This window comes from Erythrobacter insulae (assembly GCF_007004095.1).
In the GTDB taxonomy this organism is placed as follows: domain Bacteria; phylum Pseudomonadota; class Alphaproteobacteria; order Sphingomonadales; family Sphingomonadaceae; genus Erythrobacter; species Erythrobacter insulae.
This window is the reverse complement of record NZ_VHJK01000001.1, coordinates 1-115,343: the sequence shown is the minus strand read 5'-3', so window position 1 is coordinate 115,343 and position 115,343 is coordinate 1. Positions and strand designations below refer to the sequence as shown.

Annotated in this window: 103 protein-coding genes, 6 tRNA genes and 1 other RNA gene (1 of these 110 running past the window's edge); 64 read left to right on the top strand and 46 right to left on the bottom strand. The window is 56.7% G+C overall.

Going from position 1 to position 115,343, the window contains the following annotated elements; translation table 11 throughout:
• Both FGU71_RS00550 and FGU71_RS14195 read right to left on the bottom strand, forming a co-directional pair.
• Window positions 1–534, bottom strand: the 5' portion of a protein-coding gene (locus tag FGU71_RS00550; RefSeq protein ID WP_142786764.1) for a prolyl hydroxylase family protein. Its footprint begins 135 nt before the window's first position; the window shows 534 of its 669 coding nt (coding positions 1–534); it begins with the start codon at window positions 532–534; its stop codon lies beyond the left edge, outside the window.
• Between the two features lie 120 nt (window positions 535–654).
• Window positions 655–1,746 (bottom strand): RcnB family protein, encoded by a 1,092-nt coding sequence (locus FGU71_RS14195; protein ID WP_234035573.1) that lies wholly within the window; start codon window positions 1,744–1,746, stop codon window positions 655–657.
• A 181-nt stretch (window positions 1,747–1,927) separates the two neighbouring features.
• On the opposite strand from FGU71_RS14195, the gene FGU71_RS00540 reads away from it, so the two are divergent.
• Window positions 1,928–2,509 (top strand): pyridoxamine 5'-phosphate oxidase family protein, encoded by a 582-nt coding sequence (locus tag FGU71_RS00540; RefSeq protein ID WP_142786763.1) that lies wholly within the window; start codon window positions 1,928–1,930, stop codon window positions 2,507–2,509.
• 36 nt (window positions 2,510–2,545) lie between these two features.
• On the opposite strand, the gene FGU71_RS00535 is transcribed toward FGU71_RS00540, so the two are convergent.
• Window positions 2,546–3,235, bottom strand: coding sequence for a TonB family protein (locus FGU71_RS00535; RefSeq protein ID WP_185960167.1), 690 nt, complete (start codon window positions 3,233–3,235; stop codon window positions 2,546–2,548).
• A 239-nt stretch (window positions 3,236–3,474) separates the two neighbouring features.
• Window positions 3,475–5,154, bottom strand: coding sequence for an energy-dependent translational throttle protein EttA (gene ettA / locus FGU71_RS00530; protein ID WP_142786761.1), 1,680 nt, complete (start codon window positions 5,152–5,154; stop codon window positions 3,475–3,477).
• A 261-nt stretch (window positions 5,155–5,415) separates the two neighbouring features.
• Between ettA and FGU71_RS00525 the strand changes: the two genes are divergently transcribed.
• The 4 genes from FGU71_RS00525 to FGU71_RS00510 all read left to right on the top strand — a co-directional run bounded on the left by FGU71_RS00525 (window position 5,416) and on the right by FGU71_RS00510 (window position 11,851).
• Window positions 5,416–7,755: a TonB-dependent receptor gene (locus FGU71_RS00525; RefSeq protein ID WP_142786760.1), complete on the top strand. Its 2,340-nt coding sequence runs from the start codon at window positions 5,416–5,418 to the stop codon at window positions 7,753–7,755.
• Between the two features lie 76 nt (window positions 7,756–7,831).
• Window positions 7,832–9,244 (top strand): M20/M25/M40 family metallo-hydrolase, encoded by a 1,413-nt coding sequence (locus FGU71_RS00520; RefSeq protein ID WP_142786759.1) that lies wholly within the window; start codon window positions 7,832–7,834, stop codon window positions 9,242–9,244.
• A 181-nt stretch (window positions 9,245–9,425) separates the two neighbouring features.
• A complete protein-coding gene (locus tag FGU71_RS00515) occupies window positions 9,426–10,718 on the top strand; it encodes a glycosyltransferase (protein WP_234035572.1) in 1,293 nt (430 codons plus the stop codon).
• Window positions 10,715–11,851: a lysylphosphatidylglycerol synthase transmembrane domain-containing protein gene (locus FGU71_RS00510; RefSeq protein WP_142786758.1), complete on the top strand. Its 1,137-nt coding sequence runs from the start codon at window positions 10,715–10,717 to the stop codon at window positions 11,849–11,851. Before FGU71_RS00515 ends, FGU71_RS00510 begins: the two co-directional genes overlap by 4 nt.
• 87 nt (window positions 11,852–11,938) lie before the next feature.
• On the opposite strand, the gene FGU71_RS00505 is transcribed toward FGU71_RS00510, so the two are convergent.
• From FGU71_RS00505 to FGU71_RS00490, 4 genes are all read right to left on the bottom strand, one after another.
• Window positions 11,939–12,015, bottom strand: a tRNA-Pro gene (locus tag FGU71_RS00505).
• Window positions 12,016–12,050: 35 nt separating this feature from the next.
• A tRNA-Ile gene (locus tag FGU71_RS00500) sits at window positions 12,051–12,126 on the bottom strand.
• 86 nt (window positions 12,127–12,212) lie between these two features.
• On the bottom strand, window positions 12,213–13,214 hold the full coding sequence (locus tag FGU71_RS00495; protein WP_142786757.1) for a polysaccharide deacetylase family protein: 1,002 nt from the start codon (window positions 13,212–13,214) through the stop codon (window positions 12,213–12,215).
• Window positions 13,215–13,285: 71 nt separating this feature from the next.
• Window positions 13,286–15,094: a histidine kinase dimerization/phospho-acceptor domain-containing protein gene (locus FGU71_RS00490; RefSeq protein WP_142786756.1), complete on the bottom strand. Its 1,809-nt coding sequence runs from the start codon at window positions 15,092–15,094 to the stop codon at window positions 13,286–13,288.
• A gap of 246 nt (window positions 15,095–15,340) precedes the next feature.
• Here FGU71_RS00490 and FGU71_RS00485 point away from each other — a divergent pair, with 246 nt between their 5' ends.
• Window positions 15,341–15,802: an Lrp/AsnC family transcriptional regulator gene (locus FGU71_RS00485; RefSeq protein ID WP_142786755.1), complete on the top strand. Its 462-nt coding sequence runs from the start codon at window positions 15,341–15,343 to the stop codon at window positions 15,800–15,802.
• An 86-nt stretch (window positions 15,803–15,888) separates the two neighbouring features.
• Here the strand turns inward: FGU71_RS00485 and FGU71_RS00480 are convergent, their stop codons facing one another.
• The 10 genes from FGU71_RS00480 to FGU71_RS00435 form a co-directional block, all read right to left on the bottom strand.
• On the bottom strand, window positions 15,889–17,301 hold the full coding sequence (locus FGU71_RS00480) for an NAD(P)/FAD-dependent oxidoreductase (RefSeq protein ID WP_325053151.1): 1,413 nt from the start codon (window positions 17,299–17,301) through the stop codon (window positions 15,889–15,891).
• Window positions 17,302–17,557: 256 nt separating this feature from the next.
• Window positions 17,558–18,910: an acetyl-CoA carboxylase biotin carboxylase subunit gene (accC, locus tag FGU71_RS00475; protein WP_142786754.1), complete on the bottom strand. Its 1,353-nt coding sequence runs from the start codon at window positions 18,908–18,910 to the stop codon at window positions 17,558–17,560.
• Window positions 18,911–18,916: 6 nt separating this feature from the next.
• Window positions 18,917–19,375 carry an acetyl-CoA carboxylase biotin carboxyl carrier protein gene (accB, locus tag FGU71_RS00470; protein WP_185960166.1) on the bottom strand — a complete coding sequence of 153 codons (459 nt, stop codon included), beginning with the start codon at window positions 19,373–19,375 and terminating at the stop codon, window positions 18,917–18,919.
• A 132-nt stretch (window positions 19,376–19,507) separates the two neighbouring features.
• A complete protein-coding gene (locus FGU71_RS00465; RefSeq protein ID WP_142788896.1) occupies window positions 19,508–19,954 on the bottom strand; it encodes a type II 3-dehydroquinate dehydratase in 447 nt (148 codons plus the stop codon).
• Window positions 19,954–20,556: a hypothetical protein gene (locus FGU71_RS00460; RefSeq protein WP_142786752.1), complete on the bottom strand. Its 603-nt coding sequence runs from the start codon at window positions 20,554–20,556 to the stop codon at window positions 19,954–19,956. Before FGU71_RS00460 ends, FGU71_RS00465 begins: the two co-directional genes overlap by 1 nt.
• A gap of 8 nt (window positions 20,557–20,564) precedes the next feature.
• On the bottom strand, window positions 20,565–20,753 hold the full coding sequence (locus tag FGU71_RS00455) for a hypothetical protein (RefSeq protein WP_142786751.1): 189 nt from the start codon (window positions 20,751–20,753) through the stop codon (window positions 20,565–20,567).
• A gap of 50 nt (window positions 20,754–20,803) precedes the next feature.
• Complete coding sequence (locus FGU71_RS00450) at window positions 20,804–21,217, bottom strand: holin family protein (RefSeq protein ID WP_142786750.1); 414 nt, start codon at window positions 21,215–21,217, stop codon at window positions 20,804–20,806.
• Between the two features lie 71 nt (window positions 21,218–21,288).
• Window positions 21,289–22,185 carry an HpcH/HpaI aldolase/citrate lyase family protein gene (locus FGU71_RS00445; protein ID WP_234035571.1) on the bottom strand — a complete coding sequence of 299 codons (897 nt, stop codon included), beginning with the start codon at window positions 22,183–22,185 and terminating at the stop codon, window positions 21,289–21,291.
• Between the two features lie 53 nt (window positions 22,186–22,238).
• Entirely contained in the window at window positions 22,239–24,377 is a 2,139-nt protein-coding gene (locus FGU71_RS00440; protein WP_142786749.1) for a TonB-dependent receptor plug domain-containing protein, read from the bottom strand.
• Window positions 24,378–24,492: 115 nt separating this feature from the next.
• Window positions 24,493–24,569: transfer RNA gene (locus FGU71_RS00435), tRNA-Pro, on the bottom strand.
• A gap of 365 nt (window positions 24,570–24,934) precedes the next feature.
• Between FGU71_RS00435 and yajC the strand changes: the two genes are divergently transcribed.
• The 3 genes from yajC to secF are packed head-to-tail and all read left to right on the top strand — an operon-like array spanning window position 24,935 to window position 27,924.
• The gene (gene yajC / locus FGU71_RS00430; protein ID WP_142786748.1) at window positions 24,935–25,282 is read left to right on the top strand and encodes a preprotein translocase subunit YajC; all 348 of its coding nucleotides are present in this window, start codon (window positions 24,935–24,937) and stop codon (window positions 25,280–25,282) included.
• Window positions 25,283–25,319: 37 nt separating this feature from the next.
• Window positions 25,320–26,918, top strand: coding sequence for a protein translocase subunit SecD (gene secD / locus FGU71_RS00425; protein WP_142786747.1), 1,599 nt, complete (start codon window positions 25,320–25,322; stop codon window positions 26,916–26,918).
• A 13-nt stretch (window positions 26,919–26,931) separates the two neighbouring features.
• Complete coding sequence (gene secF, locus FGU71_RS00420) at window positions 26,932–27,924, top strand: protein translocase subunit SecF (RefSeq protein WP_142786746.1); 993 nt, start codon at window positions 26,932–26,934, stop codon at window positions 27,922–27,924.
• A gap of 32 nt (window positions 27,925–27,956) precedes the next feature.
• Here secF and FGU71_RS00415 read toward each other — a convergent pair whose 3' ends face one another.
• Together FGU71_RS00415 and FGU71_RS00410 are read right to left on the bottom strand one after the other, a co-directional pair.
• On the bottom strand, window positions 27,957–29,138 hold the full coding sequence (locus FGU71_RS00415; RefSeq protein ID WP_142786745.1) for a glycosyltransferase: 1,182 nt from the start codon (window positions 29,136–29,138) through the stop codon (window positions 27,957–27,959).
• Between the two features lie 81 nt (window positions 29,139–29,219).
• Entirely contained in the window at window positions 29,220–29,801 is a 582-nt protein-coding gene (locus FGU71_RS00410) for a helix-turn-helix domain-containing protein (protein WP_142786744.1), read from the bottom strand.
• A gap of 107 nt (window positions 29,802–29,908) precedes the next feature.
• Between FGU71_RS00410 and FGU71_RS00405 the strand changes: the two genes are divergently transcribed.
• Complete coding sequence (locus FGU71_RS00405; RefSeq protein ID WP_142788894.1) at window positions 29,909–30,382, top strand: DUF6456 domain-containing protein; 474 nt, start codon at window positions 29,909–29,911, stop codon at window positions 30,380–30,382.
• 97 nt (window positions 30,383–30,479) lie between these two features.
• Here the strand turns inward: FGU71_RS00405 and FGU71_RS00400 are convergent, their stop codons facing one another.
• Genes FGU71_RS00400 through FGU71_RS00390 form a run of 3 tightly spaced genes read right to left on the bottom strand, consistent with a single transcriptional unit; the run spans window position 30,480 to window position 34,510 of the window.
• Window positions 30,480–31,079 carry a uracil-DNA glycosylase family protein gene (locus tag FGU71_RS00400; protein WP_142786743.1) on the bottom strand — a complete coding sequence of 200 codons (600 nt, stop codon included), beginning with the start codon at window positions 31,077–31,079 and terminating at the stop codon, window positions 30,480–30,482.
• Window positions 31,076–32,905 carry an ABC-F family ATP-binding cassette domain-containing protein gene (locus FGU71_RS00395; protein ID WP_142786742.1) on the bottom strand — a complete coding sequence of 610 codons (1,830 nt, stop codon included), beginning with the start codon at window positions 32,903–32,905 and terminating at the stop codon, window positions 31,076–31,078. The genes FGU71_RS00400 and FGU71_RS00395 overlap by 4 nt, the downstream gene beginning before the upstream one ends.
• 48 nt (window positions 32,906–32,953) lie before the next feature.
• Window positions 32,954–34,510, bottom strand: coding sequence for an amidohydrolase family protein (locus FGU71_RS00390; RefSeq protein ID WP_142786740.1), 1,557 nt, complete (start codon window positions 34,508–34,510; stop codon window positions 32,954–32,956).
• A 111-nt stretch (window positions 34,511–34,621) separates the two neighbouring features.
• Here FGU71_RS00390 and FGU71_RS00385 point away from each other — a divergent pair, with 111 nt between their 5' ends.
• The 4 genes from FGU71_RS00385 (at window position 34,622) to FGU71_RS00370 (ending at window position 37,981) form a co-directional block, all read left to right on the top strand.
• Window positions 34,622–35,359, top strand: a complete 738-nt coding sequence (locus FGU71_RS00385; RefSeq protein WP_142786738.1) for an SIMPL domain-containing protein — start codon at window positions 34,622–34,624, stop codon at window positions 35,357–35,359.
• Between the two features lie 74 nt (window positions 35,360–35,433).
• Window positions 35,434–35,754 carry a PepSY domain-containing protein gene (locus tag FGU71_RS00380; protein WP_142786737.1) on the top strand — a complete coding sequence of 107 codons (321 nt, stop codon included), beginning with the start codon at window positions 35,434–35,436 and terminating at the stop codon, window positions 35,752–35,754.
• A 123-nt stretch (window positions 35,755–35,877) separates the two neighbouring features.
• Window positions 35,878–36,555, top strand: a complete 678-nt coding sequence (locus FGU71_RS00375) for a response regulator transcription factor (RefSeq protein WP_142786736.1) — start codon at window positions 35,878–35,880, stop codon at window positions 36,553–36,555.
• Window positions 36,506–37,981: a sensor histidine kinase gene (locus FGU71_RS00370; protein WP_407644386.1), complete on the top strand. Its 1,476-nt coding sequence runs from the start codon at window positions 36,506–36,508 to the stop codon at window positions 37,979–37,981. The genes FGU71_RS00375 and FGU71_RS00370 overlap by 50 nt, the downstream gene beginning before the upstream one ends.
• Window positions 37,982–37,991: 10 nt before the next feature.
• Here the strand turns inward: FGU71_RS00370 and FGU71_RS00365 are convergent, their stop codons facing one another.
• The gene (locus tag FGU71_RS00365; RefSeq protein WP_142786735.1) at window positions 37,992–38,300 is read right to left on the bottom strand and encodes a chorismate mutase; all 309 of its coding nucleotides are present in this window, start codon (window positions 38,298–38,300) and stop codon (window positions 37,992–37,994) included.
• Window positions 38,301–38,366: 66 nt separating this feature from the next.
• Between FGU71_RS00365 and FGU71_RS00360 the strand changes: the two genes are divergently transcribed.
• The 9 genes from FGU71_RS00360 (at window position 38,367) to FGU71_RS00320 (ending at window position 48,487) form a co-directional block, all read left to right on the top strand.
• Complete coding sequence (locus tag FGU71_RS00360) at window positions 38,367–39,377, top strand: polyprenyl synthetase family protein (protein ID WP_142786734.1); 1,011 nt, start codon at window positions 38,367–38,369, stop codon at window positions 39,375–39,377.
• A gap of 8 nt (window positions 39,378–39,385) precedes the next feature.
• The gene (gene hrpB / locus FGU71_RS00355) at window positions 39,386–41,812 is read left to right on the top strand and encodes an ATP-dependent helicase HrpB (RefSeq protein WP_142786733.1); all 2,427 of its coding nucleotides are present in this window, start codon (window positions 39,386–39,388) and stop codon (window positions 41,810–41,812) included.
• A 119-nt stretch (window positions 41,813–41,931) separates the two neighbouring features.
• Window positions 41,932–42,210, top strand: coding sequence for an ETC complex I subunit (locus tag FGU71_RS00350; RefSeq protein WP_142786732.1), 279 nt, complete (start codon window positions 41,932–41,934; stop codon window positions 42,208–42,210).
• Window positions 42,211–42,265: 55 nt separating this feature from the next.
• Window positions 42,266–42,360: signal recognition particle sRNA small type (ffs, locus tag FGU71_RS00345), an RNA gene on the top strand.
• Between the two features lie 54 nt (window positions 42,361–42,414).
• Window positions 42,415–44,262: a DNA polymerase III subunit gamma/tau gene (locus tag FGU71_RS00340; protein WP_234035570.1), complete on the top strand. Its 1,848-nt coding sequence runs from the start codon at window positions 42,415–42,417 to the stop codon at window positions 44,260–44,262.
• Between the two features lie 13 nt (window positions 44,263–44,275).
• Window positions 44,276–44,617 (top strand): YbaB/EbfC family nucleoid-associated protein, encoded by a 342-nt coding sequence (locus tag FGU71_RS00335; RefSeq protein ID WP_142786731.1) that lies wholly within the window; start codon window positions 44,276–44,278, stop codon window positions 44,615–44,617.
• 37 nt (window positions 44,618–44,654) lie between these two features.
• Window positions 44,655–45,395, top strand: coding sequence for a 2OG-Fe(II) oxygenase (locus FGU71_RS00330; RefSeq protein ID WP_142786730.1), 741 nt, complete (start codon window positions 44,655–44,657; stop codon window positions 45,393–45,395).
• 138 nt (window positions 45,396–45,533) lie between these two features.
• A complete protein-coding gene (gene lon, locus FGU71_RS00325; RefSeq protein WP_142788891.1) occupies window positions 45,534–47,936 on the top strand; it encodes an endopeptidase La in 2,403 nt (800 codons plus the stop codon).
• Window positions 47,937–48,214: 278 nt separating this feature from the next.
• A complete protein-coding gene (locus FGU71_RS00320; RefSeq protein WP_142786728.1) occupies window positions 48,215–48,487 on the top strand; it encodes an HU family DNA-binding protein in 273 nt (90 codons plus the stop codon).
• 109 nt (window positions 48,488–48,596) lie between these two features.
• Here the strand turns inward: FGU71_RS00320 and FGU71_RS00315 are convergent, their stop codons facing one another.
• Both FGU71_RS00315 and rlmB read right to left on the bottom strand, forming a co-directional pair.
• Window positions 48,597–49,493, bottom strand: coding sequence for a hypothetical protein (locus FGU71_RS00315; RefSeq protein WP_142786727.1), 897 nt, complete (start codon window positions 49,491–49,493; stop codon window positions 48,597–48,599).
• Between the two features lie 38 nt (window positions 49,494–49,531).
• The gene (gene rlmB, locus FGU71_RS00310; RefSeq protein ID WP_142786726.1) at window positions 49,532–50,323 is read right to left on the bottom strand and encodes a 23S rRNA (guanosine(2251)-2'-O)-methyltransferase RlmB; all 792 of its coding nucleotides are present in this window, start codon (window positions 50,321–50,323) and stop codon (window positions 49,532–49,534) included.
• 162 nt (window positions 50,324–50,485) lie between these two features.
• Between rlmB and FGU71_RS00305 the strand changes: the two genes are divergently transcribed.
• Both FGU71_RS00305 and FGU71_RS00300 read left to right on the top strand, forming a co-directional pair.
• Window positions 50,486–50,571: transfer RNA gene (locus FGU71_RS00305), tRNA-Tyr, on the top strand.
• A 204-nt stretch (window positions 50,572–50,775) separates the two neighbouring features.
• Window positions 50,776–51,906, top strand: a complete 1,131-nt coding sequence (locus FGU71_RS00300) for a beta-ketoacyl-ACP synthase III (RefSeq protein WP_142786725.1) — start codon at window positions 50,776–50,778, stop codon at window positions 51,904–51,906.
• On the opposite strand, the gene FGU71_RS00295 is transcribed toward FGU71_RS00300, so the two are convergent.
• The gene (locus tag FGU71_RS00295) at window positions 51,867–52,964 is read right to left on the bottom strand and encodes a phosphatase PAP2 family protein (protein WP_142786724.1); all 1,098 of its coding nucleotides are present in this window, start codon (window positions 52,962–52,964) and stop codon (window positions 51,867–51,869) included. The two genes, FGU71_RS00300 and FGU71_RS00295, sit on opposite strands and share 40 nt — an antisense overlap.
• A 175-nt stretch (window positions 52,965–53,139) precedes the next feature.
• Here FGU71_RS00295 and FGU71_RS00290 point away from each other — a divergent pair, with 175 nt between their 5' ends.
• The 4 genes from FGU71_RS00290 to tsf all read left to right on the top strand — a co-directional run bounded on the left by FGU71_RS00290 (window position 53,140) and on the right by tsf (window position 57,057).
• On the top strand, window positions 53,140–53,895 hold the full coding sequence (locus tag FGU71_RS00290; RefSeq protein WP_142786723.1) for a phosphatidylserine decarboxylase: 756 nt from the start codon (window positions 53,140–53,142) through the stop codon (window positions 53,893–53,895).
• A 109-nt stretch (window positions 53,896–54,004) separates the two neighbouring features.
• Window positions 54,005–54,796, top strand: coding sequence for a CDP-alcohol phosphatidyltransferase family protein (locus tag FGU71_RS00285; protein WP_407644405.1), 792 nt, complete (start codon window positions 54,005–54,007; stop codon window positions 54,794–54,796).
• Window positions 54,797–55,276: 480 nt separating this feature from the next.
• Complete coding sequence (rpsB, locus tag FGU71_RS00280; protein ID WP_142786722.1) at window positions 55,277–56,029, top strand: 30S ribosomal protein S2; 753 nt, start codon at window positions 55,277–55,279, stop codon at window positions 56,027–56,029.
• A gap of 101 nt (window positions 56,030–56,130) precedes the next feature.
• Window positions 56,131–57,057 carry a translation elongation factor Ts gene (gene tsf / locus FGU71_RS00275; RefSeq protein ID WP_142786721.1) on the top strand — a complete coding sequence of 309 codons (927 nt, stop codon included), beginning with the start codon at window positions 56,131–56,133 and terminating at the stop codon, window positions 57,055–57,057.
• A gap of 37 nt (window positions 57,058–57,094) precedes the next feature.
• Here the strand turns inward: tsf and FGU71_RS00270 are convergent, their stop codons facing one another.
• Window positions 57,095–57,925 carry a metallophosphoesterase gene (locus tag FGU71_RS00270; RefSeq protein WP_142786720.1) on the bottom strand — a complete coding sequence of 277 codons (831 nt, stop codon included), beginning with the start codon at window positions 57,923–57,925 and terminating at the stop codon, window positions 57,095–57,097.
• Window positions 57,926–58,021: 96 nt separating this feature from the next.
• Between FGU71_RS00270 and pyrH the strand changes: the two genes are divergently transcribed.
• From pyrH to rpmE, 10 genes are all read left to right on the top strand, one after another.
• The gene (gene pyrH / locus FGU71_RS00265; protein ID WP_142786719.1) at window positions 58,022–58,744 is read left to right on the top strand and encodes a UMP kinase; all 723 of its coding nucleotides are present in this window, start codon (window positions 58,022–58,024) and stop codon (window positions 58,742–58,744) included.
• Window positions 58,745–58,747: 3 nt separating this feature from the next.
• Complete coding sequence (gene frr, locus FGU71_RS00260; RefSeq protein WP_142786718.1) at window positions 58,748–59,305, top strand: ribosome recycling factor; 558 nt, start codon at window positions 58,748–58,750, stop codon at window positions 59,303–59,305.
• 23 nt (window positions 59,306–59,328) lie between these two features.
• Entirely contained in the window at window positions 59,329–60,051 is a 723-nt protein-coding gene (gene uppS / locus FGU71_RS00255) for a polyprenyl diphosphate synthase (protein ID WP_142786717.1), read from the top strand.
• The gene (locus FGU71_RS00250) at window positions 60,038–60,820 is read left to right on the top strand and encodes a phosphatidate cytidylyltransferase (protein WP_142786716.1); all 783 of its coding nucleotides are present in this window, start codon (window positions 60,038–60,040) and stop codon (window positions 60,818–60,820) included. Before uppS ends, FGU71_RS00250 begins: the two co-directional genes overlap by 14 nt.
• Window positions 60,821–60,824: 4 nt before the next feature.
• A complete protein-coding gene (dxr, locus tag FGU71_RS00245; RefSeq protein WP_234035568.1) occupies window positions 60,825–61,988 on the top strand; it encodes a 1-deoxy-D-xylulose-5-phosphate reductoisomerase in 1,164 nt (387 codons plus the stop codon).
• 16 nt (window positions 61,989–62,004) lie between these two features.
• Window positions 62,005–63,129, top strand: a complete 1,125-nt coding sequence (gene rseP, locus FGU71_RS00240) for an RIP metalloprotease RseP (RefSeq protein ID WP_142786714.1) — start codon at window positions 62,005–62,007, stop codon at window positions 63,127–63,129.
• 177 nt (window positions 63,130–63,306) lie between these two features.
• Window positions 63,307–66,057: an outer membrane protein assembly factor BamA gene (bamA, locus tag FGU71_RS00235; RefSeq protein WP_142786713.1), complete on the top strand. Its 2,751-nt coding sequence runs from the start codon at window positions 63,307–63,309 to the stop codon at window positions 66,055–66,057.
• Window positions 66,058–66,068: 11 nt separating this feature from the next.
• Window positions 66,069–66,743 (top strand): OmpH family outer membrane protein, encoded by a 675-nt coding sequence (locus FGU71_RS00230; RefSeq protein WP_234035567.1) that lies wholly within the window; start codon window positions 66,069–66,071, stop codon window positions 66,741–66,743.
• Between the two features lie 31 nt (window positions 66,744–66,774).
• Window positions 66,775–67,266 carry a 3-hydroxyacyl-ACP dehydratase FabZ gene (gene fabZ, locus FGU71_RS00225; RefSeq protein WP_142786711.1) on the top strand — a complete coding sequence of 164 codons (492 nt, stop codon included), beginning with the start codon at window positions 66,775–66,777 and terminating at the stop codon, window positions 67,264–67,266.
• Between the two features lie 103 nt (window positions 67,267–67,369).
• On the top strand, window positions 67,370–67,594 hold the full coding sequence (gene rpmE, locus FGU71_RS00220) for a 50S ribosomal protein L31 (protein ID WP_142786710.1): 225 nt from the start codon (window positions 67,370–67,372) through the stop codon (window positions 67,592–67,594).
• Between the two features lie 132 nt (window positions 67,595–67,726).
• On the opposite strand, the gene FGU71_RS00215 is transcribed toward rpmE, so the two are convergent.
• Both FGU71_RS00215 and FGU71_RS00210 read right to left on the bottom strand, forming a co-directional pair.
• On the bottom strand, window positions 67,727–68,041 hold the full coding sequence (locus FGU71_RS00215) for a TraR/DksA family transcriptional regulator (protein WP_142786709.1): 315 nt from the start codon (window positions 68,039–68,041) through the stop codon (window positions 67,727–67,729).
• Window positions 68,042–68,043: 2 nt separating this feature from the next.
• Window positions 68,044–68,676: a prolyl hydroxylase family protein gene (locus FGU71_RS00210; RefSeq protein WP_142786708.1), complete on the bottom strand. Its 633-nt coding sequence runs from the start codon at window positions 68,674–68,676 to the stop codon at window positions 68,044–68,046.
• 230 nt (window positions 68,677–68,906) lie between these two features.
• Here FGU71_RS00210 and FGU71_RS00205 point away from each other — a divergent pair.
• From FGU71_RS00205 to FGU71_RS00155, 11 genes are all read left to right on the top strand, one after another.
• A tRNA-His gene (locus FGU71_RS00205) sits at window positions 68,907–68,983 on the top strand.
• A 75-nt stretch (window positions 68,984–69,058) separates the two neighbouring features.
• Window positions 69,059–70,126 carry a Leu/Phe/Val dehydrogenase gene (locus FGU71_RS00200; protein ID WP_142786707.1) on the top strand — a complete coding sequence of 356 codons (1,068 nt, stop codon included), beginning with the start codon at window positions 69,059–69,061 and terminating at the stop codon, window positions 70,124–70,126.
• Window positions 70,127–70,220: 94 nt separating this feature from the next.
• Window positions 70,221–70,991, top strand: a complete 771-nt coding sequence (gene ccmC / locus FGU71_RS00195; RefSeq protein WP_142786706.1) for a heme ABC transporter permease CcmC — start codon at window positions 70,221–70,223, stop codon at window positions 70,989–70,991.
• Window positions 70,991–71,131 carry a heme exporter protein CcmD gene (gene ccmD / locus FGU71_RS00190; RefSeq protein ID WP_142786705.1) on the top strand — a complete coding sequence of 47 codons (141 nt, stop codon included), beginning with the start codon at window positions 70,991–70,993 and terminating at the stop codon, window positions 71,129–71,131. The genes ccmC and ccmD overlap by 1 nt, the downstream gene beginning before the upstream one ends.
• Window positions 71,128–71,589 carry a cytochrome c maturation protein CcmE gene (ccmE, locus tag FGU71_RS00185; RefSeq protein WP_142786704.1) on the top strand — a complete coding sequence of 154 codons (462 nt, stop codon included), beginning with the start codon at window positions 71,128–71,130 and terminating at the stop codon, window positions 71,587–71,589. Before ccmD ends, ccmE begins: the two co-directional genes overlap by 4 nt.
• Window positions 71,590–71,603: 14 nt before the next feature.
• The gene (locus FGU71_RS00180; protein WP_142786703.1) at window positions 71,604–73,589 is read left to right on the top strand and encodes a heme lyase CcmF/NrfE family subunit; all 1,986 of its coding nucleotides are present in this window, start codon (window positions 71,604–71,606) and stop codon (window positions 73,587–73,589) included.
• Window positions 73,589–74,113 carry a DsbE family thiol:disulfide interchange protein gene (locus FGU71_RS00175; protein ID WP_142786702.1) on the top strand — a complete coding sequence of 175 codons (525 nt, stop codon included), beginning with the start codon at window positions 73,589–73,591 and terminating at the stop codon, window positions 74,111–74,113. Before FGU71_RS00180 ends, FGU71_RS00175 begins: the two co-directional genes overlap by 1 nt.
• Window positions 74,110–74,541: a cytochrome c-type biogenesis protein gene (locus tag FGU71_RS00170; RefSeq protein WP_142786701.1), complete on the top strand. Its 432-nt coding sequence runs from the start codon at window positions 74,110–74,112 to the stop codon at window positions 74,539–74,541. The genes FGU71_RS00175 and FGU71_RS00170 overlap by 4 nt, the downstream gene beginning before the upstream one ends.
• Entirely contained in the window at window positions 74,541–75,179 is a 639-nt protein-coding gene (locus tag FGU71_RS00165) for a tetratricopeptide repeat protein (protein ID WP_234035566.1), read from the top strand. Before FGU71_RS00170 ends, FGU71_RS00165 begins: the two co-directional genes overlap by 1 nt.
• A 151-nt stretch (window positions 75,180–75,330) precedes the next feature.
• Window positions 75,331–77,265 carry a potassium transporter Kup gene (locus FGU71_RS00160; RefSeq protein ID WP_142786699.1) on the top strand — a complete coding sequence of 645 codons (1,935 nt, stop codon included), beginning with the start codon at window positions 75,331–75,333 and terminating at the stop codon, window positions 77,263–77,265.
• 318 nt (window positions 77,266–77,583) lie between these two features.
• Entirely contained in the window at window positions 77,584–78,642 is a 1,059-nt protein-coding gene (locus tag FGU71_RS00155) for a TIGR00341 family protein (RefSeq protein WP_142786698.1), read from the top strand.
• On the opposite strand, the gene FGU71_RS00150 is transcribed toward FGU71_RS00155, so the two are convergent.
• From FGU71_RS00150 to FGU71_RS00125, 6 genes are all read right to left on the bottom strand, one after another.
• The gene (locus FGU71_RS00150) at window positions 78,620–79,984 is read right to left on the bottom strand and encodes a M24 family metallopeptidase (protein WP_142786697.1); all 1,365 of its coding nucleotides are present in this window, start codon (window positions 79,982–79,984) and stop codon (window positions 78,620–78,622) included. The two genes, FGU71_RS00155 and FGU71_RS00150, sit on opposite strands and share 23 nt — an antisense overlap.
• 16 nt (window positions 79,985–80,000) lie before the next feature.
• Window positions 80,001–80,642 (bottom strand): inner membrane-spanning protein YciB, encoded by a 642-nt coding sequence (locus FGU71_RS00145; RefSeq protein WP_142786696.1) that lies wholly within the window; start codon window positions 80,640–80,642, stop codon window positions 80,001–80,003.
• The gene (gene ftsY, locus FGU71_RS00140) at window positions 80,642–81,565 is read right to left on the bottom strand and encodes a signal recognition particle-docking protein FtsY (RefSeq protein WP_142786695.1); all 924 of its coding nucleotides are present in this window, start codon (window positions 81,563–81,565) and stop codon (window positions 80,642–80,644) included. The genes FGU71_RS00145 and ftsY overlap by 1 nt, the downstream gene beginning before the upstream one ends.
• Window positions 81,562–82,767: a MiaB/RimO family radical SAM methylthiotransferase gene (locus FGU71_RS00135; protein WP_234035565.1), complete on the bottom strand. Its 1,206-nt coding sequence runs from the start codon at window positions 82,765–82,767 to the stop codon at window positions 81,562–81,564. Before FGU71_RS00135 ends, ftsY begins: the two co-directional genes overlap by 4 nt.
• Window positions 82,749–83,558, bottom strand: a complete 810-nt coding sequence (gene dapF / locus FGU71_RS00130; protein WP_142786693.1) for a diaminopimelate epimerase — start codon at window positions 83,556–83,558, stop codon at window positions 82,749–82,751. Before dapF ends, FGU71_RS00135 begins: the two co-directional genes overlap by 19 nt.
• A 72-nt stretch (window positions 83,559–83,630) precedes the next feature.
• The gene (locus tag FGU71_RS00125) at window positions 83,631–85,289 is read right to left on the bottom strand and encodes a putative bifunctional diguanylate cyclase/phosphodiesterase (RefSeq protein WP_234035564.1); all 1,659 of its coding nucleotides are present in this window, start codon (window positions 85,287–85,289) and stop codon (window positions 83,631–83,633) included.
• A 200-nt stretch (window positions 85,290–85,489) separates the two neighbouring features.
• Here FGU71_RS00125 and FGU71_RS00120 point away from each other — a divergent pair, with 200 nt between their 5' ends.
• Window positions 85,490–85,906: an EVE domain-containing protein gene (locus tag FGU71_RS00120; RefSeq protein ID WP_142786692.1), complete on the top strand. Its 417-nt coding sequence runs from the start codon at window positions 85,490–85,492 to the stop codon at window positions 85,904–85,906.
• 3 nt (window positions 85,907–85,909) lie between these two features.
• Here FGU71_RS00120 and FGU71_RS00115 read toward each other — a convergent pair whose 3' ends face one another.
• Window positions 85,910–87,595, bottom strand: coding sequence for a thiamine pyrophosphate-binding protein (locus FGU71_RS00115; protein ID WP_142786691.1), 1,686 nt, complete (start codon window positions 87,593–87,595; stop codon window positions 85,910–85,912).
• 204 nt (window positions 87,596–87,799) lie between these two features.
• Here FGU71_RS00115 and FGU71_RS00110 point away from each other — a divergent pair, with 204 nt between their 5' ends.
• A complete protein-coding gene (locus FGU71_RS00110; protein ID WP_142786690.1) occupies window positions 87,800–87,991 on the top strand; it encodes a hypothetical protein in 192 nt (63 codons plus the stop codon).
• A 12-nt stretch (window positions 87,992–88,003) separates the two neighbouring features.
• Here FGU71_RS00110 and FGU71_RS00105 read toward each other — a convergent pair whose 3' ends face one another.
• Entirely contained in the window at window positions 88,004–89,401 is a 1,398-nt protein-coding gene (locus FGU71_RS00105; protein WP_142786689.1) for an MFS transporter, read from the bottom strand.
• A gap of 125 nt (window positions 89,402–89,526) precedes the next feature.
• Between FGU71_RS00105 and pgsA the strand changes: the two genes are divergently transcribed.
• Window positions 89,527–90,135, top strand: a complete 609-nt coding sequence (pgsA, locus tag FGU71_RS00100) for a CDP-diacylglycerol--glycerol-3-phosphate 3-phosphatidyltransferase (protein WP_142786688.1) — start codon at window positions 89,527–89,529, stop codon at window positions 90,133–90,135.
• A gap of 27 nt (window positions 90,136–90,162) precedes the next feature.
• On the opposite strand, the gene FGU71_RS00095 is transcribed toward pgsA, so the two are convergent.
• The 3 genes from FGU71_RS00095 to rnd are packed head-to-tail and all read right to left on the bottom strand — an operon-like array spanning window position 90,163 to window position 93,306.
• Complete coding sequence (locus FGU71_RS00095; RefSeq protein ID WP_142786687.1) at window positions 90,163–91,155, bottom strand: hypothetical protein; 993 nt, start codon at window positions 91,153–91,155, stop codon at window positions 90,163–90,165.
• A 42-nt stretch (window positions 91,156–91,197) separates the two neighbouring features.
• On the bottom strand, window positions 91,198–92,094 hold the full coding sequence (locus FGU71_RS00090; protein ID WP_142786686.1) for a hydrogen peroxide-inducible genes activator: 897 nt from the start codon (window positions 92,092–92,094) through the stop codon (window positions 91,198–91,200).
• A 9-nt stretch (window positions 92,095–92,103) separates the two neighbouring features.
• Window positions 92,104–93,306: a ribonuclease D gene (gene rnd / locus FGU71_RS00085; protein ID WP_142786685.1), complete on the bottom strand. Its 1,203-nt coding sequence runs from the start codon at window positions 93,304–93,306 to the stop codon at window positions 92,104–92,106.
• Window positions 93,307–93,506: 200 nt separating this feature from the next.
• On the opposite strand from rnd, the gene aspS reads away from it, so the two are divergent.
• Window positions 93,507–95,297, top strand: coding sequence for an aspartate--tRNA ligase (aspS, locus tag FGU71_RS00080; protein WP_142786684.1), 1,791 nt, complete (start codon window positions 93,507–93,509; stop codon window positions 95,295–95,297).
• Window positions 95,298–95,503: 206 nt separating this feature from the next.
• Here the strand turns inward: aspS and FGU71_RS00075 are convergent, their stop codons facing one another.
• Window positions 95,504–95,950 carry a PA2169 family four-helix-bundle protein gene (locus tag FGU71_RS00075; protein WP_142786683.1) on the bottom strand — a complete coding sequence of 149 codons (447 nt, stop codon included), beginning with the start codon at window positions 95,948–95,950 and terminating at the stop codon, window positions 95,504–95,506.
• Window positions 95,951–96,196: 246 nt separating this feature from the next.
• Here FGU71_RS00075 and FGU71_RS00070 point away from each other — a divergent pair, with 246 nt between their 5' ends.
• The 6 genes from FGU71_RS00070 (at window position 96,197) to FGU71_RS00045 (ending at window position 100,846) form a co-directional block, all read left to right on the top strand.
• Window positions 96,197–97,297: a hypothetical protein gene (locus FGU71_RS00070; RefSeq protein WP_142786682.1), complete on the top strand. Its 1,101-nt coding sequence runs from the start codon at window positions 96,197–96,199 to the stop codon at window positions 97,295–97,297.
• A gap of 247 nt (window positions 97,298–97,544) precedes the next feature.
• Window positions 97,545–97,781 carry an acyl carrier protein gene (locus FGU71_RS00065; protein ID WP_067596821.1) on the top strand — a complete coding sequence of 79 codons (237 nt, stop codon included), beginning with the start codon at window positions 97,545–97,547 and terminating at the stop codon, window positions 97,779–97,781.
• Between the two features lie 124 nt (window positions 97,782–97,905).
• Window positions 97,906–99,165, top strand: coding sequence for a beta-ketoacyl-ACP synthase II (gene fabF, locus FGU71_RS00060; RefSeq protein WP_142786681.1), 1,260 nt, complete (start codon window positions 97,906–97,908; stop codon window positions 99,163–99,165).
• Window positions 99,134–100,153 carry an endolytic transglycosylase MltG gene (mltG, locus tag FGU71_RS00055; RefSeq protein ID WP_142786680.1) on the top strand — a complete coding sequence of 340 codons (1,020 nt, stop codon included), beginning with the start codon at window positions 99,134–99,136 and terminating at the stop codon, window positions 100,151–100,153. Before fabF ends, mltG begins: the two co-directional genes overlap by 32 nt.
• Window positions 100,154–100,162: 9 nt before the next feature.
• A complete protein-coding gene (locus FGU71_RS00050; RefSeq protein ID WP_142786679.1) occupies window positions 100,163–100,681 on the top strand; it encodes a 2'-5' RNA ligase family protein in 519 nt (172 codons plus the stop codon).
• Between the two features lie 88 nt (window positions 100,682–100,769).
• Window positions 100,770–100,846, top strand: a tRNA-Met gene (locus FGU71_RS00045).
• 178 nt (window positions 100,847–101,024) lie between these two features.
• Here FGU71_RS00045 and FGU71_RS00040 read toward each other — a convergent pair.
• Window positions 101,025–101,870: a hypothetical protein gene (locus FGU71_RS00040; RefSeq protein ID WP_142786678.1), complete on the bottom strand. Its 846-nt coding sequence runs from the start codon at window positions 101,868–101,870 to the stop codon at window positions 101,025–101,027.
• 215 nt (window positions 101,871–102,085) lie between these two features.
• Here FGU71_RS00040 and FGU71_RS00035 point away from each other — a divergent pair, with 215 nt between their 5' ends.
• The 4 genes from FGU71_RS00035 (at window position 102,086) to FGU71_RS00015 (ending at window position 110,172) form a co-directional block, all read left to right on the top strand.
• The gene (locus FGU71_RS00035; RefSeq protein ID WP_142786677.1) at window positions 102,086–102,862 is read left to right on the top strand and encodes a sulfite exporter TauE/SafE family protein; all 777 of its coding nucleotides are present in this window, start codon (window positions 102,086–102,088) and stop codon (window positions 102,860–102,862) included.
• Between the two features lie 458 nt (window positions 102,863–103,320).
• Window positions 103,321–105,948, top strand: coding sequence for a hypothetical protein (locus tag FGU71_RS00025; RefSeq protein ID WP_142786676.1), 2,628 nt, complete (start codon window positions 103,321–103,323; stop codon window positions 105,946–105,948).
• Window positions 105,949–106,294: 346 nt separating this feature from the next.
• A complete protein-coding gene (locus FGU71_RS00020) occupies window positions 106,295–108,724 on the top strand; it encodes a CehA/McbA family metallohydrolase (protein ID WP_142786675.1) in 2,430 nt (809 codons plus the stop codon).
• Between the two features lie 89 nt (window positions 108,725–108,813).
• Window positions 108,814–110,172 (top strand): GntP family permease, encoded by a 1,359-nt coding sequence (locus FGU71_RS00015; protein ID WP_142786674.1) that lies wholly within the window; start codon window positions 108,814–108,816, stop codon window positions 110,170–110,172.
• A 167-nt stretch (window positions 110,173–110,339) separates the two neighbouring features.
• Here FGU71_RS00015 and FGU71_RS00010 read toward each other — a convergent pair whose 3' ends face one another.
• The 3 genes from FGU71_RS00010 to FGU71_RS14020 all read right to left on the bottom strand — a co-directional run.
• Window positions 110,340–113,717 carry an autotransporter domain-containing protein gene (locus FGU71_RS00010; RefSeq protein WP_142786673.1) on the bottom strand — a complete coding sequence of 1,126 codons (3,378 nt, stop codon included), beginning with the start codon at window positions 113,715–113,717 and terminating at the stop codon, window positions 110,340–110,342.
• Between the two features lie 196 nt (window positions 113,718–113,913).
• Window positions 113,914–114,975, bottom strand: a complete 1,062-nt coding sequence (locus tag FGU71_RS00005; protein ID WP_142786672.1) for a tetratricopeptide repeat protein — start codon at window positions 114,973–114,975, stop codon at window positions 113,914–113,916.
• Between the two features lie 73 nt (window positions 114,976–115,048).
• Window positions 115,049–115,343: hypothetical protein (locus FGU71_RS14020; RefSeq protein WP_185960165.1), on the bottom strand; the 295-nt coding region annotated here is incomplete at its 5' end.

Sequence of the window (115,343 nt, the reverse complement as noted above, 5' to 3'; positions counted from 1 at the left end):
GGGCTTGGGTTCAATGTTGATGCCAATCTCGGTGAAATGCGTACCGCCGCCCTCTTCAACTTCGTTGAGGTATGCCATCGCCGTCCAGCTGCGCTGACCGCCGCGTTTGCGCTCCAGCTCCCAATATTTTTCGGAGGAATAGAACCAGTCATTGTGCGGCTTGAATTGCTGACCGGGAAGATATCGCTGCCCCTGAACCGCTTCGCCCACCATCGATGGCAGGCCGAGCAGATCGTCAATCCGGCGCGAGATGCCTTTGACAAAACTGTCACCCGGATCAAGATCGCCGGAATACGAGGTGCGAAACCCGCTTTCATAGCCGATTTCGTGCAGCGATGAAGGACGCGCAACCTCGTCAATCATCAGGCACAGCCGTTCGCATTCTGCCCCGGTCAGGAAATCGCCAACGGCATACATGTCCGTTAGATCGGTCGGGATCTTATAGACGCCCGGATCGGCCTCCAGCCGGTCTTTCACTGCTTTGCCGACGCGTTTGAGTGCGGCCTGATCGGGGATGGTTTCAGTCTTCGCCATAGCCGCTGCTTACCAACTCAACAGCGCGGTGCAAATGGTATGATTGATGCGCTCCCGCAGGATACAAAACCCCCGCCGGATTGCTCGGGCGGGGGCTCTGATTTTGGTTTCAACCGGTCTTTACCAGAAGAAGTCGTGAATAACATCGACCACTTCGCCGGTGTAGATATCGACGAGAACTACGTCGTCATAATACCGGACCCAGCGATAGGGGCCATAGACCTGCGGCAGACGATACGACCACGGATCATTGATGTAATACCGCGAACTAAAGAACAGGTTGTCCAGGAAGAACCCGATCTGGAGCCGGTTGTAACGGTGCCCGCGGAACGGCGCGTAATACCGGCCCAGACTAAAGATCCCGCGATTGGAAAAGCGGTGACCGCGCCAGTTGTAGCGGTTGTTGTTCCGCCAAGTCCGGTTCCACCGGCGATAGTCCCGGCGAACTTCACGGCGCGCATCGCGGTATCCGCGGTTGTAACCATTGCGGTTATCCCGGCGATAGTCCCGACGATCGCCGCGGCGTACATCACGCTGACGTTCTGCACGGCGACCATCACGGTAGCCATCGCGGCGGATCTGGCGGTCTTCAAACCGGTCACGGCTGCGTTCCTGACGAACACCATTGCGATAGCCATCGCGGCGTGCCCGATCTATCTGACCGTCGGCCCGGCGATTGGTCCGGTTTTCAAACCGGTTGCCGCGGCGTTCGGTGCGGTTGTCCACCTGATTGCCCCGGCGCTCTGTCCGTTCGCCGCGACGCTCAGCGCGATTGCCGGCGCGTTCTCTGCTGCGATCATATTGCTGCGTCCGGCGCTGGGCATTGCCTTGATTGACGCGGCGATCATTGCCCCGCTGTGCATCACCGCGGTTTGACCGCGTGGTCTGACGCGTCTCGCGGCGCTCTGTACGATTGCCTTGGCGACTGCTCTGGCGTTCAGCGCGATTGGTTTGGCGCGCAGCGGGCCGCTCTGAACGGCGTTCCTGGCGTGCCTGTTGACGCGAACCGCGATTGTTTGAACGCGTTTCGCTGCGGTTGATCCGCTGGTTAGCCCGCCGGTCTCCGCGCATTTCGGGCTGCCCGCTTTCTGCTTCCGCGCCTGCTTCCATGGCAGACGTAGCCGCGTGGGCTTCTTCGGGTGGTGCAACAAGTGCCAACGCAAATGCGAGGGCCGACAGCGCACTACCCTTTAACAATAGGGATATGTTCATAAGTGCCTCCTGTGTCGCCGCCCACCACCTGCGGCATGATTGATACGTTTCGATACATTGGTTTCTAGACGCGAGTCTCTGTCGCGAGCCTTAACCGGTCGTTTAGGCTTACGTTCATGTTGGGGGCTTCTTTTATGAATGCCTTGACGGGGGCCGTTCAAGCAGCACATGCGCAATCACAATGTTTGACACTTTAAAATCCGTCCAAGAGGACATCACCAATCGTCTTATCCGCGCTGGCAAGGATCGCAAGGTGCCGATGCACACGCCTTCGGTCGTCACCGCCGATGTGGATGCACGGACCATGGTCCTGCGCGAATTCGACGCACGCGCGTTCACTTTGCGGTTTCATACCGATACGCGCGCGCCAAAAGTTGCCACGATCGATGCCGATCCGCGCATGGCCGTGCTGTTTTATGACAAAGGCGCCAAGGTGCAGATCAGAGTGCGCGGGCAGGGCAAAGTCTTGCGCGATGCTCCGGTAACAGAGGCGGCGTGGGATGCGGGCAACAACTTTGCGCGGCGGTGTTATCTGGGCGATGGTCCCGGAACGGCATCGGACATGCCAACATCAGGATTGCCGTCGCAATTCGAAGGGGTTGAGCCGACTGACGAAGAAGTCGTGGTGGGCCGCCCGAATTTTTCGGTGCTTCTCATCACGCTGGAGGAGATCGATTGGTTCTATCTCGCGCATACCGGCCATGTTCGGGCGCAGTTTACGCGCGGCGGCGATAGCTGGGAAGGGCGCTGGGTTTCACCCTAGGCCTGTATTTTGGTGTGCGCTTTGGTCGGTGCGCACTCAGGCGTCTTTCATAAAGGTTTTGAAGAAACCGGCTTTCGGCTTCTTTTGGCAATTGTCGTAAACGTCCTGAGGCGTGGGCTTTTTGAAAGCAAAACTGTCAGGATGGACGAGCACCGCAGCGCCGAGGGTGAGTTTCCAGATGCGCATATCCTTGATCGTCTGATCGGGAAACATGGCGAGGTGCCAGTCTGCATCAATCAAAAACTCGGCGCAGGTTTTTTCGCCCAATTGCCCTTTGGCAAGGCTGTCTTTCCAGAAATTGAGCGGCATTTCGGCAGCCACATCGACTGGATTGCCAGCGGCATCGCGGCCCGGTTGGGCTGTGAATTGCCCGACCAAGGCGACGGCCACAGCGTCCAGTTCAGGCGAGCCGGTGGATTTCGAGACGACAATGTCGGTGATCGAACCATCGGCGCGGATCACGAAGTCGATTGTCGGTTCGCCCTGCGCGCCCAAGGCCTGAAGCTCTTTGAGCCCTGCGACTTCTTCTGGTGAGTCGATAAAGGCGGGCGGTGTGCCGCCCGCTTTCTTGAGCGCGCTGACAGCGATGGGAGCATCGGCGGCGGGCTGTTCAACCGGAACGGTTTCAGCCGCGGTCGCTTCGAGGAAGTCGCCGAGTTCATCCTGCGCGGCGGCAGGGACGGCGATGAGGGCAAAGGTGGTGAAGAGGGCGGTGAGGTGTTTCATGGAGCGTGCCCATTGTTGATTTTGACAACAGATATAGCGTTCCCCAGTTGTTGTCATCCCCGCGCAGACGGGAACCCAGCTTGCAACATGAGTCACACCGCACTGGACTCTCGCTTACGCGGGGGTGACGACTACACTCTGCTTAAACTCGTGTTTTTGTCAGTCGCTGCACCATCGCCGCCGAATCCGACACCTGCTGGCGAGATCTCAACATATGATCGCGCAAACAGCAGCGACCTTCACCGAGTCAGCTTCTTATACGCCAATCTCGTAGGCCGATCCGCTGCATCACCTAGACGGCGGCGTTTGTCTTCTTCGTAGCTTTCAAAGTTACCTTCGAACCATTCGACGTGGCTGTTGCCCTCGAACGCGAGGATGTGCGTTGCGAGACGGTCCAGGAAGAAGCGATCGTGCGAGATGACCACGGCGCAGCCTGCGAAGTTTTCAATGGCATCTTCCAGCGCGCCGAGTGTTTCCACATCGAGATCGTTGGTCGGCTCATCGAGCAGCAGGACGTTGCCGCCTTGTTTCAGCATTTTGGCCATGTGCACGCGGTTACGCTCACCGCCGGACAGTTTGCCGACAACCTTTTGCTGATCGCCGCCTTTAAAGTTGAACGCGCCAACATAAGCACGGGTGGAAGTGTCGTGGCCGTTGACCTGCATGTAATCGAGCCCGTCGGAGATTTCCTCCCACACGTTTTTCTTGGGGTCGAGATCATCGCGCGACTGATCGACATAGCCCAGATGGACGGTCTCACCGATTTCGATGGTGCCGCTGTCGGGTGTTTCTTGGCCGGTAATCATGCGGAACAGAGTGGATTTACCCGCGCCGTTCGGGCCGATCACGCCCACAATGCCGCCCGGTGGCAGCATGAAAGACAGGTTTTCAAACAGCAGCTTGTCGCCATACGCTTTCGAGATGTTCTTCGCCTCGATCACTTTGCCGCCGAGCCGCTCTGGCACCTGGATCACGATTTGCGCCTTGCCCGGCTTACGGTCGCCTTGCGCATCCTGAAGCTGTTCAAACTTGCGCACGCGCGCTTTTGACTTGGTCTGGCGCGCGGCTGGTGTTTGTTTGATCCATTCCAGTTCACGGCTGAGCTGTTTCTGGCGGCCGGATTCCTCGCGGCTTTCCTGATCCAGACGCTTGGCCTTCTTCTCGAGATAGGTCGAGTAATTGCCTTCATAAGGATAATAGGAGCCGCGATCGAGCTCGAGAATCCATTCGACCACATTATCAAGGAAGTAGCGATCGTGCGTAATCATCAGCACGGCGCCTGCATATTCCTTGAGGTGGTTTTCCAGCCATTCGACTGATTCAGCATCAAGGTGGTTGGTCGGCTCGTCCAGCAACAGGATACCCGGTTTCTGGATCAGCAGGCGGGTAAGCGCAACGCGACGTTTCTCACCACCGGAAAGGTTGTTGACCGGCGCATCGGAAGGCGGGCAGCGCAGCGCCTCCATGGCAATTTCGAGCTGATTGTCGAGCGTCCACCCGTCAACCGCATCGATTTTTTCCTGCAGAACACCCATCTCTTCCATCAGCGCGTCGAAATCGGTGTCATCGGTCGGCTCGCCCATTTCGGCGGAAATCGCATTAAAGCGCTCGACCATTTCGGCGGTTTCGCCCGCGCCTTCGCGCACGTTTTCCAGCACCGTCTTGCTCTCATCAAGCTGCGGTTCCTGCGGCAGATAACCGACAGTGATATTCTCACCGGCCCATGCTTCGCCAGTGATATCGGTGTCGATCCCGGCCATGATTTTGATCAGGGTGGATTTGCCCGCGCCGTTTGGCCCGACAATGCCGATCTTTGCGCCTTGGTAAAACTGTAGATTGATGTTCGACAGCACCGGTTTCGGGGCACCGGGGAAAGTCTTGGTCATGTTCTTCATGACATAGGCATATTGCGCGGCCATCGGGCGGTTCCTTACTGCGGTAACTTTGAGTGAATGATCGTTCGCAGCGCAAATAGGGAGAGAACCGCCGCGTAGCAAGCATCCAGCGTCGGCCATCGTGGCAGAAGCGCAACGGAAATTTCGCCAATCACGAGCATTCACAACGCCGAATTGACGAGCCGATAGCGCGCTGCAATCTGGCGCGGCCCACGATCCGGGCCTGATTCTGAAAGCGGGTAGGCCGCTCCGCCGTAATCGCTACATCCCAATGGAGACAATTCCATGAAATTCACTGCGAAATATCTTACTTCATCCGCCGCCGGTGCGGTTGCATTTGCGGCCTTTTATGCTGCGCCCGCCATCGCACAGGATGAAGACGGCGCAACCGAAGGCAAAGTCGAAGAGATCATTGTTACCGCGCAGCGCCGCGAAGAAAACCTCCAGGATGTGCCTTTATCTGTCACCGCGATCAGCGACGATTCGCTCGAAGCGCTTGGCAGCGGCGGTCAGGATATTCGCGCTTTGTCAGGCCGCGTGCCCAGCCTGATCGTGGAATCATCGTTCGGTCGGACTTTCCCGCGCTTTTACATTCGCGGCCTTGGCAATACCGATTTCGATTTCAACGCAGCCCAGCCGGTTAGCCTGGTTTATGATGATGTCGTCCTCGAAAACCCGATCCTCAAGGGCTTTCCGGTTTTCGATATGCAACAGGTCGAAGTGTTGCGCGGCCCGCAGGGCACCTTGTTTGGCCGCAACACACCGGCAGGCATTGTCAAATTCGATTCCGTCAAACCAAGCGATCAGCCCGGCGGCTATGCAAAGGTTTCATTCGGACGCTTCAACAACCTGAATGCGGAAGCAGCCGTTGGCGGACCGCTTGGTGAAAAGATCAATGTCCGCGTATCCGGCCTGTATCAACGGCAGGATAATTATGTCGACAATGTCTTGCCATCAGGGACAACCGAGGATGCGTTTGGCGGATTTGATGAATTTGCGTTCCGTCTTCAGACCGAAATCAATCCGACGGACAATTTTGAAATACTCCTCACCGGTCAAATTCGGGACCTTGATGGTACAGCGCGTTTGTTCCGGGCAAACAATTTCACACGCGGTCAGGAAGGGTTGAACGCAAACTTTGACCGCGATGTCGTGTCGGTTGATGGCCAGAATGAACAATCGGTCAAAACTCAAAACGCCTCTGCTCGTGTTACATGGGATGTCGGGCCGGTGTCCCTGATTTCTGTCACCAGCTTCTGGAGTGGTACGTCCACCTCCGTCGGCGATGTCGATGGCGGTTTTGGTGCGAATTTCCTGCCGCCAAACCTGTTTGGTCCGGGCGAGATCCCGTTCACTGCAGAAACGCGGGATTCGATCCCGAACCTTGAACAATTCACGCAGGAATTGCGCATTGCCAGCAATGGCAGCGGCCCGCTCAGCTATCAGGCTGGCGTGTTCTACTTTGACGAATCGCTTTCAATCCTGAGCGAAAACTATTCGACACTGGGCGATCCGTTCAATGCGCCAGGCGGCATCAACATTGTCGTATCGCAGCAACAGGAAAGCAAAGCGCTGGGTCTGTTTGGATCGGTAACATTTGATGTCACGGATCAGCTCAGCATCACCGGCGGGCTGCGCTATAATGATGATGAACGCGATTTCGTGGTCGTACGCAGCCGCGATACGCAGTTCCCAGGCTTTCTGCAGAACCCGCTCGGAACCGTAACCCGCTCTGTCAGCGACGATACTGTTACCTGGGATGCGAGTGTCACCTACGAAGCGAGTGATGACGTCAACCTGTATGCCCGCGTGGCGCGCGGCTACCGTGCACCGAGCATTCAGGGCCGGATCCTGTTTCCTCCGGCGACGGCAACTCCGCTGGAAGATGGTGTGTCCGTTGCTGATTCCGAAACCATCACTTCGTATGAAGGCGGCATCAAATCGACGTTCCTCGATGGCCGAGCACGGATCAACCTGTCGGGATTTTTGTATGATCTCAATGATGCACAGCTGACCGCCGTTGGCGGGAATGTGAATGCGAACCGGTTGATCAATGCGGACAATGTGCGTGGTTATGGATTTGAGCTCGACGCGCAATTGATCCCGGTCGACAATCTCTATCTCACTGCTGGCGTAAGCTATAACTTCAATGAGATTCAGGACGAAAATCTGACGACTGCGGCCTGCGGCGGAGTGCGTGTCGATACGTTCCCTGACGTTTCGCTGTGTACCGTCCTTGATCCGATTGTAACCCCGGCGGCTCCTTTCTCCGCTGCCATCGTGAATATTGACGGCAACAGTTTGCCACAATCGCCGCGCTGGATCGCCAATTGGACCGCCCGGTATGAAATCCCCATGGGTGACGGTGATTTCTACATCTTCACCGATTGGGCCTATCGTTCGCGGATCAATTTCTTCCTCTACGAATCGATCGAATTTCAAGACGCAAACCAGCTCGAGGGCGGTTTGAGAGTCGGCTATGAAACTGACAGTTTTGAAATCGCAGCATTCGTTCGGAACATAACGAACGACACCTCGCCGGTGAGCGGCATTGATTTCAACAACCTGACCGCGATGGTAAACGAGCCCCGCATCTGGGGCGTTTCGACCGGAGTGAAATTCTGATTTTTCATCAGGCATGACTTTGGAAATGAGAGGCCTCAGCTGGACTTGCAGCTGAGGCCTCTTTACGTACCGGCCGATGTATAAATCAGCTCTTACGCTCGCCGCGCTTTCGTCCGCCATTTCGCTTTCTGCACAAGAACCTGCCTCGGTGTCGCTCGCCGAAATTGCAGATAAGGCCTTGGAGCAGGACACTATTGCGTGGGATTTTGTCGAAGGGATCACCACCGAAGTGGGACCGCGCCAAGCCGGGACAGAGGCCGAGGCCCGAGCTCGCGATTGGGCGATGGTTTGGCTGAACGCGAACGGGTTTGACAATGTCGCCAATGAACCGTTCGAGATGGACACATGGGTGCCGGGCGATGTTCACAGGGCCAGCGTCACTGCGCCTTACATGCAAAACCTTGTGGTTCAGCCGCTCGGAAACAGCGCGGCGACGCCCGAAGGCGGGATCGAGGCGCAGGTGGTGTATTTCCCCACGCTTGATGATCTGATCGCCGCACCGGAAGGCAGCCTGACCGGCAAAATCGCCTTTGTGAGCCACGAAATGCGCCCTTCGATGGATGGATCGCATTACGGATATTTCGGCGGCGCACGCTTTGCCGGCCCCGGTATCGCAGCGCAAAAAGGCGCTGCAGCCATTGTGATAAAATCGGTAGGCACCGATTTGCACCGCAACCCGCATACAGGCACAACCCGGTTTCCCGAAGGCGTATCGGCAATCCCCGCTGCGGCTCTGAGTGTGCCGGATGCACAAAATCTGGAGCGGATGTTTGAACGGGCCGGTGATGCCCCGCTTTCGCTTAAACTCGAACTCAATCCGCGCCGTCTGGGGATGACAATGAGCGGCAATGTTGTTGGCGAAATTGTTGGGCGGAATGCGGCTTTACCGCCGGTTCTGCTGGCCTGTCATATCGACAGCTGGTGGAATGCGCCGGGCGCGTTTGATGATGGCGCAGGCTGCGCGATTATCGCGGCCGCTGCGCGCAATGTCCGCAAAGCGGGGCAACCACTGCGCACGATCCGTGTCCTGTTTGCTGGCGCCGAAGAGGTCGGCCTGTTTGGCTCTGTTGCGTATAGCAAGGCGCATATTGATGAACCGATTGCTGTCGGGCTGGAAAGCGATTTTGGCGCGGACCGGGTCTGGCGATTTGAAAGCAATTTTCGCGAAACCAATCCCGATCTGCACAGCCTGATCGCGAAATCCGTTGCGCGATTTGGCGTTGCAGATTCGTCCATCCGTGCAAGCGGCGGGGCGGATCTCAATATTGTGCGCGATCAAAAAGGCGCGATCATTGATCTGCAGCAGGATGGAACCCGGTATTTCGACCTGCACCACACACCTGATGATACGCTTGATAAGATTGATATAAATCAGCTGCGTCAGAATGTGGCCGTCTGGACGACAGTCGTCGGAATTCTCGCCAACGAAGACAGGCCGATCCTGACCGGCGGGGTCAATCCGAGCGCTCCTGCGGTTATGGAGCAATAGCGCGCGATAGTAATGCCGCGTTCAGGTCAGGGTTTCCAATGGGGCCCGATTGGGGGACTTTAATTGTAGCGATTAGCCACTATTTACGCGGGCAATCGATTGCATAAACGGCAATTTTATCCCTTGCGGCTCCTACGCAGTCGTATCTAAGGCAAAACCAGAAAGCAGATGGACGTTGCATATGACGCCAAACCGTCACGCCAGTTACTCGGCTAGTACGCCGGTCGTGGGCAACGCTTTGCCTGAAAACATGCTCGTCTGCGACCTAACCCAAAGCTGGTCCGCGAGCGGGGGGGGCGGCATTTCGACCTACCTCAAGGAAAAACGTAAATATTTCCTCGAACATTCCGATCATCGACTGCTCCAGATTGTGCCCGGACCAGAAGATAAGATTACGGTTGAAGGTCGCACGATCTTTGCCGAAGTCGGCGCCCCTCAAGTGTGGGGCAGCCCCAATTATCGCTGGATCAATCGCAACGATAAAGTGTTCGAGCTTCTCCGCGAATACCAGCCTAACATTATCGAGAGCCAGTGCCCGTGGGTGCTGCCATGGCTGGCGATCCGCCACCGTTGGCGGTTTCCCGATACGGCCTTGGTTGCCGGGTATCGCACAGACTTTCCGAACGCACAGATATACCGTGTCATGAAAGACCTGTCGGGGCATTATCCGGCGACGTTTTTCAAAAACCTCGGCTATTTCTATGCGTGGTTGACATACAACCGGTTTGACCGCGTCTATACGCTCAATCGCGAAGCAGAGCGGATGCTCAACAATGTCGGGCAAAAGAATACCGGGTTGCTCGGCCTCGGGGTGAATGTCGATCAATTCTCACGCGATCACCGCGATCCCGATTACCGTGCCAAAGTGGGCCTGCCAGAGGGTGATGGCCCGCTGCTGATCTATGCCGGACGGCTCGACAATGAAAAACGCGCCTACACGCTGGTCGATATGTTCAAAAACCTTCCACCGGATTTGGGCGCGGGAATGGTTCTGCTGGGCGAAGGCAAGCTGCGTGAAAGCCTGATCGAGCAATCTCAGGGCCTTCCAATCGCATTTCCTGGCTATGTGACCAACCGAAAGGATCTTGCGACCGCGCTTGCCTCTTGCGACATTTATGTGAGCGGTATGGCCGATGAGACATTCGGTATTTCCGTTCTGGAAGCGCAGGCGTCCGGGCTTCCGGTTGTTGGCGTATCTGGCGGAGCAATGCCCGAACGCGTGCCGGACGGCACCGGTCTGCTTGGCCCGGTTGATGATTTTATCTCGATGGCCAACAATGTCGTGAAAGTGTGGCGCGGCGATTATCAGTCGATGCGAGATCGCTCGGTTGAGCTGGCCAATTCGCATAACCGTTGGAAAGAGACATTCGAACAGCTCATCAATGTCGAATATGTCGAAGCATTGAAAGGGCGTGATGCGCGCCGCGACGGGGCTATTGCCGAACCGCTTAAACGCGCATTGAGTTTTTCGTGAGCGAGGACGCAGCTCCCAAGGCCGAAGCCGCGGATGATCACCCCGCTGTAAGCCACTGGCGCAACATGCCGCGCCGCACGCTGACGATTGCTCTGTCGATCCTGCCGATTGTTGCGCTCGGCAATGTGGCCGTGCTCATCTATGCGCTCGGCGGTATCAATCTGAGCGAGAAGCTTAAAGAACCGAATCTTCTGGGTCTGGTCGCTCTGCTCGTATTCGTGCCGATGATTGCCAATTCCATGCGTCTGGCACTGTGGGCGCGGTTTCTCGATCTGGAATTCGGTTTTCGCAAAGCTTTGAAAGTCATCACCGGAACGATGGTGGCCAATTCGGTCACGCCGTCTTCTACCGGCGGTATGCCAATCAAATTGTTGTTCCTGATGGGGGAGGGGGTTGATTCGCGCCGTTCTATCACGCTGATCTCATTTCAGGCGGCAGAGGACACTTTCATCACCCTCGCGATAGTTGCGCTGTGCCTTGGCATTACCGGTTATGCGATGTTCGAATTTATCGGCTCTGATCCGCTGATCCTCGCGCGGCTGGATGGGACTTTGCGCACGGCCAGTATGATTGTCCTGTGCGTCTTGCTGGCGATCGCGGCAATTGCTGCTTTAATCGGGGCGGGCGTTATGGGCCGCCGGGTGCGCGAATGGACCGCCCGGCTGATCAACCGGATCAAGTCCCATGTGGCGCAAATTGCTCGCGATTGGGCCAGCGTCTTTCGTCAGGGCAAATGGTTGGCGCTGATCAATCTTGGATTTTCCGCGCTCCAATGGTTGGTGCGTTTCTCCATCGCCGGGCTGATATTGCTCGCATTTGGCGTTGAATGGCAGCCTGCGCTGTTTTGGCTGCTGCAATGGCTGGTGCAGACCATCAGCTCAATCGTACCCACTCCAGGCGGCGCTGGCGGGGCTGAGGCGGCGTTTCTGCTGTTGTTCGCACCATTTGTCGCGATTGGCGTTGTCGTGCCTGCTATGAGCACGTGGCGGCTTATGCATTTCTATCTGCCGCTTGTCGGCGCGGCTCTTACATTCTTCCTGCTGCACCGGCGCGATCGCGCGCGGGTAAAGGCAGCCAAGGACAACGAAGAGATTGCCGATCCAGAAACCGGATTGCCGCAGCCAGCCGAATAGGCGCGATAAAGCGTTGCGTGATCGAGGCGCAAACGGGCCGGGCCAGTTACTGGCAACACTCAACCCATCTGGCGGAATTTCAAGAGATGGTCGGGGAGAGAGGATTCGAACCTCCGACCCCCTGTACCCAAAACAGGTGCGCTACCTGGCTGCGCCACTCCCCGACATACATCTCTTCGCCCGCGAGCCCCAAAAGGTTTGGTGGGCCCGGCAGGATTCGAACCCGCGACCTAGCCGTTATGAGCGGCCAGCTCTAACCGCTGAGCTACAGGCCCAAATGGTTTCGGCTGCGCGAACGAGGAAGGCCACTACAGCGGCATATCGACAGACACAAGTACGAAGCGCACAACTTTTCAGGAAATTAGCGTTTTACTGAGGAAATAATTTCATTTGGCGTCGTCGAACGCACTCCGCGACGGTCAAGATAGGCGTAAATTTGCCGGAACCAGTCATAGATTCGCTCCACATCGGCGTCGCTGCGCGAATATGGCGTGTGGCCCGGTGCAAGCGAAGGACTGTGGAAAGACAGGATGAGCAAAGGAAGCCCGTCGTCAAGCGCGATATCAATCCCGCGCAGCGCCTCTTCCACGGTAACGCCCTCCGGCGTCAGAGCGATGCGTTCCAACAGGCTCAGTTTTGAAAAAGCGGCAAAGAATGTGGGCATGTGGCGCTGTGCCCGGTGAATCTGCCGGCCCAGTTGGCGCAGCATACCCCAATATACGCTGGTGACGGGCAATTCGAGCACGGTGCTTTCGTCATCAATCCAGTACGGTACAGCAGGGTGGTGCGTGAAATCTGGCCCGCCTTGTTCGCTATAATCGAACAATGACCGGACCGATGTGTCCAATGCAAAACCGTTATCCTTAAGCAGATCGGCGGTGTTGGGACCGACTCCATAGCGGCCCGCACGGTAAATTGCCGGAGCAGTGCCAAACGCGTGCTCGATCCGATCGCGCAAAGCGGTGAATTTCGCCGCCTCCAGTTCAGGCGGAAGATTACCGGCAAAAGAATTGTGAGTGTTCACCGCTTCATCGAATGGCGGATTGACCCAGCCATGCAGCTGCATCCCAATCGACGCCGTTTTGCGGCGCAGTGCATCCCCGATGATTTCAACCGCCCGCCCATCATGCGCTATCGGCCAGTCGACCAGATAGACCGGATGCGCGCCCAATTCCTCGCATACGCTTTGAAACCGCGCCAGCTGGCCGGTGTGTTGAAGGCCATGATCATCGCGGCTGAACGGAGCGGCCCAGTCAAATTCTTCCTCGGTATCAACCGTCAACAGAACGCGCTGTCCAAAATCACTCGCAAAATTGGCGGGCGCATTTCCCGGTGGCGGGGCCAGCATAGAGCGTTTGGCCATGTCAAAAACACCCTGAGAATGATCGCTGCACAGGAGCATACAGCGCGTGGAAACTGGTCAGCGCGCGGTAATCAGGCCGCATTATCCTGTTCATCGCACTCTGAATGGCTAGGCAGCGCCTGTCTGGCGGTCAAGAGCGGCAGGGTAAGTGTCAACGTGTCATCGTTTACGGTCAGCTTGCCGCCAGCGGCCTGCGCCTCAGCCCGCGCCAGCCGCAGGGCAAATCCGGCACCGAACAGACCGGCATTGATTGTTGAACTGATCGGTTTCACTTCAGCGGCAAAGATATCGTCTTCTGCCATCAACTGTGCCGGCAGCTCGCACGTCAAGCGCGCTTCGCTATGGCCAGTTTCCAATGCTGCGATCAACATCTCACCGGACGCGCAGCTTCCACCGAGTGTCGCCAGTAAACGCCACAACAGCGATTCGGCGTCGTCTGTATGCAGCGCGATGAAAATCGGGCCCTCGGGCTCATCCTCAAAATCAATGCCGGCCATCCTCGCGCTGAGCACCTGGCCAAGCTGATTGCTGGTCGCATAAGCCAGAGCGGACAGATCGGCTTCGCCGGGCTCCATAACCATGGCACCCGTTTCCAGCTTTGCCAGCCGGTCGAGCTCTTCAAAACCGGATAGGATCCGTGCCGCATCTGCGGCAATCGCAGCGGCCAGTGCGCGGTAATCGTGCGGAGCCGGGCCAAACAATTGCTGTTGAATGACCTCGGCGTATCCCTGAACCGCGGTTACGGGTGTGCGCAATTCATGCAGCAATTGGCGGATTCGGTCAGCTTCACGAGCCGCCGGGCCCGATGCAGCGGAATGATCAAATGCCGGTCTGCGAAACCGGCCGATATAGCCGGAAAAACTGCCATCATCGGTAAAGCTGGGCTGCGCATCTACAATCCATTCACCGGCCACCGCATCGGCGCCTCTCATCTCGAAAGTCGCCTGCGTTATCGGCAGCCGCCTGTAGAAAGAGCGCTCTAGCGGGCTTTCGCTATCGCGGCTTCCCAATATGGGTAACGGCACAAGGCGAGTTCCGATGACCATCGCGGCCGCTTCTGTTTCTGCCCATTCAATCCGTCCGGCAGGATCGGCGGTAAATCCGAAAGCTGTAATGCGCCGCACGCCCGCAGCGTGACTTTCATCAAGACCCAATGGCAGCTTTGGCGAACGTTCAGCATCCATCGGTGTGGATTCGCGGGTCCTGCGAAACTGCGCAATCCGTTCGACCAGAGCGGAAATCTCGCTGCGTCCGGTATCATTCGCATCAAAAGGGGGCATTGCGTTCGCAGCACCCGTTTGTGCCGGGTCATGGATTGGTGATAGTTCGTCTTGTTCAAAGCTGCCGCTTTGGGCCTGTTCGATTTCGACCGGGATATTGGCAATGGGTTCGTTTTCGCCTGCATCTGTGTCTTTGACAGGCGCAGACGGTGACGGAAGCCCGCGATCATGAATTCCAAGCCGTTCGAGCAGGACATCAGTATCGACCGGTAAATCCCTGCGGAGGCGCAGGAAACCGCGAGCGCGAACCGGCAGACGCGGGATCAGTGTCTCCCAATCTTCTGCCGATAACTGCGCCCGATTAAGCGCCGCGGAGGCGACTTCGGGTTCATGATCGGCCAGATGCGCTGCGAGATCGGGGCTGCGGAACCGCCATCCCGTTTCCCGGATCATCGCGGCTCTGTCTGCTGCTGGAAGCTCCTCTGCCAGCGCATCCATGCGCATCCACGCAGCAGCGATCAAGCTGGCCGAGCGGTCATCTTGTGGTGCGAATTTGCGGTTGCCCAGAATGTCCAGCAATTGCCTGAATTGCGTGCGTGCGCCCGCTTCGCTCGTGGTGCGTTGACGCAGCACAGTTGCGAGGCGGTCATCAAAAAACATCAAGGCTCCTTCAATCTGAAATCGCGCGCAATGGATCGGGCATAGCGAATCCAGTCTATGCCCTTACACCATGCTACAAATGTTACAGGTGCACACTCACACTGCGTTGCAAAGCGGGACAATTGCTGGCAGACCTAATATTATTATATAAGCGCGTGCCGTTGCAGGCATGTTGTTTCGCATGATCATTATTACATAAGCAGGCCAGATTGTTTTGGCGGCTTACACATCGGGGAGTGTGCAACCATGGCGAATCTGGACGAGATCGACAAACGGCTGTTGTCTGAATTGCAGGCCGAAGGGCGTGTTACCAATGTCGAACTGGCGCAGCGAGTAGGATTGACAGCGCCGCCCTGTTTACGGCGCGTGCGCGGGCTCGAGGAAGAGGGCGTTATCCGCGGCTATCACGCCGATCTTGACCCTTCGAAGCTGGGATTTGCGATCACCGTGTTTGCGATGGTCAGCCTGAAAAGTCAGGCGGAAAGCGCACTGCGCGAATTTGAGGATCACATGGCCAATCTTGCCGAAGTGCGCGAGTGCCATATGCTGAATGGCGAGATCGACTTTATTCTCAAAATCGTTAGCCAAGACCTTCAAAGTTTTCAGGAATTCCTGACCGGTAAACTGACGCCTGCGCCCAATGTCGAGAGTGTGAAAACCTCTTTGACGATCCGGACATCCAAACATATGCCCGGTGTTCCGCTCTAAGCGAAGCCGGGTTTCATCTCAAAATAATCCGAAAAAATTCCCATTTGCTGCGGTTTTCTGCTGCCGGATGGATGGCGCACGAAAGATCAGTGCAGCTTAAGCCGTGGCCGAACGATACGGTTCACGCGGCCGATTGCCATCAGGAATAATCCCTTCATCCAGCCGTGAATCCCAAGCAGGTGCAGGCGATAGAGCGAGGTATAGATAAGCCGCGCCATTCTGCCCTCAACGGCCAAAGATCCGCCCACAAGGTTCCCCATCAAGCTCCCTACCGTTGAAAAACGGCTGAGTGAGATCAGCGACCCTTTGTCTTGGTATACGAAGGTTTTGAGCGGCCTGTTTTTGATTGAGCGCACAATATTGTCGAACACGGTGCTTGCCATCTGATGCGCGGCCTGAGCGCGGGGCGGGATGGGCATTTCTGCGCCATCGGGCGTGTAAGATGCGCAATCGCCCAACGCAAAAATCCGATCGTCATCGAGCGTCTGCATGGTGCCGTGGACCAGGATTTGATTGCGGCGATTGGTTTCCAGCCCGAGTTCCGCGAGCATGTCTGCCCCTTTGACGCCAGCGGCCCATACAATCAGATCGGCATCAATTGTCTCACCCGCGCTTGTGATCAAGGTGCGCGGCCGCGCTTCGATCACTTGCGTCTCTGTTTTCACGACGACGCCCAGCACATTAAGCTCGTGGCGCGCCGCCGCTGATAGTTTTTCAGGCAACGCAGGCAAAATGCGCGGCCCCGCTTCGAGCAGGGTGACTTTCAGGCGGCTTTCGTCAAACACTTCAAGGCCGTAATGCCGCAGCGCTCCTGCTGCATTATACAGCTCGGCGGCCAGCTCAACGCCCGTTGCACCGGCGCCGATAATGGCGACTTTGACCTGTTCATCCGCACCGGGATTGGCCATCATCGCGCGGCTTACGCGCAGGCAATTGTTGAGCAATTTGGTGCGGAAAATATCGGCCTGCTCGCGCGAATCGAGATAGATGCAGTGGTCTTTGACGCCAGGTACGCCGAAATCATTTGAAATCGAACCAACAGCCAGAACAAGATAATCGTAACGGATCGTGTGCCCGGCGATCACTTCCTTGCCATCATCATCATGCACGGGTGCCAGGCTGATCGTGCGAGTTTCGCGGTCTATTCCGTCCAGGCTTCCCTGAAAAAAGCGATAGCCCCAGCGATAACAGTGCCCGCGATATCCGACTTCATCGAGGTTGGCGTCAAGCGATCCGGCTGCCACTTCATGCAAAAGCGGTTTCCAGATGTGCGACAGATTCTTGTCGACCAGAATGATGTCGTAATGTTTCCGCCCGAACTTCGCGCCGAGTTTGCGCACAAGTTCAAGCCCGCCAGCCCCGCCGCCAACGACGACGATCTGCGTCTTGCGAGGGGTGCTGGATTGCTCAAGCCGAGCATCCACCGGGACAGCAAGAATTGGCTTTTCCTGCATCACTGTGCCTGCCTCGGCATCAAGAATATTTTCGTTTTTCACCATAGCTCAATGATTATCGCGCGCATTGGTGCCCGCATAACTTTTCTTGAGACTGTTTAGCCGAATTTCTCAATAGGGCCGAAGAAATCGATCACTGGTACAATTATGCCAGCATCTACGATTTCAGCAGCGTCAAAACCATTCATCAAGCGCTTGCCGCTCGGATCGATTTTCCAGTGATAGCGAAAAAAATGTTGTGTATGTCGATCGCGTTTCGATCGCGTTGTCACAGAATTGACCGCGCGCGCGATCTCCGCACTTACTCAGCTTCGCGCTTTTCCAGCCAATCTTCGAGCCATTTGATGGTGTAATCGCCTTCCAACACATCATTCTGACGCAGCAGTTCCTGATGCAACGGAATGTTGGTTTTTACGCCTTCAACCACCATCTCTTCTAGCGCGCGGCGCAGGCGCATAATACAGCCTTCGCGATTGCGGCCATAGACGATCAGTTTGGCAATCATGCTGTCGTAATAGGGCGGGATGGAATAGCCCGCATATAGCCCGCTATCGACGCGGACATGCATACCGCCTGCGGGGTGATAATACGTCACCTTGCCGGGTGATGGTGTGAAATTGAACGGATCCTCGGCATTGATCCGGCATTCGATCGCGTGGCCTTTAAATTCCAGTTCTTCCTGAGAGACAGAAAGCGGCTTACCCGCAGCAATGCGGATTTGTTCACGCACCAGATCAACGCCCGTGATCGCCTCGGTAACGGGATGCTCAACCTGAAGCCGGGTGTTCATTTCGATGAAATAAAACTCGCCGTTTTCCCACAGGAATTCGATTGTGCCGGCACCGCGATAGGCCATATCGCGCATCGCTTTTGAACAAATCTCGCCCATCCGCATCCGTTCATCATGGCTGATGACGGGCGAGGGTGCCTCTTCCAGAACCTTTTGGTGGCGGCGTTGCAGCGAGCAGTCACGCTCTCCCAGATGGATTGCATTGCCGTTGCCATCGCCAAACACCTGAAATTCGATGTGGCGCGGATTGCCGAGATATTTCTCGATATAGACTGTGGCATCACCAAACGCCGATTTGGCTTCGTTACCGGCGGCCTGCATCAATGCTGCAAGCTTATCTTCGCTTTCGCAGACTTTCATGCCGCGCCCGCCGCCGCCGCTGGCCGCTTTGATAATCACCGGATACCCGATTTCAGCGGCGATTCTCTTGCCTTCCTCGGGATCAGAGACCGCGCCATCCGAACCGGGGACCAGCGGCAGACCAAGCGCGCCTGCGCTTCGTTTGGCCTCGACCTTGTCGCCCATTGTACGGATATGTTCGGGTTTTGGCCCGATCCATTTGATGTCATGCGCCTCGACTATGTCGGCAAATTTGGCATTTTCCGACAGAAAGCCATAGCCCGGATGGATCGCATCACACTGCGCGACTTCTGCGGCAGAAATGATGTTGGCGACATTCAAATAGCTGTCTGTCGCTGCGGGCGGACCAATACAAACGGCATGGTCAGCCAACCGAACGTGCATGGCATCGGCATCGGCGGTGGAGTGAACGGCCACCGTTTCAATGCCCATCTCATGCGCTGCACGGTGAATGCGCAGCGCAATTTCGCCGCGATTGGCGATCAATATGCGGGTGATGCTCATATCGGTTTAACCGATTACAACGAGCGGCTGATCAAATTCGACCGGCTGCGCGTTATCGACCAGAATGGCTTTGATGGTGCCGGATTTATCAGCGGTAATCGGGTTCATCACCTTCATCGCTTCTATGATCAAAACCGTGTCGCCTTCGCTGATCGCGTCACCGACGGAAACAAAGTTCGACGCTCCGGGCTCAGGTGCCAGATACACGGTGCCAACCATTGGACATTTCAAAGCGTCGGCATGGCTGTCCACCGCTGCGGGGGCATCAGCCGCCGGAGTAGGTGCCGCCGCGACCGGTGCCGGTGACGGCGCGGCCATCGGCGCAGGTGCCATAGTCGGAGACGCGGCAACACCGCCGCGTGACACGCGGATCTTGCGACCATCATCTTCTACTTCGATTTCGGTAAGTCCTGTCTCGTTCAGCAGTTCGGCAAGTTCGCGAACGAGTTTGGATTCAATGTTCATGCCGGGTTTTTTCCCAGCGGCCGGCTTACTAGTAGCCATGCATACCCCTTGTGTAGTTTCGCATGTGACTATTCACGCCAATTGCGGCTGGCAAGTGGCAATTGCCCAAAATCAACGAAATGATTTTACGTTTCAGATTTCACCTGACGCTACGGCTTCGAGCGCGATCCGGTAGGAATCGGCTCCGTGGCCTTCCACCGTTTTGGCCGCAGCCATCCCCACATATGATGTGTGCCGGAATGTTTCACGGGTCTTGGGATCTGACAAATGCACTTCGATAACAGGGGTTTGGATCGCTTTGATCGCATCCAGAAGCGCGATTGATGTGTGGGTGTAGGCCGCTGCATTGAGCAAGACGGCACGTGCGCCTTCTGCCTGCGCTTCGTGTAGCCAATCGACCAGCATTCCTTCGTGATTGGTTTGCCGCATGTCGATAACGAGGCCAAGCTCTCGCGCGCGATCCTCCAGCATTCCTGCAATATCATCGAGCGTTTGCGAGCCGTAAATCTCCGGCTCGCGCAGGCCGAGCAGGTTGAGGTTGGGGCCGTTGAGGACGTAGACGATGTTTGTATCGGCGATCAAAACTGCAATGCCCCATCTGAGAGCGGGTAAAAAATGCCTTTAATGCAGTCATCGGTCCTAACTGCAATCTGCGTGTGGGTTTTTGCTTTGATCGCAGATCCCGGAAAGGCGGTTCCACCCTCCTCAAACATACCTCGCACTGTATCGATCTTTTCAATCGACGTGTCTTCTATGAGCCTGTGTAGATGCCGAAAAACAGCGCAATCAAGATATCGGAGAAGAAGGTTTTCAAAAGGGTCTGATGGCGCATTTTGATTTTGTGGAAGAGGCAAATCGGAGGCTTGGTTGAGCGAGTGAAATGAAGCGTAGGCTGCTGCGACAAGCTCAATGTCATCTCGGTTGGTTAGGTCGAGACATTCTCTAAGATCTATGACAGCCCCGATCACCGCCGGATTATCAATTTCCCCGCGTTCTTGCTTCCACTCGGCAAATTCCATCGCGCGCTGAGGGTCGGCTTCCCAAAAATAGGCGCCCGGGCCTAGCCAATCCCAGTCACGATCGCTTTTTAAAAGCGGCATTTCGCCAGCTATAACACGTGCAGCCACGGTGGAATCGCAGCCGTGATAACCAAGAATAAAAGATGTGGCGAGCCTCGCCAACTAGATGCTCACGCAGCCCGTTTGGCCGAGCGCTTCGTTGCACCGCGACCGCCGAATTCTTTTTTGAGATTGCCTTTCGGCGTATATATGCCCTCTGAGATCAGGATGCGGCGCGCAGCATCCTTCGACTGTAAACCCAACTCGGTCGCCTCTTTGATCTTATTGAGAATAAGCTGGTTGCGTTCCGTTTTGCTCATGATGACGAATTAGTCGCACATCTTTGTAAACGCAAGATTGACGGTCGAAATCACCGTTCCACGCCCTTGACCTTACCCCACTGGCGCGCCGCCGTGTAGCCGAGATAGCCGGTGCCAAACAGGGCATAGAGCGGTTCTGGCAGGCCGTTCAGATAAGCGTTCATGCCGCGCGCGATTTCTCCTGCGGCGGCGGGGTTGAAGGCTGCGAGCACGCCCATCGGCATCGCCCACAGGATCATCGCATACATGACATAGAGAAAGCTGGGGCGCGCGCGGCTCGTCCATGGGTCATTTGATTGCGCTTCTGCGACGATCGCTTGCAGGCGCGCCTCGATCATCCGCATATCCTGCGTGCCCTCCAGCTTGATCAGCTCAAGCTTGGCCTTTGCACGGGCTTCTTTGTCCGGGATGATTTTGTCGAGGATCGAGGTGATCGGACCGATAAGGGATTCGAGAATAGCCATGTGTCGCGCTCCATTGAATTGAGTCGCGCCTTATGTAACCAAATCGGTTCATGTAGGAAAATGTTAGAACCCTATTGGGCGTCGCCGGCCTCTGCGAGTAGTCTTTGCGCCAGCACCATATGCGGGCGGTCCAGCATATTGCCATCCATCGAGACGGTGCCGGAACCGGGATTGTCGGCAAAGGCCTGTAACACTGCGCGGGCATGGGCGAGTTCTTCGGGGCTGGGTGTGAAAGCAGCGTTGATCGGTGCAACTTGCGCAGGGTGGATGGCCAGCATCCCTCTAAATCCCTGAGCGCGCACGCTTTTGGCGCGGACGGCGAGTTTATCAAGGTCGCGGAATTCTGGTTGCACTGTCTCGATCGGAGCAACGCCTGCTTTCACCGCGCCGAGCAAGCAGAGGCTGCGCGCCATTTCATAGACGTGGCTGTATTCACCATCCGGACCGCGTTGTTCGCGCGCGCCAAGCTCGCTTGAAAGGTCCTCTGCGCCCCAGCTCATTGCGACCAGCCGCGGCGCTCCGTCATACATGCCGGTGGTGAACATGGCGGCGGCGGTTTCTGTCACCAGCGCGGCCACGCGGATCGCGCCAACATCCATCCCCGCCTGAACTTCGCGCGCAGACAGCATCGCATCGAGCCGTTCGACATCGTGCCCGCCTTCGGCCTTGGGAAGAAAGATCCCGCCGGGCCCGGCTGAAACCACTGCATCCAGATCGGCCTCGGTCCATTCGCCAGACAATGGGTTTACCCGGACCCACACGCGTGATTTATCCGGTGCATTCGCAATCGCCGCGGCGACCTGTTCGCGCGCTGCTGCTTTATTTTCGGGTGTCACCGAATCTTCCAGATCGAGCAAGGCAATGTCAGCCTCGCTCGCGATGGCCTTGTCCATTTTCTTGTCGCTGTCGCCCGGCGCAAACAGCCAGGAGCGCATTTTGGTTAAGGGGGCGGTGACATTATCGGTCATTTGCAAATCCTCTTCACCCACGGGGTAGGCGGGCAGGGTACGCTTCGCAACCGCTAGAAAGAGCCTTCGATATCGAACGAATAGATCACACCAAAGCGGCGATCGCGGTCCTCGCGAAAATCGACCAGACCGGCGGTGCGATCGAGGAAGATTGTACGTTCGAACCGGTCTTGTTGATCGATCAAATTCCCGACGCGGAAGCGCGCCGTCATCCCGAATACATCTTTGTGCTCGACAAACAGGCGCGCAAAACCGGGCGCTTCGGATCGCAAGGAAACCTCGCCCAAACGAACCGCCAGACGGTTTTCGCTATAGCCATACGCCCCGCCGACAGCCCAGTCCGAACCGAAAAAGTCCTGCCGCACTTCAACGCCGACACCAAAATTCCGGAAGCCCGAAATGTCGCGCGGCTGCGATGTCAGCGGATCGAGGATCTCACTATCGCGAACCGTGAAATTTGTATCGAGCCTAAGCCCGCGAACGCCGATCGGGTCGAACAAAAGCGTTATTTCGCCTGCAAGCCCCGCGATTGTGGCTGCGTCAACATTACCCGGAGCCTCTCCGCCGCCTGCAATCGGGATCTGATCGACAAAATCGCTCAGGTCCTCATAAAATGCGCGGATATTGACCGACCCGATGGCACCAAGGCTCTGGGTTGCTTCTGCTTCGAAAAGCCAGCTTTGCGGGGGCACAAGGTTCGAGTTTGTGACGTTGACGCGGTCCTGATTGAGATCAGTCGTCGCGATAAAATCAAAGAAATTGAGCTGGCCGACGACCCGCTCAATCCGGCCTGACAGGTTCAATGTCTTGTTGGCTTTCCAATCGAGCGCGGCAAACCCCTTTGGTCTGAAAAAAGACCGCGTCTGGCCCCCGACGCCGCTTTGCCGGATCGTTGAATACTCGCCGCCGAAAGACAGCTGCATTTGCAGGTTGTCGGCAATTTTGCGGCCATAGGTCAGGCTGCCTTCGCCGCGGTCTTCCTCTACGCGCGCACTGGCACCGTCGAATTCAACCGGCTGTAAGATGCCTGCGGCGTCGCGCACTTCCAAACTTGATTCGATGTCGAGCGAGTTTTTCACGCCTTCCAGAGCAAACTGGATATCTCCGCCCAATCCGGCAATCGTGTATTCAGTGCGCAGGATCGTTTCCGCTTCGTCGGCGTCCCGGATAAACAGCGATCCTTCGGGTGGGCGCGCATCGGCGAATGTCGTTATTACGTCAGACGAGGTCGGGCTGTCTTCGTAACGGCGATAACCGATAACTTTGAGCTGACCGCTACCGAGGCCAAAACTGTAATCGGCTCCGACTTCGTAATTGAATTCATCCTCTTTCGACCGGAACAGGCGAAAGCGGTCTACCGGTGAGATTATTCCGGTGCGAGCCGACGTTTCGTTTTGGTCGAACAGGTTGGCCGTGACACTGCCGGTCAGGTTCAGGATATTTCCATTGTCGGCCGTGCGCGCAAAAGAACCGGAGAGGCTGGGGCGGTCGGAGACGAAGTTGGATTGTTCATCGCGTGTATCGATCAAATTGTCCGCTGCATCGAAAACCCGCTCGATACCTTCGTTGCCGCGCCGTCCGGCATCGTTATCCAGGCTGAGAGTCCATTCTGTCTGTTCCCCGCCTCCCGCGAGCGAGATTTGGCCGTCACCCCAACGGAATGGTACTCCGAAAGAGCGCCATTCGGCAGAGTACCTGAATTGCCCGGTAATTCCGCCAGTCGATTTTGTGACGACATTCAGAACTTGCCCGGTCAGCCCGCCAATATCCAGGCTGGCACCATCGACAATTTCAAGCCGCACAACCTCTTCGGCTGGAATACGTTGCAGCGCCGCGACAGGGCCGTTTGATTTGCCTGAAATGCGCTGACCGTTGATGATTACGTTTGTGTCTGCCTGACCCAGACCGCGGTTGCCGCTGCTGGATTGGATTGAAAAGCCGGGAATTTGCCGGGCCATGTCCAGCGCGCTGCGCGGGGCAAAGCGTTCAAAATCGACCGGCGTGAACACGCGCCGGGTGTTGGCGGAGCTGGTTTCGGATGACCCCTCTTGAGCCGCGCTTGCGCTGCTATCGCTCGAAACGTCCGCGCCGGTTTCGGCACCGGTGTCGGCACGCGCGGTGTTTTCGGCCGCCAGCGGGATGGCACCAAACGTCATCGCCGCGGTGGAGATCAGAAGAGTTCGCAATTTCATAAGTCCGTACAACGCAGTGCCTTCGCGCAAGTTCCGTGCGGCCGTTTGAACAAATATTGCACGGCGGCAACCATTATGCGGCGAGCGTATGTCTCGGTTCGATGAATGGCTCCACTGGTCGGGAAGACAGGATTCGAACCTGCGACCCCCACACCCCCAGTGTGATGCGCTACCAGGCTGCGCTACTTCCCGTATCCAGTGGAGGCGCGCCGTATAGGGTCAGGTTGGCCGCCATGCAAGTGTGATTGCAAACGGCACCGGTGCAGCCATCAGCGGCGCTTGATACTTTGGCGGCGCTGGATCGGGATTGTTGCAAACTTGATCGAAAGCAGATGACAAGCAGATGATATGCCGGCCACATTCGGTTTTCGGGTGAAATGATACGGCGGCGTTCGCGCACCGATTGCCGGGCGCTTGCAATGCTGCTACGCGCGCCCACTTACACGGAATTCGGGGGAGGCCGGACCAATGCGTTATTCGCACCTGGTTCATTCTGACCTGCATAACGACACACAATTGCGGCGCGGTTTGCGCCAGGTTTTAGGGTTCGATCGGATATGTTTGATATTCTCGTCAACACGCTTGGGACAGCCGGCGCAGCTGCCGCCGGGTCTGGTGGCCCAATGGGCTTCATTCTCAGCTTGCTTCCGTGGATCGGTATCTTCGGCATTTTCTGGTTTTTGATTTTCCGTCCGCAAATGAAAAAGCAGAAGGAACATCAGGCAAAGATCACGGGCCTGAAAAAGGGCGATCAGGTTATCACCCAAGGCGGCCTTGTCGGTAAAGTGGCCAAGGTGGACGACGTGTATGTCGAAATCGACCTTGCCAAAGACGTGCGGGTCAAAGCCGTAAAGCACACGATCGGCGATATCATTCCGCCCGGCGGCACAGCCGCAAACGATTAATCCCGATTTAGCGCAACAAGACTGAGAACAAGCGGCAATGCTGGATTTTCCCCTTTGGAAGAAGATTATGCTGTGGGTGGTTACCCTCACGGCGGTAATAATGGCGCTGCCTTCGCTGTTCGGTGCAGGCGGGGTCGATTGGCCCGATGCCCTGCCTGAGCCAAGCGTTAATCTTGGTCTTGACCTTGCAGGCGGATCGCACCTTCTGCTTGAGGCCGAAGCGGACGAAGTCGCAGCGCAGCGGCTCCAGAATATGGAAGAGGCCGTGCGTCAGGCGATGCGCAACGCCGAACCGCGCATCCGCATTGGCGATATTTCGACGTCCGAGGGCAAGCTGTCCTTTATGTTGAACGAAGCGAGCGATATCGATCGTGCGCGCGGCTTGCTCGAACCGATGATGCAGGGTCAGGATCTGGTGCGCGAGTGGGACCTGAGCGTAATCGATGGTCAGCGCATGGTGCTCACCCCGACGCAAAGCGGGATCGAGACTGCGGTCAATGATGCGATGGAAAGCGCGACCGAAGTTGTGCGCCGCCGGATTGACGAGCTGGGTACACGCGAACCGACGATCATTCGTCAGGGCGATACCCGCATTGTGGTTCAGGTGCCGGGACTTGATGATCCAGAGGCTCTGAAAGAATTGCTGGGCCAAACCGCTCAGCTTGAATTCAAACTGGTCGATCAAAACGCACTGCCCTCCAATGTTCAGGCGGGCATTGCGCCTCCGGGCAGCCAGATTTTCCCCTATGCCGACGGGACAGATTTTGAAGGTCAATCGATTGCTGTGCGGCGGCTTGGCGGGATTCGCGGAGACCGGCTTACCGGAGCGCAGGCGGGTGTCGATCCGCAGACCAACGAAAATGTTGTGACCATTCAGTTCGATGTGCAAGGCGGGACACGGTTTTGCAGCCTGACCCAGCAGAACGTGAACAAGCCTTTTGCCATTATCCTTGATGAGGAAGTGCTTTCGGCTCCGAACATCAATGAGCCGATTTGTGGCGGCTCGGCGCAGATTTCGGGCAGCTTTACCGCTGACAGTTCAAACAATCTCGCAATCTCGCTGCGGTCCGGTGCATTGCCGGTTCCGCTGACTGTTATCGAAGAACGCACGGTGAGCGCTGAACTCGGCGCGGATTCGATCCAGCGCGGCCTGCTCGCCATGTTGATCGGCAGTATCGCAGTCATCGTTTTGATGATTGCGACCTATGGCCGTTTCGGCGTCTATGCGACGATCGCTCTGGTGTTCAACGTGCTTATGCTGCTTGGCATTATGGCGTTCGCCAACAGCACCCTGACACTGCCCGGTATTGCCGGTTTCGTGCTGACGATTGGCGCGGCAGTTGATGCCAACGTGCTGATCAACGAGCGCATCCGGGAAGAGCGCAAACGAGGGCGGCGGGTTATCGCGGCAGTCGAAAACGGCTATAAAGAAGCGAGCCGAGCGATTTACGATGCCAACATCACAAACTTCATTTCGGCCTGTTTGCTCGGCTTTTTCGGGTCCGGCCCGATCCGCGGTTTCGCCGTCGTGCTTATCATCGGCCTGTTCACCAGCGTTTTCACCGCACTCCCGCTGACCCGTATGTGGGTTGCCGGATGGCTGCGTAAAAACCGCCCTAACGATATCAACGTTTGAGGAGGGATCTGACATGAAATTGCTCAAGCTCGTCCCCGCTGACACAAATATTAAATTCCTGAAACTGCGGGTTCCGTTCTTCATCATCAGCTTGCTTCTGATCGTAGCGAGCTGGGCTGCGGTGTTTACACAGGGCCTGAATTACGGGGTTGATTTCGCCGGTGGTCAGGAAGTTCAGATTACCTTTGAACAGCTCGATCAGGCCCCAATCGCCGATCTGCGTCGGAGTGTCGCCAGGCTTGGGTACGGAGCGCCAGTGGTTCAGGAATTCGGCGCCCCCAATGTGGTTTCGATCCGGGTCCCTCTGCCTGCAGAAGCCGAAGCGACGCCGGGTGCCGCGACCGAAATCGGGAACGAAGTTATCGCTCTTATCCAAGGGCAATATTCCGATATCCGGACAGACGGAAACAACACCGTTTCAGGCAAGGTCGCCAGCGAATTCCGCACCGATGCTGTCATTGCACTCGCGCTCGCCATGCTCGGGGTGGCGATGTATATCTGGATCCGCTTTGAATGGCAGTTCGGCGTCGGGGCGTTGTTCGCATTGTTCCACGATGTTTCCCTGACGCTTGGGCTGTTTGCAGTCTTCCAGCTGGAATTCAGCCTTCAGATTATCGCTGCGATCCTCGCGATTATCGGTTACTCGCTGAACGACACTATCGTTGTGTATGACCGGGTCCGTGAGAATTTGAAGAAATTCCGCAAGATGCCGCTCCCCGAACTGCTTGATCTCTCGGTGAACGAGACGCTGGCGCGGACGGTGATGACCTCGCTCACGCTGCTCGTCGCGCTTTTGCCGCTGCTGTTGTTTGGTCCGGCAAGTCTGTTTGGCTTGGTGCTGGCAATTACCGTGGGTTTGTTTGTCGGTACATATTCCAGTGTCTATCTCGCCGCGCCGATCCTGATCTGGCTCGGTGTGACATCGGACAGCTTTGTCCCGCAGGAAAGCGAAGCGGACCGTCAGGAAAAGATCGCACGCGGCGAAATCGAAGGCGGCAAAGCCTAAGCCCGGTAAGCGCTGTAAACGCGGTAAACGGGTCAGCCAGTCAGCCGCTCGTAATGCGCGGCGAGAATTCCAGCGTGGTTTTCCCAGCTGAATTGCTCTGTCGTCGCTGCAACCTCCAGCGGGTCTGGCGGTGTATTCAGCACGGAATTCACGGCTTTGACTAGGGCCTCTGGCGAGCGATCGGGCAGCAGGCGTCCGGCGGTATCATTTACGATTAATTCGCGCGCGCCGCCAACATCGGTGGTGACGACCGGAGTGCCGCAGGCGAGGGCTTCTACCCAGGCGTTGGCCAATCCTTCGTTCTCGGTCGGCAAAACCATGACATCGGCAGCCGACAGGATCAGCGGCAGCATATCGTGATCAATCGATCCGGTGAAATGGACGCGGTCGGCTACGCCTTTTTCCCGCGCAAGTTGCCGGAAATCGGCCTCATCCTCGCCTTGGCCAATCAGCACTAGTCTCGCGCCTTCGATGCTGGGCAAGGCCGCAATTGCGCGGTCTTGCCCCTTCTTTTTCATCAGAGCGCCCACGCATACCAGCAAAGGAAGATGGGCGGGCAAATCGAACCCTAGTTCAGAGCTGACCTGACTGCGCAATTGCGTATGATCGAGTGGTCGGAAACGGTTCCGGTCAAGGCCGGTGTAATGGATTGCGATCTTGTCTTCGGGAAGGCCAAGCGTCACCATCTCCCGCTTTAACGCCTCGCTGACCGCCAACAGGCCTGCTGCCTGAGATGCGGCCTGCTGCATTTGCTCCAGAGCGAAACTGTGATGACCCCAATAATTGATATCGCTGCCTCGCGCCTTGATCGACAAGGGAAGGCCCATTTCATCGGCAATGATCGCAGCGGCAGGCCCATCGGGAAAGAAATACTGAGCATCAATGATATCCACCGGATGCTGCGCATGAATTGCCTTTGCGACCGGTAAAGCAGCCTTGGCAATGGCCGCTGCGTTGCGCCGCGCCCCGACTTTGGGGATCAGGGTGAAATGCGGGCGGTGAACGTCAATGCCGCCCTCGGTCGAAACCTCTGCCAGATCGGCCAGCGCCCGATATTTGCCAAAAATTACCGGCGCCAGCCCAATCGGATTGATCACGGTGACCCGCCAATCACCGCGCTTTGCCAGCCCTTCCAAAGAACGCGCCACAAATGTCCCGAAACGCGGATTTGACGCGTTGGGATAGAGCGTGCTGAGGGAAAGAACGTGCTTCAAAATATCTCCCAGGTGACTGCATCGTTATGTGGCGCCAGATCCGGTAAGAAGCGCGCAACAAACACGGTTAAAACGGCGCCATCACAGCGGGCGCACCAACATCACGGATACTGCGATCCATGGCGGGTTATCCACGACCTGCTGTTTCTGCCCGGCACCGGGCGGCAGCAATCCGACCAACGTGCCCCTTCGATCGATCAGCCGCCCAAACGCAAAGCGCCCGCCGGGACGAGGTACAAGACAATCGCGATTGATTGCCTCGCCGGCATCTTGCGGGTCAAGCTGGCGCATCCAGATCAGATCGCCCGGACGAAATTCACCCGTGCTCTCTTGCACCTGTAGAACCATCAGGGGGTTATTTGTGCCTCGCGCTGCCAGATCGGAGGGCATCACCGCCTCTCGCGGTGTAGAAAGAGCGTCGGCACCGGCTCCATTCAATTCGGCCACGATCTGCGCTTGAGGCGCGCCATCGGATCGCACGAGACTTTCAGGATCAACGTCCAGAGCCGAACCGATGCGGTCCATCCACTTGATCGAGAGATTGCGCATCCCCGTTTCAAGCCGTCCGATCGTCTGCGCGGTTGTGGGCGGATTGCATGCCTCTGCCAGCTCGGCGAGGGTTACCCCCTTGGCCTTTCGAATATCCCGAATGCGGTTAATCAAGCGCGATCTCCATTATATGAAGAACCAATTTGGTCATTTCGATCTTTCCTACAGCAGCGGCACTATTGCAAGGGAAATATCACCTATTTGGCAAATTTGGAGTGAATGTGATGCGCAAACTGGTGGAACGCGAATTGACCAGCGAAGGCCCAAAGAGAGCAGGAGGGGCGAGCGGCAAACGCCGGACGGTCACGGTGAACACCGGTGAAAGCCCGATCGCTTGGCTGTATTCACGCGGCCATCTTGAGGCGCGCCTGTTCGAAGCGGGCGAGGCGCTGCGCCGCGATTATGAGCGGGCCCAGTTATCGCCCAACGTAACCATGCGCTGGGATCCTGTGCGCATCAAAACAACCGGTGATCAGGGGCTATCTGCAACAGAAAGGCAGATAGCGGCCAAATCACGTTTTGATGCTGCTCTGGCGCAAGCGGGTAGCGGTTTGGCGGACGTGTTGTGGCGGGTCGTATGCGCGGGTGAGGGTTTGCCCGACGCGGAAAAAGCAATGGGCTGGCCTGCGCGCAGCGGCAAACTCGTGTTGAAATTGGCGCTTGAAAGGGTCGCGGATTTTTACCGGATCAGATGATCCGTGTTGGACGATTGTCATGCGTGTCCTACACAGTGAAATTCAATGATATCAATAGCCTGCTTTGTAGGAGGCAGATGACACATCGGCGGATGTGTCACCCGTTTGCAGGCTTTGCCAAGGCCGCTTTTATGCGTTTGCGAAGTTCGGGAAGCAGCGCATTTTCGAACCAAGGTTGCTTGGTCATCCACATGCGGACCCGCCACGCGGGATGAGGCAGCGGAATGACCGGTGCAAAATCCGCAAACTGGCGCACGCGCTCGGTAAGCGTCAGGGCGCGCGTTTGGGGCAGATAATGCGCTTGAGCGTAGGCACCGACAAGCAGGGTCAAACGATCATCGGGAAGGAGGTCAAGCACCTGTCTATGCCATTGCGGAGCACATTCCTTGCGAGGCGGTGCATCGCCGTCGCTCGCTTTACCAGGGTAGCAAAAACCCATCGGGACGATCGCGATATTATCGGCATTGTAGAATTTTGCTTTGTCGATACCCAGCCAGTCGCGCAGCCGGTCTCCGCTGTCATCATCCCATGGAATCCCGCTATTATGGACCTTTGTACCGGGCGCTTGGCCGATAATCACGATGCGCGATGCAGGAGAGAATTGAACCACCGGCCGCGGACCCAGCGGCAGGTGATCGGCGCAGAGGGTGCAGGCTTTTATCTGCGCATGGAGCGTTTCGGCCTGCTCGCGGATCACCCCTCGACCTGTTCGGCGAGTTCTAGCCAGCGTTCTTCGGCAGCGTCTTTTTCCGCACGGGCATTTTCGACGCCCTTCGATATGGTCGCAAAACGTTGCGGGTCGGATGCGTAAAGGTCGGGGTCGGCAAGGATGGCTTCGCCCTTTGAGATTGCGGTCTCCAGCTCTTCGATCCGTGCGGGCAAGACCTCGTAATCGCGTTGGTCTTTGTATGAAAGTTTGTCGGGTCTGGCGGGTGCAGAAGCGGGCTTGCTGGATTGCGCCGGTGCAGATTTGGTTTTGGATTTGCCGACAATGTGCCGAGAGCGTTTGGCTTCCCAATCCGCATAGCCGCCAGCCACAATATCGACCGTGCCCGATCCATCCAGACCTAGCGTAACGGTCACGGTCCGGTCCAGAAAATCACGGTCATGGCTCACGATAAGGACGGTACCGTCGAAATCAGCGATCACTTCTTGCAGCAGATCAAGCGTTTCGAGGTCAAGATCGTTGGTCGGCTCATCAAGCACGAGCAAGTTCGCCGTCCGGGCAAATTCGCGGGCCAGCAGAAGCCGCGAACGCTCACCGCCGGACAGGATGCCGACCTTGGTGTCGACGATCTTCGGGTCGAACAGAAAGTCCTTGAGATAGGCCTGAACATGCTTGCGGTTGCCGCGTACATCAATCCAGTCCCCGCCTTCGGCAAGAATGTCGCGCACGCTTGCATCGGGTTCGAGCAATTTGCGTTGCTGATCAATCATTACACCGGACAGAGTGCGGGCGCGGGTGATCCGTCCGCTATCGGGTTCAAGTTCACCCGTAAGTATTTTTAGCAAGGTGGTTTTGCCCGCACCATTCGCGCCGACAATACCAATCCGATCGCCGTTCTGGATGCGCAGCGAAAAAGGTTTGATGATGGTGCGGCGTTCATCGCCTGAGCCGAAACTCTTGGTGATGCCTTCGGCGACAATCACAGACTTGGATTTGAAGTCTTCGTCGCTGGCAAGTTTCATTTTCGCTGTGCCGCTATCGGAGATCATGGCGGCGCGAGCGGCGCGCATTTGACCCAGTTTTTCGAGCCGCCCCTGATTGCGTTTGCGCCGGGCGGTTACGCCTCGCTCAAGCCAATGGGCTTCGAGCTTAAGTTTGGCATCGAGCTTTTCGGCGGCACGGGCTTCCTCGGCATAGACTTGCTCTTCCCACGCTTCGTACCCGCCAAAACCGACTTCCTTACGGCGCAGCGTCCCCCGATCAAGCCAGAGGGTCGCGCGGGTCAGTCGTTTCAAGAATGTCCGGTCGTGACTGATCGTGATGAAAGCCCCCTTGTACCGGGTCAGCCAGTCTTCCAACCAGTCAATCGCCGAAAGATCGAGGTGGTTCGTTGGCTCGTCGAGCAGCAGCAGATCGGGGTCTTGAGCGAGCGCGCGAGCAATCGCTGCGCGCCGGCGCTCACCTCCGCTCGCAGTCGCGCTTTCGCGGGCCATATCAATACCGAGCTGCCCAGCGATGTTGTCCACTTCGTGTTCGGCGGGCGCATCATCGCCTGCGAGCGCGAAATCCATCAGCGTTTTGAATGGGCTGAGATCGGGCTCTTGCTCCAAAAAGACGATCCGTACACCGGGTTTGACCCGTCTGGTGCCGCGATCCATTTCGATGCGGTCGTCAATGATTTTGAGCAGAGTGGTCTTGCCCGCGCCATTGCGGCCGATCAGTGCGAGCCGATCCCCCGGCAGAACGTGCAGATCAATTGGTTCGGCACCCTGGCCCGGCTGCGGACCTCCGAACAGCCAGCGGCCGCCTTGTTGCAGGCCGAGCCCTTCAAGGCTGAGGATAGGAGGTTGAGCCATAGGCCGCGGCAAATAGGCGAGGGGACCGGCGGCTGCAAGGCCGCGCGGTTATTCCTGCGCTGCCTTTTGCTGCTCTACCATTCGCGCCACATCCTCAAGCAATTTGGGGGCATCGAACACGATCCCATCCTTGATGGTCCAGCGAACACCTCCAATCGTTTCCAATTCATTGCGTTCACGGTTCAACCGGGTGTGCCCGGTGCCGTACAGCACTTTGAGATTGGCCAGCGGGTTTTCAGGCACGATCACCAAATCGGCGAGCTTGCCCACGGTGATTGATCCCATCGGCGGCTCGATGCCCTTGGAATCGTATATCTCGCGTGCGCCATTGATCGTTGCCGCCTGCATCACCTCAAGCGGGGTGAGGCCCGCTTCACGCAGCATTTCCAGCTCTCCGACATAGGCAAAACCCCATGTCTGGTAGATATAGCCCGGATCAGATCCCGCCGTGACACGCCCGCCGCGATCCTTGAATTCGCGGGTCAGGTCGAACCATTTGCGATAAAACGCCCGCCACGCTGTTTCATCTTCGCTGGTCCAATCGTGATAATAGCTGCCGTGATTGGTCAAGCTTGGTTCGTAAAAGCTATTGAGGGATGGCAGCGTGTATTTGTCATGCCATTCAAGATTGCGGGCTTTCATCACATCGCGGCTGGCGGAATAGATGTTGAAAGTGGGGCTCAAGGTAACATCGTTATCGATCAGATAATCGATGTATTCGTTCCATTTTTCGCTACCCGGCTCTCCGACATGATCAGCCAACCGCGCGACCCAGGCAAAACGCGATTGTTCGTCGAGATAATTGTAATCAGCCGGATATTGCGGAAGGCGGCTTTTATCGAGCAGGCTTTCAAAATGCCCATAGAAGTGCGTCACCCCGTCGAGCCCGAGCTCAACCGCCTTGCGTGCATTCACATCGGCAACACCGCGCTGGCCAAGATGCGCGACCGACCCGAGGCCTTGGCGTTCGGCTTCATCGAGGATCGCTTCGAGAATGTGGGGTGGTTCATTGTTGAAGAATTTGATCCCGTCATACCCTTCCGCCTTTATCCAGCGGACCCAATCGCGGCCCTTTTCGGCGCTGTCGATCGGACCATACGGGCCAACGGCACCCGGAACGGTGTAGGCGAACAAACGCGGTGCGGTGATCGTGTTGGCCGCGCTGCGGCGTTTTTGATCAATCGACGGATCGTTTGGTCCAAATCCAAAACCCACCCCGCGCACGCTGGTAACGCCGTGCGCCAGCCACAATTTAAAGCCATAGGACGGTTGCGGTGCCTTGGCCGGATCGCCGTTATGACCATGCGTGTCGACAAATCCGGGCATGATATACATCCCCGATGCCTCGATAACGCGATCTGCTGCAATATCGGCGCCGCCACCTCGAGCAATCGCGGCAATGCGGTTGTTTCTGACGATGATATCAACCGGACCTTCGGGAGGGGCGCCGGTGCCGTCGATCATCGTCGCGCCGCGGATCAAAAGGGTTTCAAACGGACCTTCGCCTTCTCCGGCTGGCCGGTCTGGCACGCGCTCCATGGCGGGCTGCGCCAATGCAGGCGCCGTGAGTGTTACGATGATAGCCGCCAGAAACGTCTTGAGCATTCGATTTCCCCTGTTCACAGTGTCAGTAGCTGTTCCATTTCGGTTTGCACATATCCTGTTCAGTCAAAGGACATGATCAAGCCGCGATCTAATCCATCAGGAGATCACCCAATGAAATTTTATACTCTATCCGCCGCTGCTGCTCTTGCTGTGATGGCAGCAACACCCGCATTCGCAGCAACCGTTGAAATCGAAGCAAACGGGCCCGTGATCGAGCTTTCTGTGTCAGAGAATGTCACGACTGCGCCCGATCTGGTTACGATTGGAGCGGGCGTATCGACCGAGGCACCGACCGCTGTGGCTGCGATGCGGATGAATGCGGCCGAAATGCGCAAAGTGATCGACCGGATTAAATCGCTGGGTGTGGCGGATAAGGATATCCAGACCACCGGCATCAATTTGAACGCGCGCTATGATTACAATCGGCAAACCCAAGAACAGGTGTTTCGCGGGTATGAGGTGTCAAATCGGGTGAGCGTAAAACTGCGTGATATTGCTGAAACAGGTCAGGCTCTCGACGCTTTGGTTTTGGCCGGTGCAACAGATCTGAGCGGGCCGACTTTTTCGATTGAAGATGACGAGGCAGCGAAAGATCAAGCTCGCAAGCGTGCGGTGGAGCGTTCAAATGATCGTGCCAGAGCCTATGCGGCGATGCTTGGTTATGATGATGTCAAAGTGCTTGAGATCAACGAAACGCTCAGCGGCAGCAGCCCCATGCCGCAAATGATGGAACGCGCAATTAGCCTTGAGGCTTCAGCTGATGCATCGGCTCCGGTTCAACCCGGACAAGTCAGCACCGGTGTCAGCATTACGATCAAATACGAAATGCTCGGCGGGGATGACAGTTGATTACAACACTGAATGGGCGGCAACGTCCCCATTCACTGCGTGTTCAACGGGTTTGGCATAGGCATAGTTTCATAATGAAAGCCACATTCTCTCTCGTCGCCGCTTTATCGCTGGCCTTGTTCGTGGGCGGTCCTGCCGTCGCCGCCAATTCGGGTGCGCAAGAGCAAACCCGTAGCGATCAAGGGGAGGCTCGCAAGGAAATGAAAGCGGGAAACCAGCTTTCTTTGCGAGAGATTGAACGGCGGGTTCTGCCGCGTATGCGGGGCAGTGAATATCTTGGCCCTGCCTATGATGCGACAGCCCGTGCGTACCGGTTGAAATTCATCAAAGATGGGCGCGTAACCTACGTCGATGTCGATGCCCGCAGCGGCCGGATCATCAACCGGTCGCGATAAAGCTGACACTTCCTTGAAAACACTCCGGTGGACAGCGTCAGGCAACAGACATCACGCTTGCTTGACGCGCGCTACGCAAAAGCGCACGACCCGGGCAATATATTTGCAGAAATCTGGTGGACTATGCGCATCCTGATCGTCGAAGACGAGCCCACTCTGGGCCAACAACTGAAAACCACGCTTGAGCAAAACGGGTACGCCGTTGATCTTTCAACCGATGGCGAAGACGGGCACTTCCTTGGCAGCACCGAGGATTACGACGCCTGCGTGCTTGATCTTGGCCTGCCCGAGATTGATGGCCTGTCGGTGCTTGGCATGTGGCGCAAAGAAGGGCGGGATTTCCCGGTTCTGGTCCTGACTGCACGCGATAGCTGGTCTGATAAAGTTGCCGGGCTGGATGCGGGTGCAGATGATTATCTGGCCAAACCCTTCCAGACAGAAGAACTGATCGCTCGGCTTCGCGCGCTTATCCGCCGCGCATCGGGCAACACATCTTCCGAACTCACGGCTGGCAATGTCCGGCTTGATACGCGTTCGGGCCGTGTGACGCTTGATGGCGAGCCGGTTAAATTGACGGCGCAGGAATACAAGCTGCTAAGCTATCTGATGCACCACAAAGGCAAAGTGGTGAGCCGTACCGAGCTGATCGAGCATATTTACGATCAGGATTTCGATCGCGATTCCAACACGATTGAAGTTTTCGTCACCCGTATCCGCAAAAAACTAGGCGCAGAGGTAATCACTACGATCCGTGGCCTCGGTTACAGCCTCGACGACCCCGCAGACGCTCCCCGAGCGTAAGGGCGCACCCGCGCCGCCTGCTTCATCGCAAGATGATGCCGGTGCCGACGCGGACAATGCTGCCAGGCCTGCTGTAATCGCTGCGCCTCCGCGGCGGGGCAGCCTTGCGCGGCGAATGGGCCTGATCGCGGCCGTGTGGATCACTGTGTTGCTTTTGGGCGGCGGGGTTGCCCTTGACCGGACACTGACCAATCAGGTCGAAAACAATTTTGACGAACAGCTTGAATATATTCTGACGGCGATGATCGCCTCTGCCGAGATCGGGCCGGACGGAGAAGTGTATTTCTACCGAACGCTGGGAGATCAGCGTTTTCTAGAGCCCAATAGCGGCCTTTACTGGCAGATTAGCGGCGGCGAATATGAGCCGTGGCCATCGCGGAGCCTGTGGGACCGGACGCTGGTGGTCGAAGGCGATCACTTCGATGATGAAGCCCACTTCTACGATTCCGATCAATTTGGCAGGGAATCGCTCCGAATGGCAGAGCGCAGTGTAATTCTGCCCGGCAGCGAGACCCGGTGGACCTTCGTTGTCGCCAGCGCGACTGAAGAGATGGACGCGCAGATGCAGCAAGTCCGCTCCATTCTGATTTGGAGTTTCTTGGTCCTTGGCCTCGGCTTGATCGTGATGGCGCTGTTGCAGATTCGCTATGGTCTTCAGCCGCTCCGGCGGGTGCGTGCGGCAATCTCAAAATTGCGAACCACGGGTGAGAACCGTATTACCGAGCCGCTCCCAACCGAGGTTCAGCCTCTGGTCGAGGAATTGAATGGTCTTCTCGAGCATTCGGAAAAACAAGCCGAGGAAGCGCGCACCCATGCGGGCAATCTGGCCCACGCCTTGAAAACGCCACTAACGGTGCTGACTAACGCCGCAACGGCCCGTTCGCCCGACTTGAACGAGGCGGTTTTCCGAGAGACTCGCACGATGCAGCGGCATGTGGACCACCACCTTGCCCGCGCCCGCGCCGTTGGAAGACGAGCGGTAGGTCACGCCCGGACTGATGTGCGGGCCAGTGCCGAAGCGGTTCGCCGCGCGGTTGAGCGGCTGTATCCCAGCGGGCGGCTTGATATCGCCGGCAAGAAGGATTCAATGGTCGCAATCGAGCGTCAGGATCTTGATGAAATCCTCGGTAATCTAATCGAGAACGCGGCAAAATACGGCGGGGGCAGCGTCTTCGTAACCGTCGATACCGAACCTGAATCCAAGGATTGCATAATCTGGGTCGAAGACGATGGCATCGGCATCCCCGAAGCCGAGCGTAGCCGCATATTTGATCGCGGTGCCCGGCTGGATACGGGTAAACCTGGAACCGGCCTTGGCCTCGCGATTGTTCGCGATGTCGCTGAAATTTACGGCGGCGGCGTTACGCTTGGTGAAAGCGAGGATCTGGGCGGTTTGCTGGTCGAATTGCGTTTGCCCCGCGCGTAATCGCGATGGATCAGCTTTCGCGCGCCTTTTCGTGGTGCCGGATCACTTCTTCGATGATGAAGCGCAGGAATTTCTCGCTGAATTCTGGATCAAGATCGGCATCTTCCGACAGTTTGCGCAGCCGCTCTATCTGGCGGCTTTCCCGCGCCGGATCGGCCGGGGGCAGCGTCACTTTGGCTTTATATTCGCCCACCGCCTGCGTGATGCGAAATCGCTCTGCGAGCATGTGGATGATTGCCGCATCGATGTTGTCGATACTCTTGCGAAAGATCGCCAGTTGCGGATCTTCGGCGGGCGGTTGGTGCGTTTCATTGGACATCGCTTGCAAAGCTAACAGCAATTCTGCGCTTGCCAAGCGCAAGAGGCTGCCCCAAAGCGCATTTTTATGAGTGCTGAAGTCGTTCCTCTTCCTCGCAAGCGCCCCACGCTCGACCCGATGCTGTCATTGACGGCAAGCGGAATGAACTCTGTTAACGCCGTCATTCTTGATCGTATGCAGAGTGAAATCCCGCTTATTCCGCGGCTTGCAGGTCATCTGATTTCCGGCGGCGGCAAACGGCTTCGTCCGATGTTGACACTCGCCGGGGCGGAACTTGTCGGGTATCAGGGCGCGCGTCATCACAAATTGGCTGCGGCAGTTGAGTTTATCCATACTGCGACCTTGCTTCACGATGATGTGGTCGATGGCAGCGAGCTGCGCCGGGGCAAAGCGGCGGCGAATATCATTTTCGGCAATCCGGCCACTGTGCTGGTCGGAGATTTCCTTTTCAGTCGCGCGTTTGAGCTGATGACTGAAGACGGTTCGCTCAAAGTTCTCAAGATCCTGAGCCATGCCAGTGCGGTTATTGCCGAAGGCGAAGTGTCGCAATTGTCAGCGCAGCGCCAGATCAGCACCAGCGAGGAACAATACCTGCACATCATCGGCGCGAAAACAGCGGCCTTGTTTGCCGCGGCGAGCCAGATCAGCGCAGTTGTTGCCGAATGCAGCGAAGAACAAGAGCGCGCTCTTGAGGATTACGGACGCAATCTTGGCGTGGCATTTCAACTGGTCGACGATGCTATCGATTACGATTCGGACGCCGCCGAAATGGGCAAAGACCAAGGCGATGATTTCCGCGAAGGCAAAATGACCCTCCCCGTAATTCTTGCCCATGCCCGTGGTAGCGAAGAAGAGCGCAAATTCTGGAAGGCTGCGATTGGCGGGCACCGCACATCGGACGAAGACTTGGCCCATGCGATCCAGTTGATCGACAATCACAACGCGGTCGAAGACACACGGGAAAAAGCGCGCCATTTTGCGCAGCGTGCCATTGATGCAATCTCGATCTTTCCCGAAAGCAAAGCCCGTTCGGCAATGGCTGAAGCGGCACAATTTGCTGTCGCGCGAGGGTATTGAGCGGGGCAGTGTCCCCATCGCTTCCCATACAATCTGTTATTCCAGACATTCGCGCCGCGCTCGGTTCGGATGGTGCAGCTGTCCTGATTGCTCCGCCCGGCGCGGGTAAAACCACGGCGGTTGCGCCCGCTTTGTTAAGCGAGGGGTGGTGCACCGGACAGATCATCATCACATCACCGCGCAGGGTCGCTGCGCGCGCCGCTGCGGAACGGATGGCGGAAACACTGGGCGAAAAACCCGGCGAAACCGTTGGTTACATGACGCGGCTCGACACGCGGGTTTCTGCTGAGACACGCATCATCGTTATGACCGAAGCGATCCTGGTCAATCGGTTGATCGAAGACCCCGAATTACCGGGCGTATCTGCCGTTTTGTTTGATGAAGCGCATGAGCGGCATCTGGACAGTGATCTGGGATTGGCACTCGCCTTGGAGACGCGCGGCGTCCTGCGCGAAGATCTGCGGGTTTTGGTGATGTCCGCGACAATTGATGGAGCTCGGTTCTCGCGGCTGCTCAGCGGATCGGCACCTGTGATCGAAAGCGAAGGGCGCAGCTTTCCGCTGCAAATCGAATGGCTTGGGAGCAATCCCTCCAAACCGATCGAAGATCAGGTGGCTGAAGGGATCATGGTCGCATGGCGCGATCAGGATGGCGATATCCTAGCCTTTCTGCCCGGTGTCCGCGAAATTGATCGCGTTCACGAGCGGTTGGCAAACCGGCTTCCCGGCACCCCGATTTTGCCCCTTCACGGTCAGATCGAACCTCAAACCCAGCGGACGGCAATCAGGCGGGATCATGAGGGGCGGCGCAGGATCGTGTTGGCCACGGCCATTGCCGAGACGTCTCTAACCCTCGATGGGGTGTCGGTGGTGGTCGATAGCGGGCTGTCGCGCCACGCCGAATTCGACCGCGCGGCTGGCACCACACATCTTGTCACGCATCGTGCAAGCCAGGCAGCAGCGACGCAGCGCGCGGGCCGTGCCGCGCGGCAAGGGCCAGGCGTGGCGTACCGCTTGTGGGAAGCAGGGGGCCACGGCGGGCGGCCAGAATTTGCGCCGCCTGAAATCGAGATTGCGGATCTCGCGCCGCTCATTTTGAAATTGGCGAAATGGGGTGCGACAGATCCGGCCTCTCTGGCATGGCTTGATACCCCGCCGGAGGCTTCCGTCGCTGCAGCACGTGGCAGTCTTCGGGCGATGGGTGCGCTTGATGATGATTTCCGCATCACCCCATGGGGAGAAAAAGTTGCGCAATTGCCGCTTGATCCGGTTTCCGCCGCCGCGCTTTTGTTTGGCGCAGAAGCGGGAAACGCAGAGGCCGCCGCTCAGATTGTGGTGTTGATGCAGGAGCGCGGGCTCGGCGGCCGAAGCGAAGATTTACTGCATCGGCTTTCGCTCTGGCGAACAGAGCGAGGCAAGCGTGCCGATACCGCACGCAAACTCGCGCGGCGCTGGTCCAGTCAGGCTGAAAGACTCATGACAAGGGGCGAGCATTCTGAAACCAATCCAGCGATTTTTTTGGCCCTCGCCAGGCCTGACTTTGTCGCGAAACGCAGGGGAAGTGGCGGGGATCAATGGGTCAGTGTCGGTGGGCGCGGATTTCAACTTGATCCGGCGTCCCCGCTCGCGCGGTCTGATTGGATTGTCATAGCAGACGCGCAAGGGCAGGCGAAGGGCGCGAGGATCACAGCGGGCGCCGAATTGAGCGAGCAAGAGATCGAGGCCATTTTTAACAAAAGGCTGGAGAAGCGATCAATAGCCCGCTGGAATGAAAAGGAGAACCGGGTCGAGGCTCGGCTGGAAAAACGCCTTGGGGCTATCGTTCTTGCCAGCGGACCGGACCCGAATCCCGATGGCATTCAGATCGTGGATATCCTTGTTGATAAGGCCGTTGATAAGCTGGAGACGCTTTTGCCCCAAGGCTTTCTCGCAAGGGCTCATTTCGCTGGCCTTTCGGCACTTTCAACCGGCAGTTTGCAATCGAGGGCGGATCAATGGCTGGCGCCATTGCTAGACAGCAAGCGTGACCTCAATCTGCCTCCTCACAGGTTTGCAGAAGCGGCGATGAACGGGCTTGATTGGGATGAACGTCAGCAATTGGAAAAGAATGCTCCTGTCCAATTCACATCGCCGGCCGGGTCACATCACGCTATTGATTATGCTGGCGATGATGCACCCAGTGCAGAAGTCCGCGTGCAGGCGCTGTTCGGGCTTGATCGCCATCCGATGATTGGGGAAACGCCGCTGTTGCTGAAGCTGACGAGTCCGGCTGGCCGTCCGATCCAGTCGACCCGCGACTTGCCCGGTTTTTGGCGCGGCAGCTGGGCTGACGTCGCAAAAGATATGAAGGGGCGGTACCCGAAACATCGCTGGCCTGAGAAACCTTGGGAGGAAAAGCCAAGCTTAAAGACGAAAAACGCCTTCAATCGGTCGTGATTCTGGATTATCAGGCTGCCAACAGATGGGAAAATCGGGCTGCATAGCGGTTCGTAAGGCTGACTGGCCGCCCGCAGCGACGCGATCTTTGATCGTATGAGCGAGGAAGTACTTAAAATATGAGCGCACGTATTTATCAGCAGCCGAAAAGCGCAATGCAATCTGGCAAAGCCAAGATTGACACCTGGGTGCTGGAGTTCGAGCAGAGCGAAGCGCGCAAGGCGGATCCCTTGATGGGATGGACAGGCAGCGGCGATACGCAGGCGCAGGTGAAATTGAATTTCCCTACGAAAGACGCCGCGAAAGCTTATGCTGAAAAATACGGTATTACTGCGCGCGTTCACGCAACACCCCCAAAAACCCTCAAGCTGCAGGCCTACGCTGATAATTTTAAGTAAATCGCGCCGGTATTTCCGGTGTTGAACTTTTGTTGATTGCACGCCATATGCCGGTTCGGGAGTCGGGTGGACGTTTGCGTTCGCTCACCGGGTCAGGTCCGGAAGGAAGCAGCCCAGGTGAATTGCGGCGGGTCGCTCGGCTCCTTTTAGTTTTTCCCCAATCATCGCCATGACAAACGCCGCGCAAGCGCCTAACTTGCGGGGGTGACTGATTCCGAACCAAATCCGCCCGACACCGGCGAAGAGAATGCCCCCACCGCTGCCGAGTTGGAGGCAGCGGGGCAGAATTCCATGTTCGGCGATCCCGCATCTGTGGAAACACCGCCTGATAACGCCGCTGCACCAGCGGCTGAACCGGCTGAAACCCCGCCTGCAACGCCCGCTTTAGAGCCGGCATCTAAAGCGACAGAGGCCGACACAAATCAGCCTTACCGTGTTCTTGCGCGCAAATACCGGCCTCAAACATTTTCTGAGCTGATCGGTCAGGAACCGATGGTCCGCACGCTTGCCAATGCGATTGAGCGCGATCGGCTGGCGCATGCATTTTTGATGACCGGCGTTCGCGGAGTCGGAAAGACTTCGACCGCGCGTCTCATTGCAAAGGCCCTTAACTGTGTAGGTCCAGATGGCGAGGGTGGTCCAACCATCGACCCTTGTGGTCAATGCGAGCCCTGCACCGCCATTGCGGAGGGTCGGCATATCGATGTGATCGAAATGGATGCGGCCTCGCATACCGGGGTTGATGACGTTCGCGATATTATTGAACAGGTGCGCTACGCGGCGGTTTCGGCGCGGTATAAAATCTACATCATTGACGAAGTTCACATGTTGTCGCGCAATGCGTTTAATGCGCTGCTCAAAACCCTCGAAGAGCCGCCTGCGCATGTGAAATTCCTGTTCGCCACTACCGAAGTCGAAAAGCTGCCAGTGACCGTGCTTAGCCGGACGCAGCGGTTCGATTTGCGGCGCATCCCTTCGGACTTGCTGGCATCACATTTCGGAAAAGTCTGCGGCCTCGAAGGCGTCGAAGCCGAAGACGAGGCGCTACGGATTATTGCTGCTTCTGCCGAAGGCTCGGTGCGCGATGGCCTGTCTATCCTTGATCAGGCGATTGCCCATGCCGATCTGGATGAGGACAGCAAAGTCACTGCGGAGCGTGTGCAGGACATGCTGGGCCTCGCTGATAAAAGCGCTCAGCGGCATCTGCTTTCTCATCTGCTCGAAGGCGATGCAAAGGCTTTGCTTGCTTCGATAGACGAGCAATATTCGCTGGGTGTTGAGCCGCTCGCGCTGATGCGCGCTCTGATGGATCTGGTCCATAAGATCACCGTAGCGCAGGTTTCGGGCGCCGAGGCCGACGCGCCGAGTGAAGAAGAGCGCGCGGCTCTGGGTGAATTCGCCGCACGATTGGGCGCGGGTGAATTGCACCGTCTATGGCAATTGCTGCTGAAGGGGCACGATGAGGTGCGCCAAGCGCCTGATCCGCTGGTTTCGGCGCAAATGGCGTTGCTTCGGGTGCTTCATGCGTCCGAGCTTCCTGATCCCGGAAAACTGGCGAAACGCATCGAAGAGCTGGCCAATCGCGCGCCTGCTCCGGCGGTATCATCGCAGTCTGAAAGCGGCAGCCCCAGCGCCGAAAATGCCGCAGCAACGCCGCATATAGGCAGCGCACAGGATTGGGCGGCACTCGTTGATGAAGTGGATCGCGCGGGCAAGATGCATGTTGCCGAATTGATGCGCAGCCGGGTGCGGGTGATTGAACTGGGCCCTGACAAACTGATTTTCGAACAGGCGGATAATTTTCCCGATGATCCGGGCCCCGAAATCCGCGATGCCCTGTTCCAGATCAAGAAACGTCGCTGGTTGGTCGAAAAAGGCAGCGGCGATGCGCAGCCGACCTTGAGAGAGGTCGAAGAAGCGGAAAAGAGCGCCGCGAGAGATCGCATCTTGTCTGATCCGCTGGTGAAAGCCACATTGGAGGCATTCCCCGATGCCGAACTGATCGCGGATGATGGCAAAATCGCCCGTGCGGCCGGAAGCAAATGGAATTGATGGAGCATTCCCTATGAAATCAATGGAAGAAATGATGCAGGCGGCCCAAAAAGCCGCCGAAACAATCCAGACCCAGATGAACGACATGCAGGTCAAGCTCGACAATATCGAAGTCGAGGGCGCGTCCGGTGGCGGCTTGGTCAAAGTGCGGGCGACGGCAAAGGGCCGCATCTTGGGCGTCGCCATCGACGATAGCCTGATGAAGATTGAAGAAAAACAGATGCTGGAAGATCTGGTTACCGCAGCATTCAACGATGCGCGCGATAAAGCTGACCGTGTCTCCGCCGATGAAATGAAAGAAATGCAGGGCGGCATGGGTCTGCCTCCGGGCTTTAACCTGCCAGGAATGGGATAAATCAAAGCCGGGCGATATTCGGAAAGGCAGTGAGGGGATGACCGGGCGCAAATTCGATCCCAATCCAGGCGCGATATTGCCCGGTTTTTCTGGGCTAGGCGCGGCTGTGCCAAGCCCGACTGTCCTTCCCGGAATGGCAGGCGGCATCCCTGCTCAAATACGCATTCGCCGGCCCGATGAAGGTTCAGTGGTGCGTCATGCGAGCAGCCTGAACGGCAAGCCGATCGGGATTGTCCCTGACTTCATATCGGAAGCAGAAAGAGCCGCGCTGTGCGATTATGCGCGCCGCCCCGATGCCCCTTGGGAAACTTACCTTCCGAAAAAGGACGTATGGCATGGCCGGTTGATCAATCCGCGGTCGATGTCGCCCAAAATACTCAAGCTGATGGCGAAGATTCGCCAACGAATAGCCGAGCATATCAGATCGCATTATGAGATCACCGATCCGGTCTATGCCGACACGCTGCAATTGGTGCGGTGGAGACCGGGGGACAATCAAAGCCCTCACGCCGATTGTATGGAGCCCGATGGCCGGCCCAATGGCACGCCTTGGCGGGCGTTTGCCTCGATTATTTACCTGAATGACGAATATGAAGGCGGCGGGATACATTTCCCCGAACGCGGGCTGAAACCTGAAATCAAACCGCGCATGCTCGCCTATTTCCCATCGACCAACCAATACATGCACGGGGTTGAGCCAATCACGTCAGGATTGCGATACACTTTCAGTTGTTTTTACACCTTTGATAAACACAGGCATGATGGTCATCCGGTGTAACGTTTCTGATCCGCGATAAATCCGGGTCATCCACACGGAATTTCAAACTGCGCGTTGCGTCAGCCGGGGTGGCTACCCATATTCCTGTCAAAGACGCGCCACTCAATACAGAGCCATGGCGCTTGCGGATATATGAATATGACACAGCATTTCCCCCTTCTTCCCCTGCGCGACATTGTCGTCTTCCCCGGCATGGTTGTCCCGCTGTTTGTGGGCCGGGATAAATCGGTAGCCGCGCTCGAAGCGGCGATGGAAGCGAGCAAGGATATCTTCCTTTTGGCTCAGCTTGATCCGGGCTGCGATGATCCCGACGGTGACGATCTGTATGACGTGGGCGTGGTTGCTCAGGTTCTGCAAATGCTGAAACTGCCTGACGGCACCGTGCGCGTGATGGTCGAAGGGACACATCGCGCCAAGATCGCCAATTTGCGCGCCGAAGGTGATTATGTTCTGGCAGAGGTTGATCTGCTTGAACCGGAGACGGTAGCTGGCAACGAAGTCACCGCTTTGATGCGGCAGGTTTCCGAACAATTTGCAGAATATACAAAGCTCAACAAGAAAATGGGCGATGATGCTGCGGTCGAGCTGGGCGAGGTCGATGATGCCGGACAGCTCGGCGATATGATCGCTGCAGCGATCAGCGCGAAAGTATCAGACAAGCAATCGCTGCTTACCGAAGCGAACCCGCTAAAGCGGCTGGAATTGGTCATGGCCTTTATGGAAGGCGAGCTGTCGGTCCTTCAGGTCGAGCGGAAAATCCGCGGCCGGGTCAAACGGCAGATGGAGAAGACGCAGCGCGAATATTATCTCAATGAACAGCTCAAAGCGATCCAGAGCGAGCTGGGCGGCGGTGACGGCGAAGAGCCCGACGAGATCGCCGAGCTGACTGAAAAAATTGAGAAGACCAAGCTTTCCAAAGAGGCCAAGACCAAGGCATCGACCGAGCTGAAAAAGCTTAAAGGTATGCAACCGATGAGCGCCGAGGCGACCGTGGTTCGCAATTATCTTGATGTGCTTTTAGGGCTGCCGTGGGGAAAGAAATCCAAGGTCAAGAAAGACATCGGCAAAGCGCAGGAAATCCTCGACGCCGATCATTACGGGCTTGAAAAGGTCAAGGACCGGATCATCGAATATCTTGCCGTGCAGGCCCGCACGAACAAACTCAAAGGTCCGATCCTTTGCCTCGTCGGTCCTCCCGGTGTTGGTAAAACCTCGCTCGGCAAAAGCATTGCGCGGGCGACGGGTCGTGAATTTGTCCGCCAGTCGCTTGGCGGCGTGCGCGATGAAGCCGAAATCCGCGGGCACCGCCGGACTTACATCGGATCCATGCCTGGCAAGATTGTCACGAATCTCAAAAAGGCGGGGACCAGCAATCCTTTGTTCCTGCTCGATGAGATCGACAAGCTGGGGCAAGATTTCCGCGGTGATCCTGCGTCGGCCTTGTTAGAGGTTCTCGATCCGGAACAGAATGACAAGTTTCAGGACCACTATCTGGAGCTGGATCTTAATCTGTCCGATATCATGTTTGTCACGACCGCCAACAGCCTCGACCTGCCGCAACCGCTGCTTGATCGGATGGAGATCATCCGGCTGGAAGGGTACACAGAGGACGAAAAGGTCGAAATCGCCAAACGCCATTTGATCGCCAAACAGGTCGAACAGCACGGTTTGAAACCCGAAGAATTCGAGCTGACCGAAGAAGGTTTGCGCGATCTCATCCGGTATTACACGCGCGAAGCAGGTGTTCGTACGCTTGAGCGTGAAATTGCACGTTTAGCGCGAAAGAGCCTTCGCAAAATCCTTGAGAAAGAAGCCACGAGTATCCGGATCACGCCTGAAAATCTGGGCGATTTTGCCGGCGTGCGCAAATTCAAACACGGGATGAGCGAAGAGGAAGCGCAGGTTGGGGCGGTTACCGGCCTTGCTTGGACTTCGGTCGGCGGGGAACTGCTGACTATCGAAAGCGTGACCACACCAGGCAAAGGCGAGGTGAAGACGACCGGTAAGCTGGGCGAAGTGATGAACGAATCCGTCGCCGCAGCCTTTAGCTTTGTGAAAGCGCGGGCGCCAGCCTACGGGATCAAGCCATCTTTGTTCCAGCGCAAGAATGTTCACATTCACTTGCCCGAAGGGGCCGTGCCTAAAGATGGCCCGAGCGCCGGTATCGGGATGGTCACATCAATCGTATCAACGCTCACCGGAACCACTGTGCGCCCTGACGTTGCGATGACCGGCGAAGTCACATTGCGCGGCCGGGTGCTGCCCATCGGCGGACTTAAAGAGAAATTGCTCGCGGCGCTGCGCGGCGGCATCACGACTGTTTTGATCCCCGAGGAAAACGTCAAAGACCTCGCGGAAATCCCGGACAAAGTGAAAGACGGGCTGGAGATTATTCCGGTCAGTCACGTGGATGCTGTATTGGAACATGCATTGACTGAGATGCCGGCACCGATTGAATGGACCGAAGCTGATGATTTGGCATCACAACCGGGTGCACAATCACAAGGAGCAGGCGCTTCGGACGTGCCAACCGCACATTGATCGGTTAAAGCGTCCCCTTCGTGTCGCGAATCACGGCGGGGTCGCACCAGCTGATCATAAGCGGCATTTGCAGCTGAAAGAGAGCAGCAATTGCGCGCGCCTCGGTTTGTCGCATTTGCTTAATTTGAGCATAAAATCGGCGCGTTTCTGCGTTATTTGCCTTTGACAGCTTTCTTAAAACAGGCTCAATTCGGAGCCATCCGAAGCGGCGATTCATAAAAATCGTCCAACGAGAACATGTGATAATATTACGAAGTTTAAGAGTAGGGGACCTCAAGATGAACAAAAATGATCTGATCAGCGCTGTTGCCGAAACGAGCGGCCTTTCCAAAAATGATGCAGCAGGCGCTGTTGAAGGCGTTTTTGATGCCATCACAAAGGCACTTTCAGGCGGTGACGAAGTGCGTCTGGTCGGGTTCGGGACGTTCTCGGTCGCGCGTCGCAAAGCCTCGACCGGTCGCAATCCGCGTACCGGCGAGCCGATGACGATCAAGGCATCGAACCAACCCAAGTTCAAGGCCGGTAAAGGCCTCAAAGACGCGGTGAATTAAAACCGCGATTTGGTTCAGCGGGGCGAAACACCGCCTTCAACACTGAATCTGAAACCCCGCCAGGCAGACCGCCCGGCGGGGTTTTATTTATTGTTGGTATTTTGCGATTTTATTGCCCGATGGCGATCAAGGCTGTCGGCGCAGATTTCGTGCGTGCCGAAATATCCCATGTCAGCACCTCGCCAGTCGGTGTAGGACTTGCGCCTTCATCTGTATTGTTGGCGCGAATTTTCATATTGCCGGTTGTAACAATCGAAAAAACGCCTTCCAACTGCGGGATTTCGGGGATGGCGTCTGCTGCCTGATCACCCTCGCTGCCAATCGCCGCAAGCCCTGCCAGCCCCGACAATCCGGCCATTCCGCCCATCATCGAGCCCATCGGGTTCTCGTCATTCTGAGCGGCAAAGCCGGGCGCATTGATCCGCACGACCTGTTCATCGCGAATATGCATCTGAACGAACGGATTGGTCATCGGAAAGCCTTCGATAATCGGGAACATGAAATCGTGAGTCAGGCTTCCAGTCACGCTGTAACTGATATCGAAAACGCCGTTTCCTTTTGGATCCACCCTCTGCCAACCTTTGTGACGCAACAACAGACGGGTCAGATCGGCTGCGGCCTCAGGATCGTTCGGGTCAATCCCGCCGGTCATCGCAGCGAGCTGCTCGGCCTTTTCCTTGGCCTCAGCAGCCCGCATTTCTGTGCTGGCGTCCCACTCTTCACGTTGCTCGGCGATTTCTGCCTCGGTGCATTCGCGCTCTTCGAATGTTTCTTCATCATAACATTCGGTCTGCGCGAAATTTTCTGCTGCGGCGCCCATCTGAGCGATGCTCGATAGGCCGAGAAAGAAGATCTCGCCTTCATACGTAAATGTGAAGGTTTCATCTTCTTGGAGGATCAGTTCAGAGGTGAATTTCCCCGGAGTTATGAAACAACCCGACAAGATCAGCGATAGGCAAGCCAGTAAACCAGCTGCGGAAAGGCGGATCGAGGTTGGTTTCGTCATTCGTTCATCATCCGTGGAATTGCTTAGGATCGGATTGCTTAGGATCGGGTTGCAACAGCATAGAGCGAAATAGCGGCCGCGTTCGATACATTCAGGCTTTCAATCACAGACGAGATTGGCAGTTTCGCCAGCGCATCACAATGCTGCTCGATATTGTGCCGCATCCCTTCGCCTTCTGCTCCCAGTACAATCGCGACCGGTCCGGCAGGCAACGCCTCGGCCAAAGTGGCATCTGCTTCGCCGGTCATGCCAATTCGCCAATATCCCGCCTCAGCCAGATCATCGAGCGCCCGCGACAAATTGACGACCCGTATCCATGGAACCGTTTCAAGCGCGCCGGAGGCGGATTTTGCCAATACGCCGCTTTCAGGCGGGGCATGGCGATCCTGTGTCACGATACACGCAGCATTGAACGCCGCAGCCGAGCGCAAGATTGCGCCAACATTATGCGGATCGGTAACCTGATCCAGCACTACAACAGGGCGGGCGGGATCGCCGGTGGCAACATCATCGAGGAATATGCCGTCCAGCGGCTCACACTCAAGCACGAGCCCCTGATGCGGGGCATCTTTCGCGACCAGCCGCGCAAGATCGGTAACCTCGGCATATTCAATGGGAAAATCGACCGGCAGCTCGCCGTCCAGCGTTTCAATTGCCTCACGCGTAGCCCACAGCTTTCGGTGCTGACGAGCCGGATTTTTCAATGCAGCCTCAACAGGATGGCGGCCCCAGAGGCGGACATGGCCGGTTGTACCGCGCCCTGATCCACGGCCACCTTTCATTCGGCCCGCGCGGCCTCTTAGTGCGCGTTTGCGGTCACCCTTCGCCATAATTGCTCCTGCTGATGCGTTTCATGTGGCTCCCCTGCCAGCACCCCCATTGACAGGCAAGCGCCGCTTCGCCAAAGGGTCGCCTCTCGGCAGCGCCGGATCGCCTAGCGGTCTGGCACGAATCCCGGCAAAGCAGCGATTTAATCCTGCATGGCATGGTGTGGACAGGTGGCCGAGTGGTTAAAGGCAGCAGACTGTAAATCTGCCCGCGCAAGCGTACATAGGTTCGAATCCTATCCTGTCCACCACCCATGCTTTTGACTTTATGTCACTTTTGGCGGGCTCATTCTGTGAGCAGGGATTCGCAGATTTCTCCACGGTCGCATCCAGTCTGGGGCGTTTTACGAAGAGCTTTGGCCCGTTTCGTGATCTGAATTGAAGGTCACACCTCTTGCGAGGCGTCTTTCTGGGGCTTATTGCTCGCAACCCAACAACAGAGAGCCGTGCGTATCATGCAACTAACCCACCGTCCTGTCATTTCCTCCACCGGGCTGTTTACGCCCAAGGAAGTCATCACAAACGAAGAGTTGGTTGCGAGTTTCAATGCATTTGTGGATCGCCATAATGCAAAAAATGCCGCCGCCATCGCAGCAGGCACGGCCGAAGCGCTCAGCCATTCGTCGGTTGAATTCATCGAAAAAGCGAGCGGTATCAAAGCGCGCCATGTGATGGCGAAAGAGCCTGTGCTTGATCCCGCAACGATGAGCCCGCGATGGGAAGAGCGGACCAATGATGAGCTATCGATGATGGCTGAGATTGGGCTGGCCGCAGCGAAACAGGCGCTTGAACGGGCGGGCCGTGATGCCGGCGATGTCGATGCAGTCCTGTGCGCGGCATCGAATATGGAACGCCCCTATCCGGCGATGGCGATTGAGATTCAGCAGGCGCTCGGGATTGATGGCTTTGCCTTTGATATGAATGTCGCGTGTTCCTCAGCCACGTTCGGGATTCAGACCGCAGCGGATTATATTCGCGCAGGCCACGCGAAAAGTGTGCTTGTCGTCAGCCCGGAGATCACGTCGGGCCATCTCAATTGGCGCGACCGCGACAGCCACTTCATCTTTGGCGATGTAGCCACGGCGGTTTTGGTCGAAGATGCCGGGATCGCGCCGGAAACCCATTGGGAAATCCTCGGCACGAAACTCAAGACGGTGTTTTCGAACAATATCCGCAATAATTTCGGTTTTCTCAATCGCGCTGCGCCCGAGAATGCCGATGGCGCGGATAAGCTGTTTGTGCAGGAGGGTCGGAAGGTCTTCAAAGAAGTCGTCCCGATGGTTGCGCAGATGATCGTTGACGAAGCAGAGCGGCTTGCGATGGACCCGGCAAGCTTGAGGCGGCTTTGGCTGCATCAGGCGAATGCCGGGATGAACCGCCTTATCGCCCAAAGAGTGCTGGGCCATGAAGCGAACGACGACGAAAGCCCGACTGTGCTCGACACCTATGGCAATACATCCAGCGCAGGCTCAATCATCGCCTTTCACTTGAATAGCGATGATTTGAAAGCCGGGGATACCGGGCTGATTTGCAGCTTTGGTGCGGGTTATTCAGCTGGCACGGTGTTTGTGCGCAAGGTTGCCTGACGCTCCGCGACGCTATCCCATGCCGCGATAATGTAACGCGCGGCCCACCAGATGACCGCGACCGCGATCAAAGAGACCAGCCCATCCACCGCATAATGATAGGCGAGGTGAACGCTGCTGATCCATGTGATGATAAAGAACGCGCCGAAAAACATGCCCCAGCCTTTGTGGATGTGGCGCACTGCGAGCCAGTAGATGAAGGCGATGGCGCAGTGCATGCTCGGCATGGCGGTAATGCCGCTGCCCAGACCGCTCGATGATGCGCCGTGCCATTCTAGCAACAGCCCTTGAACGCGCAATGTCATGATCGGGATCTGTTCATTCGCGGCATTGAGATACGCCATTTGAGCGTTGAAATGGCCGTTGCCCAGCATCGGTTCAAGAAACACCGGACCGACCGAGGCAAGCCATGTCGCCATCGCACCGCCGATCAGGGACCAGCTGAGCATGTAGGTCAGAAAGAATTGGCGGCGCAGCGTGCTATCCATCCGGTAGAACGCGAAAAACATGACGCCGGGATACAGCAGCAGGAACCAGATATGGTACAGAAAGGCGAGGAAGGCGGTGACGACAGGAAAACCGAGCACTGGCTGCATGACTTGCCATGCGTCATATCCGAAAAAAATCGCCTGATCCCATTCGATGAAACTCTGATCCCACGTATATTCATTGAACAGCGGAATGGCCGACTTCATCTTTGAAAAGAAGGGCAGGGCGATGATTGCGATTGCCATCATTGGCAGACCGCTAAGAATTACATTCCACAAAGGTTGGGCTGTGTAGCGGTCTTTAAGAAAGGCTGTCGGGCTTTTGGGCCGGTTGCGATTGAGCTGCCAGGCGGCGTCAAAAGCGACAAGGATCATCACGAACATCCCGAAAATCCGGGCATTTTCGATCACACCGCTGACGCTGGGGGATACCCCTTGTGATAGCAGCAGGCCGATACAAAGTGCCATGATTGCCACGCCGATCACATAGATCGGCATCTCTCCGAGCAATCGGGCTGCGAGATTTTGCACCGGTTGGCTTTCGCCCGAAATGTCTATCGCGTTGTCCATTACCGGCGTGAATTAGGGTAAATATCTTACTAAGTTGTGAAGCGCCCGCACATGTTCTGGTGCCGCATTATGCCTCCTGAAGCTGGCAGGTGATTCGATAGAAGTCGGGTATTTGCTGATGTATCGCGCATGAGGTCGCTTGCGGGGCAGCGATTGAAACCCTAGATGGCAATGCATGGCAGGCGAAATTCTCGATAATCAAGGACGCGGCGAAGCTGGCTGGAGCTGGCCGCCGATCCATCCCGAAGGGCGTAAATACGGGGTGATCGCGATTGCGATCAGTCTTGTGCCGTTGCTCGTGCTCGATTGGGAGATCATCGGCTGGCCGATGCTGTTGCTTTCAATCGGCGTGTTTGCATTCTTCCGTGATCCAGAGCGCGTTGTGCCGCAAGCTGAAAGCGCGATTGTTGCCCCCGCTGATGGTCTGGTATCTTTGATCACTCAGGTCGAACCACCAGCCGAATTGCAGATAGACGACGGATCGGGCTTCCCCGGCCTAGCCGCAGGTCCGGTTACGCGCGTGTCGATTTTTATGAGCGTGTTTGATGTTCACATCAACCGCGCGCCTATCGCCGGTACGGTTCGGCGGCTCGTGTATATTCCCGGCAAATTCATGAATGCCGATCTGGACAAGGCGAGCGAAGAGAACGAGCGTCAGCATATCCTGATCGAGCGGACCGATGGTGTTGCGATCGGATTTACGCAGATCGCGGGCCTCGTAGCGCGGCGGATTATTCCGTTTGTAAAGCCCGGTGACACTGTAGCTGTCGGGCAACGGGTCGGCCTTATCCGGTTTGGTAGCCGGGTCGATGTCTATCTTCCGGCAGGCACCGAGCCAAAAGTTCTATTGGGTCAGCGTTGTATCGCGGGTGAGACGATCCTTGCCGACGTTGGGGCATCCCAAGGGCTGTTAGAGGGCATTGCGCAGTGATCCTGCGCAGCAAGAGAGCCCTTTGAAGAAACCGCATTTACCCAAAGCGGTGCGCTCTCATAGTGCTCGTCTTGGCCCAAAAGCGGCCGAGGGTGAGGAAGCGAAAGATGTGCCGGATGCACGCGGTATAAGCCTTCGGGCGATGCTGCCGAACGCCATAACAGCTGCGGCGCTGTGTTCCGGGCTGACTGGCATCCGTTTCGCGATTGAAGGGCAATGGGCGTTTGCCATTCTCGCAGTTTTGCTGGCCGGTATTCTGGATGGGATCGACGGACGAATTGCGCGCCTGCTCAATGCGCAATCGCGCTTTGGTGCGGAACTGGATAGTCTTGCAGATTCGCTATCCTTTGGAATGGCACCTGCGATCATTTTATACATGTGGTCATTGCAGGATTTGCGAAATTTCGGTTGGTTCGCGGCACTGGCATTCGCGATCTGCTGTGCGCTGCGATTGGCCCGTTTCAACGCGCAAATCGATGTGGACGAGCAGCCACACAAATCGGCTGGATTTTTGACAGGCGTTCCGGCGCCGGTCGGTGCTTGCTTGGCCTTTATGCCATTTTACCTTTGGACAGCGACCGGCATAGAGCAATTTCGCGATCCGATCTTGCTGTCGGTCTGGCTGACGCTGATCGCGATGTTGCTGATTTCGAACATGGCAACATTAAGCTGGCTGGCGATACGGCCCCGCCGGGGTATTCGCCTGGGCCTAATCGCTTTTACAGGAATTGGTTTTGCTGCTTTGATTCTGGAACCATGGTGGTCGCTTACCGTGATCAGCGCAGGATACCTGTTGCTGATGCCTTATGCGTTGGTGAAATATGGATCGATCAAGCGGCGCCGAGCGCGGGAACAGGAACATCGGACTGGCTCGGTAGACGCCGCGCAAACGGACGCGTAGCCCCAGCAGGCCGGGGCGTTGTTGGACGGAGTCTGACAATCCGAGCCTCTACCTGCGGCACAAAACCCGCCTTCGCCAATGCACTTTGGCGTTTAAGAGACGCATAGGCCGACCGGGCGCGTAGCCAGCAATCGACAAGAGTGATCGCAGTCGCAATTGCAATCGCTGTAATCAGGGCTGTCAGGGTCATTGCAATCATCGGGTAAGCTCCGGCGTTCGATCTTTGTTCTGCAGCCTTTGTTCTATAAGTGTTCTCCCTAGTCAAGAGATTTGTTCCACTTGTGTTCCTGTTATCGTAATTCCACTAGATTTTGTGGGCGAAGGCGGGTAAGCGCCGCTCATCGCAGTCGTGCCTGACCGAATCGTCGGTCTGTCGGGGCCGCGAAATTCACATGGAAAGCGCTTCATACCGGTGCTGCCAGCGGGATCTCCGCCAGCAGTTCCAAGCTTTTCAGAGGACCAACCGGAAAGGAATTACCTATGGCGGCCACTACCGTCACGATGCAGCAATTGATTGAGGCCGGCGCACACTTCGGCCACCAGACCCACCGCTGGAACCCGCGGATGAAGCCGTACATTTTCGGCAACCGCAACGGTGTTCACATTCTCGACCTGTCGCAAACGGTTCCGCTGTTCGCACGCGCGCTCGATTTCGTTGAGCAGACTGTTCGTTCGGGCGGCAAGGTTCTGTTCGTCGGCACCAAGCGTCAAGCTCAAGAGCCTATCGCAGAAGCTGCGCGCTCTTCGGGCCAGCACTTTGTAAACCACCGTTGGCTCGGCGGGATGCTGACCAACTGGAAAACCATCAGCGGTTCGATCAAGCGTCTCAAGACGCTTGAAGAACAGCTTTCGGGCGAGACCAGCGGCCTCACCAAGAAAGAAGTTCTTCAGCTGACGCGTGAGCGTGACAAGCTGGAGCTTTCGCTTGGCGGTATCCGCGACATGGGCGGCATTCCTGATGTCATGTTTGTGATTGATGCCAACAAAGAAGACCTGGCTATTAAAGAAGCCGCAGTTCTGGGTATCCCGGTGATTGCCGTGCTGGATACCAACGTCGATCCAACCGGCATTGCGTTTCCTGTACCAGGTAATGACGATGCGAGCCGCGCAATCCGTCTGTATTGCCAGGCGATTGCTGATGCATCGACCGTTGGCAAAGGCGGCGCGATTGCCGATTCAGGCGAAGACGTTGGCGCAATGGCCAACCCGCCTGCCGAAGCTGCCCAAGCATAAATTGTATCGATGCGCGTAAAGTGCGCGTCACAATCTTATAACAGCGCGCCGGGCTTACCCTGACTGGGCCCGGCGCCCACAACCTTACAAAGGAAATTCCCATGGCTGATTTCTCTATCGCCGATGTGAAGAAACTGCGCGAGAAAACCGGCGCAGGCATGATGGACGCCAAAAAGGCGCTGACCGAAGCGGGCGGCGATATCGAAGCTGCTGTCGATGCACTGCGTGCCAAGGGTCTTGCGACCGCTCAGAAGAAATCCAGCCGTACTGCGGCTGAAGGTCTTGTCGGCGTTGCTGTCGAAGGCACAAAAGGCGTTGCGGTTGAAGTGAACTCGGAAACCGATTTTGTCGCGAAAAACGACAAGTTTCAGGATTTCGTTCGCAGCACGACCGGCGTCGCTCTCACCCTTGGCGCAGACGATGTCGAAGCGCTGAAGGCAGCCGATTATCCAACAGGCGGCACTGTTGCCGAGAAGCTGACCGATAACGTCGCAACCATCGGTGAAAACCAGCAGATTCGCCGGATCAAGAACGTTTCCGTGCCGCACGGCGCCGTTGTTTCTTACGTCCACAACGCGGCTGCCGAAGGACTTGGCAAGATCGGCGTTCTGGTTGCGTTGGAAAGCGACCTTGGCGCTGACGTGCTCGAACCGTTCGGTAAACAGCTTGCCATGCACATCGCTTCAATGTTCCCGCAAGCTCTCAACGCAGACGGCCTCGACGCGGATGTGATCGAGCGCGAGCGCGCCATCGCACAGGAAAAGGCTGCCGAAAGCGGCAAGCCTGAAAATGTGCAAGAAAAAATGGTCGAAGGCGCAATCAAGAAGTTCGCGAAAGAGAACGCCCTTCTCAGCCAGATGTTCGTGATGGACAACAAATCGTCCGTCGAAGACGTCGTTACCAAATTCGGCAAGGATAATGGCGGCTCGGTCAAGCTGACCGATTACGTCCGTTACCAGCTTGGCGAAGGCATCGAAAAAGAAGAGAGCGATTTCGCAGCAGAAGTGGCAGCTGCCGTCGGCGGCTAAGGCTTCACTGTCAATCAGAAGTAACGGCCGCCGCAGCTCACCGCTGCGGCGGCCGTATTTCTATCAGCCAGACTTCCGGCGCAGTGAACAGGCGGATCGGGAGCAAACTTGTGCCAAGTCCCGCGCTGGTCACCATTGTCTTGCCATGCTGCCGGCTGACTCCGCATGAATACAGATCGCCATAATCTGACATGGTGGCGGGCGCTCCGCCCCGCGGATAGGCGATCTGTCCGCAATGCGTGTGCCCGGCGAGGGTAAGGTCCACATCGACCGGCACCTGAGGGAAAATGTCCGGGCTGTGTGTGACGACAATACGCGGACCGGTTAAAGGCGCCATTGCCCCGAATGTCGCCTCCAGATCATCTCTGCCGGTGAATGCGTCGTCCGAGCCGCCCACGGCAAGCGGGCCGAATTGTGCGGCGCTGTTGGCCAGCACAGTCAGGTGAGGGTGCTTTGCGATCTGTTTGCGCAATGCCGACCAATCTGACCAGTGATCATGGTTGCCCGGCACAATGACCACGCCAAGCGGCGCATTCACTTTCCCAAGCGGCGCAACAATTTCTTCGGGTGTGTAGACATGCGTTGCGGTGCGTTTTTCGCTAATCAAGTCGCCTGCAATCGCGACAAGGTCTGGCTGCAATGCGTTCACTTGGCCGACGATACGGTTTAGCCGCGATGGTGGCATATCCGGCCCTGCAACATGGATATCGGCCAAGAGCGCAATCGTGATCGGCGCGGTTCCCGGATCAAGCGCTTTGCTGACAATCGAAAGGCGCTGAACCACGGGATCGCGCATTGTGTCATGCCATACCTTTGCGCCCGCTGCCGCCGTGACCACAAGAACCAGTATTATCAATGTTCGCAGCATTGTTTCGCCCTATTTGACCAGCGCCCTCTTGGCAGCGCGGTGTGTGCCGGATAAGGGCGGGTCAGCGATTATTCCAGACACGAGTGACCTGACACCATGGCTCTTCCAAAAATCAAGCGCGTTCTTCTGAAACTTTCGGGAGAGGTTTTGATGGGAGAACAGGAATACGGGATCGATCCGGCCTATGTTGCGCGTCTTGCAGAAGAAGTGAAAGCCGCGCAGGCGACAGGCCTTGAGGTCTGCCTTGTGATCGGAGGCGGTAACATATTCCGCGGTGTCGCAGGCGCGGCGCGCGGTCTGGACCGGACCACGGGCGATTATATGGGTATGCTGGCGACGGTCATGAACGCGCTGGCCATGCAAAACGCGCTTGAGCAGCAGGGCGTGCCGACGCGCGTGCAGTCGGCTATTCCGATGAGCAGTGTGTGCGAACCCTATATTCGCCGCCGGGCCGAACGGCACCTGGAAAAAGGGCGCATCGTTATCTTTGCGGCCGGTACAGGCAACCCATTCTTCACCACCGATACCGGCGCCGCTCTTCGCGCGGCAGAGATGAATTGCGACGCGCTGCTTAAAGGCACTAGCGTGGACGGCGTTTATGATAGCGATCCAAAGCACAATCCCAACGCGAAACGCTTTGAAACGATTTCGTATGATCAGGTGCTGTCAGCAAATCTAAAGGTAATGGATGCAACTGCAGTTGCGCTTTGCCGCGAGAACGACATTCCGATAGTGGTGTTCTCGATCCGTGAAAAAGGCAATGTTGCTACCGTCCTTTCGGGCGAGGGCACTCAGACGATAGTACAGAAGGAAGCGTAAGCCATGCCGCAATATGAGAAGGCCGATATTGAGCGCCGCATGAACGGCGCCGTTGAGGCGCTGAAGAGTGATCTTTCGGGTCTTCGTACGGGCCGGGCCAACACCAGCCTGCTCGATCCGGTTGTATGCGAGGTCTATGGTGCAATGATGCCAATCTCGCAGGTTGCCACCGTCTCTGCGCCCGAAGCGCGCATGTTGAGCGTGCAAGTGTGGGACAAATCAAACGTGTCTGCGGTTGAAAAGGGTATTTCAAAGGCGAACCTTGGCCTGAACCCGATGACGGATGGCCAGACCATTCGGCTGCCCATGCCCGACCTTAACGAAGAGCGGCGCAAGGAATTGGCAAAAATCGCTGGCGAATATGGCGAGAAAGCCAAAATCGCGATTCGCAATGTCCGGCGCGATGCCAATGAATCGCTGAAAGGTGACGAGAAGAAAAAAGAGATTTCCGAAGACGACCGCAAAAGGCTCGAAACGCAGGTGCAGGATTTGACCGACAAATATGTCGAAGAGACGGACGCAGCGGTTGAAAAGAAAATTCAGGAAATTCTGACCCAATAAGGCAGGCGAGGCAGGGAGACCACATGGGCGAGGGGCCTGTTCAAACCGGCGAACACGCTGATGCCCGGATAGGCGGGGGACACGCTCGTCACGTCGCGATCATTATGGATGGCAATGGCCGCTGGGCCAAAAAGCGCGGGATGCCCCGTGCTGTCGGGCATCAGCGCGGTGTTGAGGCGGTACGCCGGTTGGTGCGCGGTCTGAAACCGATGGGGCTGGAATGCCTTACGCTTTACGCGTTTTCTTCGGAAAACTGGAAGCGCTCGGAGGACGAAGTTGATGATTTGATGAATTTGATGCGCAAGTTCATCAAATCTGACCTGCCCGATTTTGTTGCCAACGATGTGAAGCTCAAAATCATAGGTGACTGGCAGGGGCTGGCACCGGATATCGTCGCCATGCTCGAAGACGCTCTGGCGCAAACGGCCAACGGCTCCCGCACGCTTGCAGTGGCGCTGAATTACGGGGGGCAGAACGAAATTGCCCGCGCCGCGGCAAAGGCCGCTGTACTGGGTGAAGTCACAGCGAACGCGATTGAGGCGCAACTCGATACCGCTGATCTTCCGCCGCTTGATCTGTTGATCCGGACCAGCGGCGAAATTCGGTTGTCGAATTTTCTGCTGTGGCAGGCCGCCTATGCCGAAATGCTGTTCGTTGACACGCTGTGGCCTGATTTCAAGCCCGAACATCTGACAGAGGCGCTAGACGATTTCGCCCGACGGGAGAGGCGCTATGGCGGACGTTAGGCAGCGGCTCGAAGAACTCATCAGCAAATCGCTTGAAGAGACAGGCGGTAAGGACGCATCTGCAAGACTGGCCAAAGGTGTAAGCGATCTGCCGGTCCGGCTGGTCTCTGGCATCGTTATGGTTTTGATTGTCAGCGCCGCGCTTTGGCTTGGCGGATGGTGGTGGGTCGGCTTTGTCGCGCTGCTTGCCGGGCTGGTTTTGTGGGAATGGAATAGGCTTGTCCGGGCGTTTGGCACATCCGCCTTGGCAGAGGTGACATGGCTGTTCTTTGGCGCTGCCTATGTCAGCGCCGCCGCGCTCGCGTTGATACAGGTGCGCATGAGCTACGGCCCGCTTGAGGTTTTGCTGGTGTTTCTGGCACCCGTCGTTGCAGTGGATGTGGGTGCGTATTTCATGGGACGCGCAATCGGCGGCCCTAAAATTGCACCCTCCATCAGCCCGTCAAAAACGTGGGCTGGGCTTTGCGGCGGAGCTCTCGCTGCGAGCGCCCTCGGGATAGGGATCGAGCTGACGGATTTTGGCCCCGCTGCGCAAGACGGTTTTGCCTGGTTCAATCTGGCGACCGCGATGATTGCTGGCACATTGATTGCCGTGCTTGCCCAAACCGGAGATTTTTTTGAAAGCTGGATGAAACGCCGGGCCAAAGTAAAAGATTCGAGCAATTTGATACCGGGCCATGGTGGTGTCTTTGACCGCGCTGACGGCTTCCTTGCCGTTTTCTTTGTCTTGTTTGTGGTTGCGGTTGCACCCGCTTTTCTGGGATTATGACGCTGTGACCCGTTCAATCACCATACTTGGCGCGACAGGTTCCATCGGCGCATCCACCCTTGACCTGGTCAGGCGAAATCGGGATTTGTGGCACGTCGATACGCTCACCGCGAATTGCTCTGCCGCAGAATTGGCAAAGCTCGCGCACGAATTTGACGCAAAACTCGCTGTGGTCGGTGATGAAAGCTGTCTGAGCGAATTGCGCAGCGCGCTTTCCGGCACCGATATCGAAACCGCTGGCGGGGCTCAGGCGCTTTGCGAGGCGGCTTCGCGCCCGGTGGATATGACCGTCGCAGCGATTGTCGGGTGCGCCGGACTTGGCCCGGTCATGGCGGCTGTGGAACGAGGCGGTACGATCGCGCTCGCCAATAAAGAGGCGCTGGTTTCAGCAGGCGAAGTTTTGATGTCGGCAGTGCAAAGGCATGGCGCAACGCTGCTCCCGACAGACAGCGAGCATAACGCAATTTTTCAGTGCCTGGCGGGCAACGATATCACCGAAGTGTCGCGCATCACGCTCACTGCGAGCGGCGGCCCGCTGCGCACCTGGACACCCGAGCAGCTTAAAGCGGCCACTCCTGCACAGGCGGTTGCTCACCCCAATTGGTCCATGGGCGCAAAGATCAGCGTCGATTCCGCGACCATGATGAACAAAGGGCTGGAATTTATCGAAGCGCATCACCTGTTTCCGGTGGGCCTCGATAAATTGCGCATCGTTGTGCACCCGCAAAGCGTAATCCATTCGATGGTTGAATACCGGGACCGTTCCACTCTGGCGCAGCTCGGACCGTCGGATATGCGTGTGCCGATTGCCTCTTGCCTGGCCTGGCCGAAGCGGATGGATACTCCGCTTGAGCCGCTGGATCTGGCCGCGATTGGCGAGCTGACATTTAGACCAACTGATGAAGTCCGGTTTCCGGCCACGCGGCTGGCCAGAGAAGCGATCCAGGCAGGCGGCGCTGCACCCGCCATTCTCAACGCCGCAAATGAGGTCGCAGTTGCGGCGTTCCTCGATGGTCAGATCGGGTTCATGCAGATTACCGCAATGGTAGAAGACACCTTAAGCCGTTATACGGCAGCTGTGCCGGTCAATCTGGAAGACATACTGGCCATTGATGCAGAGGCGCGAACGCGCGCCAACCAAATTTTAGAAAGCACCGCACTTGTTTGAATCGCCACCTTTCTGGATGTATCTTGTCGGCTTCTTGCTTGTGCTTGGGCCGCTCATCACCTTTCACGAACTTGGCCATTATCTGGTCGGTCGCTGGTTTGGCGTGCAGGCGGACGCGTTCTCTGTCGGTTTTGGCAAAGAGGTTTGGGGCCGCACGGACAAGCGCGGCACTCGCTGGAAACTATCAGCTTTACCATTAGGCGGATATGTTCAGTTCAGAGGCGACATGAACCCTGCATCCGCGCCTGATATCAATGCGAACGAAGCCGCGACGCCCGAACAACGCGATGGCAATTTCCATCACGCGGCATTGTGGAAACGCGCGCTGATCGTGGCCGCAGGACCGGTCACCAATCTTCTCATTACGTTGGCGCTGTTCGCGGCCCTGTTCGCGTTTCATGGCAAGCTGACCATTGTCGGCGCCGAAGATTCGCGCACCGTCGGGGAATTTTCGGAAACGTCAGTTGCCAAAGCTGCGGGGATCGAGATTGGCGACACGATTGTTGCGATTGATAATCAGCCGGTAGAGGATTTCGAATCCATCCGCGGCGAGGTCGCACTGTATCCAGATCGATCGATGATCGTCACCGTTGAACGTGACGGCAAGACGCTCGATTTTCCGGTGACCACTCAGCGCGTGGAAGTGACCGATTCGTTCGGCAACACCAGCGCGATCGGTCAACTCGGTGTCGGCCCATCCGGCGGCGAATATGTGCTTGAGCCGGTGTCTGCGTTTCAAGCGATGCCTGTCGCCATTGCACATACAGGCGATGTGTTTGCGATGATGGTGACAGGGATCAAACAGATCATCACCGGAGAACGCTCGATCAAGGAATTGGGCGGTCCGATCAAGATCGCAAAATATTCAGGTGAGCAGATGAGCCTGGGGCTGACGACCTTCATCAATTTCGTTGCGCTCATCTCGCTTAATTTGGCATTCATCAATATCTTGCCAATCCCGGCACTCGATGGCGGGCACCTTGCGTTTTATGCTGCCGAAGCGGTGCGTAGAAAGCCGGTGGGTCCGCAGGCGACCGAATGGGCCTATCGCACAGGGATTGCCCTTGTGCTGGTCTTTATGGTGGTCGTCACGGTGAACGATGTCACGTCGTTGTCGATATTTGGGGCAATCTTTGGCTGACTGAAAGGCAGTTAGTCGGGGACAGGAGGCGGGTGAACCGGCATTGAGCAGGGACTACGCTTGATTGCGAAGGCTGCTTGGGGCAGAGGCAGGTGCGGACCGAATATGGGCCGCCGGAATACGCGTCGCGGGGAAGGCGTGCGTAATTTAGACGGGTTAGACGGGAACATTTACTCCATGAATCGACGCAACCAGACGGGCAGCACACCTGTCACCCCAAAAACCTATACCAAGGCAGGCCGCCTTGCGCTGGCTCTTTCGGGGGCCACGATGCTTTCGGGCGTGCCGTATTCGGCGCTTGCTCAGGATGGCGGCGATGATGCCACGACAGCGACGGGCGCCCAGCCGGCACCCGCTCCTGCACCGGCACCCGCTCCTGCACCGGCGCCAGCGCCGAGCGCAAATGTCATCCGCACCATCAGCGTGTCCGGTGCCGAGCGGCTCGAGCCGACGACGATCCTAAGCTACATCCGTATGCGGGTCGGCCAGGAATACACGTCTGCCGCAGCGGACGAGGCCTTGAAAGACCTTGGCGCGACAGAGCTGTTTTCAGATTTCTCAATTCGCAATGATGGCGGCAATGTTGTCATCACTGTCACCGAAAACCCGGTCATCAACCGCATCGTTCTGGAGGGCAATGAGCGGCTCAAGAACGATAAGATCCTGCCCGAGATCAAGCTGTCGCCGAGGCAGATATTTACCCGTTCAAAAGTCCGCGCCGATGTTGCGCGGATAGTCGAGCTGTACAAACGTCAGGGCCGTTTTGCCGCAGTCGTTGAGCCTAAGATGGTTCAATTGCCGCAGAACCGCGTTGATGTGGTGTTCGAAATCACCGAAGGGCCAAAGTCGAAAGTCCGCCAGATCAACATCATCGGTAACGAGGTGTTTTCCGATAGTGAGCTGCGCGGTGAAATGGTCACTAAACAGGCGCGTTTCCACCGGTTTTTCAGCTCCAACACGAGCTATGACCCTGACCGTCTGGCGTTTGACCAGCAAAAACTCCGCCAGTTTTACCTGACAGAGGGCTATGCCGATTTCCGCGTTGTATCTGCGGTTGCCGAGCTTACACCTGATCAGGAAGACTTTATCATCACATATGTGGTGGAAGAGGGCGAGCGTTACAAATTCGGCAAAGTCGAAGTTGATAGCCAATTGCGCGATTTCGACAGCGATGTGATGAGCGGCAATCTGCCGATGAAGTCAGGCGATTTCTACGACGCTAAAATCGTCGAGGATACTGTCGAGCAGATCACCGAACTGGCGGGCCGTTTCGGTTATGCATTTGCGGATGTTCAGCCGCGCTTTAATCGCAATAAAGACGACCTGACGATGGATATCACACTGATCCTGCGTCAGGCGCCGCGAGTCTATGTCGAGCGGGTTGATGTGAATGGCAACACGCTGACGCAGGATAAGGTTATTCGCCGCGAGTTCCGATTGTCTGAAGGCGACGCGTTTAACTCTCTGGGTGTTCTGCGTACGACCGCGCGTATCAATTCGCTTGGTTATTTCCAGGAGAATTTCGAAGTTAGCCAGGTTGAAGGCAGCGCGCCTGACCGCATCATCCTTGAAGCGAACGTCGAAGAGCAACCGACCGGTGAATTGCAGTTTTCTGCCGGGTTCTCTTCGATCGAACAGTTCATTCTTGCTGCATCTATCCGTCAGCGGAATTTCCGTGGTCGCGGCCAAACTATCGGGCTTAGCCTGAATTATTCGCAGTTTTCGCGGTCCGCCCAGATCAGCTTCACCGAACCTTATGTGTTCGACCGCAATATCTCGTCCGGCATTGATATCTACCGCCGCGACGTAAACAGCTTCAACTTCAACAACCGTGATCGCAACACGACATTCGAACAGGCAACAACCGGTTTTGCTGCGCGCCTTGGTGTGCCGCTTACCGAATTCATGTCGCTCGTTGGCAGCTACACGCTGAACTATGACGAGGTGAGTCTCGACGAGAACCTCTTCTTCTCGGACATTAATGGCGACGGTATTACAGAATGTGACCCGCTGCTGGCCGGACGGTTCCTTTGTGATGCTCTGGGGGATCGGCTTAGCTCCATTCTCGGTCTCAGCTTGACTTACAACACGCTCAATTCGCGTGCCCGGCCAACGCGCGGCCGGAATGTATCGCTCAGCACAGAGTGGGCCGGACTTGGCGGCGATGTTCGCTATCTGCGCTTCCGCGGACGGGCTCAACAATTCTGGAATGTCGCCAATAGCGGCTTTGTCTTCTCGCTTTCGGCTGAAGGTGGGACGGTAATTCCTTTGCAGGATCGCGGCGGTCCGGGCGTAGATGATGTCTTGCTGACCGACCGTTTCTTCCTTGGCGAGCCACAGTTCCGCGGATTTGACATTCGCGGTGTTGGTCCGCGCATCCTGACACAACCGTATGTGCCTGGCCCGGATGGTGAGCCCGTTCCAATCACGGATCGCGACAATGTTCGTGATGATGCGATCGGGGGTCGCAATTATTATCTGGCCCGCGCAGAGCTGGAATTGCCTTTGGGTACCGGCGCACGCGAGCTTGGCCTGCGTCCGTCGATCTGGATGGATGTCGGTGCGCTTTGGGGTGTCGATGCGCCGCTTCTGCAAGACAATCCCAACGGCTTGCAAAATGTTGATGCAAACGGAAACCCTTTGTTCATCGAAACCGGTACAAATGATGAGGGCAACGTAATTCAATTTTCCACGATCAATCCGATCGCGGCTGATGGGGTAACATCCAACGTACCAAGCGTTCGTCCTAACAGCGCAATCCGCGAGGTCTTCCTCGGGAATTCACCCAGCCCGCGTATTACCGCAGGCATCGGGGTAAACTGGAACTCGCCATTCGGGCCGTTCCGCATCGATTTCGCCCAGTCCATTCGCAGGGTTGAAGGCGACGATGAAAAAACATTCACGTTTAACGTAGGAACTCAGTTCTAATGAAAAATCTCATGAAATTTCTCGCTCCAGCAGGTTTGGCGATTGCCGCCGTTGCTGCCACCGCGCCAGCGGCCGCTCAGGTAGAGGGCAAAGTTGCGACAGCCAATGTTTCGCGCGCGATCCTCGGCACGACTGCGTTTCAAACTGCCTATCAGCAGGTGAATACCACCTACGCAGCGCAGCTCGAAACGCGCCGTACGAAACAACAGGAGCTTTCGACCCTGCTTCAGCCGTTCGACACAAATGGCAACGGCCAGATCGAAGATCCGGAAATCGCAGCCCTGCAAGCCGCGCCCAATGTGACGCAGATTTCAACGCTCGAAGCAGAGATTGCTGCGATCAGTCAGCAAGTGAACAACGCGCGCATTTTTGCAGTTGAGCAAATCCTCAACCAGTACCCGACTGTGCTTCAGACGTTCGCTGCCTCGCAGCAAATTCAAATGATCCTTCAGCCCGAAGCCATTCAGTTTGCGCTCGAAGGTGCCGATGTAACCCCTCAGCTCGTGACTGCTTTGAACACAGCTGTTCCTGCGGTGAACATTGTTCCTCCCGCTGATTATCGCCCAAGCCGCCAAGGTGCGCAGGTTTTTCAGGAAATCCAGCAATACCTCGTGACTGCTCAGCGTATTCAACAACAGCAAGCCGCTCAGCAACAACAGGGCAACACACAGGCACCGGGCCGCTAAAGCGATCACGGTAGGCTAACGGGGGCAGCGCATGAACGATAAGCCGAGCGATTCGGAAACGCCAAAGGAACCGATTGTGGATTACGATATTCACAAGATCCTTAAGGCGCTGCCCCACCGTTACCCGCTTTTGTTGGTGGATCGGGTCAAATCGATCCACCTCAATGAACGGATTCACGCGGTGAAAGCCGTCAGCATGAATGAAGAGTTCTTTCAGGGGCATTTCCCTGGTGCTCCGATTATGCCCGGCGTTCTTCAGATTGAAGCGCTTGCCCAAGCGGCTGCGATCCTCGGGATTGAGACGTTGGAGTTGGCGGGCACGGGTAAGCTCGTGATTTTTATGGGTATCGAGAATGCAAAATTCCGTACGCCTGTAACGCCGGGTTGCCTGCTTGATCTGGAAGTGGAATTTGTCCAGCAACGCCGCCGCGTCTACAAATTCAAAGGCAAAGCCAGCGTCGAAGGCAAAACCTCTTGCGAGGTTGAATTCACAGCAATGATCGCTGATCCGCCCGAGAGCTAATGCGACTCTGCTTGCATTATCCCTGAATCGCGTTAAACGCGCCGCTTCCCTGTTTTATAGCACCGCCGGTCGGAACCGGTGAACGCTCAGAAGGACCAGAGTTATGAAAGCCGAAGGGCATCCAGAATATCACACCATCAAGGTCAAAATGACCGATGGTTCCGAATTTGAAACCCGCTCGACCTGGGGTAAAGAAGGCGATACGCTCGCTCTCGAAATCGACCCTACGAGTCACCCGGCATGGACCGGTGGTAAACAGCAGCTTCAAGAAGGTGGCCGTGTTGCCGCGTTCAACAAGCGCTTTGGCGGACTCTCCCTTAAGAAATAAGGGGCAAACCAGTTTGCAGCCTTCGGGCTGTGAGGGAAGGGCGGTCCGACGGGGCCGCCTTTTTCGTTTTGGGCTAAGTGTTCTGGAATACGCCTGATGTAAGCGGATGTCAGGTCTATCGTGCCATCATCTTTACGCGCATTTGATACAGCGAGTGGCGATCGGCCTTGCTTCAAGCCGTTCGCGCCGAATTTCGTCACCGCATTTGGCACACTTTCCGTAAGTGCCGTTTTTGATCCGCAACAGCGCTAATCTGATTTGTTGAATTTCGCTGCGGAGCACCTCGTCAACTCCCTCGAGCGCTTCATCATCAGCGAGGTCGACCGCCTGTTCGCTCCAATCGGCATCAAGCGGATGACGCAGGTCGTCTTCAATCACTTCAGCGCGCTGCAAAAGGTCGTCCAGCCGGGACCGCAATTGTTCTGCGATATCTCGATATTCATTCATGTTCAGCTCCACGGTTTCTCGCGATACCATTTGGTTATGACATATTTCATGCCCTTTCGCACCTTCATCGCGTGATGAAGGGTGTCCTCATTGCCGCTGCCATCGGGGTTTTGATTGTTCCAACCGATCAACTTTCCTTGCTCAGGATCAATTTTTTTGCCGATTGATTTGAAACGGGTGGTGCCGCCAGAAGGGACATTGTTGAGATAGACCATGAAAGTCCAAGTGCGCTGTCCGGAAACGCTACAGAATTTCTCCCAATCAGTGCCGCCGGGGGTAAACCAATCGGTATGCGCTTTGAATTCCTGACCGACTTCGTATCGTTGGCCCTGTAAAGTCTCACCATAAGCCGGATCAATTCCGGTGAATTCATGCAGCACGCGCTCTACCTCTTTAACGGCAGGCTCTTGCGGCTTCATGTCGCAGGTTTCGCTGGTGCGGAAACCGGGATCGCCGTTGAAATCTGCCAGAGTGGAAGGTCGCCGGTCGCTTTCAATCAGATCGATCAGATCGGAGCAAAGCTGTGCTGAGAGGAATGCGGGTTTTAACACCATCTCCACCTTTGGCGATGGCACGCGCATTACGCCGGGATGCGCGCGGAGGAATTCTATCGAGGAATCACCAGATCCGGTCATGGCCAACAAATACCCGCGAGCGCGCGCCTCGCCAAGGCTCTCAAAGGGCTCCGCGTAAGAATCTTGCGCAAAGCGGCACCGGAATCAGTTTTCACTTCCCATGCGCGGCACTTTGTGCAACAGGCTCGCACCGCTAAAACGTAGCCTTGACGGGCCACGTGACAGGCTTATCACGCCCCCCTGCGCGGGCTTGGCAGTAACCAACAGGTTGCGTCGGGAAGGGGCATGTGGCGATCGTAGCTCAGTTGGTTAGAGCGCCGGTTTGTGGTACCGGAGGTCGGGGGTTCAAGACCCCTCGATCGCCCCATTTTCTCCCTTTCCCCGATGATCCTTGGATGGATCTGTCCGGTGACCTGCGCGCCATAGTAAGGCGTTGATAGATATGACCGCATTCTGGACTGAACCGGATTTTGATGACCACGAGATGGTCCATGTTGTGCGTGATCGGAAAAGCGGTCTGACCGCGATTATCGCGGTTCATTCGACTCACCTTGGGCCGGGCGCTGGCGGGACTCGCTTCTGGCATTACCCTGAACCCAAAGACGGGCTGCGCGATGCGCTGCGCCTGTCACGCGGCATGAGCTACAAGAACGCGATGGCCGGTTTACCTATGGGCGGCGGCAAGGCCGTGATCCTTGCCGATGAAGCGCGCACCAAAACGCCCGAACTGCTAGCCGCCTTTGGCGATGCGGTCGAAGGGCTGGGCGGCAAGTATGTGACGGCCGAAGATGTCGGGATCAGCGAAGCCGATATGGTTGCTGTTGCGAAACGCACAGCGCATGTTTCGGGGCTGCCGGTATCTGGTGATGATGCCGCAGGCGGCGATCCCGGACCGTTCACCGCAATGGGTATCTATCTTGGTATCAAAGCCGCGGTTAGGCACAAGCTGGGCAAGGATAGCATGTCTGGCGTTCATGTCGCTGTTCAGGGCACTGGCAGCGTTGGCGGCGGCATGGCTCGGCTGCTCGCGAAAGACGGAGCCAAATTGACACTGGCGGATATCAACGCCGAACGCGCCGCAGGTCTTGCCGCGGAGCTGGGCGGGAAATCCGTGGACGCCGGTTCCATTCTGACGACACCATGCGACGTACTAAGCCCCAATGCGCTGGGCGCGATTCTGGATGAGACCAGCATCGCCGCGCTTGATACGGCGATTGTCGCAGGCGGTGCGAACAATCAGCTTGCCCGCGCCCACCACGGCAAAATCCTGTTTGAACGCGATATCCTGTTTGCACCCGATTATGTCATCAACGCTGGCGGAATTATCTCTGTTGCGACAGAATATCTTGCGCGCCGCGATGGTGTCTCTGCGGGGGTGGAGGAGGTGCACAAGCGCATCGCAACCATTCCGGAAAAGCTGGAGCAGGTTTGGGCGCAGAGCGACGATACAGGAATTTCGCCAGATATCGTTGCCGATCGCATGGCTCAGGAATTGATCGGGCGCGGATAAAAGCGACCCTTGCACTCACTGCGATAGGGTATTGCGCAAATTGCGCCCTTGCAGGCGGCGCAGGGGGCATTAGAACGGCGACAAGGCCATATTGATGCACATCTACGCCAACCCCAAACGATTCCTGTCACTCGCGCAGTGGCTGACCCCGCTTCTTTTCTGGAGCGGTCTGGTCGTTTCGTTGGCTGCGATGGCATGGGGCATGGTGAATGTTCCGCCGGACCGCCTTATGGGGGACAGTGTTCGCATTCTGTTTATTCATGTCCCTGCCGCGTGGCTGGGAATGGGCGGATGGGCTGGTATTGCGATTTCTTCTGCCATGCTTTTGATCTGGAAACATCCACTCGCCAGTGTCGCGGCGCGGGCGATTGCGCTGCCGGGGATGACTTTTACCGCGATATGTCTGGTGACCGGATCAATCTGGGGCCGCCCTACATGGGGGACCTGGTGGGTGTGGGACGGACGGCTGACCAGTATGCTCGTGTTGTTGTTTCTTTATGCAGGATATCTCGCTCTTGCTCAGGCGACAGCACGCGAAGGCGGATCGGCCAAGATCGCTGCGATTTTTGGCCTGGTCGGCGCGGTGAACATTCCAATCATCAATCGCAGTGTCGTGTGGTGGAATTCGCTGCACCAGCCGCCCAGCATTACAACCGGCGGATCGTCAATTGACGCGGTGTTCCTGTGGCCGCTTCTGGCCGCTGTAATCGGGTTTTCGTTGCTGTTTGGCGGGATAGTTTTGATGAGGATGCGCGCTTTGATCGCCGAACAGCAAGTGGAGGCCCGCTTGCGCCGCCGGGCGCTTGATGATGAAGCACCAATGGCCGGCGCGACAGCATCGCAGCCTGCGGCGGAGACCGCATAATGCGCGAGGCATTGGATCACTGGGATTTCGTCATCGCTGCCTATGCCATTGGATTGGGTGCGCTTGCCATCCTGATCATCTGGAGCTGGCAGTCGATGCGCCGCGCTGAAAAGCGCAAGGATGAGGTAAAGCGTCGATGAAAGCGAAGCATCAAAGGCTGGCTCTGGTTGCGTTTGCAATCGTTGCGATTGTCGCGGCCGGGTTAATCGCGGCTTGGACGTTGCGCAATCAAGCCAACTATTTCTATCTGCCAGAACAAATGACGGCTGAGCCGCCCGCTGTTGGGCAGGCGGTTCGGCTGGGCGGAATGGTTCAGGCAGGATCGATCACCCCGCAGCCCGACGGTATCACTGTGAAATTCATCGTAACCGGTAACGAGGAAAGCACCGTGCCGGTTAAGTACAGCGGTATCCTGCCCGATCTTTTTGTCGAGGGGTCAGGCGTAGTGGCAGAAGGCAGCCTAGGCCCGGACGGTGTGTTTCAAGCCACCAATCTGCTGGCCAAGCATGATGAGAATTACGTGCCCCGCGAGCTTGAAGGCTTGGAAGGTCACAATGCCGCCGATTACGCCGCCGACACGACCGTCGGGATCGAATAGAGGCCGTTGCAACAATGATCGCTGAACTTGGACTTGCCGCACTCTGGCTCGCAACCGCATTATCGGTGCTGCAGATAATGTCCGGCGTTATGGGCCTGCGCGGTGATGAAAAAGGCGCCGTGCTGGCAATGTATGCACGCCCGGCAGCGGTGGTTCAGGCGTTCCTTGCGGTGTTTGCTTTTCTTCTGTTGTTGTGGGCGTTTGCGATCACCGATCTTTCGGTCAAACTGGTCGCCACCAATTCGCATTCGATGAAGCCGCTTATCTATAAATTGACCGGCACATGGGGAAACCATGAAGGGTCGATGTTGCTATGGGTGGCTGTGCTTGCCTTGTCCGGCGGCTTGCTTGCGTGGATGGAGCGCCGCTTGCCGGAAAAAACGATGTCGGCAACTTTGGCTGTGCAGGGATTTGTTGCCCTGGGGTTTTATGCGTTCCTATTGCTAAGCTCGAACCCGTTTGAACGCCTGCCCGTTCCGGCGATGGAGGGAACCGGTCTGAACCCGCTGTTGCAGGATATCGGGCTCGCTGTGCATCCGCCAACGCTGTATGTCGGCTATGTCGGTCTGTCGGTTGCGTTCAGCCTCGCGATGGGCGCTCTTATTACAAAACAGGTTACGCCCGATTTCGCCAAGGTCATGCGGCCATGGGTGCTGTTTGCCTGGGTGTTCCTGACGCTCGGCATTACCGCGGGATCATACTGGGCATATTATGAGCTGGGCTGGGGCGGCTGGTGGTTCTGGGATCCGGTCGAGAACGCCTCGCTCATGCCATGGCTGGCGGCGACTGCTTTGCTGCATTCGGTCAGCGTGCTTGCCGCGCGCGATGCGCTGCGAACGTGGACAATCATGCTTGGTGTGCTCGCATTCTCGATGTCCATGCTGGGGACTTTTCTGGTGCGCTCCGGTGTGCTCACAAGTGTTCATGCGTTTGCCGTCGATCCCGAACGCGGCAGTTTTATCCTTGCTTTGCTGGCCCTTTATATCGGCGGAGCGTTGGCGATCTTCGCTTTCCGCGCTGGCTCGATTGCAGAAGGCAAGCGTTTTTCAGTCAGCAGCCGCGAAGGGGCGCTGGTGTTCAACAACGTTATGTTGTCGGCGATCCTTGCAATCGTGCTGCTCGGCACGCTTTACCCGCTGCTGACCGAAGCATTTGACGTGCGCGTTTCGGTGGGCCCGCCATACTTCAATCCTGCAGGTGCGATTTTCGCCATTCCAATGTTCTTGGTGATGGCCGTGGGGCCATTGCTGCGATGGAAGCAGGACAAACCGGCGCGTATCCAGTTTGAACTGATGTTGCTCGCTTCGGTTTTGATTTCAGTGGTGGCTCTGGTTGCGATCCTTGGTGATTACGCCATCCTCCCCGTTTTGGGTCTGGCTTTTGCGGTCGCTCTGGCGATTGCTTCGTTTTTGCCGCTGCGCGGGCGCAACATCGCGCGCGTGCCCACCGCAACGTGGGGCATGGTCATGGCGCATTTCGGTGTGGCGGTTGCGTTGTTTGGAATGGCGAGTGAAAGCGCGTTTACCCAAGAACGCCTTGCCGCTGTTACCCCCGGATCGACCGAAACGGTGGCGGGGTGGACGATCGCTCTTGAAGGCGTCGACCCGGTTGCCGGACCAAACTGGACAGCGGTTGAAGCGCGTCTTTCGGTTGCGCGCGGGGATGAGGAGCCAACGATCATCACTCCGCAGGCCCGCAATTTCTGGGCGCCAGCGCAGGCCACCAGCGAAAGCGCTTTGATTACCCGGTGGGACGGACAGCTTTATGCCGTGATCGGTGATCAGTCGGACGATGGACGCTGGCAATTGCGCGTGTGGTGGAAACCGTTCGTGACATTCATTTGGTACGGCGGTTTGCTTATCTCGCTTGGCGGCGTCCTGTCGATTATCGGCCGGGTTCGTGTTGACCTTAAACGGCGCAGGGCAACTCGCAAAGCCCGGGAGCGGCGCGATGATAAAATAGCCATTGGCGAACAAGCCCAACCGGAGCCTGCAGAATAATGCGCCCTGTGTTTTTCATCCCGCTTGCCCTGTTCCTGTTTTTCGCAGGACTGGCCGGATATATGCTTACTCAGGACAAGGATCAGATGGTGCCATCGGGCATGATCGACAAACCTTTGCCTGAATTTTCGCTACCGCCTGCCGTGGACGGGCTGCCTGGGGCGGCGCGCGCCAACTTTCTTGGTGGCAAACCAAAGCTGCTGAATGTCTGGGCGAGTTGGTGTCTGCCCTGTATCGCGGAGGCTCCCCAGCTTGAGGCATTAAAAGACCAAGGCGTCGAGATTATCGGGATCGCAATCCGCGATAAACCTGCCGACGTTGCCAATTTCCTCAATCGTTACGGCAATCCGTATACCCGGATCGGGGCGGATGACATTTCACAGCTTCAGATCGAGATCGGGGCCGCGGGTGTGCCTGAGACCTTTGTTATCGATGGTGAGGGCAACATCCGATACCAGCATATCGGGGATATTCGCGCCGAAGATGTGCCAGAATTGCTGAAAATTTTGCAGGACGTCGAATGATGCGCGCGCTGCTTACGTTCGCTGCGCTGATTGCGATTGCGGTATCGGGGCCGGTTGCGGCCCAGGACACAATGCCGCCTGCACCCTATGCCTACACGCAGCTTGAAGACCCCGCGCTTGAGGCCAAGGCGAGCGAATTAATGAACACGCTGCGCTGTCTGAAATGTCAGTCGCAAAGTATCAATGACAGCGATGCGCCGATGGCCGGTGATATGCGCCATCAGGTCCGTACGAAGATATTGGCGGGAGAGGATCCCGATGCGATCCGGTCCTGGTTGGTTGAACGGTATGGCGATTATGTCAGTTATCAGCCCGAAGTCAGCTCAACGACCTGGCCGCTTTTTGCCATTCCTGCATTGTTGATCCTGATCGCCTTGTTGGTGTTGCTGCGCCGGTTAGGACGCCGGCGGCACGAGGGAGACGAATAATGGGCGGTTGGCTGGCAGTTCTATCGCTTGCACTGGTGTGTTTCGCGCTTGCTGCGTTTCTGCTCAGGCTTCCGAAAGAGGGGTACGCGCTGTTTGGATCGGTGCTGTTGTTCGGACTTGCCGGTTACGCTTGGCAGGGGAGCCCGGATCAACCGGGCAGCCCAAAAGCCGCAATGGTTCAGGAAGCGCGCTCTGGCGATGATATGGTGGACGCGCGTATTTCGCTGTTCGATACCGTGCAGGCAAAGCCCAGTTACCTCGTTACTTCCGATGCATTTGCCCGGCGCGGTCAATTTGATGATGCAGCCGGAATGCTCCGGCGCGGATTAACGGAAAACCCCGATCACTTGGAAGGCTGGCTCGCCTTGGCGATGGCTTTGACGGCGCATGCCGATGGCTTTGTTACGCCGGCTGCTGTTCACGCTTATGACCGGGCAAGGGCCATAGATCCGGCCAATCCAGCGGCGGATTTTTTCCTTGGATTTTCTTTTTTGCAGGTGGGCGAAGTGCGCCGGGCGCGAGAGATCTGGGCCGGCCTGCTTGCCCGATCACCCGAAGATGCGCCGTGGCGTGAAGACCTCGAAGGGCGTCTTGCACAGCTTGATGACATGATCGCCAACGCGCCGATGCTGCAATAGTGTCACACTTGGCGGCCTGTGAATTGTTGCAGGGGGCAAACGGCGGTGCTAGTGGCCGCGGCCTTGCGGAGAGCCGCATTTCGACGGATGCATCGCGGCAATTCTGCGATGCGTTTTAAGGGCGGTACCGACCTCGGGAAATCCAACGGATATGAGCGACACAGCACCTGTAAAAGCGGCACCCGCGCACCACGCACCCAGCGGGGGGCACGGACATAGCGCGTCGAAACCCGCCTTGGCTGTGGGCGCGATCGGCATTGTATTCGGCGATATCGGTACCAGCCCGCTTTACGCTTTTCGTGAAACCTTTGCCGGGACCGCCAGCATTGCGATCGACCGTATGCATGTGCTCGGGGTCGTCAGCCTGATTTTCTGGTCGATGTTGCTGGTTGTTTCGATCCAGTATGTCACGATCCTGATGCGCGCCGATAACAAAGGGCAGGGCGGCAGTCTGGCTCTGGTTGCGTTGCTGTCAAAGCATATCGGAAAGACCAGCTATGGTTGGTTGGTTGTTCTGCTGGGGGTGTTTGCAACTGCGCTATTCTATGGCGACAGCATGATTACGCCCGCAATCTCGGTGCTTTCCGCGGTCGAGGGATTGACCGTGGTAGATCAAGGGCTGGAGCCGTACGTTATTCCAATCGCGCTTGCGCTGCTCGTGTGCCTGTTCATGCTGCAAGCGCGCGGTACGGCCAAAGTCGGCGCGCTGTTTGCGCCGGTGATGATCGTCTATTTCACCGTGATCGCGGCATTGGGTGGATGGCAAATCATCCAAAATCCGGACATCATTTGGGCGCTGAACCCGTATTATGCGGTGATGTTCTTTGTGACAGATGGGTTGGTTGCCTTCCTTGCATTGGGCGCCGTGGTGCTGGCTGTGACCGGTTCCGAGGCACTGTATTCCGACATGGGCCATTTCGGACGCGGGCCGATGCGGCTTTCGTGGTTTGGTTTTGTCATGCCCTGTCTGCTTCTCAATTATTTCGGTCAGGGCGCGATGATTGCGGGGCTTCCGGCTGATCAAGCCGCCGAAGTGGTCAAGAACCCGTTTTTCCTTCTTGCATCTGAAGAATTCAGGCTGCCGCTCGTGCTGTTGGCTACGGTGGCAACCTTTATCGCCAGCCAGGCGGTCATTTCGGGCGCATTTTCGATCACGCATCAGGCGGTCCAGATGGGCTTCTTGCCGCGCCTCAATATCCGCCACACTTCCGAAACCGAAGGCGGACAGATCTATATCCCGTTCGTCAATTGGGCTTTGATGATCGCAGTCATTCTGCTTGTGCTGACATTCCAGAATTCATCCAACCTTGCCAGCGCCTATGGCATTGCAGTCACAGGAGCGGTGACGATCGACACGCTGCTGATGGCGGTTTTGCTGGTCGGGGTGTGGAAATGGAAATGGTGGTACGCGGCGCCGGTTGTGCTGCTGTTCCTGATCGTTGACGGTGCCTATTTCGCCGCGAACCTGACCAAGGTGCCGCAAGGGGGCTGGTTCCCGCTTGTGGTGGGCCTTGTCGCCTTTACGCTGCTGACAACGTGGGCAAGGGGCCGCAAGTTGATGCGCGAGAGGATGAGCGAGCACGCCCTGCCCATGGAAATCTTTGCCAAGAGCGCCAAAAATTCCGCTTTGCGCGTGCCCGGAACAGCGATTTTCATGGCATCCAGCAATTCCGGCGTGCCTTCGGCTCTGTTGCACAATATCAAGCACAACAAAGTGCTGCATGAACGCGTCGTGATCCTGACCATCGATATTCAGGACGAACCCTATGTCGATCCCGAAGCGCGCTGCGAATTCACCGATATGGGCGACGGGTTTTACCGCGCGGTGCTGCATTATGGCTTTATGGAAGAGACCAACGTGCCGCTTGGCCTGAAAAAAATGGAGCGGTGTGGCGGCGAGTTTGACATGATGCACACCAGCTTCTTCCTGTCGCGGCAAACGCTGCTGGCGAGTGACAAGCCTGGTATGCCGATCTGGCGTGAAAAGATATTTGCTTGGCTGCTGAGAAATTCAGCCAGCGCGATGGATTTCTTCAAATTGCCCACCAACCGCGTGGTGGAATTGGGCAGTCAGGTCGAGATTTAGCGCGACTGACATTCGTTGAATTCGGTTGACACATTCTCCAACATGTCACCCGGTGCCTACAGGTGTTTCATTTGAAACTTCAGAAACTTAGCCAAGTTGGAAACAGTTGACACTGTTCCAACTTCTGGGCCGTATAAGAATACAATTGTCAAAGAACCGCAGGCATTATGACGCGGCCACGGCGTGTAGGAAATTGGATTGGGTCGGCAATCGGCACGAGCGTTTTTCCATTCACCCAAGCCTGCGTATAGCGCGCGTGATTAATCTGTCCCGGAATGTTAGGACGATCGCGTAAAGCGTCTGTGATTGGGTTACCCAATGTCGTCACGAATTGTTCAGGTGTATCTGCCCGAGGATCAAATCGAGGTTCTCGAAACGATATTGCCGCGCCACACGCGTAGGTTCTGGCGCGAAACCGTGCCCGGCGAGCACGAAAAGTACACTTGCATCGTCCAACAGCGTTATACCGACCGCTTGCTTGTCGATTTGGACGATGCGTTTGGGCATGTGCCGGCGTTCACGGCCTATGTCGCGAAGCTTGAAGCGGTATTGCCAACGTTGGAGGAAACTGCGGAAACAGAGCTGGCTCTGTCATCCGATTTGCCGCCACCCACACGGCTGGAACGGTTTTTCAGCCGCGACCGGTTGAGCACGGACGAGCTGTATGACGACATCGAGGAAAGCCTGCATGTCCGCCCGTCATATTTGCTGACTGTGGCCCTTTCTGCTGTCATCGCTGGATTGGGAATGCGCAGTGGCCAAACCGCCGTTGTGATTGGGGCGATGATTATCGCCCCCTTGCTCGGTCCGACGATGGGGCTGGCATTGGCTGCGACCGTGGGCAATCGGAGGCTGGGCCTACAGGCCGCCGTAACATTGGGCATCGGCTGTGTGCTGGCCGTTCTGTCTGGCGTCATCGTTGGCATGATTGTCGAGATTGATCCGCTGGTCCCCGAGCTCAGAAACCGGACGCTTGTCCAGCCTGCTGATATTGCGCTTGCGCTGGCTTGCGGTGCAGCCGGAGTCCTCGCATTTAGCCGCGGCACATCTTTATCACTGGTTGGCGTGATGGTGGCGGTTGCGCTGGTGCCGCCTTTAACCGCAGCAGGGATATATACCGGCGCAGGCTTTCCGGCAGCAGGCGCAGGGGCGGTGTTCCTGTTTGCTGTGAATCTAGTCTGCGTAAATGTCGCCGGAATCGCAACGTTCCTGGCTCAGGGATTGCCTCCCAAAAGCTGGAGGCTCACGACCGGTGTCATGTTGGTTTGGGTGATCTTGCTGATCATGCTCATGTCCATGATGGTGGGCCGGATATTTCTAGGCTTCGGATCATGGGATGGCCTTTTCGATTATTTTATTGCGGGCCAATCACCGTAATTTCAGTCTGACGACCGTCGATATAGCGCACGGTTTTGCCATCGAAGAACGCGTCTTCCTCGGTGCGGAAATCCACGCGTTGTCCGCCCCATTCGGGCACTTCGGCATAGGTCGTCAGTTCAATTGACCATGCGGTGTTCGCATTGATTGGGCCTGCGCCGCGCGGGTCGTATTCCTGATTGTCCCAGAACCCGATGGCGGGGCCTGCGCCGTGGCCGTGTGTACCGATGGGATGGGTATAGATTGAGGGATCAAGCCCCTCGGCAATGGCTTCACTGCGCGATTTCAGCATGGCGACATTACCGGGGCGGCCAACCTCGAAATTGGCGGCCAGAATATCCTGCACGCGGTTCGAATTTTTAAGGCCAGCGGCAAGGCCTGCGGGCACCTTGGTCTCGCCTGGTTTCAGGACATAGGCGAGGTGCTGAGTATCGGTGTTGAGCCGCAGATAGGTGATGCCGAAATCGGTCCAGAGAAGATCGCCGTGCTGGATCACAGTGTCGCCATCCAGCATACCTTGTGCCCCCTCGCGCTGAATGCCGATGCTGGGGTGGAACCACGGCGTCAGGCCCAGCTTTGCGAGCCGATCGCGGTACCACCATTGGACATCGGCGGCGGTTGTTGTGCCGGGGGTGATAACCTTGCGGGAAAACGCCTCTGCAATGATCGCATGGGCGGTGCGCACAATGGATGGGTAAAGCTCCATTTCTGATGCGATGCGCGTTTCCAGCCAGCGCACGCTTAATGTTTCGCCCGAAACGATCCGCTCACGGTGTTCAGGCGAAAGTGCCTTGCTCATCGCCATAAACTGGCTGTGCGTCATACCGTCACCAAAAGCGGTGATATCGGAATAATTGATCGCAATTTTCGCCGGATCGCGCGCGGCGATGATGTCGGCAACGGCCTGCCATTGATCGGGCTCGTCCTCGGGTGCCCAAGACGGCTCAAACAATCCGGCAAGGCCATAGCGGCTGACCGTCAGGCGTTCGATCGGGGCGCCATTGCCCGGATCATGAAAGATCAGGATGGTGCGCCGCCGCGCCGACATGCTTTTCGCATCGAGCATGCTGGCGACCACCGGCTCTTCAAAATATTCGCGGCTCATCATCAGCCACAGATCGACGCCTTCCTCGCGCATGATCTGGGGAATCACGGTGTCCAGCCGCTCGGCAAGGATACCGTCGATCACCTTGGCGCGTTCCCGCATGGAGAGGATCGGCGGCAACGCAGGCGCGGATTGTTCTGTCTCGCTCATCGGAATGGGAGGCGAGGGAGCAGCGGTTAAAGGGGGCGCGGCGAGAACCGCAATCGTTGAAAGCGACGCGGCGAATAGTCGAACCATGAAATCCCCTTGCGTTTTAAGCCGTTGGTGGCTCGTTTTTGATTACGTCGTCTTCCTGTCCCACATCCAGCCCGTGTTTGAGCAGCATCGGGATGTTGGCCATCGTGAAGATCAGGCTGATCGGCATGAACACCCACAGCTTTGCCCATAGCCAGCCTTCGAAAGTCATATAGGCGACGAGCGCTTCGTTAAGGCCAGCCAGCGCGAGAAAGAACACGCCCCAATTGCGCGACAATTTGAGCCAGCCATGTTCGTCGACGCCTTCAAATGCGGCCTCCAGCAGGATTTTGAGCAACGGTTTGCCCATGGCGAAACCAGCGATCAGCGCGACGCCGAAAATGCCGTAAATTATCGTCGGTTTAAGCTGCACAAACCGCGGATCGCCAAAGAATATGGTCAGCGCGCCAAAACCTACGATCAGCACGGTCGACAGCCATAGCATAGGCGATACATGCCCAAGTTTGAGCTTGCTGAAAGCCAATGCAATCACCGCTGCGACCATAAAGGCGATGGTGCCATAGATGACCGGCGCGACTTCGCCGAATTGCGTGTCTGCGGGCACGGGATAGAGTTTGAACACTGCGAGGAATATCAGCAGCGGGCCGTAATCGACCAGCAAATTGAGCCAGCCGGATTTGGGTTTTTCAGTGTCTGACATTACGCCACTCCTGCAATCACGCGGGCGACAAGGTCGGGATCGAACGGGCGCAGGTCTTCCATTTTCTCACCCACACCGATGGCATGGATCGGCAGCCCATATTGTTCGGCTGCGGCGACCAGAACACCGCCGCGCGCGGTTCCATCCAGCTTGGTCATGATCAGACCGGTGACGCCCGCGACTTCTTTGAAAACGTCGATCTGTGACAGCGCGTTCTGCCCGTTGGTTGCATCCAGCACAAGCACGACATCATGCGGAGCCTCCGGGTTGAGCCGCCCCAGAACGCGGCGGATCTTCTCCAGCTCGTCCATCAGCTCGCGTTTGTTCTGAAGCCGTCCGGCGGTGTCCACCACCAGCGCGTCTATTCCGGTGTCGGTGGCCTGCTTGACCGCATCGAACACAATGGAAGCGGGATCGCCGCCTTCCGGCCCGCGCACAATGTCTACGCCGGCACGCTCTGCCCATGTGGCGAGCTGTCCAATGGCCGCAGCGCGGAAAGTGTCGCCCGCCGCCAGCAAAACGCCGTAATCATCTTCGGTAAAAAGATGCGCAAGTTTGGCGATCGTCGTTGTCTTGCCCGACCCGTTGACGCCGATAACAAGGATGACTTGCGGGCGCGGGAAGGCGGTTATCTCAAGCGGTTTTGCAACCGGACGAAGGATCTCTGCGATTTCTTCGGCAACGGCTTCTTTCAGTTCGTTCTGGGTGATCTCTTTGCCGAACTGTTTATTGGCAAGCTTATCGCGAATGCGCGCCGCCGCCGCAGGGCCAAGATCGGAGATGATCAGCGCATCTTCGATATCGTCGAGCGTTCCATCATCCAGCTTACCCCCGCCAGCGATACCAACGAGGTTTTCGCTGAGCCGGTCAGACGTCTTGCGAAATCCGCCAAGCAGCTTTTCGCTCCAACTCGTCTCGCTCATACCAACAGGCCTTCCTCGATCCCGCGCACGGTCACATTCACAATATCGCCTACCTGTGTATCTTCGGACAGACGCACACGGGCATAGTTCGGCGCATAGCCCGTTCCGTCGCGCTCGGCGAGGACGGGCAGTGTTTCACCCACAAGACTGGAAAGCCATGCGGCGCGCACATCCGATACCGCGCTGCGCAATTCGGCGGCGCGCGATTTGATTATGGAGCGGTCCATTTGCGGCATCCGCGCCGCTGGGGTGCCAGGGCGCGGGGAGAATGGAAAAATATGGCCGTGCGCAAGCCCAAGCTCTGTGATGATCGAAACGTTATCAGCATGATGCGCGTCAGTCTCTGTCGGGAAACCCGCCATCAGATCGGCTCCGACCGTGATTTCGGGCCTGCGGGCCTTTAAACCCAGCACCAAATCGACCGCATCGGCGCGCAAATGGCGGCGTTTCATCCGTTTCAAAATGAGGTCCGCGCCGTGCTGCAATGACAGGTGAAGGTGCGGCATCACGCGTGGTTCGCTGGCGAAAAGTTCAAACAACTGCTCGTCAATCTCGATCCCGTCGAGAGAGGACAGGCGCAGCCGGGCAAGTTCCGGGAACTCGGCCAAAATCGCACCAGCCAGCGCCCCCAGTTTCGGTTCGCCTGGCAGATCATGTCCCCAACTCGTCAGGTCCACTCCGGTAAGGACAGCTTCCTTGGCGCCTTGGGCAAGGTGTTGTTCCACTTCGCGAAGCGCCTCTGTGATAGACAGCGAACGGCTTTTGCCGCGCCCCTGCGGGATGACGCAGAATGTGCAATCGTGATCGCAGCCATTTTGCACCGCAATAAAGGCGCGTGTTTTGGTCGGCGCAATCGGCGTTTCGGCGACAGGCGCGTTCCAGCTGCGCGGATCGAGTTTGCGCTCGTTTGCGATCAACCCGTCCACCTCGGGCATATCGGCCAGCTGGTCCCGCTCAATATCCGCAGCGCAGCCCGTGACGATCAGGCGTGCGTCGGGCCGCGCGCGCCGCGCCTTGCGAATAGCCTGACGGGTTTGGCGCACGGCTTCGGATGTGACCGCGCAGGAGTTCACCACTACAACATCGCCCGCGTCGGCGAGCATCGCGCGCATACGCTCGCTTTCGGCGAGGTTCAGGCGGCAACCCAGTGAAATCACTTCCGGCTTGATTTCAGCGGGCGCGCTCACGAATAATCGTCCCATTCGAAGGTGCCGCGAAATGCCTCTGTCGCGGGGCCGGTCATGCGGATCGTGCCGCCTTGTTCCCATGCAATGTTGAGATCGCCGCCGGGCAGGGTAACGGTGACGGGGCTTTTCGCGATACCTTTGCGGATCGCTGCCACAGCGGTTGCGCAGGCGCCCGTGCCGCAGGCCCGCGTCAGGCCCGCACCGCGTTCCCATACATGGAGGGTCAGGTGGTTGTCGCCCGCAATGCTCGCGACGTTCACATTGATGCGTTCTGGAAAGAGCGGATCGGTTTCGATCGCCGGGCCGATTGCCGCAAGGTCGACCGCATCCGCATCGTCTGTGAAAAAGATCACATGCGGATTGCCGACATTCACGGCCATGGGTGCATCCAGCATGTCCCAACCGACTGGCATGTTCGCTGTGTCCATCGCATAAGCGAGCGGGATCGCGTCCCATTCGAATTTGGGGCTGCCCATATCGACGCTTGCGCCGCCGGTTGCCGGCTCAAGCGTGATCGCGCCGCCGCCGGTTTCGACCTTGGCAGGTTGCCCATGCAGCAACGCCACCGCCCGGCTGGCATTGCCGCAGGCTTCGACTTCGCTGCCATCGGAATTGAAAATGCGCATACGAAAATCGCACGTATCACTCGGTTCAAGCACGATCAGTTGATCGCAGCCGATCCCTTCGCGGCGGTCGGCAAGGCGATTGGCAAAATTGCTCGGAATTGCGGGCAGGGCGGTTTCGCGCGCGTCGAGCACGATGAAATCATTGCCGAGGCCATGCATTTTGATGAAGGGGACGCGCATAGTGTTGGTGCATCTATGCACCCGCTTGCCCGGCGTCTAGTCTATGGCTGATGAACGCTGGTGCGCAGGCCTTTAAAGCTGGGCGTTCGCGCGCTGCGGTTCCTGCGATTGTGCCACGTTTTCCAACAACAGCTCCGGTCTGGATTCGCCCACCAAAAGGTTCAGGCGGCGCAGCCGGTCAAACACCGCGTTTGATGGTTCGGGCTTGCCAAAATAGTATCCTTGTCCCTTGAAATCGCCAAGGTTTTTGAGCGTTTCGAGGATCGCTTCGCTTTCGATGCCTTCGGCCGTAATCGGCAGATCAAGGCCTCTGCCAAGCGATACAATCGCATCGACGATGGTTCGCCCGCTTTTGTTGTGGCGCAGTTCGCTAACGAAAGAACGATCGATTTTCAGCCGGTCAAACGGCAATGACCGCAATTGTTCGAGGCTGGAATAGCCGGTGCCAAAATCATCCAGGCTGATGGAAACACCCTGATTGCGGAGGCTGGTGATCATCGAATGAACCATTCCCACATTGTCATGCAGGCAGCTTTCGGTGATCTCGATTTCCAGGCGCTGTGCAGGGAAATTGTGTTCAACCAGCATTTTGAGCAGTTTCTGGGCGAACCATGGGTCGCGCAACTGCACCGGCGAAATGTTGACTGACAAAGTCAGGTTTTCATCCCACAAACGCGCATCGGCAAAGGCTTTGCCGATCAATTGTTCGGACAGGTCGGCGATAATACCGATCTCTTCCGCTATCGGAATGAAGATATCGGGGCTGACGAGGCCCAATTCCGGGGACTGCCACCGGGCAAGCATCTCAAAACCGGACAGCTCGCCAGTCGTGAGGTCGATCTGCTGTTCATAGAATGGCACAAATTCGTCGTTTTCCAGTGCGCGCCGGATGCCCGATTCCATTTCGTTGCGGAAACGCAGTTCGTTTTCCATCGCCGATTCAAACCAGAAATAGCGGTTCTTTCCCTGCTTTTTGGCGTGATACATTGCGATATCCGCGCGGTGCATCAGCTCATCGGAATTGGTGACAGCGAAATTTTGCGCGCCACCATCTTGATCTGTTGCAACACCAATCGACATGGTTGCATCGATCACCAGAGTTTTCAGGCGAAACGGCAGAATTACGTGATCAAACATGCGGATGACCAGTTCATCGATGCGGTTCCGATGTGCCGGATCATAGGACAGGACAAACGAAAATTCGTCACCGCCCAGCCGCGCCAAAATGGCATTTTCAGGCAATTGTTCGCGCATTCTTTCGGCCAGTATCACAAGCACATCGTCGCCAATCGAATGGCCGTGCATATCATTGATCTGTTTGAAATTGTCGAGGTCGATCATGCCATACGCGATGGCATGCCCGCGCGCGGCGGCGCGTTCGCGAAGCTGATCGGTCGCGGCGCTCATGCTTCGGCGATTCAGGCATCCGGTAAGCGGGTCAATCTCGGCCAGTTCGCGCGCCTGCGCCTCGGCGCGTCTGCGTTCGGAAATCTCAAAAACGAGCTGACGATACCGGCGCCAGCCAAAGATGATCAGCGCGATATTCAAAAGCAGCGCATTGACCAGCAGTTTATCGGGACCCTTGCCATCGGCAAAAATCGCGTCGATCACACTGGGCAGAACAGTTCCGCCGGTGCCGACGAACATGATGATCGCAGCCGTTGCAATGCCGAGCGCAACCATGTCTTTTTCCGCGCTTCCAAAGCGATGATTGGTCGTTTTTTCAGTCACCGTTCCTGCTTCGCTTTACCCGGGGATTGCCAGCCCGATTAAATGGAGATCCCGAAATCGGGGTCGTGATCCGGCGTTAATGCCGCGTTTCGATAAAAATCGGGTTAATTCTGGTGGATAGCGCGCCAAGGGCTGGCCGCGATGCGTCTGCGTGGCTAGGCAGATGCCGCATCTTCAGCAATCGATCAGGAGCGCTATTCATGGCCGAGCAGAAATTTTGGCTGATTAAATCCGAACCGTTCAAATACAGCTGGGACGATTTGGTGGCCGAGAAAGAGGGCACGTGGGACGGCGTCCGCAATCACCTTGCCAAAAACAATCTCAAAGCGATGAATGTCGGCGACGAATGCTTTTTCTATCACTCGCGAGAGGGGTTGGAGATTGTCGGGATCTGCACAGTCAGCGTCGCGGATATCCTCGATCCCACTGACGAGACGGGCAAATGGGCGGCTGTAAAGGTCAAACCCAAATGCAAATTCGATAATCCGGTTTCGCTAAAACAGATCAAGGCAGAGCCCAGACTGCAGGATTGCGATCTTGTCCGGTTGTCCCGCCTGTCGGTCGCCTCGATCAAGCCGGATGAATGGAAATGGATTTGCGAGATGGCGGAGGGCTAAACCCTAAGCTTTGGCGCGCAGGGCGCTGACCGTTGCGCCGCTCGCCGCGAGCTGTTCGATATCGATTTTCATATGGATCAGCCGCAAACCCTGGCGTGTCTGGGCCTGTGCCAGAGCATCGATGAATTCCTGCGTTGTAGTGGCCACCGCGCTCCACCCGCCAAAGGCCGCGCCAAGCATGGCAAAATCGGGATTGGATAGCTGCGTGCCGGAAACACGCGCAGGGTATTCGCGCTCCTGATGCATACGGATCGTGCCATATGCTCCGTTGTCGATCACCAGCACAAGCAGATTGGCACCGTGCTGAACGGCTGTGGCGAGTTCCTGACCATTCATCAGGAAATCACCGTCGCCCGCCACGGCGACCACTTGTCTTTCGGGATGACGCAAAGCCGCAGCGACAGCGGCGGGCACACCGTATCCCATCGCGCCAGCGGTTGGCGCGAGCTGGCTGGGATACCCTGCATAGCGCCAATACCGGTGCCACCATCCGGCAAAATTGCCTGCGCCGTTGCAGATGATGCTGTCTTTGGGCAGCGCCTCTCGCATGTGCGTGACACAGGCCGCCATATCAAGCGCGGGCGCGGTTTCTGACGGCGCGGCGCTTGCCCATTCACGCCATTCTCGATTGGCCTGCGCCCCGGCGTCAAACGGGATCACGGCGCTATCTTCCCACAAAGCAGCGGCTTCGGCGAATTCATCAACCGAACAGCACATCTCAAGATCGGTTTTGTAAACCCGGCCCAGTTCGTTTGCGTCGGGATGGATGTGGACCAGCAATTGATCGGGATGTTCCAAAGTCGGGACTTCGTACCCGTCTGTTGTTGCTTCTCCCAATCGCGCTCCGACTGCGATGATCAGGTCTGCGTCCTTCACCCGCTGAACCAGTTTGGGATTGGGTCCGTATCCCATATTTCCGGCATAAACGGCGGAATCCGGAGAGATCGCATCCTGACGGCGAAACGCCGTTGCCACGGGCAGTCCAATATTCTCGGCGAATTGTTGAAAGTGATCGCGCGCTTTGGTGTTCCATCCAGCGCCGCCGATAATCGCAATGGGGCTGGCTGCGTCTGAAATCAGGCCGAACAGCGCCTGCATCGCATCGGGACAAACCGCCTGCGGCGGCCGCGTGGTGAAAGGGCGCGGCGCAATTGCATCGTCTACGTGATCACACAGCATATCTTCGGGCAGCGCGACAACGACCGGACCGGGCCGCCCGCTGATCGCGACCGAGTATGCCCGTGCGATATATTCTGGAATACGGGCCGGATCATCAATGCGCGTGACCCATTTGCAAATGGGCCCAAAATAGGCGCTGAAATCAACCTCCTGAAAACCCTCCCGGTCGCGCATATTTCGGGCAACATCGCCCACGAACAGGATCATTGGCTGCGAATCCTGATGTGCGACATGCACTCCGATGCTGGCATTGGTGGCGCCGGGGCCGCGCGTGACGAAAGCGATGCCGGGGCGCCCGGACCCAGCGGCGTTCATCGCGCCATCTGCGCAGGCCATGAACGCAGCTCCGCCTTCCTGACGGCAAATGACGGTTTCGATGGCGGCTGTGTCATGCAGCGCATCCAGAACCGCAAGAAAGCTTTCTCCGGGTACCGTGAAGATGCGATCTGTACCCTGCTCGGCAAGGCATTCCACCAACAATTGTGCAGCGCTTTTCAACGTTGTGCCCACGATCCGTCTCTCCCCAACCTTTTCGATCCGTCACCGGCGCTTAGCGGGGGCAGGGACGAAGGGCAATCACAGCAAAGATGGTTAGCAAAACGCCGCTTCTGTCCCGCTCTGTGACAGGGGATAAGCGATCCGGGGGCAAGGGGTTAAGAAATTGTTAAAATCGCGTAACACACCGGTCGAAGCACATACATTCCGAGAGAGAATATGCGTCGCAGCCTAGTCCTTACCGATGAAACATGTCGCCACCCGTTTCGCGCTAGCCTTCCGCCAAGCGTAAAGGCCGATCTGAATGTCATTCCCGCCGAAACGCTGTGGCGGCTGACCGCTGATGACGTTCGCGGCTTTGCAACCACCTATGTTGCGGTGACCGCAGCGGTGCTCGCCTTTATTATCTAAAGCTGTTTCCGGTTAGGAAAAAGCTGGCGCGGCGGCGATTTCGGCGGCGTGCAGTTTTTTTCCCAGCCATGCCGACACCACGGTCATTCCCGCAGCCAGCAGCAATTGTTCGGCAACCGGTATGCCCAGTGCTGTCATGCCAATGGCCACCGCAGATCCGATCACCATCGCCAAAGAATTGACGATATTGTTCGCCGCGATTGTCCGCGATGCGGCGTCCGGTGCGCAGCGCGTGGTAAGAAACGCATAAAGCGGCACCACAAACATCCCGCCCGCTGTCGAAATGCCCAACAGGATCAGCGAAAGCGGGATTGCCAGCGGTTCGAGTATCCACAATTGAATGGGCAGCAATTCGCCCGCTTCATTCGGGATCCATGCGCGCGATACGAAATAGAACCCGATCAGGAAAAAGCCCATGATCACGACGCAAATTGGCGCGTATCGGGCGGACACCTCGCCTTTCAACAAAGCGTTGATCGCAACCGAACCCACCGCAATGCCGACGGAAAAGATCACCAGAAACAGGCTCGCGACTTCGGGTGTGGCGAGCAATTGGTTTTTGGCGAGAGGCGGGAATTGAATGAACAGGACCGCGCCGATCGTCCAGAAAAAGCTGATCGCGATAATGGCGAACCAGATTTCGCGATTGTCGCGCGTTTTCTTTACCAGTTTCCAGCTCATCACAATTTGATCGGCGATGGCGACCGGTGCGTATCCGAGCCAGCGCAGAACCGGATTGCGCACTTTTTCGGCATACGGTTCGAGCAGCGGGAAATGCAGTTCATGGTTGCCCTGAGGCGGGGCATCCGGAACCCAGCGGCTGACGAAGTATCCCGCGATTGCGGTCAGGATGATGAGGCCAATGACATATTCGATCGCGTCGATCATGAACCCGGCCAGGATCGTACCGGTAAGGATCGCGATATAGGTTCCTGCCTCCACTAGCCCGGTTCCGGGCAGCACTTCGTCTTTTTTAAGGTGCTGCGGAAGGATCGCGTATTTGATCGGGCCGAGAAACGCGGATTGCACGGCAGCCAGAAAGACCACGCCCAAAAGCAGCGGGATGGCGAAAGTGTGCACGGCGATGCCCTGCCACGCCATAAACAACCCGATCGCGCCAAGGCTGGCCCAGCCGATTTCGCACAATTTTACCCGGCGAATGATCGCTGCCTTGTCATGCGTATCGGCCAGTTGCCCGGCAAGCGCCGAAAACAGCACGAATGGCAGGATAAACAATAGCGATGCTATGCCGCTAAAAAATGCCTCTTGTTTCTCATCGTTATAGACAGAGTAAACGACGAACAGGACCAAGGCGGTCTTGTAAAGATTGTCGTTAAACGCATTGAAAAACTGCGTGACCATCAAAGGCATAAAGCGTTTGCGGGTTAAGAGGCGCGTCGATGTGGTCATACAAATGGGTCGGAAATGCTCCTCTGTTTTCCCAGATAGACGTTACGTGTTCTTTCACAAGAGCGTTCACAAACGCGAAAGGTGACTTTTGCGCGGGAAAAAGTGACGCTAGGGCTTTGCAACATATGTTGACCTTACCCAACATCCTTACGCTTTCGCGTATTTTCGCCCTGCCATTGCTGGCATTTTTCCTGTGGTGGCCGGAATGGCGGCTGGGATATGCGATCGGATTCGGCCTGTATGCGCTGATCGCGATCACCGATTTTTTTGACGGATATCTCGCCCGCGCTCAGGGGACGGTGTCGAAACTCGGTATCTTCCTCGATCCGATTGCGGATAAAATCATGGTGGCAACCGTGCTGTTGATCCTCACCGCACAAGGATATCTGCGCGGGCCCTATGTTGGCGATATGCACGTGATTGCCGGTCTGGTGATTCTGATTCGCGAAATTGCGGTGTCGGGCCTGCGTGAATTTCTGGGCGGTTTGCAGGTTTCGGTGCCGGTGTCTGCGCTGGCCAAATGGAAAACCACGTTTCAGCTGATGGCGCTCGGCGCGCTTATCCTTGGCGGGGCTGTTCACGGCCAACCATGCCAATCACTGGGTGAGCCGTGCACAAGCATCGCGGAAAGCTATATTCACATTATCGGGCTGGGCAGCCTATGGGCGGCGGCGGTGCTGACTGTAATCACCGGCTGGGATTACCTGCGGGTCGGTTTGAAGCATATGGATTGATCGCTGTGTTCGCGCGGTGAGGAATAATTACGCCTCAGCCCGCGTCTTGATCACGGCCAGCACATTGCCTTGCACATCGCCCAGCAGCACCTCCCCCCACAATTCGAAATACCATCCCAGCCGAGTGCGCATCTGGTAACTGGTTGTCAGGTTCAACGTGACTTCGTTCGGGCCAGTTTGGGTTAAAGTGTATCCGCCCCGCGCGATTTTCAGGATGGGGCCATCGGGGTCGATATGCTTGTCAGTATGCGCCTGCACAGACCCGTCCGGGAATACAAACGTCCACGCAATCCGCTTCCCAGAAACGATATCGTCGACATGTTCTTCGAACCGGATGTCCGGCCCCCATTCCGCCTCGCGCACCAGAGTGTCGCCGCGTTTGACGAGGGCGGCATCGCTGGGGCGGGGTATCCCGATCAGATCATGAGCGAAAGTTGCCGTGCCTTCGGTGTCGGCAATGTCAGGCACCGCGATCAGCATCGACCAAACCGTGTCCGCGCTCGCTTGAATTGTGACAGAGCGGCTGACGCTGCGTGTCTGCCATTGGGGCGGGGCCATCTCCTCGGCAAAGATGACGGCGAACGGGATCAAAAGCGCAGCGGAAACTTTCAGCCGCGTACCTCCATCTGCGGCCTGTTCGGCCTGTTCGGCCTCTTCGCGCCGAATTTTGATCAGGAGAGCCGCAAGCGCGCCTCCGATCCCGCCGGCGAGCCAGAACGGCAGCACCATCATTATGCAAACGAGTCCCTCGCCGACGCCAAAATAGACGAGCGGAAATAGTATCGCGAACAGCGCCACTGGCGCGATCAGGCACCCGATCGTGTTGTAAGAGGCCCAACCCAGCCCGCCAATCAGCGCACCGATGGCAAAAGGAATCGCAAACAATGCGCCGAAACCCGCAAATCCGTTTTCCAGACCCGGTCCATAGACAAGGTAGGCGAAGGCGCAGAGCACAGTTGCAAGCATAGCCAGCAAAAAGCCGCTATATGCCGTTTTGGGAAGCTCTGCCGGTTCATCCATATTATCGCGACCTATGCCCGAAAACAGCGGCGCGACAAAGCCTTACTCCGCTCTCAATTCCTCAGCGAGCAGTTTGAAATCGGCCTCTCGCGGGGAGTTTTTCCGCCATGCCAGCGCGATTTCACGCTTTGCAGTCTCGCTTTCGACCGGGCGGGCCACAACATCGGTGCCGTTCAGGATTCCGGCATCAATCGCCATTTCAGGAAGCATGGTAAGCCCGAGATCGTGATCGACCATCTGAACGAGTGTGTGCAGGCTGGTGCCGATCATGCTGGCGCTGGCTCGCAATTCGCTGCGGTTGCAGGCTGCCAGCGCATGATCGCGCATGCAGTGCCCGTCTTCGAGCAGCAATAACCGCCCTTGGTCGATCATGTCAGGCGGGATGGTCGCCGGAGGATCGCGCGGATCGTCTTTGGGAAACGCGACAAACAACCTGTCGTCTGAAATATGCTCTAACGCGATCTCGCCTGTATCGAATGGCAGCGCGAGCAGCACGCAATCGACCCGGCCATGCTGAAGCGAATCGAGCGCATCGTGGCTCGTTTCTTCGTGCAGCATCAATTGCAGATCGGGGCGTTCTTTTCTCAGCCGTGGCAGCAGGCGCGGGATCATGAACGGCGCTATCGTCGGGATCACACTCATCCGCAGCTGGCCCGAAAGCGGCTTTCCTGCCGCCTGCACCAAATCGGACAGCTCCTCCGCCTCGCGCAGAAGCTTGTTCGCTTTGGTCACAACCTGCTCGCCAAGCGAGGTGAAACGCACCACGCGCCGGCTGCGCTCCACCAAAGTCACACCGAGCAGCGATTCCAGCTCGCGGATGCCCGCGGACAGTGTCGATTGTGACACAAAACTGGCATCGGCCGCGCGGCCGAAATGGCCGTGTTCATGCAGCGCGACCAGATATTGCAGCTGTTTGATGGTGGGAAGGTAGGTCGACATCGGTTTGCGCTACTCTGCCGCCAGCGCTTCTTCCATGCTGGCTTGCATATCATCGATATGCGTCATTTTCAGCTTGCCGTCTTGCACCGCAAAAGCGAGCTTTCCTTCGACCAGTTCCAACGCATCCTTGCCGAACACGTCATAGCGCCAGCCTTCGAGAACTTTCAGCTCGCGTACGCCTGCGGCAAGGGCTTCCATCTCGTCTGCCCGGGTAAGCAGGCGCGGTGCCACGTCAATTTCGCGGGCGCGGATTTTAAGCAGCAATTTTAGCAGATCGGCGACCAGCGCGCCTTCTTTTCCCAATGGCGCGCCGCGCTTCATTTTCAGAGGCATTTCCTCTTTCGGCAAAGGTTCTGCCTCGGCGATGACTTTCATCATGCGTTTGCCGATATCGTTGTCTTTCCAAGCCGCGGAAAGCCCGCGAACCTTGCCCAGATCCGCCTGTTTCTTGGGCGGGTGGCTGGCAATGTCAGCCAGTGTTTCATCGCGCATGATCCGGCCGCGCGGAATATTTTTGTGCTGCGCTTCGCCTTCGCGCCATGCCGCCAGCGCTTTCAACCGGCCCAGAACGGTGGGATTGCGCCCCGGTGAGCGGATCCGTTTCCAGGAATTGTCCGGATCGATGATGTAATTGCTCGCATCGGCCAATTTTTCCATCTCCGCGTTGAGCCAGTTGCCGCGCTCGGTCTTGATCAGTTTTTGCAGGATCTTTGGAAAGATCACAGAAAGGTGCGTCACATCGCCAATCGCATATTCGATCTGGCGTTCGGTCAGCGGGCGGCGGCTCCAATCGGTAAACCGCGCGCCTTTATCAACGGTAATGCCAAGCCACGTTTCAACCAGATTGGCATAGCCGATCTGTTCGGACTGGCTCACCGCCATCATCGAGATCTGCGTGTCGAATATGGGATAGGGTGTCTTGCCCGTGAGGTTGACGATAATCTCGACATCCTGACCGCCGGCATGAAAGACTTTCAGGACCTCGTCATTCTCGCACATCAGATTGAGCAGCGGGGTCAGGTCGATGCCACTCGCCAGCGGATCGATCGCGGCGGCTTCTTCTGTATTGGCGATCTGCACCAGGCAGAGTTCCGGCCAATAGGTATTCTCGCGCATGAACTCTGTGTCCACAGCGACGAATTCGGATTTTGAGAGGCGCTCGCACAGATCGGTGAGAGCTTCGGTGGTGGTAATCAGATCATGTATTTTCATAGCATTTGTATCTTTTTGAGCGGAGTGCCGCTCTCGGGTCCCTTCCCAGTGGCCTGTTTGACCAGACGCTTCACTTGACAAAGTGCAGGTCTTGCCCTGTTAGCGCGCCCATAAACAGGGCATATAAAGCCCCACTTAATAGCAGGCGCGCTCGCGCCGTGGTCCTTTGGGCCATACGCTTAAACAGGACAAGAGTTTAGATGCACGCTTATCGCACACACACTTGCGCACAGCTTTCCGCTGAAAATGTCGGAGAATCGATCCGTTTGTCGGGTTGGGTTCATCGTAAACGCGATCATGGCGGCGTTTTGTTCGTCGATTTGCGCGATCATTACGGAATCACTCAGCTGGTCGCGGATGAAGATTCGCCCGCTTTGGCTGTGTTTGAACGGTTGCGTGCCGAATCTGTGGTGACGATTGATGGCGATGTGAAAGCGCGCACGCCCGAAACCGTGAACAAAGATCTGCCCACTGGCGAGATTGAAGTGTTCGTTCGTTCGATCACCGTTCAAAGCGCAGCCGCAGAATTGCCGATGCCGGTCGCAGGCGAGCAGGAATATCCCGAGGAAATCCGGCTTAAATACCGTTTCCTCGACCTGCGGCGTGAAACCATGCACCGCAACATCGTGCTGCGGTCAAAGGTAATTTCGTCGCTGCGTAACCGGATGACCGGGCAGGGCTTTACCGAGTTTCAAACGCCTATTCTGACCGCGTCTTCGCCAGAGGGCGCGCGTGATTTCCTTGTGCCGTCCCGTATGCATCCGGGCAATTTTTACGCGCTGCCTCAGGCGCCGCAGATGTTCAAACAGATGCTGATGGTGTCCGGGTTTGACCGGTATTTCCAGATTGCGCCGTGTTTCCGCGATGAAGATTTGCGCGCCGATCGCAGCCTCGAATTCTACCAGCTCGATTTTGAAATGAGCTTTGTCACACAGGAAGACGTGTTTCAGGCGCTTGAGCCGGTGCTTGCCGGCACGTTTGAGGAATTTTCGGGCGGTTACAGCGTAACCCCGTCGGGCAGCTTTCCGCGCATCCCCTATGCCGAAGCGATGATGAAATATGGCACGGATAAACCGGATCTGCGTAACCCGCTGATCGTCAGCGATGTCACCAGCCACTTTGAAAAATCGGGTTTTGGCCTGTTTGAGAAAATCGTTGGCGGCGGCGGCGTGGTTCGTGTGATCCCTGCGCCCAAAACCAACGAGAAAAGCCGCAAGTTCTTCGATGACATGAACAATTGGGCGCGCAGCGAAGGTTTTGCAGGGCTCGGTTATGTCACGCGTAAAGGCGGCGAGTTCGGCGGTCCGATTGCCAAGAACCACGGTCCCGATCTGATGGCGGATCTGTATGATGAGCTGGGCCTTGGCCCTGATGATGGATTGTTCTTTGCCGCTGGTAAGGAAAAGGATGCCGCGAAACTGGCTGGCGCAGCGCGCACCCAGATCGCCGAGCAGCTTGAGCTGATCGAGCAGAATTGCTTCAAATTCTGCTGGATCGTCGATTTCCCGATGTATGAGTGGGACGAAGACAACAAGAAGGTCGATTTTTCACACAACCCGTTCTCCATGCCGCAGGGCGAGATGGACGCGTTGGAAAATATGGACCCGCTGGAGATCAAGGCGTGGCAGTACGACATTGTCTGTAACGGCTATGAGCTGTCATCCGGCGCCATCCGGAACCACCGTCCGGATATCATGTACAAAGCGTTTGAGCTCGCCGGATACAGCAAGGAAGACGTCGACCGTGAATTTGGCGGCATGATCGAAGCCTTCAAACTGGGCGCGCCGCCGCATGGCGGATCGGCTCCGGGTATTGACCGGATCGTGATGCTGCTGGCGGGCGAAGAGGCGATCCGCGAAGTGATTGCTTTCCCGATGAACCAGAAGGGCGAAGATTTGATGATGAGCGCGCCGAGCAAGGCAGAGTCAGCGCAGCTGCGCGAGCTGTTCCTGCGCACAATCGAACCTCCCAAGAAAGAAACCGAGCAGTAAACGCCGGAGCGCAGGGTCCATTACGAAAACGAAAAGGCCGCCCTGCAAAACTGCAAGGCGGCCTTTTTTGGTTCGATGCATGTCGCCGGGAAAGGGGGCGGAGCGCACAGCGCTTCTGTCAGAAGAGGCGGGCGCTCAACGCCCTGACGCGTCCCGTTCGGGGCGTCATCCCGTCATGATCGGCCCGTTGTGACCGGCAAGACTTATTACGCAAATTGTGCCTCCAGCATGTTGGCGAAACGTTCGCCCTTGCTGATTTCGCCATAGGTGTCCTGGATCAGGGTGCGGATGGACAAGTCCATGTCCTTCACCTCGTCATCATTCAGCACCCTGCGAAAGTTCTCGGCGATAAACTCTTCGCCTTCATCGACGCGATCAATCACGGCTTTATCGCCGTTTGAGACTGCCTCGGTAATTTTCAGGAATGTCTGGTGGACCGATCCGCTCAGGCTGACGCTGGCGATTGGTTTTTCCTTATGCATCAGCAGGCCGTTGTTCAATTTGGCCAATGTCTGACTGCGCATGTTTGCGCGCTGTTCGAACGCCTTTTTCATGGCTGAACTGCCGGATTTTTCCGCTGCTGTGCGGTAACCTTCGACTGAATCGTATGTGATCTGGGTCAGTGTTTTGAGTGTTTCAATATTCTGGGACATAGGTGTCCTTGATAGTTTTGATCTTTTGCGCCGCGCCAAATGCGCTGCACTTTCAATACCTTAATGCTTAGGCGTGCACGATCGTTCCGAGTGTTCGCCAAAGCGGGCATGAGCTGCGATGGACCGTTCTGATGCGCCATGGCCCCCTGCTGCGGCGCAAAATAGCAGGCTAGAACAAGCAGGTTCATCTTACCGTCGGCAGCGATTTGCGATACCATGGTGATTGCAAACTTAAGGGGGACCGTTTTGACACAGACAGCTTTTCGCAAAACTGCCGGATTGGCGATGGCAGGCGCTATGATCACGGGGGCGGCTGTCCACGCGGAAACGCTTAAGATCGAAGGCCACCTGCCTGCCGCTTCCGATGCCGGTGTAGAGCATCAGATTATCGCGATTGATGACCTGAACGGGGCGCAGGGGGCGAAGCTTGGTTTTGAGCTTAAGACCGCGCTTGAACGTATTCGTGTCGATGGCGATCTGTGGTTTGATGTCGCTGCATTTGGTTCGCCGGGCGTCGAGGCTGTCATTCAAGGCTCAGGCGATTTGCAATCTTCGGTGACTGATGTTGATCCGAAACAGGTGCGCACCTGCGAGACAAAAGATGCCGAGGAAAATTGCATCAAGTACAAAACCACGGCCTATGATTGCAGCCGCTATGAAATGTCATTCTTCCCCGATATCGAGCTGGTCGCGAGATCGGGCGAGGTTTTATATAGCGCCCGCGACACACTCAAAAGTTCAACATTGTACTGCACTGACGAAGCCGAGCGGCCCTCGCACGGCGCAATGGCGAATGTGCTGATTCAGCAGTTTTCAGACCGCGTTCGCGATGAATTGGCGCCGCGATACCTGCGCGCGGATTACCGCGTGCTTGAACGGCGCAAGGGATTAAGCGAACCGGATCGGGATGCTTTCAAACAAGCTCTCCGGCTGACGAAATCCAATGAAGATGCCGCCTGCGATGCATTTCGCGCGCTTGACGAAAAGTATCCGCGACAGGCGTCGGTCGTGTTTAACGTCGCGCTGTGTTTCGAACGCGCCGGTGAATACGGCATGGCTCGCGAAACATATCAGCGCGCTCTGAATGCAGAACCCAATAAACCGATGACCTTGGAAGCGATGGCCCGTGTCGACAATTGGGAACGCGGAGAAGATCAGCTGAACCGCCGTGCCGCTTTTCTTGCCGCGGCAAACAGCGCCCCGCCGGCGCAATTTCCGCCGCCGCAAACATTCCCGCCGCAAACATTCCCGCCGCAAACTCCTCCGACGCAGCCGGTGCAACCTGCCGAACCATCGCAGCCCGGCGAGTCTTTTCGCCCTCAGACGATCGAGCGGCCCGGCCAATAGGTCCGCATCGTGATTATTTACGCTACAGAATGCGGGTATCTCGCGAGATTGGGGCGCGTAAAACCCTTGTGATATCCACGCCATCGCATAAATAGGCGGGCAAGCGCGATTTGAAGCTGCGCAGCGGGGGTATCGCTGCTCTTTTGAAAACGCGGGGGCGGGGGCAAGAGTGATCGGCACTTGCGCTCTATCGAACCGGCCTTTAGGGCACTTTTGTTATTTCAACCCGAATTTAAGAGGGACACACATGAGCGATACTGCCGACCGCGTGCAGAAAATTGTTGTCGAGCACCTTGGTGTCGAAGGCGATAAAGTAACTCAAGAAGCTAGCTTCATTGATGATCTGGGCGCTGACAGCCTCGACATCGTTGAATTGGTTATGGCTTTCGAAGAAGAGTTTGGTGTTGAAATCCCCGACGATGCAGCTGAGAAAATCAGCACAGTCGGCGATGCGACCAAATTCATCGAAGAGCACAAGGGCTAATCGCCCCCGGCATGCCCGTATTTCGGGCAGCTGACCGACAGGCCCGAACCCTTATTCAGGGTCGCGGGCCTGTAGTGTTTCGGGATCAGATAAAATAACGCCCAAGCGGGCTGTGGAGAATGGTATGCGCCGTGTTGTTGTAACCGGACTTGGGCTTGTCACCCCTTTGGGCGGTGACGTTGAAACCAGTTGGAAGAACCTTATCGCTGGCGAAAGCGGCGCGGGTCAGATTACGCGGTTCGATACATCCGATCAGAAATGCACCATCGCGTGCGAAGTGAAAGACAAAGACCATCCATGGGGTTTTGACCCGGACAAACGCGTTGATCACAAGGTTCAGCGGCAGGTCGATCCGTTTATCATTTATGGCATTGATGCCGCAGGCCAGGCTCTTGAAGATGCTGGTCTGACCGATATGACGCAAGCCGAAAAAGAACGCACCGGTTGCTCTATTGGATCCGGCATTGGCGGGCTTCCGGGTATCGAAAAGGAAAGCATCGTCCTGCACGAGCGCGGACCGGCCCGCGTTTCCCCGCACTTTGTTCACGGGCGTCTTATCAATCTCATCACTGGTCAGGTTCAGATTAAATACGGCTTCATGGGTCCAAATCACGCGGTTGTAACGGCCTGTTCAACCGGCGCGCATTCGATTGGTGATGCCGCGCGGATGATCATGATGGATGATGCCGACGTCATGCTGGCAGGCGGTGCAGAGGGCACTATCAACCCGCTGGGCATTGCAGGATTTGCGCAGGCGCGCGCTCTCAACATGAGCATGAATGACCGCCCGACCGAGGCAAGTCGCCCCTATGACAAGGACCGCGACGGATTTGTAATGGGCGAGGGTGCTGGCGTTATTGTGCTGGAAGAATACGAGCGCGCCAAAGCACGCGGTGCGACGATCTATGCCGAGGTTACCGGATATGGCCTGTCGGGCGATGCATACCACGTCACCGCGCCGCATCCCGAAGGAAAAGGCGCAGAGCTGGCCATGAAAATGGCGCTCAAGAAAGCGGGCCTTGGCTCCGGCGATATCGATTACGTCAATGCACACGGCACCAGTACGATGGCGGACACGATCGAACTGGCCGCCGTGATGCGTGTGCTCGGCAAGGATCTGGGCGGGGCTTCGATGAGCTCGACCAAGTCGGCCATCGGCCACTTGCTCGGCGGCGCAGGCGCGGTTGAGGCTGTGTTCTGTATCCTCGCCATACGCGACGGCATCGTTCCGCCGACGCTCAATCTGCACAATCCCGACGAAGGCACCGAAGGCATCGACCTTGTGCCTTTGAAAGCGCGCAAGCGCGAAGTGCGCGCCGTTCTCAATAACAGCTTCGGTTTTGGCGGCACAAATGCCTCGCTCATCATGCAGAAGGTCGATTGATCCGTTGAAGGGCTTTTTTGGGAAGAAGCTTGGCTGGACCGTCGCACTACTGCTGGCAGTTGTCCTTGCTGCGGGCCTGTATTTTGGTTCCGCCGCAATGGGCGGGGCCACGATCAAGGAGGAAACGCCTTTCGTCATTCCGGCCGGTTCATCGCTAAGCGCGGTGGCAGGCAAGCTGGAGGATGAGGGGCTGATCCAATCATCCGACGGTTTCCTGATCAATGCACGGTTGTTCGGTTCATCCGATCCGATTCAGGCGGGCGAGTTTTTGCTTACTCCTGATATGAGCCAGGGCGATATTCTGGCCGCGTTTCAGAACGGTGATGTCGTTCGGCGGTTTGTGACGATACCCGAAGGTATGCCCTCCATCCTCGTCTATGAGAAATTGATGGCGGAGGATCTGCTTACGGGGGACATCGACGTTCCGCTCGAAGGGTCTGTGCTGCCTGATACATACGCGTTTGAGCGCGGGCAGGATCGCGGCGAAATTATCGAGCAGATGCAAACCGCAATGGACACCTACCTTGCCGAGGCATGGGCAAAACGCGGGCCGAATATCGCCGTTGAAACGATGCGAGAGGCGCTGATCCTTGCCAGTGTCGTGGAAAAGGAAACAGGCACGGCCGCAGAGCGCGGGACTGTGGCTGGCCTTTACTCCAATCGGGTAAAGTCCGGGATGTTGCTGCAAGCCGACCCGACGATTATTTATCCCATCACCAAGGGCAAACCGCTGGGCCGCCGCATCCGGCAATCCGAAATTGCGGCTGTAAACGGATACAATACATACACCCGGGTTGGCCTGCCCGAAGGTCCAATTACCAATCCGGGCCGCGAAAGCATCGCCGCTGTGCTCAACCCTGAACCGCATAATTATCTCTTCATGGTCGCGGATGGAACGGGCGGCCATGAATTCAACGCGACCTTGGAAGGGCACAATGCGGCGGTTGAAAAATGGTATCAGCTGCGCCGTGAGCGGGGCGAGATGTAAGCTTGGCGGTTGGCTAATCCGTTTATCCTGACTGCCAAATTACCGCCTGCAATCCAGGGGTGGGCGGACAATCTGCGGCGCGCGCACTATCCGGCAGAGCGCAACCATCTGCACGCGCATGTCACGATGTTCCATTCCTTTGCGCCCTCGCTGCTGGATGAGCTGAAAGATTTCTTGCCGCGTCTTACCGCTGAATTCGCCTCGCCTGATGCCGAGGTCAGCGGCATAATGGATTTGCACACCGGCACCGCGATAGCGCTCCACAGTCCGCAATTGCTTACCCTGCGCGAGCTTATCGCGGAGCATTTTCACGGCAGCCTGACAGCGCAAGACCTTCACGAACCGCGTCCGCACATCACAATCCAGAACAAAGTGACAAAGCGTGAGGCGAGGGCGCTGCAGGCCGAATTGCTGCCGGGTTTGGAGCCAGTACGCTTCGCTTTCCCGGCGCTTGAATTGCATCTGTATAAAGGCGGCCCTTGGGATCTGGTCAAAACCTCGGCGTTCCGCGGACATGAACGGCTTTAAAACCGGTGCATCAATGGTTGACCATCCTGCAACCGCAGCCTAAACGCGCCGCTCGCTTGAGGCATTAGTCCTCGCGAATCCCAATTGGGGCGGAGTAGCTCAGGTGGTTAGAGCAGCGGAATCATAATCCGCGTGTCGGGGGTTCAAGTCCCTCCTCCGCTACCAAATCGATCAATAAATGGATGGCAGGGGCGTCGGATGAACGCCTGATTGGCTGCATCAGGGTGCGATCTTCAAGAGACAGCTCGGGCTTCTCATTTTTGGCTACCGATGCTGTGCTGCTGTTCGGAATTAATCACGCGCTCAATGTCATAACGCTTCTGGTCACGCTCGGGCGAAGGCGTCATTGCAGAGACCGAACCACCTCGACGAGATCAGGCACCATCACCAATTCATACTCCCGCTCGGCGCCGTCCTTTGAAGGTGGAGCCCAACCCTCTGCAACGATCCTCATCCAGATGGGGCTGGCATCAGGCCGCACATCCGGCTCCCAGCCGGTCATTTCGACCAGCCGCCTTGCAAGCTTCCCGTAGGCTAGGTTCGCAGTTTGCGCGCTCGACGAACCGAGGACCTCGGCAGCGATCACACGCATAGTTGCAGTGCGTCGAAAAGCGTGCGCGTGGAAGCGCAAGATCGCCCATTCTTTTTGAGAGGGTGAGATCGCACACAAAGCCCTGCGCAACGCATCCTTGTCCGGTCTGGGTCGAAGCGGTCGGGGCCTCGCCCAAGGAGCCTCGAGCGATTCTGGATCGAGCGTCAGATTGCGCCACCACCGATCGCCCAGCTCACGCTCGCGGATCAGTGGCACCTCAACCGCTTCTCCATTCGCGATCTTGTGCATCAGGGCGCGTCGACGTGCTAATGGATAGGTCGCAACGAAGTCGCGCCCATATCCACCCGCATCGACATGTCGGCAAAATAGCTCCCATTCTTCGGGCGGCTGGTTGAAGCGCTTGTGCAGCCGCAGGTGGCAAGACTTGCAAATCGGAGAGGTCTGGGGAGGCTCAAACCTGAAGGGCTGCGAATAATCCTCCGAGTGCCATTCTCCCGGTGCGCGGTCTGGATCGCGGCACAGCCCGCATGGTTTTCCCTCCAATGTGAAGTCAGGTCCTGCCTCACCGCGATGATACGCCTTGAGGATCAGGTCGCGCTGCTTCCAGCTGTATCCGTTATACGATGCCCCGCTCATGGCCTGCATCAAGACAGCAAACAGAGAAAAAGCAATGAAGATGTGTGTTTTAACATCGAAACGATTGGCGACTACTGCTTCGCGTCTCTTTCGGTTCGCTGATCAGATTCCATTTGTGCGCCGCACAACAAAGCTGCAATTCGTCGTCATCCGGTTGCCTCCGGCTGACATAGATACGCTTTCGGGCGTTTCGTGTCCTTCATAGGTCTACGTCTATGTTTGATGCGATTGCGCCGCTAGCGGCAGGCTTGCTTCCCTTCATCCTCGTTGGTTTTGCTGCACAGATCATTGATGGCGCGCTTGGCATGGCATTCGGGGTTATCACCCAGACCATGCTGGTGAGCGTTTTGGGCCTCCCTCCGGCAACTGCCTCGGCGAGCGTGCATTTGGTGGAGGTGTTCACCACTGGAACGTCTGGAGCGAGCCATCTCTGGCGCAAGAACATCGACTGGCCGCTCTTTTGGCGCCTGGTGCCCGCCGGCGTCATTGCTGGCGTTCTAGGCGCGTATGTCCTTTCGAGTGTTGATGCTTCTGCGGCAAAACCGTACGTCATGCTCTATCTGGCCGCTATTGGTATCTTCCTTTTTTATAAGGCGATCTTTTTTGGGCGCTGGCCGCGATTTAAAGATCCACGGTACACCGGACCGCTCGCCTTTATCGGTGGTTTTCTCGACAGCGCCGGCGGCGGTGGTTGGGGCCCAATCGTCACCTCAAACCTGCTGGTGCAGGGCGGTGATCCTCGTACTACGATTGGCACGGTCAACTCGGCCGAATTCCTTTTGACGCTGGCGGTGTCGATAACCTTTCTGATTACGCTCGGCGTTTCTGCATTCAGCCAAGCCGTTATCGGCCTGATCATCGGCGGCGTCATTGCAGCGCCCATCGGCGCGATTCTGACCAGCCGGATCAACGCTAGATTGCTTCTCTTTATGGTCGCAACCGTGCTGACAGCCACCAGCATTTTCACCGTGGTCAAGGCATGGAATATTTGACCGGCACATTTCTGCTGATCCAAAAGTCAAGAATAGCGAGGATCCGTGGATACGAACTTGATTGCTGTGCTAGGTTTCGCATTCGTCATCAATGCCATTGGCGCACTGGCCTACGCGGCACGCATCGCTGGTCTTCGAACAGGACGGATCGCAATGATCACATTCCGCGTGTCGGGGGCTCAAGTCCCTCCTTCGCTACAAAATTCCAGTGGCTTACCCGGTTTGGTATCGAGCGCGTCTGAGGTGCTCGTGCGTCCTACGCGGCGCTGTCCTGCACCGTCAGTCTGGGCCACTAGGAAAGCTTGCTCCCAAATCTCTCTTAAGCAGTCGGGATTGGACAGCTCTAGATTATGCAGGCACGTCCGGCTGTGACACCGTGAATGGTCAAGACGGCTAATCATCTGCGCAAGCTTACTGCCGATAATAAGCCTGCAACAAGGCAAGAGAGGTCGCCTATCATGGTGAAGTTCAAGCGCATTCAATCCAGTAGGCTTTATATATCGGAAGACAATTTCGGAGAATCTGGTTGGTGGCTTGTCGTTATCCAAGAAGATTTTGATGGCGATGCGCCAGACACGCTCAACCTAGACCTTGCGCTGAATGATGTCAGGTTTGCAGCGAGCTTTATCTACGTTGCAGACAGACCCGGATCGATCACTCAAAATGAACTAGATTTCGTCAATTCGATTGATGAAATCATCCAACGGTCGGATGCATCATCTGCGATACTGTTTCTATCTTCGGGCGCAGTAGATCATCCCGAGTATATTATTCCGATCGATAGGGCGCGGGGGAAAGTCACTGCGACAGGTGGCTTGTCCATGAACCTTGCTGGTGATGAAGGCCTGAAATTTGAATGCACGGATACGGCCATATTGAGCGTCGATCCAAGCGGGGAAGGAATTACATTTACAGCAACATCCAAAGCCCCCTCAGCCAAGCTGCGAACGAACGATCCAAACACCTTCACCGATCCTGCGATGCACGAAATGATATTGAGCATGACGGGCGCGTCATCTGGCGCATTTGTATTCGAAATGTGCGTTGCCAGTTCCCGATTGGTGAATGATCTGAATGCGGGCTTCCAGTTTGTCATACCGCCGCCCCGCCGATCGAACCATCAGCGCGCCGAAGACTATCTGGCCGTATTTATCCCCTTGATCGACGTTTCCGATAGCACCGGCGATACGATCGAATTCAGAGCGCAGGTTAACGTCCTTAATCCCCACAACATCCGATGCGATCTTTCGCATACGAAATTCTTCTTCACGGGAAGAAACAAATCAGGTTCGCCCAATTCGAAGACCATTTTAAGTTCATGCTACCGCACTGAAACTGGCCGCAGGATCACTCTTTTGCCTGTCGCCGATGGCGCGGAATCAGCAGCCTTGATGATCACTCCCTGCGATCTGCCAACGACCAATCATCACTCGTTCAAATGCGCGCCCGTCGGTGATTTTCAGATCGGTGTTGAGGGTGCCTCGAATGGTGAGGAAATCAGGATTTTGGCGGGCATTTTCGGCCATGAAACTCTGGCAATCCCCCCTTCTGACGACTCGTCACAATCATCCCATGTGCTGCGATTTGTACAAAACCAAGCTGCAACGGCGGGAGCCTCTTTTGGCAGGCCAGTAGACCCGGTTGGCGCGCCCGGAATTGCGGTTGCAGACTTGATTGGTGACCAGTTTCGGACATCGTGGGTTTCAATCATTGCGCAGGCACCCGGCGCCAAGGCGGCGGTGCAATATTGCGCGCGGCCCGCAGCCTCTAGCCTGTACAGCGGAAACGGCGCAGCTGCGAATGCGCCTTTTACAAGACGCAGCGCGAGTCTGATGATCCCAGCCGACGGGCGCGCGGTATTCCCGCTTTTCCCGGCTTCGGGAATTGAGACTAGGCAAGGGGCACACGCGTTCAGCGATGAGGATTATCAGCGTGTTGAGCAGAATATTCTGGTACCTGTTCGCCGAGCGCAGATTAAGGCTGCCGCTATGCCTGGAACCGCATCGTCAGACCCTGTTTTGAGCACCACCACTGCCGGGTTCGAGGTGCAAATATCTCCCGATGGCACGTTGGAGCATCTGTTGCTTGCTCAAACATTGGGTAATGCCGGGCGGACCGCGCAGCAGTTTGGCTTCACCCATTTGAACCCCCAATTGCAAGCCGCATTTCTATATGAATCTTCTTTTATGGTTCTGAACAATTCGGTGCATTTGGGGCAATTTTGTAGTGATGAGTTATTTGCGATTTCCACCATTCAGGATGGCGCCGGAAAACCCAGATTTCATAATAAGATTGAGATCGAAGGTTGGTCATTCGCAGCGAATGTCGGCCAGACTGCGGCCGATGACGAGTACCGAAACGTAGTCCTGATCAAGAATTGCAAATCTCCTATTTGCAGGTTTGATGCGTCGGGCGATATCGATCCAGCCAGCTTAATTGCAGACCCACAAAAATGGCTGATGCCGCAGGAATTTGCGTTATCTCAGCCAGACGGTTCGGCAGGATTAAAATCGATTGCGGGATGGCTGAATTCATATTGCGCCCGCGCTTGGGCAAGCCGTGGTGATCCCTATTTCGAAGGATTTCTGAGAATTCTGGATGATCCGAACTGGTGCGGCGTTCTGATCTTGCAACTCGATATTGTGGGAGTTCCCGAAGACCTTAGACCGGTTTTGCCGGGTACAAAGGGTTCCGCGGCCCTAAGCGCGCACCATGTTGCAATCGAAGCTGGTCCTAAGGTGTCCAGCGAGCCGGGCACAGATAAGAACAGTTCGATATCCGGGCTGATTTATGCGACCGATCAGAATTTCAGCGGAGCCGAAGACATTCATCCCGACATTCTGTTGCAAGCAGAGGCCCAAGGCGAGGATATCTGCCAATCCCTGAAAGTCCGCTTTGAACATTCGGCGGTCCATCAATTCGAAAGCTTCATAAGAAAGGCGCGCAGCGATCACACGCAAAAGCAGGCGACCGGACACGAGGAAGATCGCGGTTCAAACGCGCCTTCGTGGTTGAAAGTGAGCTACCAAAAACACGCTGGTAGAGGGCGTTACACTTTTGAAGAAATCTCGGCCGAAAACAGATAGCGAAGCAGCGCCAGGCCATGCGTGATCCGGTCGTCTCGTTGCCATATTGGCAAGTGTTCGTTTCAAAGCCGCCGCTGTTAAACAAGGGGCCATTTTGCCACGTCTGCCACGTCTGACCAATTGGCGGCATGGGGCCAATGCGGAAAGCGCGTTGGCGCAGTGCTGCGGCTGTTCACAATGTTTGTGTTTTGGGCATCAAGCGAATGCGGCGCGTTCAGATCGAACTGCGCCGCTTGCTGCAAACCGGAATGATCCAGATTTCCCCTTCACTCAAGACCAAGTTGAACCTCGCTATTCACGGAAGTTTGATTTATCTCTTTCGCGGGGTAGCATCGGGGGGAAGACATTGAGAAAACTGATCAGAATAGCGATCGCGCTTACGGCCGGTTGCGTTGCCGCAGCCGGATCGGCGCAATGGACCAATCATTATCCGAAAGTAGAGGGGTTCTCGCACCAGCTTTATCTGGAGCAGGAACATCTTCCGATCCTCTCCTCTGGGCCAGTCTATCCCGCGCCATCGCCTGACGGCACACGCATAGCGTTTTCGCATCAGGGTTGGATATGGGTGCTCAACCTTGCCACCGGAGTGGCTCAGCGGGTTACCGATGGAGCCGAAATTGACAGCCGGCCACGGTGGTCGCCAGACAGTCAGCAGCTGGCCTTTGTGCGCGATGAAGGCGATGATACTGCAGTGGTCATTCTGCGTCTAAGCAGCGGTGCTGAGACGATTATTGATAGCCCCGCAATTGAACTGGATCCGGAATTCGGATCTGACGGGCAATCGTTTTATTACACATCCGCCCGCAGCGGGACGCTGACGATCTGGAAACGTGACCTGGACTCAGGCGCGCAGGAGGAGCTGATCACTGATGGCCGGGTGCGCCGCGCATCGCGTTCGATGAGTGACGGAAGCCTTGTTTACACCGGGGCAAGCGGCCCATCGAGCGTTATTCGTTTGAGAGAACCTGACGGAGAAACGGACCGGCTTTTGTTTAGTCAGGGTTGGATGGCCCATCTTGATCCGGATGTGCATCCAAGCGGGCGGTCGGTTGTGTATTCCGCCGCTGATGGAAATACGCTGCGCCTCGCGGTGATTGATGCGGACCGCCCTGATCTGCCGCGATGGTTGACGGCTGCCGGGGGCAGATCCTTACATCCTGCGTTCTCGTTTGATGGACGTGCGGTTTATTTCGTTGAAGCGGATGAGAACCAACAATTCGCGCTGATGAAGATCGGCGCTGCAGGAGGGACGCCTGAACAGGTGGCGATCAAACAGTGGGATTACGGCGTTGATATCGGCAATCTGACCGTCGTAACACACGATACCAGCGGCGGAGTAATTCCAGCCAGAATATCACTCCAAACGGCGGACGGGCATCCGGTTGTTAATCCCCAAGGCCCGACTTACGTCGATAATCAATCCGGCACGCCGTATTTCTACACGGATGGCGGGCTAGATTTGAACCTGCCGGATGGCGAATACCGCATTACGGCAACACGCGGACCCTTCTCAATTCCTGCCGAAGCTGTCTTTGAAGCGCGCGGCGGGGAATCCAATGAGGTCAGGCTCAAGATTGATACGATCTGGGACCCTTCAAAGTCGGGCTATGTTTCGATCGACAACCACATCCATCTCAATGCGAGCGGCGTGTTGGAGCTCGACACAAAAGATCTTTTGCCGCTGATGCAGGGCGAAAACCTGGATTATGCAAGTCCGATGGCGTGGAACCAATTCAACCGGTTTATCGATGCAGGACGGATCGGCGAAAAAGCCAGTGCGGATGACGGAACAACAGCGATGCTGTCGCAAGAGGTGCGGTCAAATTTCCACGGACATGTCGGAATGATCGGCCTTGAAACGGCATTCAACCCGTGGTTTTTCGGACCCAGAGATCCGGTCTACACCGATCAGGATTTCAACAATGGCCAGGCGATCGCATTTGCGCAGACGCGCGGGGCTCTGGCCACCTATGTCCATCCCATTAATGACCACGGCGATCCGTTCGATGATTTAGAGGAAAACCCGTTGCCGCTTGAGCTGGTATTAGACGGGGTGCTCACACCGGGCATCGGGCTTGAGCTGGTTTGCCAATGGACCAGCCCGCTTGGCACATCGCAAGTCTGGTACCGTTTCCTGAACATGGGACGCGCCATGCCGGCGACGTCCGGCACCGATATGATGGCAAATTTCTACCGCGCACCCGCGATCGGGACCGCGCGAGCATACGTACCAGCGTCCAGCGGCGCGGATGGGTACGACGCGGCAAATGATCAGGTTCGCCAAGGGCGCGGGTTTCTTTCGACCGGACCCGGGCTGTTGTTTGAAGTTGGCGGGGTAAAGCCCGGCGATGCTGTCGCCGCGGGAATGCAGGACTGGACGATCAAACTCGCCAGCGTCCGGTCGGTTGAGAAAGTTGAAATCATCGTCAATGGACAAGTCATTCAAACCCTTGATGGTTTTGAAGGCGGCGGCATCAAGAGCTATTCTGGATCTGCCGCGCTGCCAGAGGGCGGCTGGATAGCGGCGCGCGCGGTTGGCGGTGAAACGGCATGGCCAAGCATGGCGTTTTTCCCGTTCGCGCATTCGGCTCCGGTGTGGATCGGTGAAGTGGGCAGCACGGATCCTGTGGCGGCGCGCGCCGCCGCGCAGGATTTGCTGGCGGCTCTTGAGTTTTCCGAAACGCAGTTTGAAGAGGCTTACACAAATGGCGTGCCTCCATCGCTCGCAGTGCGTTTCGATGCGGCGCGGCAGAAACTGGAAACCTTAATCAAATAGCCGATTTCTCAAATTCGCATTGTTCCGCTACGCGTTGCTTGGAAAAATCGAGCTGCGCGTTTGAGCCAGCCATTTAGGGGACAAGAGCGATGGTTGGTGTTTTGGGGTTGTTAGCAGGGCTGGCGCTGCTGATTTGGATGGCTTTGCGCGGGATCAATGTGGTTTTTGCCGCGGTCATTTGCTCGGTCGTGGTGATGATTACCAACGGCATGCCTTTTGCCGATAGCCTGTTTAATAATTTCACGTTCGGCGATCTGGGTGCGTTCAGCTTTGCGGGAAGGTTCTTTCTGTTGTTCGCCGCAGGGGCGATTTTTGGCCGCGTTATGGGGGAAAGCCACGCCGCGACCAGCATTGCCCTCGCTCTCGTTGAAAAGTTGGGGGCATCGCGTGCGCTGTGGATTATGGTCATAGCATGCGGGCTGTTGACCTATGGCGGCGTCGTTGTTTTTGTTGTGATTTTCGCGGTTTATCCGCTTGGCCTAAGGTTGCTGAAAGAGGCGGATATCCCCAAGCGCCTGTTATGCGGCGCGGTTGCGCTGGGCGCGGGCACATTCACCCTCACGGCTTTGCCCGGCACCCCTTCGATCCATAATGTCATTCCGACCACAGTGCTGGGAACAGACTTGTTTGCAGGCGCATGGCTTGGCCTGATTGGCGGTGCGATCATGTTCGGGCTTGGAATGGTTTATCTCGAACGCGAGCGTAAGAAGGCCGCCGCAAATGGCGAAGGGTTTGAACCCTCGCCGAGCGATCATATACCGGATCTCGATGAAATAGCGCAGGACCGGCCCAGCGCGATCCTTGCCATGGTTCCGCTGGTCCTGGTGATCGGCACGATATTGGCGCCGCGAATGGCGGGGCTTTTGGGCCTTGGCGCAGGCAGCGAAATTATTGCGTTTGCCAATGCGCAGCCCGTATTGTGGCCTTCGATTGCGTTGATATTCGCCAGTGTTGTCGCCGCGATCCTTTTTCCAGCAATCCGCAGGCGTCCTTTGGCCGCGATCAGCGAAGGGGCAGGGGATGCGATCATGCCGCTCATGGCGACATCGACCGTGATCGGTTTTGGCGGAGTGGTGGCGAACACCGGAGGCTTTCAAACCTTTGTCGATGCCGCTGCCAATTCGGGGTTGCCGCCGCTTTTATCGATGACAGGCGCGATCAGCGTGATCTCCGGCGTGACCGGATCATCGTCTGGGGGTCTGCAGATTTTCATGTCGACCATGGCGGACAAGTATCTGGCAATGGGCATTGACCCTGCCGAACTGCACCGGCTGGTGGTTATGGCGAGCGGCGGGTTTGACAGTTTGCCGCATTGCGGCGCTGTGATCGCGATGCTGACCATAACGGGCCTGACGCATAAGCAGGCCTATAAGGATGTTGGCATGGTCACCGTCGCTGTGCCGGTTGTCGCGACCCTTGTTTGCGTCGGGCTGGCGATGATCTTCTAGAGGCTTATTCTTCCGCCCGAGATGCTGATGACGGCCGCGAAAACGCGGATTTCGTAGCAGTCCTATCGCTTGATACAGGAGCCAAAACGGATTTGGGTGCGCGATCCCTTCGGACCACGCACCCAAACATACCGTTGTATGGCTTCAATCACATCTGCCGAAGCAGATTAGAAACGCCAGTTCAGAGACACTCGGCCCTGGTTGTTGGTGAGGACACCGCGACCGAGATCTGACGTCGCGCTGACGCTGACGCTCATCCGGTTGGCAAATGCCATTTCCGCACCTGCATTGACCGAGACCCACTGAGCATCGAGATCGTTGAAGATCGAGAACGGAACATCGGCAGCACCGAAGAAGTTCGCGGTTACAACGTCCTGAGTATCGGCAAGCTCACGGGCATAGGCAACCGAACCGAACGCACTCAGCGAGCCGCTGCGGCCCAGACCTGTTTCAAGTGCACCCATAAGGCCGATTTTACCGCCTGCAGAGGTGAAACTGCGATCACGGATCGACAATCCGAACTGACCGGCTCCAAACTCGTCATAGCCGCCAATATCGCTCTGCACGTAATCGACGCTGGCTACAGGGCCGACTTCAAGACCTGGAGCAACATCGAAGGCATAACCGAGACGGAGGCCAGCAAAAGTCTGGCTGCCTTCGGCCGATGCCTGAGCGTTCGCGTAAGCCAGTGCAAAGTCGCCTTGGCTCTGACGTTGCACACCAAATGTCTGGTCGGAGAAACCGACATACATATCAGCGAAGGCTTTGCCCGATTGGGCTGCACCGTAGAACGCGCCGGAAACGCTGGTATCGTCCAACCGCTGACGGGTGCCGGTGTTGCCGCCGCTGTTGCGGATATTGGTCATCGCAAAGCCAAAGCTAAGCGTGTCCGAAACCCGTACATCGGTACCAACAGTCAGTTCACCTGCCTGGGTGAAGGCTGCTTCTTCAAGCGCATTGTTGCCTGAGCTGCGCTCTTCCGCGCTTACCAGGAACACGCCGCTGGCTGTGCTGAAGAAACCAAGTTTACCAGTATCCTGCGGATTGGTTTCGGCGATTGCGAATGCCGCATTGCCACCTGCAGAGAAACCGGCTGCGCCTTTGCTTGCACCGCGCAGTGACAAAGTCCGCTGGCCAAGCTGACCAGTGAAACGCTGCGAGAAGCTGTTCGCGATCGCTGACTGATTGAACGCATTATACGGTGTCAGCGAGCTCAATGTTGGGATCAGAGTGTTGAACCCGGTGTTGTCGATGATATCGAACAGACCCGCAAACTCAGCGTACCGTCCGCCAAACCGCAGTGTATCCAACGCCCCGCCGACCGAGCTGAGATTTCTCGAAGGATTGCGCGAAGAGCGATTGAACATCAGGCTTAGCGGAAGCGCATCGATTTCCACGATGACATTGCCGCCATCTACCCGGGTCGATGCGATCAACACAGGCGAAGGCGCATTCAGAACGACCTGGTCGAAATTGCCGACAATCGAATCCGCGCTAAGCACGATATAGCGCGAGCCGAATTGTGGACGGCCAATCGCGTCGATCAACAATCCACCACCAAGGCTAGCATCGCCGACGATCGACAGCAGATCAGACGTGATGTTTTTACCGCGGAATTTCGCGTTGGTAAGCAACGCAGCGGCAGCCGTCTGAATGTACGGACCTTCGATGGTGAGCGTACCGATTTCGTCCAGCCCGCCCGGCGCAACCGCGCCTGCCAAGTTGAAGAATGCGTCGGTGCGAACCGTCCCTGTACCCGATGCGATGCCGCCAAACAGGGCCACCGTTCCGGCGTTCAGAGTTCCATCGAACTGAGCGCGTCCATTGAGTTGCTCGTATCCGATCAGGCTGGTGAAGGAGTACTCTTCAGGCAAAACAAACCGTGCATCGCCATTGTCGAGCGAGAGTTTGTCCACTTCGACATCAAGATCGACCGTGGTTGTACCGGCACGGTTGAGGATGACATCAAAATATTGTGCCGGGTTTGCAAAGGAAATGCCCGGCGTACCATCGGTGTTCTGCGGTACGAAACCGGTCGAACCCGGGCCGAGAAGCACGGAACTGGTCGGAAGTTCACCGCCAAAGTTCGGTGTGCCTTCTGGCGGCAGAAATGGCGAAGGATCGGTCGGAAATTCCGAGATATCGATACCAAGGATCGTGCCGAGTTTCGGACCTGCTTCGTAAACACCTGGCTCGCTGCCTGCGGGAATACCGTTGACCAAAGTTCCGGTGCCATCATCGACAAAGAAGCCCGGATCCAGATCCTGTGTCCAGTGTGTCGGATCGGACCAGACGCCGTCACCTTCTACAGCAGAGACATACTTGTACGGAGTGTTCTGCGTGATGAATTCGAAGAAAGGATAGAGCGGGTTGTAAAAGCTGATATCGCCGTAACCCTCTGGAACACCAAAGAAATCAAAGCCGCCCGAAAGCACGCCGACCGCAATCGGGAAGGCATACAATTCATCAGCAATAAGCGGTGAGCCGCTATCTCCGCCTGCGGTTGCAACTTCATTTGGCAGAGCGTCATCATCAAAATAGTCGATTGCCCGCACAGCATCGAGATCGACACAGCTGGCGCCGAATGGGGTAAATGTGCACCCGTCAATCTGGGCCTGCGTACGGTCGGGATTGTCAAAATCGGTGAAGTAGAAAGCCTGCGTTTCAAAGCCGAAATTGGCAGTCGGAGCAAAGGCCGAGAAAAAGGCATCACCAAGGTCGGATGGCGAGGCGAGGGCGCCCAGCATGTTTTCACCGACGCGGCGCAGGAACCCAATACCCTGGTTGCCATCAGACGCGGTGCCGAAAGTGCCGTAGCCGACCTGAACAACATGGGTCAGCTCGGTCAGCGGGGTCAGAAGGATCGGCAGAGCAGGAACATCCGTGATTGGTGTGTCGACCGCGATCAGCGCGATATCAGCCCAAGGGAAAGGCAAGCCGCCTTCATCAAGGTTTGACGATGGATGAATGATCACATCGGTGCTGGTCGCGACGCCGCCCTCAGCATAATTTGCACCGCTCCCGAGGTATTCGAAAAGGCGTGTCGAGCTATCGACGCCGGTAGAAATAAGCACGGCTTGGTCAGCTGCGCCGGGTGTACCGTATGATTCCGATGACGAGCTGTTCAGGCAATGCGCCGCTGTCATGATGGTCCGGGCGTTGATAACCGAACCCGTGCAGTTAAAGAACACGCCGCCGGTCAGATTGTTTTGAATAAACATCTGCACAACCGAAGGCTGCGTGTTGTTCACATCAACCGAACCTGAAAGTCCGACATCATCGCGCGAGAGAATTTCTGGCGTTGGCGGAACGGGAACGGCGTCCAGATTGCGCGCAATGCGGAAATCGGGCAGCTCGCCTAGCTCTGGAAGAGCAAGGTCACTCAAGCGGGCTTCGATCCGAATTCCTTCGAATGTCCCGCGTGCTTCCAAAGCAATGGTTTCTGTTTCTTCTTCGTCCGTGTCGTTTGCCAAAGCTGGCGCAGCCGAAAGGCCGCCGGCCAGGCCAATGACGCCCACGCTCATAAGATACTTCAGTCTACCCATGATAATTTTCCCCTGTTCGAATCAACGAAAGGGAAGGCTGACCGTAAAACGGGACAAGTAATACAGTTTACGAAATAATAATGTGGATAAGGCCCAAATTGGGACAGGATCGGACTAAATTTGCAAAAAACGCAAGGGCGCAGGCGTTGCGGCGCAGTTTTTCAAACAGTCGCAGCAGTAATCACTTTACACTTGCTTAAAGCTGAAGCGCATTCGCCTCGAGATCGAGGCGTTCGAAGGCAGTCTTATGACGCTTTGCCAGGTCCAGATCACCGGTGCGGGTAAACACTTCTGCAGCGGTCTCATGGAAATCACGGAACAACGCGTTGGTCTTCGCGATATCTTGGTCGGCGAAAGCCAGACCGATTTGATCGCTCGCGTTGGCTACGTTGCCACGCTTCAATTCTACTTGAGCCAGCACGCCGTAGATAAACGGTTTCCAGTCAGGGGCGTGTTCGTTTGCCAGATTGAAGGCGCGGTCCGCCGTCTCATGCGCGGTATCCGTTGCCCCGCGCGAGATTTGCGATGACGCCATGTTTGTAAGGATGCGCGCTTCGAGCAGCGGGCTTTTCATCTTTTGCGCGATTGCCAAGGCCACGCCGAACTTTTCCTCGGCCTCCTCAAACCGCTTAAGCCCCTTTAGCGCATTGCCCATATTGTTGTTTGCGGACAGCGACAGGATGGATTGGTCTGAGAAAACTTCGGCGGACACCCGGTAATATCGCAGCACTTCTTCGTAATCACGTGCCTGGGAAAACAACGATCCGATGTTTTGCAAGACAATCGCCCGGCTGCGTGCATCGCCGAGCTTTTGGTACTTGTCGCTTGCCTCGGAAAAATACGCCATGGCGTGCTTGTATTCGCCGGCGCGCGCTTTTGATGATGCGGCGGAACGCAGCAGATCGGCATAGATCTTGTCATCTTTAAACGATTGAGACGCCTGATTCAGCGCGGTTTCGATTGTGGCCGATGCTTCATCACTGCGATTAAGACGCATCAATGCTTCACCAACGAGCCAGCGCGCGGTCAGGTTGCTTTTCGCTGTTGTTTTGTCGTCCGCTCCGACCAGCGTTTGCGCTTCGCGGGCAAAGGACAATGCGGCAGCTGGATCGGCAACCATGCGCGATTTGGCTTTGGCAATGGTCGCTTCAAATCCGTCGATCTGCAAATCGGTTTCCGCCACTGCCGGAACGCCAAGCCCCAAAAGCGTCGCCCCCGCGGCCGCCGTGACCAGATGTTTAATTGCTTTCGTCAACATGTCCCGTCCCCCTGTCTTTCATTCAGCACTGCGGTCAGTTTATGGGGCCGCAATGCCAGACTACCCGCTGTGTTTAGAAGCGCATTCCGAAGTTTGCGCCGATCATGAAGCTTTCATCCTGGCCTATTTCTCCGGCGCTGATGTAGCGTCCGACGATGCCCAGTTCGGAAGCTTTGGAGACAGGTGTCGCGTAGACGATTTCCCCTGTGTAGCGGCGTTTTGTGCTGATCCCGATGGTTTGGGTAACAACACCGCGTTCACCGGTGAGGCGATCGATCACTTGATCGCTGCGCAGTTCCAGTTCGCCGCGTTCGACGGTCATGGGTTGGCCGACAGACACCCGCAGGATATCCTGACTTCCCATGACG

Excerpts from the sequence above, each read along its gene's own strand:
- ccmC (WP_142786706.1), top strand. The coding sequence starts at position 70,221 with ATGCACATCTACGCCAACCCCAAACGATTCCTGTCACTCGCGCAGTGG.
- lon (WP_142788891.1), top strand. The coding sequence starts at position 45,534 with ATGACACAGCATTTCCCCCTTCTTCCCCTGCGCGACATTGTCGTCTTC.
- FGU71_RS00300 (WP_142786725.1), top strand. The coding sequence starts at position 50,776 with ATGCAACTAACCCACCGTCCTGTCATTTCCTCCACCGGGCTGTTTACG.
- aspS (WP_142786684.1), top strand. The coding sequence starts at position 93,507 with ATGCACGCTTATCGCACACACACTTGCGCACAGCTTTCCGCTGAAAAT.
- FGU71_RS00360 (WP_142786734.1), top strand. The coding sequence starts at position 38,367 with ATGAGTGCTGAAGTCGTTCCTCTTCCTCGCAAGCGCCCCACGCTCGAC.
- ftsY (WP_142786695.1), bottom strand. The coding sequence starts at position 81,565 with ATGAGCGAGACGAGTTGGAGCGAAAAGCTGCTTGGCGGATTTCGCAAG.
- FGU71_RS00110 (WP_142786690.1), top strand. The coding sequence starts at position 87,800 with ATGCGTCGCAGCCTAGTCCTTACCGATGAAACATGTCGCCACCCGTTT.
- bamA (WP_142786713.1), top strand. The coding sequence starts at position 63,307 with ATGAATCGACGCAACCAGACGGGCAGCACACCTGTCACCCCAAAAACC.
- FGU71_RS00170 (WP_142786701.1), top strand. The coding sequence starts at position 74,110 with ATGATGCGCGCGCTGCTTACGTTCGCTGCGCTGATTGCGATTGCGGTA.
- FGU71_RS00455 (WP_142786751.1), bottom strand. The coding sequence starts at position 20,753 with ATGAGCAAAACGGAACGCAACCAGCTTATTCTCAATAAGATCAAAGAG.
- FGU71_RS00105 (WP_142786689.1), bottom strand. The coding sequence starts at position 89,401 with ATGACCACATCGACGCGCCTCTTAACCCGCAAACGCTTTATGCCTTTG.
- FGU71_RS00065 (WP_067596821.1), top strand. The coding sequence starts at position 97,545 with ATGAGCGATACTGCCGACCGCGTGCAGAAAATTGTTGTCGAGCACCTT.
- FGU71_RS00145 (WP_142786696.1), bottom strand. The coding sequence starts at position 80,642 with ATGTCAGACACTGAAAAACCCAAATCCGGCTGGCTCAATTTGCTGGTC.
- FGU71_RS00440 (WP_142786749.1), bottom strand. The coding sequence starts at position 24,377 with ATGAAATTGCGAACTCTTCTGATCTCCACCGCGGCGATGACGTTTGGT.
- FGU71_RS00485 (WP_142786755.1), top strand. The coding sequence starts at position 15,341 with ATGGCGAATCTGGACGAGATCGACAAACGGCTGTTGTCTGAATTGCAG.
- pyrH (WP_142786719.1), top strand. The coding sequence starts at position 58,022 with ATGGCTCTTCCAAAAATCAAGCGCGTTCTTCTGAAACTTTCGGGAGAG.
- FGU71_RS00375 (WP_142786736.1), top strand. The coding sequence starts at position 35,878 with ATGCGCATCCTGATCGTCGAAGACGAGCCCACTCTGGGCCAACAACTG.
- FGU71_RS00295 (WP_142786724.1), bottom strand. The coding sequence starts at position 52,964 with ATGGACAACGCGATAGACATTTCGGGCGAAAGCCAACCGGTGCAAAAT.
- rlmB (WP_142786726.1), bottom strand. The coding sequence starts at position 50,323 with ATGGCGAAGGGTGACCGCAAACGCGCACTAAGAGGCCGCGCGGGCCGA.
- ettA (WP_142786761.1), bottom strand. The coding sequence starts at position 5,154 with ATGGCCGCGCAATATGCCTATGTCATGAAGAACATGACCAAGACTTTC.
- FGU71_RS00200 (WP_142786707.1), top strand. The coding sequence starts at position 69,059 with ATGACCGCATTCTGGACTGAACCGGATTTTGATGACCACGAGATGGTC.
- secF (WP_142786746.1), top strand. The coding sequence starts at position 26,932 with ATGAAATTGCTCAAGCTCGTCCCCGCTGACACAAATATTAAATTCCTG.
- FGU71_RS00015 (WP_142786674.1), top strand. The coding sequence starts at position 108,814 with ATGGTTGGTGTTTTGGGGTTGTTAGCAGGGCTGGCGCTGCTGATTTGG.
- FGU71_RS00160 (WP_142786699.1), top strand. The coding sequence starts at position 75,331 with ATGAGCGACACAGCACCTGTAAAAGCGGCACCCGCGCACCACGCACCC.
- pgsA (WP_142786688.1), top strand. The coding sequence starts at position 89,527 with ATGTTGACCTTACCCAACATCCTTACGCTTTCGCGTATTTTCGCCCTG.
- tsf (WP_142786721.1), top strand. The coding sequence starts at position 56,131 with ATGGCTGATTTCTCTATCGCCGATGTGAAGAAACTGCGCGAGAAAACC.
- FGU71_RS00120 (WP_142786692.1), top strand. The coding sequence starts at position 85,490 with ATGGCCGAGCAGAAATTTTGGCTGATTAAATCCGAACCGTTCAAATAC.
- FGU71_RS00095 (WP_142786687.1), bottom strand. The coding sequence starts at position 91,155 with ATGGATGAACCGGCAGAGCTTCCCAAAACGGCATATAGCGGCTTTTTG.
- ccmE (WP_142786704.1), top strand. The coding sequence starts at position 71,128 with ATGAAAGCGAAGCATCAAAGGCTGGCTCTGGTTGCGTTTGCAATCGTT.
- FGU71_RS00445 (WP_234035571.1), bottom strand. The coding sequence starts at position 22,185 with ATGACCGATAATGTCACCGCCCCCTTAACCAAAATGCGCTCCTGGCTG.
- FGU71_RS00535 (WP_185960167.1), bottom strand. The coding sequence starts at position 3,235 with ATGAAACACCTCACCGCCCTCTTCACCACCTTTGCCCTCATCGCCGTC.
- FGU71_RS00025 (WP_142786676.1), top strand. The coding sequence starts at position 103,321 with ATGGTGAAGTTCAAGCGCATTCAATCCAGTAGGCTTTATATATCGGAA.
- ccmD (WP_142786705.1), top strand. The coding sequence starts at position 70,991 with ATGCGCGAGGCATTGGATCACTGGGATTTCGTCATCGCTGCCTATGCC.
- FGU71_RS00335 (WP_142786731.1), top strand. The coding sequence starts at position 44,276 with ATGAAATCAATGGAAGAAATGATGCAGGCGGCCCAAAAAGCCGCCGAA.
- FGU71_RS00520 (WP_142786759.1), top strand. The coding sequence starts at position 7,832 with ATGTATAAATCAGCTCTTACGCTCGCCGCGCTTTCGTCCGCCATTTCG.
- rnd (WP_142786685.1), bottom strand. The coding sequence starts at position 93,306 with ATGAAAATACATGATCTGATTACCACCACCGAAGCTCTCACCGATCTG.
- accC (WP_142786754.1), bottom strand. The coding sequence starts at position 18,910 with ATGAGCATCACCCGCATATTGATCGCCAATCGCGGCGAAATTGCGCTG.
- FGU71_RS00250 (WP_142786716.1), top strand. The coding sequence starts at position 60,038 with ATGGCGGACGTTAGGCAGCGGCTCGAAGAACTCATCAGCAAATCGCTT.
- FGU71_RS00390 (WP_142786740.1), bottom strand. The coding sequence starts at position 34,510 with ATGCTCAAGACGTTTCTGGCGGCTATCATCGTAACACTCACGGCGCCT.
- FGU71_RS00315 (WP_142786727.1), bottom strand. The coding sequence starts at position 49,493 with ATGACGAAACCAACCTCGATCCGCCTTTCCGCAGCTGGTTTACTGGCT.
- FGU71_RS00525 (WP_142786760.1), top strand. The coding sequence starts at position 5,416 with ATGAAATTCACTGCGAAATATCTTACTTCATCCGCCGCCGGTGCGGTT.
- FGU71_RS00365 (WP_142786735.1), bottom strand. The coding sequence starts at position 38,300 with ATGTCCAATGAAACGCACCAACCGCCCGCCGAAGATCCGCAACTGGCG.
- FGU71_RS00180 (WP_142786703.1), top strand. The coding sequence starts at position 71,604 with ATGATCGCTGAACTTGGACTTGCCGCACTCTGGCTCGCAACCGCATTA.
- FGU71_RS00385 (WP_142786738.1), top strand. The coding sequence starts at position 34,622 with ATGAAATTTTATACTCTATCCGCCGCTGCTGCTCTTGCTGTGATGGCA.
- rseP (WP_142786714.1), top strand. The coding sequence starts at position 62,005 with ATGTATCTTGTCGGCTTCTTGCTTGTGCTTGGGCCGCTCATCACCTTT.
- FGU71_RS00230 (WP_234035567.1), top strand. The coding sequence starts at position 66,069 with ATGAAATTTCTCGCTCCAGCAGGTTTGGCGATTGCCGCCGTTGCTGCC.
- FGU71_RS00210 (WP_142786708.1), bottom strand. The coding sequence starts at position 68,676 with ATGACCGGATCTGGTGATTCCTCGATAGAATTCCTCCGCGCGCATCCC.
- FGU71_RS00005 (WP_142786672.1), bottom strand. The coding sequence starts at position 114,975 with ATGTTGACGAAAGCAATTAAACATCTGGTCACGGCGGCCGCGGGGGCG.
- FGU71_RS00090 (WP_142786686.1), bottom strand. The coding sequence starts at position 92,094 with ATGTCGACCTACCTTCCCACCATCAAACAGCTGCAATATCTGGTCGCG.
- FGU71_RS00515 (WP_234035572.1), top strand. The coding sequence starts at position 9,426 with ATGACGCCAAACCGTCACGCCAGTTACTCGGCTAGTACGCCGGTCGTG.
- FGU71_RS00395 (WP_142786742.1), bottom strand. The coding sequence starts at position 32,905 with ATGGCTCAACCTCCTATCCTCAGCCTTGAAGGGCTCGGCCTGCAACAA.
- FGU71_RS00330 (WP_142786730.1), top strand. The coding sequence starts at position 44,655 with ATGACCGGGCGCAAATTCGATCCCAATCCAGGCGCGATATTGCCCGGT.
- fabF (WP_142786681.1), top strand. The coding sequence starts at position 97,906 with ATGCGCCGTGTTGTTGTAACCGGACTTGGGCTTGTCACCCCTTTGGGC.
- FGU71_RS14195 (WP_234035573.1), bottom strand. The coding sequence starts at position 1,746 with ATGAACATATCCCTATTGTTAAAGGGTAGTGCGCTGTCGGCCCTCGCA.
- FGU71_RS00350 (WP_142786732.1), top strand. The coding sequence starts at position 41,932 with ATGAGCGCACGTATTTATCAGCAGCCGAAAAGCGCAATGCAATCTGGC.
- accB (WP_185960166.1), bottom strand. The coding sequence starts at position 19,375 with ATGAACATTGAATCCAAACTCGTTCGCGAACTTGCCGAACTGCTGAAC.
- FGU71_RS00075 (WP_142786683.1), bottom strand. The coding sequence starts at position 95,950 with ATGTCCCAGAATATTGAAACACTCAAAACACTGACCCAGATCACATAC.
- FGU71_RS00480 (WP_325053151.1), bottom strand. The coding sequence starts at position 17,301 with ATGGTGAAAAACGAAAATATTCTTGATGCCGAGGCAGGCACAGTGATG.
- mltG (WP_142786680.1), top strand. The coding sequence starts at position 99,134 with ATGCCTCGCTCATCATGCAGAAGGTCGATTGATCCGTTGAAGGGCTTT.
- rpsB (WP_142786722.1), top strand. The coding sequence starts at position 55,277 with ATGGCGGCCACTACCGTCACGATGCAGCAATTGATTGAGGCCGGCGCA.
- FGU71_RS00155 (WP_142786698.1), top strand. The coding sequence starts at position 77,584 with ATGTCGTCACGAATTGTTCAGGTGTATCTGCCCGAGGATCAAATCGAG.
- FGU71_RS00290 (WP_142786723.1), top strand. The coding sequence starts at position 53,140 with ATGGCAGGCGAAATTCTCGATAATCAAGGACGCGGCGAAGCTGGCTGG.
- FGU71_RS00215 (WP_142786709.1), bottom strand. The coding sequence starts at position 68,041 with ATGAATGAATATCGAGATATCGCAGAACAATTGCGGTCCCGGCTGGAC.
- FGU71_RS00490 (WP_142786756.1), bottom strand. The coding sequence starts at position 15,094 with ATGTTTTTTGATGACCGCCTCGCAACTGTGCTGCGTCAACGCACCACG.
- yajC (WP_142786748.1), top strand. The coding sequence starts at position 24,935 with ATGTTTGATATTCTCGTCAACACGCTTGGGACAGCCGGCGCAGCTGCC.
- frr (WP_142786718.1), top strand. The coding sequence starts at position 58,748 with ATGCCGCAATATGAGAAGGCCGATATTGAGCGCCGCATGAACGGCGCC.
- FGU71_RS00040 (WP_142786678.1), bottom strand. The coding sequence starts at position 101,870 with ATGAGCGGGGCATCGTATAACGGATACAGCTGGAAGCAGCGCGACCTG.
- FGU71_RS00540 (WP_142786763.1), top strand. The coding sequence starts at position 1,928 with ATGTTTGACACTTTAAAATCCGTCCAAGAGGACATCACCAATCGTCTT.
- FGU71_RS00035 (WP_142786677.1), top strand. The coding sequence starts at position 102,086 with ATGTTTGATGCGATTGCGCCGCTAGCGGCAGGCTTGCTTCCCTTCATC.
- FGU71_RS00175 (WP_142786702.1), top strand. The coding sequence starts at position 73,589 with ATGCGCCCTGTGTTTTTCATCCCGCTTGCCCTGTTCCTGTTTTTCGCA.
- rpmE (WP_142786710.1), top strand. The coding sequence starts at position 67,370 with ATGAAAGCCGAAGGGCATCCAGAATATCACACCATCAAGGTCAAAATG.
- FGU71_RS00135 (WP_234035565.1), bottom strand. The coding sequence starts at position 82,767 with ATGGGACGATTATTCGTGAGCGCGCCCGCTGAAATCAAGCCGGAAGTG.
- FGU71_RS00380 (WP_142786737.1), top strand. The coding sequence starts at position 35,434 with ATGAAAGCCACATTCTCTCTCGTCGCCGCTTTATCGCTGGCCTTGTTC.
- FGU71_RS00165 (WP_234035566.1), top strand. The coding sequence starts at position 74,541 with ATGGGCGGTTGGCTGGCAGTTCTATCGCTTGCACTGGTGTGTTTCGCG.
- FGU71_RS00495 (WP_142786757.1), bottom strand. The coding sequence starts at position 13,214 with ATGGCCAAACGCTCTATGCTGGCCCCGCCACCGGGAAATGCGCCCGCC.
- fabZ (WP_142786711.1), top strand. The coding sequence starts at position 66,775 with ATGAACGATAAGCCGAGCGATTCGGAAACGCCAAAGGAACCGATTGTG.
- FGU71_RS00270 (WP_142786720.1), bottom strand. The coding sequence starts at position 57,925 with ATGCTGCGAACATTGATAATACTGGTTCTTGTGGTCACGGCGGCAGCG.
- FGU71_RS00150 (WP_142786697.1), bottom strand. The coding sequence starts at position 79,984 with ATGGTTCGACTATTCGCCGCGTCGCTTTCAACGATTGCGGTTCTCGCC.
- uppS (WP_142786717.1), top strand. The coding sequence starts at position 59,329 with ATGGGCGAGGGGCCTGTTCAAACCGGCGAACACGCTGATGCCCGGATA.
- secD (WP_142786747.1), top strand. The coding sequence starts at position 25,320 with ATGCTGGATTTTCCCCTTTGGAAGAAGATTATGCTGTGGGTGGTTACC.
- FGU71_RS00010 (WP_142786673.1), bottom strand. The coding sequence starts at position 113,717 with ATGGGTAGACTGAAGTATCTTATGAGCGTGGGCGTCATTGGCCTGGCC.
- FGU71_RS00450 (WP_142786750.1), bottom strand. The coding sequence starts at position 21,217 with ATGGCTATTCTCGAATCCCTTATCGGTCCGATCACCTCGATCCTCGAC.
- dapF (WP_142786693.1), bottom strand. The coding sequence starts at position 83,558 with ATGCGCGTCCCCTTCATCAAAATGCATGGCCTCGGCAATGATTTCATC.
- FGU71_RS00320 (WP_142786728.1), top strand. The coding sequence starts at position 48,215 with ATGAACAAAAATGATCTGATCAGCGCTGTTGCCGAAACGAGCGGCCTT.